Source organism: Mesorhizobium sp. C399B, from assembly GCF_030323185.1.
GTDB lineage: Bacteria > Pseudomonadota > Alphaproteobacteria > Rhizobiales > Rhizobiaceae > Mesorhizobium.
This window is the reverse complement of sequence record NZ_CP100472.1, coordinates 1,759,494-1,870,758: the sequence shown is the minus strand read 5'-3', so window position 1 is coordinate 1,870,758 and position 111,265 is coordinate 1,759,494. Positions and strand designations below refer to the sequence as shown.

Genomic DNA, 111,265 nt, shown 5'->3' with positions numbered 1-111,265 from the left:
CAGTTCCTTCCCTGGCGCATGTCGGCGGAGGCGATCACGTGCACATCCTGTTCCTCGGCCGCATCGGCGAGCGAAAGGGCGTGCCGCAGTTGGGCGAGGCGCTGGAGCGGATGAAACATCTCAGGGGTTGGCGTGCCACGATCGCCGGCGATGGTGAGGTCGAGCCGGCACGAGCGAGGTCGGTCGCTCTAGGGATTGCCGACCGTATTGCTTTTCCGGGCTGGGTGGGACCTGACGAGGTCGCATCACTGATCGCTTCGGCCGATATTCTGGTGCTCCCCTCGTTCGCCGAAAATCTGCCAATGTCGGTGATCGAAGGCATGGCGGCCGGCCTGGCTGTCGTGGCCACCCCGGTTGGCGCGGTCGAGGACATCATCACCCACGAACAATCCGGTCTGTTGGTGCCGCCCGGCGATGTGGCGGCGTTGACCGAGGCGTTAACTCGGCTGGTCGAGGATACGGCGCTGCGCGCGCGGCTTGGCGCCGCCGCCATGGCGGTGCACCGGGAAAGGCTTGAGCTTGCACCGTTTGTCGACGCGATCTGCGATGTCTGGAGATCGGTCGCGTCCGAGGCGCGATCGGTCAAGCGCTGACGCTGTCCTTCATTGTCGTCACTGCGGCGGGCCAAGCGCGAATTCGCGGTGGAATATCTCCAGGTTCAAAAGCGCCCATATCAGTTTTTCGTGGTCCGCGGCGCGCTCGGCGTGCTCCCTGACAATCTGGTCCAGCTTCTTGGCGCTCAAATAGCTACGGATGACCGAATGGGACGAACACAGATGGTCCCGTACATAATCGCTCATCGGCCCGCGGAACCATTCGGCGACGGGCACCTTGAAGCCGATCTTTGGGCGGTTGAGGACCTCGTCGGGAACCATGCCGGCCATGCAGTCGCGCAGGATCTGTTTGCTGTGCAGGAAGCCCAGCCTGTAACGATCGGGCAGTTGGCTGACGAAGGAAACCAGATCGCGATCAAGGAATGGCATTCGCCCCTCGATTGAACCGGCCATCATCACTCGGTCGCCCCGTTCCAAGAGGTTGTCGGGCAACCACGATGTCTGATCAAAAAACAACACACGGCGCAGATGAGATTCCGTCACACTCGAAGAGAACGGGAAATCGTTGCAGTCATGGCCGCAAGTGGCCAACCCACCGAGGAGCGAATCGCGTTCCCGCGCCGTCATGGCTCCAAACCAGGAGATCATCCGGGTGGCAAAGTCCCGTTCACCCGCGCTTCGGGCAAATGTATCGAACTTGGCCGATGCGCCGGGCAATGCGCGCATCAAAGGGGCGAGGAGATTGTTGTGAAGCGACGCTGGAACAAGTGACCGGTAGACACCCGCCAGAGACTCTGCGCGATGTTTGGGGTAGCCGCCGAGTATCTCGTCCGCACCTTCGCCCGTAAGCACCATCTTGACGTCCTGCGAGGCTCGAACCGACATCAGGTAAATTGGAATGTCCGTACTTTGTGAAACAGGTGCCCCCCGATGGCGGACCATCTTGGGCAGATGATTCATCAGGTCATCCGCCTGGATGACGATTTCGCAATGATCGGTCTTGAAATGATCGGCGACGCGCCGGGCGAATGGAAGCTCGCTGTAAGCCTGTTCGCTGAAACCGACCGAAAACGTACGAATGGGGTTGTCGCTGTGCCTGGTCATCAGGGCAACGATTGCCGACGAGTCGAGGCCCCCGGACAGAAAGGCGCCAAACGGCGCATCACTGCGCATCCTGATCTCGACAGAACGGTCGAGCAATTCCAGAAATCGCCGCTTGGCGGTTCCTGGATCGATATCCGCTGTCAGATCGGTCTGATCCGGGGGCGCATAGTAGCGCGTTTCCGTTACTTCCCCTTGCGACCACACAGCGTAGCTTCCCGGGTTGAGCTTGCGGATCTGTTTGAAAAGCGTCCGCGGTCCAGGCACGTAACGCCAGGTCAGATACTCGCGCACTCCATCCAGATCGAGCTGCTGGCCATCTGGCTGCGCAGACAACAACGCGCTGATCTCCGAGGCAAACGACAGCAAATTTCTGCCTTGCATGAGGTAAAGGGGTTTTTTTCCAAAGGGGTCGCGAGCGAGGATCAATTCGCGCCGTTGAGCGTCCCACAGCGCAAAAGCGAACATCCCGCTCAATCGGTCGAACATGGCCAGGCGCCACTGGTCATAAGCCCTGAGCAGCACTTCCGTGTCGGAGCGTGTGCGAAAACGGTGGCCGAGACCGATCAACTCCTCACGCAACTCGATGTAGTTGTATATTTCGCCGTTGAAAATAATCCGGAGCCGTCCGTCCTCGGTCTGCATCGGCTGATTTGAATCGGCGTTTAAGTCAATAATCGCCAGGCGGCGATGCACCAATGCCAACTGGTCCTCGCCTGTGTTCAGGTCCAGGAGTTCGATGCCTTCGGCATCGGGACCACGATGCTGCAAGGCATTCGACATCCCGGCGGCCCGATCTTGTGGCTTCTCGACCCTGCGCCCAATCCAGCCGGCAATTCCGCACATTCTTTCCCTTGGCCCTCTTTCCCTTGTTTGCGTATGATCGAGGACACCAATCTACAGCGAATATATTAAATAGCTGCTCGGTGGAGTGATTTTAAAACTGAGCCTGATTTGGTTCGATCAGGCCCTCTCGGCTGCAACTGGAGACGACAGTCCTTGGGTTTCACGCGATTGATCGCCAGCAACCAGGCAGACCGCTCGAACCGATCCTGACCCGATGACGAGTTATGGCAGGCCCAGTGCCCGCAACATCTCCCGGTCCGGGATCGCAGGCCCCTTGGGTTGGATAACACTCATTCCGTAAGGATTGGAGAATTCCCAGGCCGACCACGGCATCGCGAAGCGTTCCGCCTCTCTGCGCACTGCGATGAGATAGCGCAGGCGATCAGCATCGAAAGCTCCCATGCGGCCATCCGCAGACATCAGGATAACGCCGAATTCGCCCACGAACAGGCGTCGGCTCGCTATGCCATGGGCTTCAGCCCAGTCGACCGCCTGACGGAAACCCGCTTCGAGCTGGCTCTGCCCCCAATTCTGCTCAAAGTATCGGGCGATCGTTTCACGCGCCGAGGCCATGTTCATCACCTCTTCGATCTGGCTCAAGCCGGCGGCGTCCATCTGCGCCTTGAGGGTTTCGGCGACCACTTCGGGCGTGCTGGCGTCGGCAGGCCAGGGAAGGCCGGAGGAGAAAGCGTTCTTGTCATCGGCCCGCTGGTGCGTGAAGCTGTGCGGATCATACATGTGGAAGCTGTAATAGACGTTGGGGTCGTCGAAGTTGGGGTCCAGGTTGACCAGTCCCGCGATGCTCCCGCCGCAGGCGCCGGTCGCGACGATGGTGAGTTCGCTGCTGACGGCGCGAATATCGCGAACCGTGCCTGCCATGATCCGCTGCCAGTCATCGCTGCCGCTTGAATCGCAAGGGTAGTAGGCGGGCTCGTTATAGGGCTCGAGGGCGACCTTGTCGGCGCCAATTTTGATCAGCATGGCAGCCACCGCCACTACCATTTTGCGATAGCGGGCAACACCCTCGCTGTCGGCCCCGCCATGGATCATTTCCATGCTGTAGGCCGGAACCTGGCTGACGCCATGCAGATCGAAAACCACCTTGAGCCCGCTTGAAACCACCCGCTGCACCGCAGCGGCAAGCATGTCCAGCGCCTGTTGTCGTTTGGCGCCCTCGCTGGCAAGCAGAGGGCCAGGGTCGACACTCAGCCGGACAAAGTCGAAGCCCATGGATCGAATGCGACCAAACTGGTCGCCGTCCGGCCAATCGGTGAGCGGCCTGCCGCCCGCAAGCCATTCCTTCTCGCTGCGATAGGGCGGCCATTTGTAGGAACCATCTTTCTCCACCGGCGACCAGTTGAGCCATTCATGGACGCCAACGCCGCGCTCAAGCGGGATCGGCGCCGCCTCGGCTGACAAAGCCATGCCAAGCGCGCACGCTATGACGTAGACAACTTTTCTCATCGCAAAACTCCGCGTCATGGCCGAAGATATTAACCGCGGGAACGGAAAAGAGGATGCCGCCACACGCTTTTTCGACGGGATGGTGTATGAGGATCAAAATCTTGGCGGAGCGCGGATGAGGGTCGGGTGGTATTTCAACCGATTGCGCAGCATGGAGTTGGCCGAGATATTGCATCGGTTGGACGAGCAGCGCCGGAGGACCGTTTCGCGCCGCCGCGACAACGGCTGGCAGCGCTATGCGTCGCCGCAGTTGCACCCGGTGCTGCACGGATTGCGGAATGCTGTGCCGGCCGCTGCGACACCAGCCCAGCGGCAAGCTATCGAGGCGGCTGCGCAAAACACTCTTCGGGGCCAGTTTTCAGCACTTGGGCAGACCTGGCCACAGCGAGACCCCTATACTCTCTTTCCACCCGAGCTCTGGCGCCTTGATCCGGTGACCGGCCGGCTTTGGCCAGGCCCCAAGACCCATACTTTCGATATCGATTTTCGCCATGCCACCGGCCGTGGCGATGTAAAATATGTCTGGGAAATCAACCGGCTGCAGCAACTGCCGCCACTGGCTGCCCATCTGCTTCTCACCGGCGATGATCAATCCCGTGCGGCCATCGAGGCGGCGATCGAGAGCTGGCATTTCGCCAACCCACCATTTCGGGGCGTTGGCTGGGCCTCGGGCATCGAGGTCGCGCTACGAGCCATCAGCCTGATTGTCACGCTCGACCTCGTCGGCGACCGGCTTGGCGCGGCGACGCGAGAAAAAGTCGGTGAAATACTGGCGGCAAGCGCCTATTGGCTGCCGCGGTTTCCCTCCCGTTTTTCGTCCGCCAACAACCATCTCGTCGCGGAATTGGCTGGCGAATATTTGATCGGTCTGGCTTTCGGGGCCGAGGTGGCTCGCGAGTCGCTCCTGGCTGAGGTGCTCAAACAGATCCTGGCCGATGGCGCCGGGGCCGAGCAGACCCCGACCTACGCCGCCTTCAGTGCCGAACTTTTCCTGCTGTGCGCTGCGGCGGCGCGCCAGGCCGGACTGCCTTTTCCCCAGCCCGTCGAAGCGCGTTTGGCCGCTTTCGCCAATTTCGCAGGCTGGCTCCCGCCGAAAACCAGCGGCTTCGGCGACAATGATGAAGGCCGCGTGATCACGCTGGGGGGCGAAACCGATTATGTCGGATCGGTCGCGGCCGCCATCCGTGGTTTTCTACGGATGCCGGGCAGCGCACCGGAGCCTGGCGATTTTCGTGCGCTTTTCTTCGGCGCGCCACCGCGGCCGGCGCCGGTGCCGAATGGATTGCATACATTCACGCAAGGCGGGCTCTCCGTCTGGCGCGGCGAGATGAATGGTCGCAACGTCCATCTGACATACGACCACGGCCCGCTGGGCTACCTTTCGATAGCGGCGCACGGTCATGCCGACGCGCTGTCGCTCACCCTGTGCATTGACGGCGATCCGGTGCTGGTCGACCCCGGCACATGGCTCTATGGTTCGGGGGGAGGCTGGCGCGACTGGTTCCGCTCGACGCCGGCGCACAACACGCTGAACCTAGAGGGTAAAAGCCAAAGCATCATCTCCGGGGCGTTCAACTGGTCGCACAAGGCGGTTGCGACATTGGTGGAGAGCGAGCCGGGGCCGCACTGGAGGCTGTGTGCCCGACATGACGGGTACAAAGGCCGCTTCGGCGTTGTGCATCAACGCGCCGTGACACGCGATGGCGACGGCATCCTCGTGACCGACCAACTGCTCGGCGGCAGCCGCGTCGCTGAGATCGTCTTCCAACTCGCCGCCGACCTCCACGCCAACAGGGATGGAAACATTGTCACGATATTGCGCGGCGCTGAACCTTTGATGACTATCCACTTTCCAGACGCAGCGATCCACATCCGTTCCGGCGGCGACACACCGGGCCAGGGCGGCTGGGTTTCGCCGCGTTTTGGTGCAAGGCAGCCAGCCGAACGCCTCGCATGGCGTGGCCAAGTAGGCGAAAAGGGAGTAGTCATCCGGCTCGCGCCAAGTCCGCCGCAGACCCGATAACGGGCAGGTTGCAGGCGCAGCGTTCGACATTAATTACGTTCAGATATTTAGCGGTTTTGACACCGTTGATCTGCTAATTTGGCCATGATTGTTCTGCCAGTCGCATCCCGATACACAGTTGCGGGCAGCATATGATAGGCCTGGCAATATGTGCTTCGCGACGAGCCGGATCACCATTTCACCACCTAGGAGCCACTGCATCGATGTTTTCGGAATTCGCCAGAGTGATCGTGGAAAAACTCTCACACATCGATCTGCTGACACTCGGTCTCCTGTTGCTCACGGCGCTGGGGAGCGCGGTGGTCGCCTACTGGCGAACGGTCGAACAGAAATCCTTCCGGGACTTTTTCGACTTCGCCTTTCCCGCGGAAGTCATCATGCACCCATCGGCGCGAGCGGACGCATTGTTCTGGATCACGAAAAGGCTGGTGATGCCCTTCCTGCTCATTCCCGCCGGTGTCACCTTCGTTGCCGCCACGGGATATGCAACAAACCAGGCAGTCGGCTGGCTCTTCAGCATCTCGCAACCGCTGATACCCGGCCCCGCCGGCCCAGTGACGATCATCCTCTTCACCGCAACCATGCTCGTTGCTTACGATATCTCCTACTACCTATATCACGTTGCCCAGCACCGTTTCCCGTTCCTGTGGGAATTGCACAAGGTGCATCATTCGGCCGAAGTGATGGTTGGGATCACCAAGGACCGGGTTCACCCCCTGGACGATCTGATGAACCGGATCTGGGACGGCGTCATACCGGGGATCAGTTTCGGCTTGTGGAGCCTGATTGCGCTTGATCCGGTCGAGATCGCCATATTTGGCATCAACGTCTATGTCATTCGCAACATTCTCATGATGGACTTTGTTCGCCACACGCATCTGAAGATTTCCTTCGGCCGGTTGAACGGCGTCATCTTGTGTCCGCACTGGCACCAGGTGCATCACAGTGTCGACCCTCGCCACTACGACAAGAATTTCGGGCTGCTTTTTTCATTCTGGGATCGCATATTCGGAACGCAGTTCATCCCGGATCCGGACGAAGACCTCAAGTTTGGACTGATAGATCGCGACGTACGCGACTATCAGTCGCTTTTCGGACTTTACGTGCTGCCGCTCAAGAAAATGGCAAACCATATCATGCGACTTTTTCAAAAGCGCATCGATGTCGCGCAGCCGCAGGACCGTCTCCAACCATGAACAAAATGGCTTCGATTGACGCTGTTGGTGCGGAGCGACTGGAAATCGTCAGTTCGACGGATCGCCTGGCCGCCATCGAAGCCGAATGGGTAGACCTATGGCATCGTACCCATGCACTGATCTTTCAGAGCCATGCCTGGGTTTCGGCATGGTGGAGCACCGTGCGTGACCGCGACCGGCGCTCGCTGCGGATCGGCCTGGTATGGAGCGATGACAGGCTGGTCGCTGTCATTCCCCTGGCGATCGGCAGACGAAAAGGACTTCGGCTCCTCGAATGGGCCGCCAATAGCTATACGGACTATGGTGATATTCTTGTCGCGCCGGAATGCTCCCTATCGGCCCTCCAGAACCTCTGGAACCGGATCTGTTCGGCGGGTGGCTTCGATCTTGCTTTTATCAATCGTCTGTCGCCGGATGCGGCAGCCCGCAGGATTTTTACACCGGGCTCTTCCAGCGGCGTCAAGCTTCGCGCCAATCACCGGGAGGAAGTCAGTTATCGCGTCGCTGGACAGTGGGCCAGCGGAGCAGCATGGCTGGCGGACCAGCCGAAAAAGATGCGCCAGAACTATCGGCGCGGCATCAAGATACTGGAAGAAACAGGCGAAGTGAAATTCCGCCTCCTGTCGGCCGACGAGCCGCTGCAGCCATTGCTGGAGCGACTGTCGGCGCTGAAGCGCAGATGGCTGGAAAAGCACACGCGTGAATCCGACCTTTTCGAAGAGGGCGAGCCGGTTCTTGCCGCCCTGGTGGACGCGCTGTCACGCGCCGGTGTGCTGCGCATTTTCGTACTTGAATGCAATGGTGCGATGGTCGCGGTTTCCATCAACATCGTCCAGCACAACGTCATGATGGCATTCGTTACCACCTACGACCCTGACTTTAGCCGAGCGTCGCCGGGTGCGGTCCTGATTACGGAGTATATACAGTGGTCGTTTGATCACGGCTTGGGATTGGTCGATTTCCTCTGTGGCGGAGAGGCCTTCAAACATAGGTTTGCAACACAGGCCGTTACCCTCCAATCCGTTCTTGGGGCACGCACTGTGCAGGGCGCGCTCGCTTCTCTCGCTGATCGTATCTGTCAGACGATCCGCGTACGCTCACGCGGATTGGCGTCGGCGAATCCAGAGCGCCCGCCCGATGAGACTGCTTAATTTAGCTGGATAACTTGGGCATAAGCCGCCGAGCGTTGAGGGCTGGCGTGCGACATGGGCGCGCCATTCGAAAATCCGCGTCGATTGCGCCTCGGAATTGGGACCGAATGGGTCCGCAGGTGCAGACTTCAATTCCCGCAAATCACGTCTCTCGAGGCGCAGTTTGTCGTCTGCGAAGCGTTGCAACACGTTCGTTGGCGTCACAACGGTAGCAGGCTAGGTCCTGAGAATCATTGAAGATTTTTTCGGACAGGGCGCTACCATAGGTCGGCGTTTTTACTATGATTTCAGTAGCTTAGGTAGGCTGGTAGCGGGAGAGGGACTTGAACCCCCGACCCCAGGATTATGATTCCCGTGCTCTAACCAACTGAGCTACCCCGCCAGGGCGGCGAAAGGCCCGAAATCCGCCTTAAATCGAAAGGCATTTCGAGGCGTTCGCCAAGGTCGCGCGGATATAAGGTTGGGAGGGCGAGCCTGTCAAGCATCGATGCGCGAGGGGCGCCGGCATATTGTCGCCGGTAAAAGCTTTGCCGGGCTGGCATCTCCGGTAAGCCACCGGGGTTGAGTTCGACGGGGCACGCCGCTATGTCTCGGCCAAGAAATTAGAGTTTGAAGCTGATGAAGCCGCGCATTGCAGTCCTCGGTTGCGGATACTGGGGCAGCAACCACATCCGCACCCTCAAGGCGCTCGGCGCGCTGCATGCGGTTTCCGATGCCAATCGGGCGCGGGCCGAAGGCTTTGCCAGCGAGCAGGACTGCCTGGCGATCGAGCCCGACCAGCTGTTCGTGCGTGATGATATCGACGCCATCGTCATGGCGCTGCCGCCGCAGTTCCATGCCGATCTTGCCGTGCGCGCCGCTGAGGCCGGCAAGGACGTGCTGGTGGAAAAGCCGATTGCGTTGACCGTGCCCGACGCCGAGCGCGCCGTGCAGGCGGCCAGGGACAATGGCCGCGTGTTCATGGTCGGCCATGTCTTGCGCTTCCATCCCGCCTTCGAGACGCTGAAGGCGCTGATCGACAATGGCGAGCTCGGCGAGGTCCGCTACATCCACTCGCACCGGCTCGGCCTCGGCAAATTCCACACCGAGAACGACGCACTGTGGGATCTGGCGCCGCACGATCTGTCGATGATCCTGGCCATCACCGGCACCGAGCCGATCGAGGTCAGGGGCGAGGGGGCGGCACTCCTCGACAATCTCAGCGATTTCGCGCATCTGCACATGCGTTTTCCCAACGGGCTGCGCAGCCATCTCTTCACCTCGCGGCTCAATCCCTATCGCGAGCGGCGGCTGACCGTGGTCGGCACCAAGGCAATGGCGGTGTTCGACGATGTCGAGCCCTGGGAGCGCAAGCTGGCCGTCTACCGCCACGCGGTGTGGCAGGACAGCGGCCAGTGGGCCTTCACCACCAACGAGCCGTCCTATGTCGCGGTCGGCCAGGGGATGCCGCTGACGCGCGAGCTCAAGCACTTTATCCAGTGTATCGAGACGCGGGCCGAGCCGCGCACCAGCGGCGAGGAAGCCATCAGGGTGCTGCGCATCCTGACGGCGGGTACAGTCACGCACACAAAGTCCTGAGACCGTTTCGAAACTCTGCTTTTAAGGCAGATCGAAACTAAAACTGTCTCCGAGAGGGTAGTGTTTACTCTGCGGGAATCTGCGCCGGCCTGGCTGCGAGCCGGCTGAGCATGGCTTCGGCCTCGGCGCCGCGCTCGGAGCGCTCGATGAAGCCGCCGCCGAAGACGCGGGCTTCGTTGCCGTCGTCGGAATAGAGCACGCAGGCCTGTCCGGGCGCGATGCCGGACTCGCCGTCGACCAGTTCGACAAAGGTGCTGCCGGCGCGGTGATGCAGCACGGCCGGGCGCGGCGGCCGCGTCGAGCGGACCTTGGCGAACAGCTCCATGCCGGCGGCCGGAATGTCGGACAGCGCGCGATCGCCCAGCCAGTTCATGTTGCGCAGATAGATCTTGTGGGTCTCCAGCGCCTCGCGCGGGCCGACGATGACACGGGCCCGGTCGGCGTCGAGATGGACGACGTAAAGCGGCTCGCCCGAGGCGATGCCGATGCCGCGGCGCTGGCCGATCGTATAGCGCAGGATGCCGTCATGGCGACCGAGCACGCGGCCGTCGATATGGACGATGTCGCCTGGGTTGGCGGCAGCTGGCTTCAGCTTGGCGATGATGTCGGAATATTTGCCCTGGGGCACGAAGCAGATGTCCTGACTGTCCTGCTTGGCGGCAACGGTCAGCCGCATTTCTTCGGCGATGGCCCGCACCGCAGGCTTGGACAGCCCACCCAGCGGAAAGCGCAGATAGTCGATCTGCGCCTGCGTGGTGGCAAACAGGAAATAGCTCTGGTCGCGGTCGGCATCGACGGGCCGGAATAGCGCGCGGTGGGCGCCATTGGCCCCGGAGCGGATATAGTGGCCGGTGGCGAGCGCATCGGCGCCAAGGTCCTTGGCGGTGGCCAAAAGGTCGGCGAACTTCACCGTCTGATTGCAAGAGACGCACGGAATGGGCGTTTCGCCGGCGACGTAGCTTTCGGCAAACGGGTCGATGACCGCCTTACGGAAGCGCTCCTCATAGTCGAGCACGTAATGCGGAATGCCCAGTGTCTCGGAAACGCGGCGGGCATCGTCAATGTCCTGGCCGGCGCAGCACGACCCGGCCCGGTGCGTTGCCGCGCCATGGTCGTAGAGCTGCAGCGTCACGCCGACGACATCATAGCCTTCGCGCTTCAAAAGGCCTGCAACGACAGACGAATCCACACCGCCCGACATGGCGACGACGATGCGGGTGTTTTGCGGGCTGGCGGGAAGGTCGAGGCTGTTCATGGTTCTTTCGTTCTGCGGCGCTTCAATGGCAGTGGCGCGAATATAGGTCAACCACACCAGCGGCGCCAGCTTTGCGGCGGTGCCGATTTTGCGGGAAAATTGCGCGTCTGCCCGCCGTTGCCTCAAATGCCGACGAAAAGACTAACGCGGCGTTCATGATCCTTACCTACTCATTAGGGTTCGCTTAGGCAATTTTTAAAGCTGTGGCGGTAATGTGGTGGGGATTGGGTCTTTGAGTTTTTAGTAGAGAGTACGATGACCGATCTTGTTAGACCGCGAGTCAAATATGTTATTGGGCCTGACGGCAGCCCTCTTACGATTGCCGATCTTCCGCCGACGAATACACGTCGCTGGGTTATCCGGCGCAAGGCGGAAGTGGTTGCTGCGGTCCGCGGCGGGCTTTTGAGCCTCGACGAGGCATGCCAGCGCTACAAGCTGACCACCGAGGAATTCCTGTCCTGGCAAGCGTCGATCGACGAATACGGCCTTGCCGGGCTGCGCACGACGCGCATCCAGCAATACCGGCACTAGAGCCAGGACCACAATAGAAAAGGGCGCGGTAACCGCGCCCTTTTGCCTGTCGGTAATGCCTGCTGCTTCAGACCGTCAGCACCACCTTGCCGATCGGCCTGGTGGCGAGAAAAGCGTGCGCGGCGCCCGCCTGTTCGAGCGGAAAGCTCTTTGCCACATGGACCGCAAGCTTTCCCGCATCGACCAGTTTGCCAAGTTCGACGAGGCCTTCACGGTCGGGCACGACGGACATGCGCTCGACGCGGATCCCACGCGCAGCAGCCTTGGCTCGGGTGGTGTCGTGGACATTGAGCAGCGACACCAGGACCCCACCGTCCTTCAGGACTGTCAGCGATTGGTCGGCATGGTCGCCGCCCACCGGCTCCAGCACCAGGTCGACGTCGCTGACCTCGGCGGTGAAATCTCCCTTGGTGTAGTCGATCACTTCATCGGCGCCGAGCGAGCGGACGAAATCGAGTTTCTTCGGGCTGGCGGTGGCGATGACATAAGCGCCGCGCGCCTTGGCTATCTGCACCGCCAGATGCCCGACGCCGCCGGCCGCGGCATGGATCAGCACGCGCTGGCCGCGCTTCAGGCCGCCATGGCGGACAAGGCCTTGCCAGGCGGTCAGGCCGGCCAGCGGCAGCGCGCCTGCATGAAAGTGATCGATGCCTTGCGGCTTCGGTGCGATTTCATCAGCCGGGGTGACAGCGAGTTCCGCATAGGCTGCGGCCTGCTTGGGAAAATGCGGCATGCCGAACACGGCGTCACCGACCTTGAGGCCGCCATCGACGCCTGGGCCCACCGCCTCGACCGTGCCTGAAATATCCCAGCCCAAAGTGAAGGGCGGTTCGCCCAGCATAGGATAGTAACCGGCGCGCACCGAGCCATCGACCGGATTGATGCCGGCGGCATGCACGCGCACGAGCACTTCGCCTGACTTGGGCGAGGGCGCGGGGCGATCGGCGATGACGAGGACGTCGGGTCCGCCGACTGAATTCTGGACAACGGCACGCATGGGAGGCTCCTGCTGGGGTTTCTGTGCCACTATCATTTGGATAGTAATATTCCCTTGTCCAGTATGTACCTTTTCCATATATAGGCACCTCATGGATAGTGATAATGATTGCGGCTCCGGCTATGACGCCTTCCAGCGGACGTGTCCTTCGCACGCCGTGCTCGAGATGCTGGCCAGCAAATGGGTCTATCTGACGGTTTGTGCGCTGCGCCGTGGCCGGATGCGCAACGGCGAACTGGCGCGTAAGCTCGAAGGCATCACGCCTAAAATGCTGACGCAGACGCTGCGCGTCCTCGAGCGCGACGGGCTTGTGCGGCGCGAAATCTTTCCGGTGATCCCGCCGCGGGTCGAATATGAATTGACCGAACTTGGCCAGAACCTGGCGGGGCTGCTCACCCAGATACGCTCCTGGTCGGAAGAGCATGTGCCTGACATCAAGCAAGCGCGGGCGAGGGCGGCGGCGAATCAGGACGGGGATTTGACACGGGCCTGAAGCTGCGGCCGCCTTGCGGCCAGGTCAGCAGCGCCGGAGCCTTTTGGCGCGCTACCGCAAAGCAAAGCGCGGCGCCAGGCGGCGCCGGTCGGGTTAAAACCCTGCCGTCAGCCGATCATGGCGCTGCGACCGCCGAGTTCCGCGTCGCGGATCTTGGTGTCGCGCGATTCCAGCATCTCGGCCTTGGAAAGCTCCGCTTCAGCTTCGCCGAGTAATGATTCGGCAGCGCTTCGCTGCTGGGCGAGGTCGCTTTGAGAGTTTCTGAGGTTATCACGGCGCAGACGCGCCGCCTTGGCGAAGGTCGGATAGGCAAAATGATTGATGTCGGTGATGCCGGCCTTCTTCTCCTCGGCGGTGATCTGAAGCTCCAGTTCAACGGCCATGCGCTCGAACTCGGCGATCATCATGTCGAGCTGCAGCAGCTGCCGCCGCTTCTCATTCACCTGAAATTGCTTCAGCCGAACGAGGTTTTCACGTGACTTCATGATTCGGTACTCCCGGAAACGCACACCTGCACATATCGTCCAATCCGTCCGCCAGGGCCTGGCGCCGCCCGTATCCACCGGCATTCCCCGAACTATGGGAAACAAATCCCTAAAGTTTTTTGCCGGCGGTAACCATTCGTTTACGCGCATTGTTAATCATAAGGGCGAGGACTTAAGGCCGGGTAAAAATTCCGGCTCCCGATACGGAAGCCGGCCAGCGAGTCCCTTGAGTCACTTAGTCCGACTTATTAATGTGTTGCATTAGCGATTTGGTTCTGTGATTCATCATTAGATTCAAGAGGGTGTAGAAAGGGGTTAAAAAATCTGGTACCGTCCTTGGTGCGGAATTAGGTTTTGTTAACCATTCGATGGCAGCCTCTGTTCAGGCAATCACTGCTCCGGTCCCGGATGGGTCGTGACATGGTCCGGCGGCAGAAAAGGGGAATGAAATGCGCGTTCTGCTGATAGAAGACGACAGTGCAACCGCTCAGAGCATCGAGCTGATGCTCAAATCTGAAAGTTTTAATGTTTACACGACCGACCTCGGCGAAGAAGGTGTCGATCTCGGTAAACTTTATGATTACGATATCATTCTTCTCGACCTCAACCTTCCCGATATGTCCGGCTACGAAGTCTTGCGGACACTTCGCCTGTCCAAGGTGAAGACGCCGATCCTGATCCTGTCCGGCATGGCCGGTATAGAGGACAAGGTGCGCGGCCTGGGCTTCGGCGCCGACGACTATATGACCAAGCCGTTCCACAAGGACGAGCTGGTCGCCCGCATTCATGCCATCGTGCGCCGTTCCAAGGGCCATGCCCAGTCGGTCATCACCACCGGCGACCTGGTGGTCAATCTCGACGCCAAGACCGTCGAAGTCGGCGGTCAACGCGTGCATCTGACCGGCAAGGAATACCAGATGCTGGAGTTGCTCTCGCTGCGCAAGGGCACCACGCTGACCAAGGAAATGTTCCTCAACCACCTTTATGGCGGCATGGACGAACCGGAACTGAAGATCATCGACGTCTTCATTTGCAAGCTGCGCAAGAAGCTCGACGCAGCATCCGGTGGCCAGAACTACATCGAGACGGTCTGGGGTCGCGGCTATGTGCTGCGCGAGCCGGAAGACATCCGCGTCAGCGCCTGAGCGAACACTCCGATTGAATTAATGAGAAAACCCGGCTCAGGCCGGGTTTTTTGCTGTCCTTCTTGGCCGAGGACGTGCCGAGTCAGGCGGCAACCTTCAAGGTACGAAAGCGTTCGAGCAGTTGCGGCCGGTTGAACGGCTTCAACAGATAACCCTGGGCGCCGGCGCGCTTTGCCTTCATGATCGAGGCAACATCGACCTCGACCAGCGAGATCAGAATCTGCGGTTTGATCGTGCTCTCCATGGCGCGAACCTGGCGAATGACGTCGACCGCTTGCATGTCCGGCAGGGCGCCGTCGACGACAATCACATCAGGCATCTCGGCAGCGCACATCTCGACAGCATCAAGTCCAGTTGCCGCTTCGATCACCACCATGTCGGAGCCGCCAAGAATCCGTTTTGCAACCTTTCTGATGACGCTCGAATCGTCGACAAACATGCAGCGCTTCATTTCCGGGTCCTCTTTGCCATGGGGCGAACCGGCGGCATCCGGGTATCGGGATGCACACTAGGCCGATCTGGTAAAGAAGCAGAAAAGCCGTTAGGTAAAGTTTTTACAAACATGTCGTTTGCAGCCCCATTCTGCAGGGGCGTTGCCGGCAATGAAACTTGCCTGTTCTGAATTGCCGCAAATATCAGCGGGAAAAGATACTTGATTGTTCTTTGCTCGGCGTCCTGCCGAACGGCTTCGCTCAAGCCGCGGACAGCACGATCTCTTCGGCGGTCGCGTGAATCGAGATCGTCATGTTGGCCTCACGCGCCAGCAGCAGCGTGTAGTAGGGCTGGACGGTATGGGCGTCGATAGGCTCCTCGGGCTTGTTGCCGGAATGGAGCTCGAGGAATTTCGGCGGCACGCGCAGCATCGGGCCGCTTGCGGCAAGCGCAAAGCGCGGCTCGGTGTCGAGGTTTTCCAGCGTGACCACCAATCTGCCACCGCGCGGGATGGCGGCATTGGCGACGAGCAGCAAATTGAGCAGCAGCTTGACCTTGTTCTTGGGCAGCAGGGCGCGAACCCCGTTCCAGATCAATTCCGGCTTCTCGTTCTTCAGGAAGGCGATGGCGACGGACTCGGCATCGCCGGTGTCGATCATCATGCCCGCCGAACCGGCGGCACCGAAGGCGATGCGGGCGAATTGCAGGCGGGCCGAAGCGTTTCTGGCGCTCTGCCGGATCAGTTTCATAGCGTCTTCGTCGGCGCCGCCCTCGTCCAGGAGTTCAAGGCCGTTGTTGATGGCGCCGACCGGCGAAATGATGTCGTGGCAGACTCGGCTGCACAACAAGGCTGCGAGATCGGGTGCGGAGAGAGAGAAAAGCTCAGCCATCGGCGAAAAATCCCTGCTAAAATTCACATCCTGGTGGCCGCGCGGCCGACAGCCACGCTCACCACCCGAATCACGCTCTCTCCCCCCAGGCATTCTGAATACACAGCGCCCGAGCGTGCAGCAACAATCCACAATTCTTGTGAGAAAAACGGCATCTTTGCACAGGATGGGAGCCCGTGCAGACAGTCAGAAACAGCCTTCGAACCGCCATGTTCATGTGGGAGGTTAATGGTTGAAAAAGGATTACGGCATAGTTTGCCCGTAACAGTCATCCTTAACGGCCGCCTAAAGAGCCGGACGGGGTGCGAGGCGTCGGCGAAAGTGCTCCCTGACGGAGATTGGAAGCATGGTTTCCCGATTCTACGACCGGACGTTTGTCCGCGTCTTCTTCATGGCGATTGCCCTCATGGGCGCTCTCGCTTTCTCAACCTCTGCGTCGCGGGCACAGGAATACACCGCTCAGGAGATCGTCGATTCCGGTCACAAGTTCTTCGGTGCGACGTCGGGCGGTCTCGCAACCGTCGTCGAGAAGATTTTTGCCTCCTACGGCCTGCCCAATGGCTATCTGCTCGGCGAAGAGGGATCCGGCGCGCTGATCGGGGGCCTGACCTATGGCGAAGGTACGCTCTACACCAAGAATGCCGGCGACCATAAGGTGTTCTGGCAAGGGCCTTCGCTCGGTTGGGATTTCGGCGGCGAGGGATCGCGAGTGATGATGCTCGTCTATAACCTCGACGACGTCAGCAATCTCTACAATCGGTTCGGCGGCGTTGCCGGTTCGGCCTATGTCGTGGCCGGCGTCGGCTTCAACGTGCTGCAGAACAACAGGGTGCTGCTGGTGCCGATCCGCACCGGCGTCGGCGCGCGGCTTGGCGTCAATCTCGGCTATCTGAAGCTGACGCAGAGGCCGACCTGGAATCCTTTCTGAGCGATTCCGACCACACTTCGACCCGATCAACAGATTCTGACCCGCTGCAGCTGCGGCAAACCCTTGCCGCAGCGCTGGATTTGCGTCATGCGAACATGGCAAAGTCCAGACTTGGCGGTTGCCGGATAGCGGCCCGCCCGTAACGGGTAGTCACCTTGGTTCAGTCGATCCTGTTCTTCGCCCTCGGCTTTCTGTGCGCAGGCTTTCTGGCGCTGCTGGTCGCGCCGGCCATCTGGCGGCGGGCGGTCGCGCTGACACGCAAGCGTGTCGAGGCGTCGGTGCCGCGAACGCTGGCCGAGATCCAGGCCGACAAGGACAGCTTGCGGGCCGAGTTCGCCATGACGACGCGCCGGCTCGAAATCAGCATCAAGACGCTGCGTGAGCAGGCGAATGAGCAACTCGTCGAAATCAATCGCGGGCGCGAGGCGCTGAAGGGCCTGGCGGTCGAGCGCAAGGACAAGAAGCAGGCGCTTTCGGAGCTCGGGGAAAAAAACGAATTGCTCCTGCATCGCGAGCAGCAGATACAACAGCTGTCTGACAGGCTTGCACAAACAGAGCGCATGATGGAAAAGCGCGCGCTCGAGCTGGAAAAGCTCGAGCATATGTACGACGACGCGTCCTTCTCCTCCAGCAATCGTCAGATCGAACTGGTGGCGCGCGAATCCGAGCTGGAAAAACTCGCCAACGACATTTCAGTGCTGCGCGGCCAGCGCAAGGAGGCCGACAAGCGCCATCAGGAAGTCGTCGCCGAAGGCAAGGCCACGCGCGATGCCTTGAAGGCCGAAAAGAAAAGAACCGCCGAGCTCGACAGAAAGCTCGAGCGCCTGCTCGCCACGCTCGCCGATCGCGAGGACAAGCTCGATCGCCGCGAAAAGGAACTGGCCCGGCTTCGCGAGCGGGTGAAGGGCGAGGCTACGGGAGCCGCCGCGGCTGCTGGCCTGGTTGGTGTGCAAGACAGTGCCCGCGCCAGGAACGAGGACATGGACAAGACGCTCGCCAAGCTCGAAGGCGACCGAGAGCGGCTCGAAGCCAGGCTGACGACGCTGGCCCGCGAAAACAAGCGGATGAAGGCGGAGCTTGGCGGTTCTGGATCCGCGAAGCCCGGGAATGGCCCCGGCAATGGCAATGATGCCGGTTCTGCCTTGCGCGAACAGATGAACAATCTGGCGGCTGAGGTCGTCCATTTGACGGCCAAGCTCGAAGGACCGGATTCACCGATCGCCAAGGCGCTGGCGGCGCCGCAGGAAACGCGGTCAGGAACCACCAGCCTGGCCGATCGCGTCCGGGCGTTGCAGAAGGCAGATTTGCCGAGCTGAGTTTCAAGCCTCGGCTTGAAATTGCCTGACTACGCCTATCAGGGCGAAAATGGTGCAGCGCAATGGTTGACGCGGCAGCAACATTCAGGCTGTCGAACCCTTCCGACATCGCGATCCGCACCGTCCGCAGGCGGGCAAGCAGGCTCTCCGGGAGGCCCTCGCCTTCGGTGCCGAGATAGAGCGCCAGTCGTTTCGGTCGCGCGGCATCGCGAATGTCAGCCTCACCACGCGGCGACAAAGCGACCTGGCCGAAGCCCAACTCGCCGAGCTTCGCGATGAAAGCTTCAGTGTCGCCGAAGGACGCAAAGGGCACCTTCAACGCGGCGCCGACGGAGACGCGGATCGCCTTGCGATACAGTGGGTCGCAACAGGTGGCGTCGACGAAGACGGCATCGGCGCCGAAGGCGGCGGCATTGCGGAAGATCGATCCGATATTGTCATGGTTGGCGATGCCGATGAGAACGACGATCAACGCTTCGGCAGGCAAGGTGTCGAGCAAGGCCTCGGCGGGCTGTGGCGTGCCCTTGCTGCCGATCGCCAATATACCGCGATGCATGTGGAAGCCGGCGATCCTGTCCATGACGGCGCTTGCCGCAACGTAGACCGGCAGGTCGGCAGGGGCCTTGCGCAGGATGTCGTCGAGCCCGGCCAGCCGGTTTTCGAGGACCAGGACCGACTCCGCAGCAAAGCGTCCGGCTGACAGCAGGACGTCCAGCACCACCTTGCCTTCGGCAACGAACCGGCCATGGCGGCCGGTGAGATCGCGCTCGCGGATGTCGAGATAGGCGGCGACCCGCGGATCGCGCGCGTCGTCGATCTGGATCGGATCCATCAATACCTCGGCCGGCGAAAAATCGTCAGCGAGGTAAGGAGCGATCGGAGCCGCCAGTCAAGCCCTGCAGGTCAAGTCCCGGCGCGGCGCAGACGCGTTGCCATTTGGGACAAGTCGCCTATCCCGAAAATGCCGTCCAGCATGCGCAACAGTTCGCGCACGGCTTCGGACTTGCAGGAATAGTAGATCATCTGCCGGTCGCGGCGGGTCTCGACAAGATCGAGCGCCCTGAGCTTGGCCAGATGTTGCGACAAAGCGGACTGGCTGAGCATCACCTTTTCGGCGATGGCGCCGACCGACATTTCACCGTCGGCCAGATAGCTCATGATCAAGAGCCGCTTTTCGTTGCCCATAAGGGTCAGAAATGTCGCCGCCGATTCGGCATTGGCGATTAGTTTGGTCGAGACCATCGATGCCCCATGTTTTCCTGCTCATCCAAACGCTATGGGGGCAAATAGCGTTGGCTGCTATAATTCAGCTATGGATCACGCTGCTGATTCAGCGTCGTCTGAATCGTAGATCATTTCGCCCAAATCTCAAGACGTGCTTTTGATTCATGACGATTATCCTTGCGTAGCTGGCGCACGACCGGCTTTGGCCATGTCGACCAGAACCGGCCGCAGGTCGCGCGCGGTCTTCAACGGCTGCGGAAAATAGACCCTGCAAACGGTGTCGCCCGATGCCAGGTCCATGCCATCGGCATCGAAGCCGGTCATGGTCCAACCATCACCTTCAACCCTGGCGAAATGATGGGCATAGACGGCGATGGCGTCGAGATGGTCGGCATTCATGTGGTCGAGAGCGGATTGTTCGCTGGCGGCCAGCTCGTCGACGATCGGCCCCTCGGTGATGAGATCGGCACGGTCGAGCAGGTAGGCCTTGCCGAAGCCGCCATTCAGGCTGGCGCGCTCCGGCTCGAGCCGAAAGATCGAGAAATCGCCGAGCTCGGCATAGAGCTTTGCCTTGGGATGGCGGTTGAGATAGCGCCGCTCGGCGCGGGCATGCGCGCTCGACCCGCGTTCCAGCGGCTGCGCCCGGCAGACCAGCGTTATCCTGGGATGCGCCAGCGGATCGCCCTTGCCGGGTTCGCCGACAAGCAGCGAGCAGCGCGGCTCGGCAAGGATGGCGCCGGTATGGGCTGACAGCGCCGAGACAAGGATCAGAGGCGTGCCATCGATGTCGGTGGCGACTCCGACCCTGGAGGCCAGCGGTGCGCCGGTCGACGGCTCGATCACCGCGAGGGCGCCGAAACGGGCGCTGCGGATCAGCGTTGCGGCCAGCCTGATCGCCTCGGCGTCCGTCGCGCGAATGACGTCCTTCTTCGACTGGTCCAAAATGCTCACCAGATAGGTTGATTTTCTAAATCCAGTTGTTGGCCAATCATGCCGGCTTTGACAAGCGCTTTGATCTCGGCTGTCGAAAAGCCGAAGCGCGCCAGCACGGTCTGGGGCAGCTGATCGTCATCTTCAGACATGCCGGCAAGCGCCGGCTGCGAGGCCGAGAAGCGTGGCGCGGGCGCGGGGCGCTCGAGCGCACCGGCCTTCACAAATGCGTGACGCGCCCGGTTGTGCGGATGATCCCTGGCTTCGGCCAGCGACAGAACCGGCGCCACGCAGGCATCGCTTGCGGCAAACAGCGCGTCCCAGTCGTCGCGTGTCTTCTGCCGGAACCGGTCGGCAATGGCCGCGCGCATGTCCGGCCACAACGCCTTGTCGTATTGGCCGCGGACAAAATCCTCGCCGAGCGGCAGCAGCCTTGCGAATGCGGCGAAGAAGCGCGGCTCAAGGCAGCCGACCGCAACGTGGCGTGCGTCCGCCGTCTCATAGGTGTCGTAGAAGGGCGCACCAGAATCGAGCAGGTTGGCGCCGCGCCGGTCGCTCCACAGACCTGCCGACATGAAGGCGTGTATGGGGGCCGCCAGCATCGAAGCGCCCTCGACCATCGCCGCGTCGATCACCTGGCCTTTGCCGGAGCGCGAGCGCTCGAACAGCGCTGCAAGCACCCCGGCGATCAGCATCATGGCGCCGCCGCCATTGTCGGCGATCAGATTCAGCGGCGGCACCGGCCGACCTTCCTCCCGGCCGATGGCATGCAACACACCCGAATAGGCGAGGTAGGTGATGTCGTGGCCGGCACGACCTGCGAGCGGCCCGTCCTGGCCGAAGCCGGTCATGCGGCCGTAAATCAGCGCCGGATTGCGCGCCAATGCAGCATCCGGGCCGAGACCAAGCCGCTCCATCACACCGGGGCGAAAGCCTTCGACAAACAGATCGGCCTTTTCGGCAAGGCGCAGCAGCAGTTCCGTTCCTTTGGCCTGCTTGAGGTCGACGCGCAGGATGGAGCGGCCGTGACGGTCGAGATTGTACGCATCGGAGAGGGGCAGCAGGGGTTGGTCCGAACCGGTGCGCTCGATGCGCAGCACCTCGGCGCCCATCTCCGACAGCATCAGCCCGGCCAGAGGCACCGGGCCGAGCCCAGCCATCTCGATGACTTTCAGGCCGGCCAGCGGACCGGTCTTCACTGCGCCGGCCGCCATGGCCGTCTATTTCGGCGCCATGCGGATTGCCCCATCGAGGCGGATGGTTTCGCCGTTCAGCATCTGGTTTTCGACGATATGCAGGGCGAGCGCGGCATATTCGGACGGCTCGCCGAGGCGGGACGGGAAGGGCACGGCCGCGCCGAGCGAATCCTGCACCTCCTGCGGCATGCCGGCCATCATAGGCGTCTTGAAGATGCCGGGCGCGATGGTGCAGACGCGAATGCCGGAGCGCGCCAGGTCGCGGGCAACCGGCAGCGTCATGCCGACGACGCCGCCCTTGGATGCGGCATAGGCGGCCTGGCCGATCTGGCCATCATAGGCGGCCACCGACGCGGTGTTGACGATGACGCCGCGCTCGCCGCCCTGCAGCGGTTCGAGTTTGGCGGCACGGTCGGCGACGAGGCGGATCATGTTGAAGGTGCCGATCAAATTGATCTCGATCACCTTGCGGTACTGGTCGAGCGGATGTGGACCATCCTTGCCGATCGTCTTCACGCCGATGGCAATGCCCGCGCAATTGACAAGGATGCGCGCTGGCCCAAGTCTCTTTTCCACCTCGGCGAGCGCGGCCGCACCGCTGTCGGCGCTGCTCACATCGCACTGGATGGCGGCGCCGCCAATGTCGCCCGCCACCTTCGATGCCCGGTCGATGCCGATATCGAAAATGGCGACGCGCGCGCCCTTGTCGGCCAGCGCGCGGGCGGTTGCCTCGCCGAGGCCGGAGCCGCCGCCGGTTACGATCGCAATCTGGCCGTTCGGGTTCATGCGGCGTGCTCCGTGCTGTTCCGGGTCATGCTACGGAGGTCGCCGCCATGGTGCAACCTGACCAATGGGGATCCATCGCGACCGGTGCCGCGACCGATCCTGGAGCTCAGGCCATCACTGGTGCCTGCTCCGCGATCCTGGCAAGGCTGGCATGGCCGACCTCGCCGGAGAGCCGCGCCACGGCACCGGGCACGATCTCGTGCGACAGCAGCCGGTCGAGGTCGACCGGGCGCGGCATGGAGATCTGGCCGCGGGGGATCTTTCTGAAGCCGAGCGGGCCGTAATAAGGCTCGTCGCCGACAAGGATCACCGCCGGCGCGCCGGCCTTGGCGGCCGCCTCCAGCGCGATCGCCACGAGCCGGCGGCCGATACCGAGATTCTTGAAGGCGGGCCGCACGGCGAGCGGCCCGAGCATCAGCGCGCGTCCGGCGCCGGCGGCGATGCGGGTCATGCGCACCGAAGCAACGACGATGTCGCCATTCATGGCGACAAAGGATAGCGAGCGCTCGTGGCCGCCGGTCTCGCGAATCTTGTAGGCGGCCAGCACGAAACGGCCGGGGCCAAAGGCTTCGTCGTTGATGGCTTCGATTTCGGGATCATGCGCCGGAGTTTCCGGCAGGTATTTCACGTCGGCAAGGCTCATGGTCTTCGCGGTCCGATAAAGAGGAAAGGTTGCTGCAAGCGGCAGCGTTCGCCAGTCAGCGCTTTCTAAGCGCGGGCGTCCTTTCGTCGTCGGTCAAACCGGATCAAGCCAAGATCGAACATGCGGAGTGTCCGCTAGCATCAATTTCCGGCGGCTGCAATCGGCTGTTTTCATCCGGCGTTTCATACGAGTGACGCTCTGTTCAGCAGATGACGGCTTCGGCATTGCCGCCTTGCGACTACATTGGCCAAGGCACGCAAGGAGATTTCGTATGGGATTGCTGGTCGAAGGCAAATGGCAGGACCGTCCGGCCAATGTCGATAGCAGCGGCAGGTTCATCCGCGCCGAGACGCAGTGGCGTGACTGGATCACGCGCGACGGCGCGCCGGCGCAAGGTCGTACGCGCGGCTTCAAGGCCGAGCCCGGACGCTACCATCTTTATGTCTCGCTCGCCTGTCCGTGGGCGCACCGCACGCTGATCTTTCGCGCGCTGAAGAAGCTGGAAGACATCATCCCGGTTTCAGTCGTGCATCATTTCCTCGGTACTGAGGGCTGGACGTTTTTGGCCGAGGATGGCGCCACCGGCGACACGCTCTACGGCCTCGACTTCCTGCACCAAATCTACACCAAGGCCGATCCAGCCTATTCGGGCCGGGTTTCGGTGCCGGTGCTGTGGGACAAGAAGGAAGAGACCATCGTCTCCAACGAATCCGCCGAAATCATCCGCATGCTCAATTCGGCCTTCGACGAGTGGGGCGATGCCGCTCTCGATTTCTATCCGCCAGGCCTGCGCGGCGAGATTGACAAGGTCAATGCGCTGGTCTTTCCCGCCGTCAACAACGGCGTCTACCGCGCCGGCTTTGCCACCACGCAAGCGGCCTATGAAGAGGCGTTCGGCGAGCTGTTCGCGGCGCTCAACACGCTGGAGGGCCGACTGTCAAAACAGCGCTATCTCACTGGCGAGCGTATCACCGAGGCCGACTGGCGGCTGTTCACCACGCTGGTGCGTTTCGACCCGGTCTATGTCGGCCATTTCAAATGCAATCTGCGCCGCATCGCCGACTATCCGAACCTTTCGAACTATCTGCGCGACCTCTACCAGGTGCCCGGTATCGCCGGCACGGTGAACCTGCACCACATCAAAATGCACTATTACGGCAGCCACGAGAGCATCAACCCGACGCGCATCGTGCCGGTCGGGCCTGGGCTCGACTATGGCGCGCCGCACGACCGGGCGCGGTTCAGGCAGGCGGCGTGAGCATCGGATTGACAGCCTACCAGTACGGCGATACCGGCTCGCCTTCAAAAACCTCGGCAAGCCGCCGCAGCGTCGCCGGCGTCGTGCCATGCGGCAAGCGGTCGAGCGGAAAGAAGCCTGCTTCGGCGATCTCGTGGTCCGGCAGTTTCGGCGCGGTCTGGTTGAAGGTTTCGATGAGATAGAGGCCGACATGGTCGCGGCGGCTGGAGCGGCGGTTGAAATGCATCGATTTCAGCACCGGCTGGGCTGTCAGCGCGATGTTGCCTTCCTCGGCCAGTTCGCGCACCAGCGCCTCACCGAGCGTCTCGCCGACTTCGACGCCCCCGCCCGGCAATTGCCAGCCGGGAACGTAGGTGTGGCGGATGAGGAAGACAGTGTTCGAGGCGCGATCGTGGATCAGGCCGCGCACGCCCAGCGTCATCGGCCGCCGCAGAAGGAAATAGAGATGGAACAGCCTTGCCCTGAGGCCTGCCCAGCCGGTCTGGCGAAACGCCTGCTCCGGGTCCGATATAGCCATGACTAGCGAAACCGTGGATGGGCAGGAAACAGTGAGTGGAAAGCGGGGAGCGCGTCGCCTATGAAGGAAGGATGTTCAGGCTCGCGCATATTTCCGATGTCCATCTGGGGCCGCTTCCCGGTGTAACCTATCGCGAACTCGCGTCCAAGCGCGTCGTCGGCTACGTCAACTGGCAGCGCAACCGCCGCCGCCATATGCACGATGCCGTCATCGACACCATCGTCGCCGACATGAAGGCGAGCACACCCGACCACCTCACCGTTACCGGCGATCTGGTCAATCTGGCGCTCGACGGCGAGATCGAGATGGCCAAGCACTGGCTTGAGACGCTGGGTTCGCCGGAGGATGTCTCGGTGGTGCCGGGCAACCACGACGCCTATGTGCCGGGCGCCTTCGACAAGGTCTGCCGCTCCTGGGCGGCGTGGATGAGCGGCGACGGCGTGACTGCGCCGATCGACCGCAACGCTTTTCCCTATCTGCGCGTACGCGGCAATGTCGCGCTGATCGGCGTTTCGACGGCGCGCGCCACGGCGCCGTTCATGGCCAACGGCTTCTTCCTCGAAGGTCAGGCGCAAAGGCTGGCGACAGTGCTCGACGCAACGAACAAACGCGGCCTGTTGCGGGTGATCATGATCCATCATCCGCCGGTGCGCGGCGCCGTCGCCCAGCAAAAGCGCCTGTTCGGCATCTCCCGCTTCCACAAGACCGTTCATAGGCATGGCGCCGAACTCGTGCTGCACGGCCATTCGCATCTGCCGTCGCTGTTCTTCATCGGCGGGCGCGGCGCCAGGATTCCGGTCGTCGGCGTCGCCGCCGCCGGGCAGTCGCCAGGCAGCAAGAACCCGGCGGCACAGTACAATCTGCTCGATATTGACGGGGAGAAGGGCAATTGGCTGATTCGCCTGACGCGGCGCGGCCTGACCGGGCCGGCCTTGCCGCCATCGGACCTGCAGGTCATTGAACTCGGCGCGCAGACACCGAGGCCTTCAGATCGTTGATCAGAAGCTGATCTTCATCGCCATCAGGCGATCCCAAAACAGCGCGGCCGCCACCGCCAGGCCAACAAGCGCGCCGGCGGCGACCAAGCCGAGACCGGAAAGGAACGTCGACCAGCCCTTGCGGGGCACGGCTGCCTGCAAGGGCGGCTCAGCTTCCGGCACGGCGGCGCGTTTCAGGTCGGCGACGGCCGGCTCGACACCGCCCTCCATCATGCGCTGGCGCTCGACGATGCGCTCCGCCACATAGCGCGTGACCTGATCGGCGACCGGTTTCATATCGGTCGATTCGGCGAGCACGACGCGGCCGATGCGGGTATCCCTGAGAAAGCGGTAGGTGCGGCGGTCGCGCCCCATGGCGACATGGCTGACGGCGTCGATCCACAGGCGGGGCTGCAGGCCGGAGGAGATGACGAAGTCGAAATTGTCCATGTCGGCGGGCACGTCGGCAAAGACCGGGGCGAGCTCAGCGGCGAGCAGATCAAGCCGCATCCGGTGCGCCTCGCGCATGTCGACCACGACATCGTCGCGATCGGCGAAGGCATTTTTCACATCGCGAACGGCGTCGGACAGTTTGCGGGAGGTGTCGATGGGGGTGATGTTTTCGCCAGTGTCCTTCATCGGCGTCGCCTCGCTGATATGGTTAATTGCGAGTTAACACAGGCGGCGGCAAAATGCACTGGCGAGGTGCGGGGCGCAAGTAAGTTAGCTCGCCGCGGCCTCGAATGTCGGACGCAGGCGCCTGCCGCGGCGTGCCATGTTTCGGCGCACGGCCTGGGCGACCACATCAGGCACTTCCTCGACCAGCATATGGCCGGCATCGAGCACGTGATGAATATGAAAATGCGCCGGCAGACAATCAGCCTGGGTAAAGGGCAGCACCGGATCGTCCGTTCCCCAAACCACCATCACCGGCATGTCGAGCGTGTCCAGCTGTTCGCGGGGTATGACCCCCTGCCGCTCGTTCCTGGTCATGACGGCCGATATCTCAATCAGCTTGCGCAACTGGCCGGGGCGACGGCGTACGTCCGCCAGGACGCCAACGATGCGTTCGGGCGGCGGGCTTCGCGGTCCCGACATGGCGGCAAGGCAGGCGCGGATTTCCCGTCTGTCGGCGGCCGCGGCGTAGCGGCGCAACAGCGGTCCGTTGATCTCGGGGCCAACACCGCCCGGCGCCAGAAGCGTCAGCGAGCCTATCCTTTCAGGCTCGGCAAGCGCCATCAGGGAGGCGACCGCGCCGCCCATCGAATGACCGGCGACATGCACCCTTGCTATCCCGCGTGCGGCGATATCGGCGAGAACCGCTCGCGCCGCTGTTCTGGCCGGGCCGCTGCCAGGAAATACGAGAGACAGTCCGTGTCCCGGAAGATCGTAGGCCAAGGTCCTGACATCGGGCCCTAGCGACGCGGTCACCTCGCGCCAGATATCATGGCAACCACCGAAGCCATGCAGCAGGACGACCGTCTTCGGCCCGGCGCCCCGCTCGGCAACATAGAGGGATGAGACCATGAAAATGTGGGATTATTGCAAGACTGGAGAGGAAATTCGAATCGAGGCTGGATTGCTCCCAGTCCAGACCGATGGCCAGTAAAGTTTTCGCGATCCGGAAAGACTAGCTGGCGTTGCCGAGGCCCGCGGCGCGCAGCGCCTCAACCAGCCGGTCGGTCAGATCGGCGGGATATTTGCGCTCAGCGAAGGCCGCGCGCGGATCGGCGGCGAATTTCGGGAATTTGGTGGTCAGCTCATCCAGAAGCTTGGCTGCCAGCTGTTCGCGGCCGGCAGCCTTGGCGCCGATCAGCCGCGCCGCCAGATAATGCGATTTCATCGCCGTCGTGCGCAGCGACTCGCTGGCTATCGCGGCCTTGTTCATGTCGCCCAGCATGAATTGCCCGGCGAAAAGCCCAAAATCCCACCATGTCGGATGGCCGCTGAACGTCTCGACGGCATGGGTCAGGATGGGTGTTCCCTCGGCATATTTGCCGGCAAAGATCAGGCCATAGCCGTAAGCGGCAGCCATGCCGAGGTCGTAGGGGTTGAGCTCATAGGCCTTGCGCATCCAGCGGATCGATTCCTCGGTGTTGCCGAGGCGCGAATTGAGGTAGCCATAGGCGCGGTGCGCATAGGGGCTGGTCGGTCCCATCTGGATGGCGCGATGGGCGAAGGACATTGCTTGTTCGACCGTCGCGCCAGGCGGATAGGCGTAATGATCGGTGGCGGCCTCAAGGGTCAGGGAGGCCAGTTCCGAATAGACCAACGACGATTTCGCACCCTGGCCGGCGAGGTTGTCCAGGCAGCGATAGGCGGCCTCGTGCGTCCTGGTGCTCTGGTCGAGATAGTATCTGTCGTTGAGGATCAGGCAGCTCGTCAGCCCGGTCTGAATGCCGTTCTGTTCGATGTAGCTGTAGAGCGGGCCGGAGGCGGGAACGGTCGAGCTGAGGATGGCGGCGATACGATCCTCGACGGTGCCAGGTGCGCTGTCGGCGGCCGTCAGACTGCGGGACAAAAGCACGCGGCCGGTCGCCACGCTCTGCAGTTCGAGCGTCACGTCACCTGCCATTGGTCCCGGCAGGACATCGAAAACGAAGCTGGTCGGGTCGGTGCTCGGATCGCGCTTGCTGTCGGCGTCGCGGCCGATGAAGTCGATCGTGTCGAAACCGGCAAGGCCGGCGCGCAGCGAAGCGGCGACGCGGCCGGCCTCGGGGCCGGTGGCCTTCACCGCGATGTAGACGAGGGGCAGGGCCTCCATCGACGGCGATGCGATGCTGCTCGTTACGCCCGCGGTCTCGACCACCGCGGTAGGATCGCTGCTGGCAAGCAATGCGCCGCTGCCCTGGCGCAGGATGAGCACGCCCAGCATGAGAATGACCAGCGTCATGGCGACCCAGAAGAACTGGAGATGGCGCGCCAGCGAAGGCCCAGGTTCTGTAACCCCCGAAGCTGTCGCGGCAGCGGGAACGGCGTCAAGAGCCGCCTGGTCGGGCGATCCGGGCAAGGCGGCTACCGCCGCCGCAAGCGGCTCCTGCCCAACCGGCAGGCGTATGGCGTTGAGCTCATAGGACGGCACGTAGCCGCCGCGCGGAATGGCAATGCGAACCGGTTCGGCTATGCCTTCATTGGCGAAATAATGCTGGAGAAGTTCGCGCAGCCGGCCTGCCTGCACCCGGACAACGGCGTCGGTCGACGAATCGAAATCGCCGTCCTTGCCGAAGACGTCCATGGCGATGGAGAAACCCTTGAGCCTGTCGGCTTCGCCGGCCTGCTCGCGCTCAACAAGATAGCGCAGCAACTTGCGCGCGCGCTCGGAACGTCCGAACGTTTCGCTGGCGAGCAGTCGCTCCAGTGTCTCGCGCACTGCGGGGGCGGCAGGCGTGGCATGCTGCAAGTGTCGATCCTCTCGAAGTCGGCACAGGTTGAGGCGCAATCATATAGAGCCTGCACTTCCATACAAGCATGCTTATGTTATGCGATCGCGTAACACACCGGATAGTTGCCGGTGGTTGACACAAAAGACCGGACATTCGGCGCCCGGGAAAATATCAGCCGGCCTTGCGGCCGATTATCCGGTTGGCGGCCGAAACAACGGCTTCCAGCGAGGCGGCGACGATGTTGGTGTTGATGCCGGCGCCGAACAGCTTGCCGCCGGGATATTCCATCTCGACATAGGAAATCGCCGAGGCGTTCGAGCCGCGCTGGAGCGAATGTTCGGAATAATCAAGCACCGACATGTCGACGCCAACATGACGCGACAGCGCATCGACGAAGCCGTCGATCGGGCCGGTGCCGGAGCCGGCGATGGTCGTCTCCTTGCCGTTGTCGAGGATCACCGCCTCGACCACGCGCCGGCCCTTTTTCTCGGTATCGGGATAGGTGTGATGGTCGAGGAACTTCAGTCGTGCGCCGGGCTGGTCGACATAGGTTTCGATAAAGCGGTCATGGATGCGTTTTGCCGGCACTTCCTTGCCTTCGGCGTCGGTGATCGCCTGGATCTCCTGGCTGAACTCGATCTGCAGGTTGCGCGGCAGATTGAGGCCGTAATCGGCCTGCAGTACATAGGCGATGCCGCCTTTGCCTGACTGTGAGTTGATGCGGATGATCGCCTCGTAGCTGCGCCCGACATCGGCCGGATCGATCGGCAGATAGGGCACTTCCCAGACCGGCGTGTTGGCCTTCTTCAAGGCCTTCATGCCCTTGTTGATGGCGTCCTGGTGCGAGCCGGAAAAGGCGGTGTAGACCAGTTCACCGACATAAGGATGGCGTTCGGATATCTTCAGCTGGTTGGAATATTCGTAGACGTCCTTCATCCGGTTGATGTCGGAGCAATCCAGATGGGGATCGACGCCTTGCGTGTACATGTTGAGCGCCAGCGTCACGATGTCGACATTGCCGGTGCGCTCGCCATTGCCGAACAGCGTGCCTTCGACGCGGTCCGCACCCGCCATCAGGCCGAGCTCGGTGGTGGCGATGCCGGTGCCGCGGTCATTGTGGGGATGCAGCGAGATCAACAAGTTTTCACGGTTGTCGAGGTTACGGCACATCCACTCGATACGGTCGGCGTAGATGTTGGGCGTCGACATCTCGACCGTCGAGGGCAGGTTGATGATCAGCTTGTTGTCGGGCGTCGGCCTGACGATCTCGGAGACGGCGTTGCAGATCTCCAGCGCCACGTCGAGTTCGGTGCCGGTAAAGCTCTCCGGCGAATATTCGAAGCGATAACCGCCGCCGGCCTTGGCCGCCATGTCGGTGATCATCTTGGCCGCGTCGGTGGCGATGCGCTTGATACCGCCGACATCCTTCTCGAAGACGACGCGACGCTGCAACTCGCTGGTCGAATTGTAGAAATGCACGATCGGGTTGGTGGCGCCCTTCAGAGATTCGAAGGTGCGGGTGATGAGTTCGGGACGGCACTGCACCAGCACCTGTAGCGAAACATCAGCCGGCACATTGCCTTCCTCGATGCACCAGCGGGCGAAATCGAAATCGGTCTGCGAGGCCGAGGGGAAACCTATCTCAATCTCCTTGAAACCCATGTCGAGCAGCAGGGCGAACATGCGCGCCTTGCGCTCATGACCCATCGGATCGATCAGCGCCTGGTTGCCGTCGCGCAAATCGACCGAGCACCAGACCGGTGCCTTGTCGATGACCTTGTTGGGCCAGGTGCGGTCGGTGAGACCGACCGTCGGGTAGGGCTGGTATTTTCGGGCCGCGCCCGGCATGTGGCCGGCCGCGCGTTTTACGCTTTCGGCTTCGCCGGCGCGGATGTCTTCTCGTGCGTTCATCGTCTTGTTCTCCCGGCGGCTCGCGGATCGGTCTTCGGACGGATTCCAGGGCGAGCAGCGCCTTATCAGATTTTCGTTCGCTTGATGTGAATTGCCAATTTCTGAACTGGCCAAGGAGCGTGCGCGTAAGCGGCGGTTCGACCGCCGGGCGCTCCTTCAGCGAACCCGGCGATCGCCGATAAGGCCGAGAAGAAGCAGGGTCGATGCCAGCGCGCGCACGGTCTCGCCGGCAAAGCCGGTCGGACGGGAAGCGACGGAGGAGACGCGCGTGTTCATGGCGGGGTTCATACAGGAGCCGCCATGGACAGGCAAGTGGGCTGCCATTCCACCACTCGCGAGCACTCTTCCCCATGCGCGGCAAATGCGCCAGACTTGCGTGTAGCCGGGGCCGCAATGCTTCGCCGTCGGAGGGGTCATCCGTGAATTTTGTTTTCTTCTCGCCGCATTTTCCCGCCAACGGCGCCGATTTCTGCGACCGGCTGAAAAAGGCCGGCGCTACGGTGCTGGGCATTGGCGATGCGCCTTATGAGGCGCTGGACGGCAAGCTGAAGGCGGCCCTGTCGGAATATTACCGCATCGCCGACATGGAGGACTACGATCCGGTGTTCCGGGCGATGGGTCATTTCATCCACAAATGGGGCCGGATCGAGCGCTTCGAGTCCCTCAACGAGCATTGGCTGGAGCTGGAGGCCAATATCCGCACCGACTTCAACATCTACGGCACCAAGCTCGATTTCGTGAAGAATTTGAAGCGCAAGAGCCGCATGCGTGCATTCTTCCGCAAGAGCGGCGTCGACACCATCGCCCAGCGCAAATGCTCCGACCGGGCCGGCGCCATGACCTTTATCCGCCGCGTCGGCTATCCCGTGGTGGTGAAGCCCGATTCCGGGTCCGGCGCCTCGAACACCTTCAAGATTTCCAACGCCAGGGAGCTTGACCAGTTTTTCAGAGACAAGCCCGAGGACGTGACCTTCGTCATGGAGCAGTTCATCGAGGGGCTGGTGGTGACCTTCGATGGGCTGGTCAACCGTGACGGCGAGGTGGTGCTGGCGGCCAGCCACCGCTACGACCAGAGCATCATGGAAGTGGTCAACAAGGATCGCCACATGAGCTACACCTGCTTTCCCAAGGTCCGACCGGCGATCGAAGAGGCCGGCCGCAAAATCCTCAAGGCGTTCGACGTGCGCGAGCGCTTCTTCCACATCGAGCTGTTCGAAACCAAGGACGACCGCGTCATCGCGCTTGAGGTCAACATGCGGCCGCCCGGCGCCTGGATGACCGATGCGATCAACTACACGTTCGACATCGACGTCTACGCGGCCTGGGCGGACATGGTGGTGAAGGATGCCACCGGTGGTCCTTATGAGGGCAAGTATTTCACCGCTTATGCCAGCCGCAAGCAGCACCTCCACTATTTGCACAGCCATGAGGACGTGCTAGCCGCGCATCGCGACAAGATCGTCCATCATCAGCCGATAGAAAAGGTTTTCAGCCGCGCCATGGGAAATTACGCCTACCAGATGCGCTCGAAGGACGAAGCAGCACTGCGCGCGGCTGTCGCCTACATCCACGCGGAAAAGGCTTAGACGCGATGGACATCTCTTATCACAAGGGTTTCTCCGGCAATCTCGGCCGCGACATGGAATACAAGCGCTACGGCCATGCCGGCCGGCCGGTGGTGGTGTTCCCGACGTCGCAGGGGCGGTTCTACCAGTTCGAGGATTCCGGCGGGGTAGGAGCGCTGGCCGAATTCATCGACACCGGCCGCATCCAGCTGTTCGCGGTCGACGGCGTGGATTCGGAATCGTTCTTCAACAAGCATGCCGGCGCCGCCCACCGCATCGGTCGCCACGAGGCTTACTTCCGATATGTGCGCGAGGAGGCGCTGCCGGAGTTTCTGGCGACCGCCGAGCAAGCCAATGGCGGGCGCAAATTAAAGCCGCTGTTCACCGGCTGTTCGATGGGCGGTTATCATTCCACGAACTTCGTCTTTCGCTTTCCCGAACTCGCCAGCGGCGTCATCGCGCTGTCGGGCGTCTATTCGGCGGGCGACTTCTTCGGCAAGGCGCTGGAAGGTGATATCTTCTACAATTCACCGCTCGACTATCTGCCCGGCATCGTAGACCCAAAACTGCTTGCCCGGCTGAAGGCGCTGAGGATGATCTTCTGCTGCGGGCAGGGCGCCTGGGAAGAGCGGATGCTGGTCGAGACCCGCAGGCTGGAACAGATCCTGCGCGACAAATCCATTCCCGCCTGGGTCGACTATTGGGGCGGCGATGTCAGTCATGACTGGCCATGGTGGCACAAGCAGCTGGTCTATTTCTTCGGCCGCTGGCTGGATGATGATCTGATGCACCGGCTCGATTGATGACCACACCCGAACCTATCCGCCGCTTTATCGAGGCCACCAATGCGGGTGATAGCGAAGCCGTTCTCCACACGTTCACAGCCGACGCGTCCCTGACCGACTGGGGGCGGTCCTTCCAAGGCCGCCAGCAGATCGCGCGCTGGAACCAGTCGGATAATATCGGCGTGAAGTCCAATCTTCGCATTGTCCGCATCGCCGAGGTCGAGGGCAGCTACCGCGTCCGCATTGCCGTGAAAGGCAATGGCTTCAACGGCGAGGGTGACATGACCTTCGTGCTCGACGGCCACCGCATAGCGAGCCTCGTCATCTCCTGACGCGGCTCAGCTACCCTTCCTGGCAAACCGGCAGAGCAATGGTCTCGTGTTCCACCGCCCATCCACGGCGCAAGCCGAGAAAGACGACAAGGGCGGTGACGATGGTGATTGCCGCCAGCACGATCAGCAGCCTGTCGAACGCGATCTCATAGGCCTGGACCAGGACCGTGGCTCCGGCACCCGGCAAGCGGGCTGCCGCTTCGCCGATGTTGCCGGTCACCAGCAGCTGCGCGGCGGCGGTTGCATCCAGGGAAGACGCCGTTCCCTGAGCCGCCAGTTGGGCTGCCGTGAAACCCGACAGGACTGCCATGACGATCGCCAGCGCCACGCCTTCGCAAGCGACGCGGGTGGTGTTGAAGATGCCGACCGCCATGCCGGCACGCTCTTTCGGCACGACGCCGACGGCAAGTCCGTCCATCAGCCCCCAGGGCAAGGCGATGCCGACGCCGATGAGGATCAGCGGCGCCACCAGCGCTGCGACGACAGGCGGTATCAGGCTCAGCCAGACAAGGCCGCCGGCGGCCACAAGCAGGCCGACACCGCAGATCGTTGCCGGAGCGATCCAGCGCGCTACCTGGCCGGCGAGCAGTGGCAGGATCAACAGCGGTCCCGACAGGCAGATCATCAACTGCCCCGCCTTGATCTCGCTCATCCCCTCGATGCCGATGAAGCGGATCGGCAACAGCACCAGCAGGACGACGAAGCCATAGGCGGGAGCGGCCGCCAGGAACTGGACGCCGACGAAGCGGGGAAAGCGGAACAGCGAGAGATCGAGCATCGGCCGGCGCACGCGCCGCTCGACGACGACGAAAGCGGCAAAGCAAAGGGCGGCCGCCACGAGAAGCGCGATCACCAGGGGATCGGTCCAGCCGCTCTGCGGCGCTTGCAGCACGCCGTAGGTCAGCGATGCCAGCGCGATCGTAAAGGTGCCGGCTCCCGCCCAGTCGAGGCCGGTCGCATCCGGATCGCGCGATTCCCTGATGGTGCGCAGGCCGAGCAAAGCGGCTGCAATCGCGAGCACTGCCACCAAGACGAAGATCGATCGCCAGCCGAAAGCATCTATGAGCAGGCCCGACGCGATCGGCCCAAAAGCGAGGCCGATGCCGAAACTGGTGCCGAGGAAGGAGAAGGCGCGCAGCCGCAATGGCCCATCGAATTCCTGGGCAAGAGCGGAGGCGCCGCCGGCAAAGGCGGCGGCACTGCCGAGCCCTTGCGCAGCCCTGAGCACATCGAACCAGACGATATCAGGAGCAAACATCGATCCCAGCGATGCCAGCACATAGGTGGCGAGGCCAACAAGGAAGAGCCGCTTGCGGCCATGATTGTCGGCCAGCGCGCCTGATGCCATCAAGGTGGCGGCGAAGGTCAGCATGAAGGCGTTGGTCACCCAGTTGAGCGCGATCGGGCTGCCGCCGAGGTCGGCCGCAATGCGGGAAAGCGCGACGGCCGGGCCGGTGAAGGTCAAGGGCATTGTCATGGCGGCAAGGCATACCGACAACAGGACAAGCCATGGCGCGACCGCGCCGTTTGTGGTTTTCGGGGTCATAATTTTCCTATCTGAACCAGGATCCGCCGGCCTGCCGCAAGCTTGGTGCGCCGGTCGTAACGGGAAGATAGGCTCGCGACACTTCGAGAAAAATAGTGTTAAATCTCCAGATATACCGGACTGAAACGCTCGAATGGAGAGATGCGATGGAACGCCTCAATGGGCTCCTGGCCTTTGCCCGCACGGCTGAGTTCGGCAGCTTCATCGCTGCGGGCCGCACGCTCGGAATCTCGGCATCGGCCGTCGGCAAGAGCGTCGCCAGGCTCGAGCAGGATCTCGGCGTAAGGTTGCTTCAGCGCAGCACGCGCCGCATCGGCCTGACCGAAGAGGGCAAGCTGTTCAACGAGCGGGTGCGGCGCATCCTCGACGACATCGACGATGCCGAGGCGATGCTGTCGCGGAGCCGCGAAACACCGCATGGGCGGCTGCGCGTTTCGACGCCGATCGTGACCTATCATTTGCTGTTCCCGGTGCTGTCGGAGTTCATGGCGCGCTATCCCGAAATCGAACTCGACATCGACTTTAACGACCGCATCGTCGACCTCATCGACGAAGGCGTCGACATCGCGATCCGCAGCGGCGACCTGCCGGATTCGCGCCTGGTGGCGCGGCCGCTTGCACCCTTCCGGCTGCTGTTGTGTGCGGCACCCTCCTATATCGAGCAGCACGGCAACCCGAGCCGCCCGGACGATCTCGTGAACCATTACGGCATCCGCTTCCGCTTTCCCAACAGCGGCAAGCTGCAAGGCTGGCCGTTCATCGGCGGCAGCGCCGAGCCGCAGGTCCGCTCGATGCTGACCTGCAACAACACGGAGGCGCTGAAGGGCGCCACGATGGCCGGGCTCGGCATCAGCTCGATGCCCGATTTCCTGGTCCGCGAGGCGCTGCGTGACGGCCAGCTACGCACGGTGCTGGACGACCATGTCGACGGCCGCGGCCAGTTCCGGTTGTTGTGGCCGTCCAATCGTCATTTGTCGCCGAAGGTTCGCGCCTTCGTCGATTTCCTTCCCGACCGGCTTGCCGCGACGCTGAGCGGCTCTTGAATTAGTCCTTCGCGGCCGACGGCGATAACGAAGACAGCGAGGAATAGCTCTGCTTCTCAGTAGGTGGCGCGGCCGCCGGACAGGTCGAAGGTCGCGCCGGTGGTGAAGGAATTTTCGTCCGATAGCATGAAGGCGATCATCGCAGCCGCCTCTTCGACTTCGACGAACCGGCCTCGCGGCACCTTGCCCAGCATGTAGGCGACCTGGGCCTCAGTGAGCTGTTCGAGGATGCGGGTGCGGGCGGGCGATGGGGTCAGCGCGTTGACGGCGATGTCGTGGCCGGCCAGTTCCTTACCGAGCGATTTTGTCAGCGCGAGCACGCCGGCCTTGGCGGCGGAATAGGCGGCGGCATTCGGATTGCCTTCCTTGCCTGCGACCGAGGCGATGTTGACGATGCGGCCGTAGCTGCGCGCGATCATGCCGGGCACCAGGCGCTTGCAGCAGTAGAAGACGCCGTTGAGGTCGATGTCGATTATCTGGCGCCAGGCGGCAGGATCATAATCCGCCACCGCCGCTGCCGGTCCGGCGATGCCGGCATTGTTTACCAGCAGATCGACCGGACCAAGCGAGCGCTCGGTTTCGGTCGCGGCGCTGTCGACGGCCTCCATCAGCGATTGATCGCACAGCAAACCCTCGACCCGGCCGAGCGGGGCGAGTTCGGAAACGGCCTTCGCCATGGCGGTCTCGTCCACATCCCAGATGGCGACGCTGGCGCCCGATGACAGCAGTCGCCGGGCGACAGCAAGGCCGATGCCTTGCGCGCCGCCGGTCACCACGGCGACCCGGCCTGAGAGATCGACGGCATTCACACGACGTTTCATGGGCACTTTTCCTCTTCCCTGGATATTTGAATCTCAGTCCCTGACGGCTCTCGCCACCAGCCGCGCTATGCTCGGCCCGGCGATGAGCACGACCAGGAAGCGGGTCGACTGCAAGGCCATGACGAAGGATATGTCGACGTTCTGCGCGGCGGCGGCAATGATGGCGACGCTGTCCATGCCGCCGGGGCTGGTCGCGAGATAGGCGGTCAGCGGATCGATGCCGAGGACGTGGCTGATCAGCCAGGCAAGCCCGCCGCAAAAGGCGATCAGCACGACGATAGAGCCGACGATCTGCGGCAGCGCCCGTGTCGCATGGCGCAGGATCGCCCGGGTAAAGTTCAGCCCTATCGACCAGCCGACCATCGCATAGGAGAGCGCCAGCAGCCATGGCGGCAATTGCATCGCCGCGCCGAAGCCGAGATGGACTATGGTGCCAAAGATGAAAGTGCCGAGGAAGAAGGGTGACGGCAGCCGGCACAACCGGCCAAGCAGGCCGCCGACCAGCGCCACGCCGAGCGTGGCGGCAAAGGCTGCCGGTTCGATCAGCGGGAACCAGACGATGGCTGGTACCTCGATGCCCGACGTGTCGACCCACATCTTGGCGACGAGCGCCGCCGTCATCGAGACGAAGATGACGCGCAGATACTGCATGAAGGCGACGAGGCGCTGATCGGCGCCGAAGGCACCGGCCATCAGCACCATGGCAGTGGCAGCCCCCGGCGACGAGCCCCAGACCGCGGTGGTGCCGGGCAGGATGCGCCAGCGGCTGATCAACCAGCCAAGCAGGCTGGACGCCGCAAGGGTCGCCAGCACCACGACAAGGACCAGCGGCCATTCCTTGTAGAACACCGAAAAAATGTCCGTGGAGATCGACGCCGCGACCAGACAGCCGACCAAGGCCTGGGCGGCGGCGAACAGCGGCCGCGGCACGCGCACCGTGGCGCCATTGGTGCCGGCAAGGATCGCCGCCAGCATCGGGCCGATCAGCAGCGCCGCCGGCAGTGCGGCGTATTCCAGCGCGCCGGCGAACAGCAGCGAGACGATCAGCAGCACCAGCCACTGCCGAACCGGACGCATGCGCGCCATGCGTTCGACGGCCGGTTGGTCTGGCGAAGAGTCCATGTTTGGGTCTTAGACCTGGAAGAGAAAAATGCGAACGCTGTCTCGGACGAAATTCACGACCCCGACCCCGCGTTGGGATGTCACTCGTTCTTGATGGCGGGCAGGCCGAAACCGCCGGCCGGATGGGTCTCGACCTGGAATTCGAAGCCGGCGATGATCGGCCGGGCCTTGGCGATCGCTGCCTGGACCTCCGGCAGCTGCAGCGAAGCCTTGTGGCTTGCGGCGTCGGTCCACACTTCGGTCACCCAGATCGCGTCGGCATCGGCCGGGTCGCGGGCGATGACATAACTCAGGCAACCCGGCATGGCGCCGGTCGAGGCGAGCAGCACATCCATGATCGCGTCGCGCTGGCCGCGCGCCGCCCGCATCTTTCCGATCAATCCGTACATTGCCTCTCCCCTTTCTTCCAACCTCAGCAAACGTGCGCACGACATGCATGGTTGCGAGACGCAGTATGCAATTGCCGGCTCACGGCATCAACTGGCCACCGTTCACCTCGATCACCTGGCCGGTGATGTAACCACTCAGGAGATCGGAGGACAGGAAGAGATAGGCGCCGACACAGTCTTCGGCCGTGCCGGCACGCCCTTGAGGAATGGTGGCGACCATGCCCTTCATCTGCTCGTCGGTGGAATAGCGCTCATGGAAGGGTGTCGCGATGGTGCCCGGCGCCACCGCGTTGACGCGGATGCCGAAGCCGATCAGTTCCTTGGCCATGCCGCGCGTCACATTGGAGACAAAGGCCTTGGCCGAACCGTACAGCCCGGCGCCGCCGCCAGCGCCATTGCGCGCCGCGATCGACGAGGTGTTGACGATGAAGCCGCCCTGCTTCTTCAGCCATGGCATCGCCTTGCGCGAGGCCGTCAGCACCGAGCGGGCGTTGAGGTCCATCACCGCGTCGTAGTGCGCCTCGGTCTGCTCCGCATAGGGCACGCGGCCGAGCATGCCGCCGGCATTGTTGATCAGCCCGTCGAGCCGCCCGAATGTTTCGGCGCTCTCCTCGACTACCCGCTCGACATCGGCTGCCTGTGAGAAGTCGCCCTGTGTCAGGAACACCTCACCGCCGCTGTCGCGGATGTTTTTGGCCAGCGTTTCTGCGGCCTCCCGGCTCGAATTGTAGTGCAGGGCGACCCGGCATTTCTGGGCGGCGTAGGCCAGTGCAAGGGCGGCACCGATGCCGGTCGAAGCGCCGGTGACCAGCACCGCCTTGCCGGCAAGATCGGGGATGACGAGGGTGGTCGCGGTCATGAGCACTTTCCTTCGGGCTGTTTGGCCACCCTTCGTAGGCTCTCATGGCCTTCACGTTCAAGCCCGTGGCGGCTCAGGGCCGGAGATAGGCGTAGCCCTGGCGCTGCAGTTCGGCGAGCTTGACGACGCCGCCCTTGTCGGCGGCGTGGAAGCCCTCGAGCAGGTCGGCAAGCGTGATCTCCATGCCTTGCATGGTGTTGCCGCAGGCATGCGGCTCAAGGCCCTGCTGGACAAGGCCGGCAAAGCGTCCCGAGATCGCCGCCGATATGCCTTTCGACTTGAAGCCGGCGAGGGCCGGACCATGCACGACCAACACGATGTCGACATTGCCGCCGGTGCCTTCATAGTGGTTCTTGATGTTGCCGAGCACGAAGTTGACCTTATCGAGGTCGCTGAGGTGATAGGCGACCTTCGGTCTGTCTTCAGCGGCGGCGGCCCGGCTCAGCCCGAACAGGCCGGCGGCACCGGCAAGGCTGGCCCGGAACATGTCGCGTCGACGCATGGCATCCTCTCGGCTTGGCGCTCCCCGCAAATTGCGTGGCTGCGGCCATGATACTAGCATAAATTCACGTTACGTCCTGTCGATGCGAGGAGGGGGTCACATGGCGTTCAGGAAGTGGAAGGTTGTTGCCAGCGCTGGATTTGGCGCCGTGCTGCTCGGCGCGTTTGCGGGTTTTGCCGGCGATGCGCTTAAATTACCCGAACTCAGCCCGAATGGCGCCGATGCGTGTTTCGGCCGCGTCTATGATGCGGCGCACCTCAAGGCGCATCCGAAGCAGAAGGTGGCGCGGATCTTCTTCCTCTATGGCCATGATCCGGTGAGCCATCCGAACGAGGAGCCGATGGCAAACGCCGACACCTCCTACAACGGTTTTCTCACCACCGTGGTGCGCGGCGCCAAGGCGCCGCAATGGGCCGGCGGCTGGTGCAATCACGAGTCCGAGGACGGCAAGTCAGGTCCGATCCGCTGCGGCATGGACTGCGACCGCACCATGGCGTCGCTGAAGCTCGATGACAAAGGCCGCCTGATCCTCACCGACGTCTCGTCCGATCTCTATCTCGACGCCGGATCGGAAGACGAACTGGGCGAAGCCGAATATGACCAGCAGGCTCTGGGCTCGGAGGACAATAATTACCGCCTCGACCCGATGCCGGCCGCAACCTGCCAGGCTGAATTCGCCAAGATCGACCCGATCGATCCGGCGCTTGGGGCTCCCTTGCGCGAGCGACTGAAGCCGGACCAGCCTTTCTGTTTCGGGCGAGACTACGATGCCGCGCATCTCTCCTCGCATCCCGACCAGGTGACGCAGTCGATCCGGGTCTTCCGCGGGCCGGTCGAACTCGCCTCCTTTGCCTCAGGCGATGTCGCCAACTGGCCCGACGGCTCCGATGTCGCCGTTTCGGTGACCACCAGGAAGAACGGGACGAAGGTCACGCAGACCTATTCCTGCCAGGGTGAAGCGGATCAATGGCGCTGCGCGGCCAGTTCGAAGATGAGCAACTTTTCCTGCGATATCGCGCAAAAGGAAATCTTCCTCAAGCGCGGCGCCAACGGCACCATGATGCTCGCCAATCCCAACAGCAGCCTGGCGATCGTCGATTTGTGCTCGAAGACGGCGGATGGCAAGACGAAGTCGGACGACAAGGTTTACCGGTTGGAGGCCATGCCGCAGTCGGCGTGTGCGCCTTAGTCACTTTAGCAGCCATTTGGAAATGAATATGATGCGTCGCAGCTTTCTTGGTTTTCTGACTTCCTTGGCTTTCATCGGTTCCGCCAACGCTGAAGGCGAGGCTGAGGCTCGCAAGGCGGCCTCAACAGCACAGTTGAAGAAGGAGGGCGTGCCGTTCATCGACCATTTGCCGACGATCGAAACCGAAGCCGAAAGTCGGCGACGAACGAAGGACGAGGTGGTTAAACGCGCCATCGCACTGGTGATCTTGGCCGTCACAGCGGAGACCAATGATCGAAATCTTTTAAGCAACTTGATCAGCCAGTTTGGAGCCGAAGGGTTTTTTACGCCCAAAGAGCAAGCGTTTGTCGGTAACCCCGTTGCAACCGAGCAAGATCGCGCAAATTTTAGCTGGCGCTATGAAGGGGCTTTCGTAATGTTGTGGGCGTTGCAAGTCTTCAAAAACCTTGGGCGTCCAGACAAGCCTTGCGATGTGTCGCGTATGGTTTCGGTGTTGCGTGACCTCGACACGGAAGGGCTGCTCAAGCGGGCCAATTTGCGCCCGCAAAGCGAGCTTCTCGATGCTGCCGATCTGATCTATCGGTACAATTGGGCTGTGATGGATGCGCGGGTGAATGGGAAAGCCGCGCCGGCAGGATTGGAACGAGACGTGGTTGTCGAACGTCATTACGCGCTCAATTGGCTGATTGGGTATATGGGGCAGGAATGGGATAACATCTCGACCGACACATGATGAGCCGATCGCAAGCGGGTGCTACCTTGGATCGGACTTCGCTTGCCGAGTTTGGATTTGACGAACTTAGACGGTTCGCCTGACTACGCTTTTGCCGAGGCCGAGCTGGCGCGCGCTTGAGCAGCAGGCGCTGCCCGATTTGGAGGCAATCAACGCCTGGATGTAGCCATTGGCGGGCTACCCCACATGGCGGTAATGGCGCAATCGATCCGGCGAGGTCGGCAGATCCTCGCCCGAGGATGATGCCCTGAGTTTTTCCTCAAGCAAACGGCACAGCAGTGGTGCCTTTCGGCAGCTTCGCCTCGTCGTCGGGCTCGACATGGATGGTGACGCGCACCGAGGGGATTTCGGCCTTCAGCGCGTCCTCGATGCGGTCGCAAATGACGTGGCTGGCGCCGACCGTCATGTCGGCGTCGACGACCAGGTGGAACTCGATGAAGGTGGCGCGGCCGGCGATGCGGGTCTTGAGGTCATGAACCTCCAGCGCGCCCTTGCAATTGGCCGAGATGATGTCGCGAATGTGCATGTGTTCGGTCGTGTCCACTGCGCGGTCCATCAGCCCGTTCATCGACGAGCCGATGACGTGCCAGCCCTGCCACAGGATGTTGAGCGCTACGATGACGGCAAGCGCCGGATCAAGGATCTGCCAACCGGTCAGGATAGCGCCGACGAGGCCGCCGAAGACGCCGACCGAGGTCACGACGTCGGTCATGATGTGCCGGCCGTCGGCGACCAGCGCCGGTGATTTTGCGCTGCGCCCGGCGCGGATCAGCGTCCAGGCCCAGAAGGCGTTGATGACGGTGGCGACGCCGTTGATCGCCAGGCCCTCCCAGGGTTGTTCGAGCGGGGTCGGCGTCTGCCAGGAGCGCCAGACCTCGTTGAGGATCAAAAGCGCGGCGAGCACGATCAGCACGCCTTCCAGCACCGCCGAAAAATACTCGGCCTTGTGGTGGCCGAACGGATGGTCCTGGTCGGCCGGCTTGTAGCTGACCAGGACCGCCCAATAGGCGGCGGCCGAGGCTATGACGTTGACGATCGACTCCAGCGCATCCGAATAGAGCGCAACGGAGCCGGTGACGTACCATGCGGCAAGCTTGAGCGCGAGCACCACGCAGGCGATGACAATCGACCAGAAGGCAAGGCTGGCGATCCTTTGCCTGGCCGCTGCCTTCGCTGCGATCGCCGCCATGTTGTCCGTCGCCGCCATCGTTTCTAAGCGGCCTTTTCCTTGGCCTTGCGCGGCAGATGCGCAACGATGTTTTCGATGATGCGCATGCCGGCATTGTGGCCGAGCGTCATGATCGATTCCGGATGGAACTGAACGGCGGCGATCGGCTCCTTGCGGTGTTCGAAGGCCATGATGATGCCATCCTCGGTCTCGGCGGTGACGATGAAATCGTCGGGCAGCCGCACCGGATCGGCAAAGATCGAGTGGTAGCGGCCGACGGTCACTTCCTTGGGCAGGCCGGAGAAGATGATTCCGGGCTTGGAGACGCGGATGCGCGACGGCTTGCCGTGCATCGGCACGTGCAACTGCCTGAGTTCGCCGCCATAGGCCTCGGCCAGCGCCTGCAGGCCAAGGCAGACACCGAAGATCGGCAGGTCGCGGGCGCGGGCGTTCTTGATGGTCGCGGCGCAGTCGAAATCCTTCGGCGTGCCCGGTCCGGGCGACAGCACGACGAGATCGGGCTTCAGCCGTTCGAAGACTTCTTCCGGCACCGGCGAACGCACGGTCGAGACATTGGCACCGGTCTGGCGGAAATAGTTGGCCAGTGTGTGGACAAAGGAGTCTTCGTGGTCGACGAGCAGGATGTTGACGCCGTCGCCGACGCGCGCGGTGGTGCGTTCGGCGCCTGCGGCATTGCCCAATTTGGCGTCGCGAATGGCGGAGAGCATGGCGGATGCCTTCAGTTCGGTTTCGGCTTCTTCTTCCTCGGGGATGCTGTCGAAGAGCAATGTGGCGCCGGCTCGCACCTCGGCAATGCCGTCCTTGATGCGGATGGTGCGGAGCGTCAGGCCGGTGTTCATGTCGCCGTTGAAATTGACCATGCCGATGGCGCCGCCATACCAGGCACGCGGGCTCTTTTCGTTCTGCTCGATGAAGCGCATCGCCCACAGTTTCGGCGCACCGGTGACGGTGACCGCCCAGGCATGCGACAGGAAGGCGTCGAAGGCATCCATGCCTTCGCGCAGGCGCCCTTCGATGTGATCGACGGTGTGGATCAGGCGTGAATACATCTCGATCTGGCGGCGGCCGATGACGCGCACCGAGCCCGGATCGCAGACCCTGGACTTGTCGTTGCGGTCGACGTCCGAGCACATGGTCAGCTCGGATTCATCCTTCTTGGAATTGAGCAGCTTCAGGATCTGCTCGCTGTCGGAAATGGCGTCGTCGCCGCGCTTGATGGTGCCGGAGATCGGGCAGGTCTCTACGCGGCGGCCGTTGACGCGCACGAACATTTCGGGCGAGGCGCCGATCAGATACTCGTTTTCGCCGAGATTGATGAAGAAGGAATAGGGCGACGGGTTGATCGACTTCAGCTTGCGCGAGATTTCGGAAGGCTGCGTCTCGCAGCGTTCGTAGAACATCTGCCCGGGCACGACCTCGAACAGGTCGCCGCGCTTGAAACTGTCCATCGCCTTGCGCACCAGATTGGCATATTCGCCCGGCTCATGGTCGCCGCGCGGCGGGATGCGGTCGGCGGTCTTGAACGGTTCGGTAATTTCGTCCCGCGGCAGCCCCTCGGTTGAAAAACCGTCGCCGGAATAGTCGTAGCGGTCGGTCCAGGCCTTGGTCGAATAATGGTCGACGACCAGGATCTCGTCAGGCAGGAACAGCACGAGATCGCGCTGGCTCTGTTTGCGCTCGAGCTTGTAGTCGACTGGATCGAACTGGAAGGCGAGGTCGTAACCGAAGGCGCCGTAAAGGCCGAGATTGGCGTCTTCATCGGTCTTGAACAAAGCGGTGATGGCGCGCAGCACAGTAAACACAGAGGGGACGCGGCTGCGCTCTTCCTCGGTGAAGACGCGGCCGGGCTTGGCGACATCGAGGCGGATCAGCTTTTTCGAGGTTTCAGCAATCGTCACCTCGGTAATGCCGGCCAGCGTCTTGCCGATCACCGGCAGCAGCACTTCGCCACGGCCGTTCAGCGCCTCGATGCGCATGGCGCGGCCACGCGCGGAAATCACCAGCGGCGGATCGATGATGGCCGTATCCCAGCGTGTGTAGCGGCCCGGATATTCGTAATTCGAGGAAAACACCGCACCACGGCGCGAGTTCAAGCCATCGACATAAGCGTCGATCGCACCGGCGTAAGGCTTGTCGTGGCGTTCGCGGGTGATGGTGACACCACCTGCGGTCACGAAGCTTTCCGCGCCGTTTTCCAGAGCCTTGATCGTCATTGCCGTCTCCATATGGCTTGTTGGGCAACGGACCCGGGACTGGCTTTGAAAAAACAAATGGCCGCCCGGACATTCCGTTGCGGCCACCCTCTATTTTCACGCGCACGCGTTCGAACAGGCCGCTGTCAGCGAGCCCACCACCAAATGGTCTTGATCGAGCGCATGTTCATGGGCGAAATCCATAGCGGCGAAAAGCCGGATGCGCAACAGGTTTGAAAGGCCTGTTTGTGGCCGCCGCTTCCGCAGCCCATGGCACATCGCCAAGGCTTGGGGTCCTGCCTAGACTGTTCGTCCAACATCGGAAAGACGGGAAGACAGCAATGACCGAGCAGATCGAGCGCGCACGCAGGTTCCATGCGCTCCACGTCAGGGGCAACCCGATCGTTCTCTACAATGCCTGGGATCCGGGCTCGGCCAAGATCGTCGAGAAGGCGGGCGCCAAGGCGATCGCCACCGGAAGCTGGCCGGTCGCGGCTGCTTTTGGTTATGCCGATGGCGAGAAAATTCCGCTGGAGCTGGCGCTGGACAACATCAAGCGCATCGTGGCGGCAGTCGACCTGCCGGTGACCATGGACCTCGAAGGCGGCTACGGCGTCGAGCCGGTGACTGTCGCCCAGACGGTGACACGTGCCCTGCAGGCCGGCGCCATCGGTTTCAATTTCGAGGACCAGATCGTCGGCGGCGCCGGTCTGCACGACATCGCCATACAGGTGAAGCGCATCGAGGCGGCAGCGGCGGCGGTGAAGGCTTCCGGCATTCCCGCCTTTATCAACGCCCGTACCGACATTTTCCTCAAGGCCAAGCCGGATGTGCATGACAGCGTGCTGCTCGACCAGGCCATCGAGCGGGCGCACGCTTATGAAAAGGCAGGAGCGAGCGGCTTCTTTGCGCCGGGGCTCGGCGACGAGGGTCTGATCGAGGCGCTGTGCAAGGCCACCGTGCTGCCGGTCAACATCATCGCGCTGGCGCATGTGCCGCCGCGCCAGCGCCTGGCCGAGCTTGGTGTCGCCCGTGTGAGCCACGGCCCGGTGCCGTACCGGCAGATGGCCGAATGGCTGGAGGCCAAGGCGCGGCTGGCGATTTCGGGTTAGCTCAGTCCTCCAGCGTGCCTGACCTCGCGTCGGCGCTCTTCTTGTCGCCGACCAGCTTCAAGAGATCCTCGCCGGCGCGGATGATGCGGCGCGAGCGGCGGGTCAGGATGACGCCGTCCTGCGGCGCCAGCACTTCGGTGCGGCCGCCGGCCTCGCCCGGTGTGTGGACGATGGTGGCGAGGCGCGCGCCCTTGGCGACGCGGTCGCCGGGCTTGACGTCGTAGAGGATGGCGCCGGCCCGGGGCGCCGGCATCATGTCGATGTTCTCCAGCGGCGCGACGAGGCCCTTGAACGCGCCGGGTGCGGGAAGGGCGGTATCGGCGATGACGCCGCGCGCCGCCAGCAGCCGGTAAAGGCCTTCGGCATCGGAACTTGCCAGCGCGCCGTCGACATCCAGCATGCCACGGTATTCTACCGTGGTGGCAACGCGGCGGTCGAGCTTCGCCACGTTGGCGGGGACGTTCTGGTAGGGCATGATCGTGGCGCCCTCGAAGGTGCCGTCGGTGTCCTCGCTCCACAACACCACGGCGTCGATACCCATGGCGGCGGCGCAATCGGCCATCGCCGGCCACAGGCTGGCGTGGACGTAGAGATAGGCAAGGCCCTCGTCATCGCAATGCAGGTCGAGCACGATGTCGTGGCCGAGCGACAGCTGCACCAGACGGGTCTTCAATCGCTGGTCGGGGGTGCCAAGCGTGGTGTCGGGCAAAAGCTTGGCGTCCGGTGCTGCGAGCAACGGAAAGCCGCGGTTGAAATTGTTGCGGGTGCCGAGATGAAAGCGGCCCTGGTGCTCGCCGAAATGATATTGCGCGCGGCCGATCGGATTGGCCCAGGGCACGACCGTGATGCTGCCCTTGATGCGGCCTTCCGCTTCGGCCTTGTTCAGCGCCGGCATCAGCGCGTCGATGGCGACGACACCAGGCAATTCACCGGCGTGGAGTGCTGCCTGCAGATAGGCCGAAGGTGCTGCCTTGTCGGCGCCGGCGAAGCGGAACACCGGGAATTCGTAGGAAACGCCTTCGGTATCGCCGGCGATGCGTTCGATCGATTTCTGCATGGGATGCCTCCAGGATAAGAGGCAGAACACATGCACTTTTGCCGAAGGGCTGTCGATTGGTCCAGTTCGCGCCGCCATGGGCGCAATGGAATTATTCGGCGGCGGCCGGAACCGGCGTTATCGGCGCCGATCCTTCGAGCGCCTGCGAGACAACGGCTACGCTGACCGCCAGCAGGGCCAGCACCGCGCCGACCAGCGGCAAATGAGCATAGGAAACGCCGGCCGACAGAGCCACGCCGCCGATCCAGGCGCCGCTGGCATTGCCGACATTGAATGCGCCCTGGTTGAGCGTGGCGGCGAGGTTCGGCCCTTCCGAAGCCGCTTCGACGACGCGGATCTGCAGCGGCGGCACGACGACGAAGATCAGCAGTCCCCACAAGAAGACGATGCCGATGGCGACGCTGGCGATCGCGCCGTACTGCATGAAGCCGACAAACAGAACTGCCATCAAAAGCAGCGTGCCGATGACCGTCGGCATCAATTTCCAGTCGGCCAGCCGGCCGCCGATGATGTTGCCTATGGTCATGCCGGCGCCGAACAGCAGCAGGACCCAGGTGACCGCGGAGGTCGACAGGCCGGAGACATCGGTAAGGTAGGGCTTGATGTAGGTGAAGACGGCAAACAGGCTGGCCGAGGCCAGCGAGGCGATCAGCATGGCGAGCCAGACCTGCAGCTTGCCCAGCACGCGCAGTTCGCTGCGCAGGCCGCCGCCGCTCGGTTCGACCACATTGGATGGCACCAGCCAGGCGATGGCGGCAACAGAGATCAGGCCGATGCCGACGACGGCAAAGAAGGTGGAGCGCCAGCCGAAGGCTTCGCCAAGCGCGGTGCCGGCAGGAACGCCGAGAATGTTGGAGAGCGTCAATCCCGCGAACATCATCGCCATGGCGCTGGCGCGCTTGTTGCGCGGCACCAGGCTGGCGGCAACGACGGAACCGATGCCGAAAAAGGCGCCATGACCGAACGCGGTGAAGACGCGCGCGGCCATCAGGAGCCAGTAATTGGGCGCAATGGCGCAGAGCAGATTGCCGACGACGAACATCGCCGTCAGCGCGACCAACACTGGCTTGCGCGGCAGATGCGCGGTGGCCATGGCGACGATGGGTGCGCCGAAGACGACGCCCAGCGCATAGCCGGTGACCAGCAGGCCGGCCGAGGGGATCGACACGCCGAGATCGGCCGCAACCTCCGGCAACAGGCCCATGATGACGAATTCGGTGGTGCCAATGCAGAAGGACGCAATGGCAAGCGCAAGGATCGGCAAAGGCATGGAAAATCCAGACTGAATCGGTTCAATTCAGACTGAACGAGAAGCCTTGCCGCGCGCAATGCACATTGCTGCAACGCACCAATGCAGAAAGCGCTGAGCTTGACGCGGGTCTATGTCAGGCGAGCGGCTTCAGCTCCTGGGCGATGGTTGGCAACAGCTCCGAGACGTTGGGGTGGATATGCACGGCGCGCGCCAGCGTATCGACCGACGCCTTGGCGTACATCAGCTCGAGCACGCAGTGCACTGCCTCGTCGCCGCCGGGGCCGAGCACGGAGCAGCCGAGGATTTCCCTGGTGTCGGCATCGACCAGGATCTTCATGAAACCTTGCGTCTCGCCCTTTTCGATGGCGCGGCCGACGCGGGTCATTGGTCGCTGGCCGACCAGCGCCTTGCGCCCGGATTTCTTCACCGCCGCCTCGGTCATGCCGCAGCGGCCGAGCGGCGGATCGATGTAGAGCGCATAGGCCTCGATGCGGTCGCTGACCTTGCGCGGATCGTCGTCGAGCAGATTGGCGGCGACGATCTCATAGTCGTTGTAGGAGGTGTGGGTGAAGGCGCCCTTGCCGTTGCAGTCGCCCATCGCCCAGATGCCGGGCACGCTGGTGCGCAACTGGTCGTCGACGGTGACGAAGCCGCGCAGATCGACCGTGATGCCGGCCTTGTCGAGGCCGAGGTCGTCGGTGTTGGGGGTGCGGCCGAGTGCCAGAAGCACATGCGAGCCGACCGCCGGCGGCTTGCCGGATGAGAAGGTCACGGCGATGTCCTTGCCCTGTCTGGCAAAGCGGATGTCGTCGGCGCCGACATGGACTTCTATGGCTTCGTTTTCGAGGATCGATAGGATGGCCGCCGACACGTCCTCGTCCTCGCGGCCGGTCAGGCGCGAACTCTTCTCGATGACGGTGACTTCAGAGCCGAAGCGGCGAAACATCTGCGCGAATTCAAGAGAGATGTAGCTGCCGCCGACGATGACGAGGTGGCGCGGCAGAATTTCGAGGTCCATCATTGAGGAGTTGGTGAGGTAGTCGACGTCGTTGACGCCGGGCAGGTCGGGCACCGAGGCGCGGCCGCCGGTGTTGAGGAAGATCTTTTCGGCAGTCAGAAGCTCGTCGCCGACGCGCACCGTGTTGGCGGATTCGAAGCGGGCATGGCCGCGATAGAGCGTGCAGCCCTTCATGCCGGCGATCCAGGTCTCCAGATTGGTGCGGGAGTCATTGGTGACCTTGTCCTTGCGCGCCTTGATCCTCTTGTAGTCCACGCCGACAGGGCCTGAGAACGTCACGCCATAGTCCGCGGCACGCCGCGCCAGATGCGCGGCATAGGCGCTGGCGACCATGGTCTTCGTCGGCGTGCAGCCGGTGTTGACGCAGGTGCCGCCGACCAGCTTGCGCTCGATCAGCGCCACGCTCATGCCGGCTGACGTCAGCCGGCCGGCGAGAGGAGGGCCGGCCTGTCCGGCGCCGATGATGATGGCGTCGTATGTCTTGGCGTCTGAGGCTTGGGCAGTCATACCACCGCCGCCACGATCAGCAGGCCGCCGATGATCGCCACCGCGTCCTCGATGAGGGCGGCAGGCAAATCCTTGCCGAAGGCGGCGGCCAACCGGCCGCGCGCTTCGGCGCCGCCATAGGTGCCGATGACGGCGCCGATGGCGCCGGCAATCAGGCCGCCAATGGTGGAACCGGCGGTGGCGCCGATCACCGCGCCGCTGAAGGCGCCAAGCAGGATGCGGGCGCCGAATTGCTGCGGCACCTTGCGGCTCGGCGTCGAGGGCAGCTGGTCGGTGACCAGTTCGACGATGGCGAGGATGGTGAAGATACCGACGGCGGCCCAATGGCCCATGAAACTTGCCCAGGTGCCGGCCACCGGCAGCCAGCCGAGATACGCGCCCCAGGCGATCGCGGCCGGCGCGGTCATGGCGCGAAGACCGGCAATGACGCCGATCAGAAGTGCAAGCAAATAGAGCATGTCGATCCCCTCGAAAGCAGGCCCGGGACTGGCCCACGAGGGCAAGCTAGCATAGGTCCAACGTTTGACCAGAGTCGGCACTGGTGCTTCTTCCATCAGTGAGCATTGTACTTTGGTAAACAGTCGAACACGACGAAGGGACGGAGTCGCTGTGATGGCCGATAGCGAACGCACAAGGATGATTGCAGGCGAATGGTACACCTGCATCGACGACGAACTAGAGGCGCTGCGGGTGATCGCGCGCGATGCGGTGTTCGAGCATAATACGCTACCGCCCCAGCAACGCGGCAATATCGGTCCGGCGCTGTCGGTGCTGCTCGGCAGCACGGGCGAGGGCGGCCGCATTGAGGCGCCGTTCCACTGCGCCTACGGTTTCAACATCCATCTCGGCGACGGCGCCTTCCTCAATGCCGGCTGCACCATCCTCGACACCGCGCCGGTGCGTATCGGCAGGCGGACGCTTCTCGGCCCCAATGTGCAGATCTACTGCGCCGAGCACCACAAGGAGGCCGCGGGCCGTCAGGCGGGACTGGAGATTGCCCGGCCGGTCACCATTGGCAATGACGCCTGGATCGGCGGCAGCGCCATCATCCTCGGCGGCATCAGCATCGGCGATGGCGCCATAGTCGGCGCCGGCGCGGTGGTGACGCGCGACGTGCCTGACAACACCACAGTGGTCGGCAATCCGGCGCGGGCGGTCAAGCGGGGCTGAACTCGTCGTGGGCGGTCAGTATGAAGCCGTACGTGCCATGCGCTCGTCCGGACCGGCTCGCCGCGAGAATTCACGCCGGTATTGGGCCGGTGACGTCTTGAGCCGTGCGGCGAAATGCTGGCGCAGCGAGGTGGCGCTGCCGAAGCCGGCTTCGAAGGCCACCATGTCCATCGATTTTTCCGTCGCCTCCAGCAGCCGTTGCGCCAGTTCGGTGCGTTGGCCGGCCAACCATTCGCCAAAGCTGGTGCCGATCGATTTCTGGAAACGGCGGGTGAAAGTGCGCCGAGTCAGGCCCGCGGCCTCCGCGACGCGGTCGAGGTTGTGCGTTTGTCCGAGCGTTGCCCGCACCGTGTCCAGCGCCAGGGTGAAGCGGTCGGTGGCCGGGGTTTTCGCCAGCGGGCGCTCGATGAACTGCGCCTGCCCACCCTGCCGGTGCGGCGACAGTACAATGTGCCTTGCCAGCCGCAGCGCTACCTCTGCGCCATAGCGCGCGCGCACAATGTGCAGGCAGCAGTCGAGCCCGGCGGCGACGCCGGCCGAGGTGACGATGTCGCCGTCGTCGACATAGAGCACGTCGGCGTCGACTTCGATGTCCGGGTACAATGCCTGCAACCGGTCGGTGGAGGCCCAATGTGTCGTCGCACGCCGGCCCGCAAGCAGCCCGGCGGCGGCAATGGCGAAGGTGCCGAGACAGAGGCCGACGATCAGCGCACCGCGCCGGTGCGCGTGGGTGAGCGCTGCCAGGAGCGGCGGCGGAAGTGGGGCCTCGAGATCCTTCCAGCTCGGAACGATGACGATGTCGGCATCGTCGAATGCGGAAAGGCCATACGGCACCGCGATGGTCAGCCCGGCATCGGTGTGGATCGCTCCATCGTCGAGCGCGCAGACGCGAAAGTCGAAACGCGGCAGGCCAAGCTTGGTGCGGTCGGTGCCGAACACCACGCACGGCACGGAGAGGTGGAACGGGCTGATGCCGTCAAAGGCGAGAACGGCAATGATCGGGTCGGCCATGCGTGTTTCCAGCAAGCGAAAAGCGGATTGTCCCAATTCTTTCGACTGATGTCAATCGGGCCACTTTTGGCAGTCGGGCGATTCGCCTATTTCCTGTCCCATTCAAGCTCGAAGGAGAACACCATGTCCGCCAATATCACGCCGCGCCGCGCACTCATCGTTATCGATGTCCAGAATGATTATGATGGCGGCAACCTCGCCATCCAGTGTCCGCCGTTCCGCGACAGCGTCGTCAATGTCGCGCGCGCTATGGATGCCGCCGCTGCGGCCGGCGTGAAGGTGGTGGTCGTCAAGCAGATGGCGCCCGAGACCTCGCCAGTCTTCGCCAAGGGCAGCCATGGCGGCGAACTGCATCCCGAGATCGCCCGGCGAAGCCGCGACCACTATGTCGAGAAGTCACTGCCTAGCGCCTTTGCCGGCACCGACCTCGAGGCGTGGCTGCGCGCCAATACCATCGATACGATAACGGTGATCGGCTACATGACGCATAATTGCGACCTGTCGAGCATCATCCACGCCGCGCATGTCGGCTTTGCGGTCGAGTTCCTGTCCGACGCCACCGGTTCGCTGCCTTACGCCAACAGCGCCGGCTACGCCTCGGCCGAGGAGATCCACCGCGTGGTGTCCATCATCCTGCAGTCGCGCTTTGCGGCCGTGCTCAAGACCGCCGAATGGATCGATTGCCTGAAGACCGGTGCTTTGCCCGAACGCGACACGCCCTATGCGTCCAACCAGCGCGCGCTGGCGCGCAACGCTGCATAGGCAAATTGCCGAGAAGGAACAGGGGCGCCGCAGTCTGCGGCGCCCCTTGGCGTTCCTGATCACGAACACCGGGGCGTGGCCTCGTTTGGAAGTCTTTTCGGCTGGGCCCATTCACTTTCGGGATGATGAGCCGGCTAAACGCAAGAAACTCAGATCGGGCTCTATCTCAGGATGGGGAACTGGAGAACAGAGTGAAGTCTTTCACAGACGAAGGCCTCTCTCCGAGGAACGGTATATCTGGATCAAGGGGTGGGACGGGGTAGACTTCCCCGGGAGAAACAAGTGAAAGCGCGAATTGCACGAACTACAGTCGTTCTCGCCTTGGCTGGTGCCGCGGCACTCTTGCCATGGCCCGCTTTCGCCCAGGTCCCTTCGCACGCGCCGGGGACGATCTGCTTCACTCAATCCTTCTGGTGCTGGGCGCAGCCGCCCGGCCCGCCCGGATATCCGTGCGGGTGCCCGTCGCAATACGGCTATGTGCCGGGCTATCTAGGGTAGTCGTCAGGCGGGGGGATTTCACGATGACGACGACACCGGCCGACCCTCTCGTTTCTGGACTCATCGCGGACGCCAAGCTGGTCGCCAACTACGGCCGCTACGGTGTGTTCAAGGACAGTTCCCTGTTTGCGGCCATCGGCAATGCCGAAAAGCTCGACGATGCGACGGCCAGCCAGCCTGAGGTCGTCAATCTTCAGACGGTTTTCAACGATTGTTCCGGCACCGTGCCATTTGCCACCCTGGCGGCACTGCGATCGGGCTGGTCGCCCGGTGACATGTCGCGCAAGACCGCGCTGGCGACGTACTTTCTCGTGGCTCTTTCCGTGCTTTTCATGGTTGTAACCGGAAGATTGACGTACATTTACAACAAGGGAGTCGCGATAAACTCCGAACTCATAGAAATCGACAACAATGATTTCAGCGCACGGTTCGGACAGGCGATACGCCAGGTTTGGGCGACGAAGAAACAACTGAGCTCGGCATCGTCCGAGCAGGCTTCGACCACGGATCTGACGCTTCTGAAGGACGCCTATTACAATTCGGAAGATAGCCTTCACGCTCTCGACCAGCGCTTTTCCTCCCTGGTGAGAAGAGCGCAAGGGTTCATGACTGAGGACGCGCAATTCCCGATCTGGGGAATGCAATGGATGTACTGCAAATTTTATTCAACCTCCACGGCAGATGGCGTAGCGGCGGGCCAGGCTCAGTATTCCCAGCAAGGTGCCATAGACCAGTTCTGTGACCAGCCGCTGGGGGTGAGTAAATCCACGCCTCCAGACAAGCTCAAGGAGCTCCCCAATCAGCCGGATGCCTATTGCGCGCAGATAAACACCGAAAAGAAAAACCCGAACAATCTTGAAGGTACGTCTTCGGAAAAAGTGACGGACGTGAATGCCGATTTCGACGAGGCAACGCGCAGCCTGCAGTGCGACGGAGTGATCACGATCGCGCCGAACTCGATCTACACGCTGACCGCGCAGATAAAGACGCTGGACGAGGTTCTCAGCCCATATGCCTTGTGGATACTCCCAGCCTTCTACGGCGCGCTCGGAGCCATCATGTTTCACATGCGGATGATCCTCAATCCGCTGCTGCCCAATCCACCGCTGTCGCGGCTGATCCACAGGATCGCACTGGGGGCGCTGGCCGGCATGGTGCTTGCCTGGTTTGTAGCACCGGGCACCAAGCTTGGAGAGGAGGCTTCGGGAATAGGCTTCAGCCTCTTCACCTTCTCCTTCCTGTTTGGGTTCAGTCTGGATATCTTCTTCACCATTCTCGACCAGTTCGTCAGCATGTCGGTCGCCGGGATCAAGAAGTTCGGGTCCTCGACAGTGGCGTGAGAAGCCCGGCAAGCAAAAGGGCGCCGCATGGCTGCGGCGCCCTTGGTTGTCGAGACAAATCTCAGAACAGGCCTTCGATCTGGCCGGCCTCGTTGAGGAAGATTTTTTCCGAGGACGGCGCCTTGGGCAGGCCGGGCATGGTCATGACCTCGCCGCAGATGACGACGACGAAGCCGGCGCCCGCCGAAAGCCTGACCTCGCGCACCGGCACGGTGTGCCCGGTCGGCGCGCCGCGCAGGTTCGGGTCGGTCGAGAAGGAATATTGGGTCTTGGCCATGCAGACCGGCAGGTGCCCGTAGCCGGCCTGCTCCCAGGCATGCAGCTGGTCGCGCACCGACTTGTCGGCGATCGCCTCGTCGCCGCGATAGATGCGCTGGACGATGGTGTTGATCTTCTCGAACAGCGGCATTGCGTCGGGATAGAGCGGCGCGAACTGCGAGGCGCCGGATTCGGCGATCTCGACGACCTTGCGCGCCAACTCCTCAATGCCGGCAGAGCCATTGGCCCAATGCTTGCACAGGATCGCCTCGGCGCCGAGCGAGGCGACGAAATCCTTCATCGCCTGGATTTCCACCTCGGTATCGGTGGTGAAATGATTGATCGCCACGATCGCAGGCACGCCGAACTGTTTCACATTCTCGATGTGGCGGCCCAGATTGAGGCAGCCCTTCTTGACTGCCTCGATGTTTTCCTTGCCGAGGTCTTCCTTCTTGACGCCGCCATTCATCTTCATGGCGCGCACGGTGGCGACGATGACGGCAGCCGCCGGCTTCAAACCCGCCTTGCGGCACTTGATGTCGAAGAATTTTTCGGCTCCGAGGTCGGCGCCGAAGCCGGCTTCGGTGACGACGTAGTCGGCGAGCTTCAGCGCCGTGGTGGTGGCGACCACCGAGTTGCAGCCATGCGCGATGTTGGCGAACGGGCCGCCATGCACGAAGGCAGGGTTGTTCTCCAGCGTCTGCACCAGGTTTGGCTGCATGGCGTCCTTCAGCAGCACCGCCATGGCGCCGTCGGCCTTGAGGTCGCGGGCATAGACCGGCGTCTTGTCGCGGCGGTAGGCGACGATGATGTCGCCGAGGCGCTTTTCCAGATCCTTGAGGTCGGTGGACAGGCACAGGATAGCCATCACTTCAGAGGCGACGGTGATGTCGAAGCCTGCCTCGCGCGGATAACCGTTGGCGACGCCGCCGAGCGAGCAGATGATTTCGCGCAGCGCCCGGTCGTTCATGTCCATGACGCGGCGCCAGGCGACGCGGCGGGTGTCGATGCCGAGCTCATTGCCCCAGTAGATGTGGTTGTCGATCAGCGCCGACAGAAGATTGTGCGCCGTGGTGATGGCGTGGAAGTCGCCGGTGAAGTGGAGGTTCATGTCCTCCATCGGCACGACCTGCGCGTAGCCGCCGCCGGCGGCACCACCCTTGACGCCGAAATTCGGGCCGAGCGAAGCCTCCCGGATGCAGACGATCGCCTTCTTGCCGATGCGGTTCAGACCGTCACCAAGGCCGACGGTGGTCGTCGTCTTGCCTTCGCCGGCCGGCGTCGGGTTGATGGCGGTGACGAGGATCAGCTTGCCGTCCTTGTTGGCCTTCACCGATTTGATGAATTCGGCCGAAATCTTCGCCTTGTCGTGGCCGTAGGGCAAAAGGTGCTCGGTCGGGATGCCGATCTTCTGGCCGATCTCCTGGATCTGCTTTTTCTTGGCGCCGCGCGCGATCTCGATGTCGGACTTCACTTCGGCCATGACGGCTTTCCTTCGGATTGGACGGTGGAGGGGACGGGTTTGATCTCACTCGCAGGCATGTTGAACCCGGGCGCGGGCATGTTCTAACCCTGTCGCTCCCGCGGCGTCAACTTGCATGCAACTATGTTTCCTATGAAGAAAGTGTCTCCGCGGCCGGCCGACCTGTCGCAGGTTCTTCCTGGCTCCGTTGCCGCGCCGTATAGAAGCCAGAGGACGCGACGTTCCGCCGTCTCAAAACAGCCGCCCAATGCACGGAATGCGACAGAGGCGACGGCGCAAATTCGCCATCGCTCGCCGGGAAAGCTGTGAACGCTACTGAGTCAGGACGTTGCTGATCTCGACCATGTTGGAGCGCACGCGAAGCACGTAGAAACCCATCGTCGTCAGGTGCGTCGGCATGATCCAGCCATCCTCGCGGCCATTGGCGATGATGAAGGGCTGGATGCGCAGCGCCGAGACGAATTGCGCATCCATCGTGTCCCACAGATTGCCGAGATGCTTTTCCTTGATGACGTCCTCGAAGTCGGCCTGGGCGCCTTTCATCAGGCCGTAATAGGCATAGAGCTGGCCATAGGCGAACCAGAAGCGGTCATCGGCGCGGAAGTCGAACCAACCATTGTTGTGGTTTTCGGCGCGCTCCTTGAGGATCGCGGAGGTGGAACCGATGTCGGAGGAGATGCGGTCGATATACTGCTTCAGATTGTCGGCGCGGGCATCGAACGTCGCCTGGCAGCTGCCGAGGCGGGCGTTGAAGGAGCGCAGCTTGGTGACGGCATCGCGATAATAGCTCGGCGTCGGCGTCTTGGGGCCGAACGGGTTGAGGCCGAAATACCAGGTCTCCTCGTCGAACTGCAGATTGCCGCGCGCATCCTGCAGGTCGCCGTCGATCTGCGATGTGGTGCGAACACGCCCGAGATTGTCGGCAAGCTCGGTGGCGGTGCGCCGCACCGCCTGGTTGATGCCGCGCTGGAACGAGGCCTTGTTGTCCATGAACGGCGTGTTGTCCCAGTCGATGCCGAACAGGCCGAGTTTGTAGAGGATCATCGACGAGATCCAGGCATTCTGGTTGACGTTGAAGTCCGTCAGGTCGGCCGCCACCTGGGCGATGCCCGAATTGCCGCAGGTCTTGGCGGTGTCGGTGCCGGCGCCGGCGGCAACCTGTTCGCCGGCGGAAATGTTGCGGTTCTCGAAGGTGTATTTGTCGACGTAGTTGGGATCGAACTTGTTCCACCACTGGGTGGCGTAGAAGAAATTGGCGTAGAGGCCGATCAACACCAGAAGCGCGAGGCCGACCACAGCCTTCAGGATCCAGCCGCGCTGCGTATACCAGCGCCCAGCCCAGAGGAACGGCCACAGGATCGCGCCGATGACGAGGCCGATGCCGCGGCCTATCCATTGGAAGATGCGGGTGAAGAAATTCACGATCGGATCAAGCATGGCTCTCGTTCACCCCTCAGTCAGTCAGGCCGTAAAGGCGCGTGCGAAACGCCACTTTGTCTTTCAAATATGTGGTTTTCAGAACGTCCACAACATGCGACCGCCAGGCGTCGCTGTAGCCGTCATAGTCCTTGTAGAAGCCCGGCTTGTTGAAGACGTAACGCGAGACGAAGTCCTGCGGCACGAAATCCGAGATCAGCTGGTTGGTCAGCCAGGCGTCGGGATGGTCGGGCTTGCCACGCACGACCAGGAAGCGCTGTTGCGGAAACACATCCTCGATCTTGAGATGGCCGAGCTGGGCGATCTCACGCTTGGCGGCGTTGAGAAAGGGGAAATTGCCGTCCTTGGTGATCAGATCGGCATGGCCATGGATCCAGGTCTGCAGCCAGACCTTGTCGACCTCGGTCAAATTGCGGTTCGGCTCTGTGTCGCGGATGAGAGCGCGCACCACCATCTCGGCGCGATGCTCGAGATAGCCCGAGCTTTCGACCCATGACGCACGGGGCAGTTCGATGCGGCCGGTGCTGGCCAGGAACTTGAACACCTTGTCGGCATCGTTGATCGAGAGATAGCTGATCTGCCAGGGCCGCGAACGGCGAAAGCCGGGGGCGGCCGGGTCGCCGATGACGGTGGTCATATCAGGATCGACGAAGACGTAGACGCCGCCGAAATGGCTGGTCCAGTAGGCGTTGTGGCGGAAGATCACCTGGTCGGGCACCAGCGCATTCTCACGGATATCGCCGCAGACCTTCGCCAGCTCCACCATACGGCTCAGCATGGTGTTGTCGCGCCAGGCATCGGGCTCCTGCTTCAGCCGGTCGACCAGCTTGCCGAGTTCGGCGGCCTTGCCCAGCACGTCCTCGGCCGAAAGCACCCTGAACTCGACCTGGCTGATCGACAGCAGATCCTCGATGTCGTTGACCAGGGGAACGGAATCCTCGATCTCCCCGTAGATGACATCCTTGATCGTCAGCGCATCGATGGCGCGCTGGTTCTTGGACATGAACTCGAACATCAGCTGCGAGGTGTTGGAAAAGGCGGTGTGCACCACCGGCAGATCGATCTGCGACGGCGTCAGGATGATGAAGCGGCGGTTGACCTCGTTGGGGTCGAGATAATCGTAATCGCCGCATTCCTCGGCCACTTCGGGCGAGAAGCCGGTGCGGTCGATCTGGAAGCTCTTCAGCTTGGTCGGTTTGAGGCCGAAGGCGACAAGCGCCTTGTTGTAACGCTGGATGAGGTGCGGCTCGTCGACGGTGAGCAAGCGGCCGTAGATCAGCTCATTGTCGCGGAGAAGGTCGGGCTTTTTGGCGTGGCTCATGCAGAACGTTCCGAGTGGCGTTGCCTGTTGTGGCGAAGCGCCAACGCTGACGCCTCCCTCTCCCCGTTCTGCACGGGGAGAGGGCAAGGGTGAGGGGCAGCGCTAGCATTCAAGGACATGTCTCCCCATGGCCTTTGGCGGCAATAAATCGAAGATCATTGGTCCGGATGTGCCGATCGAGGCGCTGTTCGATAGCTGCCATGGTCGTAGCGATCTCTGGTCCACGCATGCGCCGCCCCTCACCCTTGCCCTCGCCCCGTGAAGGACGGGGAGAGGGGGGCGTCAGCGTTAGCGCCAAGCCTTTCAGCACCCGCGGGCAGCGAAGGAAGCTCACGCATTCCACAGCCCCTTCTTCTTCATCTCCTCCATCTCGCGCCCCGCCCGTTCGCGCAAGCGTGCGTCGCGCAGCAGCTTCTCCACCGCGGCGTCGTCGGATTTGTCGGAATAGCGGAACTCCGAGTCGGCGTAGCGGTTGATCTCCTGCATGACCATGTCCATCGAGAACGGCCCACGCAGTTCCTCGATCATGGCTTTCTTCTCGTCGTAGCCCTTGTGCATGAAGGCTTCCGGCTTCTCGAACCAGTCGTCGGGCAGCTCGATGTCCATGGCGCGCATCTTGATGGCGTCGGTGACGTTCTTGATGGCTCGGCCGGTGAAGCGCGGCTCGGCATCCTTGATCAGGTGCAGATAGGTGCCGATGTCGGCCATCGATTTCGGCGCGCCATTCTCCTTCATGTAGCGCTCATAGACCTTCATCAGCCCTTCTTCCTGAGGCTTCTCGTGCTCCTCATAGGCTTCGGTCACCGCGCGCTGGATCTCCTGCGCGGCGTAGAGCTTGTGGTCGCCGAGTGGGATCTTGTGGTTCTTGCCGGCAAGCAGGACGAAGATGTCGATATAGTCGTCGCGGCTCTGTGGGCCGTCGACCAGCCAGCGGGCCCCGGCGCGCTGGCGCAGCGCATCGTCGACATTTTCGGGATAGTTGGAAAACATGCCGAACGAGCAATTGCCGCGCACCACCGTGCCGGCGCCGGCAAAGGCGTCCATCAAGACGCCGGTGATTTCCTGTTGGCCGGCCGAGGCGCGGTCGTCGGAGCGGCGGGCCGCCACCTGGTCGATGTCGTCGACGGTGCCGAAACCGATGACACGTGGGTTCAAGACATTGTTGATGAACTGGCGGCAATTCTGGCCGGATTTGCCTTGGTAGGACGAGATCTGGTCGACGCCGAAATTCTCATAGGCGAAGGGATAGCCGGCAACCTGGCAATAATTGTTGACGAGGCCGGCGATCATCTGGATCAGCGTCGTCTTGCCGGTGCCCGGCGCGCCATCGCCGATGAAGGTGAAGAGGAAGCCGCCGAGCTCGACGAACGGGTTCAGCTCGCGCTCGAAATCATAGGCCATCAGCATCTTGGCGAGCTTGACCGACTGGTATTTGGCGATGTGGTTGCCGACGACCTCTTCGGGCTTCTTGAAGGTCATCACCAGCGGTTTCGAACGCTTGCCGGGCGCGACGTCGAAGCCGTCGAGGGTGAAATCGTCGGCGTCGATGCGGATATGGGCGTTCTCGAACGGACCGATGCCGTCGAAGCGGCCTTTGCGGGCCAGCAGCCCATCAATGGCGACCCGTGCAAAAGCTCGCGCGCGCGTCGTCAGGTCGCCATCGTCCTTGGAGCCTGCAATCGCCTTGTCCAACCCGGCGACGATCGACTTCACCGCGTCCTGCGGCGTGTCGAACAGGAAGTCCGGTTCGGGGATATCGTTGGGAGCCTCGCCGTCGCTGTCGATCAGCTGGAACAGGTAAGAGGCGAGGCTGAAGGCTGAAACGTAAGCCGAGGCTGACAGAAGCTTCTTGAAGGTCGCCGCCTCATCGCCCTCAAGAGGCGCGCGGGTGTTCTTGGCCTGGAGGCTTTCGAGGTCGGAGCCCTCGGCGAAGACGTCGGAGATGGCGAGCGCAATCGCCAGGCCGCGGCGGGCGCGGAACAACAGCGTGTGCTGCGGGATGCTCATCAGCTGGTCGTCGGGATGGATCGCGGCGACGGTCTTGGTAAGCTCGACCTCGCGGGTACGGCGCACCGAGCCGACCGAGACTGTCGAGACAAAGCGGCGATTGGTGCCGGCAAGTGCTGTGCCGGATTCGCGCGCAGGATCCTCCAGCACGACGGCGCGAGTGATGAAGCTTTGCGCGGTTGCGCGGTGCTTTTCGATAGCCGCTTCCGGAATGGTGGTCAGGCCGGTGTCCATGAAGGATGCTCCGCGATGTGACGGTCAGACATCTGAAATCACCTGCCCATTTGACAGGATGTGAACCTTGTAGCCGGAAAAGATCTTTTGAGCTTCGCCGGCGGCGTAGAGTGCTTGATAGGCTTCGTGCGGGATCAGGGCGTGGTTCTCGTAGCTCGACACACCCTGGCGCGCGGCTTCGAGATCGTCGGTGTTGATAAAGAATTCCTGCGTGGTCTTCTCGCTCGAAAACAGGCCCTTGCGGCCGGGTTTCTCGCCCTTGGAGTAGACCTCCTGGATGGTCCAGGTGAGCAGCCAGGCATTTTCCGGTTTGCGCACCTTGGCCAGCACCTCGGTCACGGTCGAATTGTTGTCCGTAATGCCTGCGGAATAAAAGGGGCCGAGCACGACGCGGCGCAGCTGCTTAGGGTGCAGCGGCTCGAAATCCTTGTCGAGATTGACCGCAATCGTTGCGGGCGAAAGCGTGTAGGCGGAATTCTTCTCGGTGAAATCGTCGAAGCGATGGGCGAGTTCGGGGTTGAGCAGGCCGTCCACCGGCAGCGGGATGTCGACCCGTTCATTGAGCTTGCCGCTGCTGTCAACGAGCTGCCGGATCATGCTTTCGGAGGAATCCTCCACCGTCACCATGTAGACCAGCGGCAGGTTGGCGCTGCCGTCGAAGCTCGCCCAGTGCACGAGGTAATAGGGGCGCCCGGTCTTTGGATTGACCGAGACCTTGGCCGTCTGCGCCAGCGAGAACGGGCCAAAAGTCTGTTCGCTCTTGACGTCCTCGAGATAGAGCCGCTCGGCCATCGACTTCTGCAGCGCTTCGGGGAATTCCTTGTGGCGCAGGATGAAGTCGGCCATTTCCTCGCGCAATTCGCCGGCCAGCGGAATGTTGGCCAGCCGCGCCTCGGCCTGGCGGCGGTCGTTTTCCAGTTCGAGCAGGTTCTGGAAGACGGGATAGCCGCTGTCGGCGCGCGAAATGCGGAACGTGTCCATGAAGCCGAGCCGGTTGCGCCAGCAGGAAAACGATTTGTCCAGCCGGGCAATGTATTCGGCGACAATCTTGGCGACGATGCCGTGCCGGTAAAGCGGCGAGCGGTCGTCGCGCATGAACACTTCGAGGCCGCTGAGTGCTGCCGTGATGGCGGAAAAATAGCGCGCCGCCGCTTCGTTTTCGGGAGTCATGCCGGTGTGCCCGCGTGCAGCCGCTCCTTACGACTGCACGTAGTTGGCCGAATTGTGCTTCTTCATCACGTCGTCGAAACGGCGGGCGAAGGCGTCGTCGGCGAGCTTCTTGCGGCGCTGGATGTCGGAGCTGGCGACCATGTTCTTCTCGTGCATTTCGAGAAGATCGCCGATGTGCTTTTGCGAGGCGGCGCCAATGCCGGCCATGGTCTCTTCGGCGGTGTTGTCAACCTGGCTGCCCAGCGTGTTGATCTTGTGGGCGACATCCTGCTGGGCGGCGGTCTTCAAGGAATCTTCCAGTGCCTTGTAGAGCACGATGCGCTGCTCGGTATCGATGGTCAGCTTGTTGATAAGCGTCGACTGGGCTGCGATCTGATTGTTGAGCGAATCGACGAAGGTCTGGAACATCGAGGTGTAGCGTTCCAGCGTCTGGCTCTCGGCCAGAAGCTCCTGCTCCTTGGCTTGCTTTTCATTGTATTCGGTCGCCAGTTTCGAGCGCTCGCCCTCAAGCTGCGTGCGCTCCTTCTGACTGGTAGAAGCGGCGATCTTGTTTTCGATGTCGAGCAGCAGCGGATTGACCTCCTCGATGCGCTTCTGCACCGCCTCGAGGTTGGTCATGGTGACCTTGCGGCGCTCGATCACCTGCGACAGGCTGTTTTCCGAGGTCTTGTAGCGCTGGTCGAGGACCTCTTTCTGCGCTTTCAGGATGCCGACGATGGTGTCGGACTTGACCAGAAGCTCCTGCAGATTGCCGGCCAGCGACATGTTGCGGACGCGGTCGGTGCGCATGCGCTGCTTGCGTTGCGCCGAGAAGACACCGACGAAGCTTTCCCAGCCGGTGTAGTTCTTCATGCTCTCGAATTCAGTGCCGAAGACGTTGGTGGCGTCTTCCAGCCCGATGATCAGGTCGGCGATGTTGCCTTCCATCACCTTCTGCTGCTTCAGCACGTCCTCGATGCGGGCATTCTCGATGTCGAAATTGGCGTCTCCGATCTTCTTGTCGGCGGTGGCCAGCGTATCAAGCACGGTGCCGGACTGCTCGATCTTGGAGCGCATGTCCTGCACGACCTGCCTGGTCTTGGCAATTTCGGCATCGAAATTCTGCAATGTCGCCATAGGGGCCTCCCGCTTCGGCTTCCGGTCGCTGGCTGCGAACAGCGGCGAATATATGTGGGGTATCAGGGGATTGAAAGACGCAAGACAAGACCCGCCCCGAAAACAAAAAAATGCCTGGTCGTCTTGAAAGGCAATGAAGGCGGGGTCATGGCGTGATTAACCAGCCGGCCAAGTATTGTTCAATTGTCATTGAACTTTGACGGCTGCGAAGAAGTCGATCTCGGACAGTGTGGGTGTGCTGAATTCGACAGAGGGCTCAATGAGTTGCAAGCGCGAGACAGCTGGCGGAAGCCGTCGCCATCACGCTACGCATCGCGCCGTTCAAGGCTTCGGATCGGCCTTCAGATAGGCGATGACGTTGGCGATGTCCTCGTCGCTGCTCAGGCCGGAGAAGCCCATCCTGTTGCCGGGTACTTTCAGCTTGGGAGCGCCGAGATAGGCTTTGAGGTTGGCTTCGTCCCAGACCAGGCCGGCCGCGCCGGCGTCCTTCATGGCCTGCGAATAGTTGAAGTTCTGGGCGGTGCCGGCGATGCGGCCGACGATACCGAGGAGATGCGGGCCGACCTTGTCGCGGTCGCTTGCCGCCTCGTGACAGGCCATGCAGCGGTAGAACACTTTCTTGCCAAGTGCTGCATCGCCGTCGGCCAGCGCGGCGAGGATACCGGCCAAGTAAATGACAAGGCCTGATGAAATGGCTCGAAGCATGGCGGTTCCCGGCTGGCTCTGGCTGAGGGCAAAATAGGCTGCAGGCCTTAACAAACGCCGTATGCCGGTGGATAGCAGCCGGGCTCAATCCGTGCGCGGGATCGCCGCGACCGCCTGCTTGACCTGCTTTTCAATCGCCGCCGACGAATGATTGTCGCGCACGAAAGCGCGGCCGATCTCCGCCATCTCGGCGGCCGCTTGCGGGCGTGTCGCGAGATCGATGATTTTCAATGCCAACTTGCCGGCATCGTCGCTGGACAGGAAATGCCTGCCCGCCTGCAGGCCAAGCCCTTCGACGGCCTTTTCGGTGGCGGCGACGACAAGGCCCGCCGCCATCGCCTCCAGCACCTTGATGCGGGTTCCGCCGCCGAAGCGCAGCGGGATCGGCGCATAGCCGGCACGCCCAAGCAATTCCGGCAGATGCGGTGGGTTCTCGATCAACCGCAGACCATGCCTGGTGCATAGACCGCGCACGACATCGCGCGGGTTTCTGCCGGCGACGGTGATCGACCAGGGCCGGCCGGAGGCGGCGAGGCGCGGCGCCATCGCGCGGCCGATCTGCTTGACGGCGTCGATGTTGGGGAAGTAGCCGAGATGCCCGATGAAGCACAGGCTGAGCTCACTGAAGCGCTCGGCAGCAATCGGCAGGGAAAGCACGCTCTCGTCTGGAATGGGGTTGGCGACGAACCTGACGTCGTTGACGGGGCCGAGAGCGGACAGAAGCGCTTCGTCGGCCCGCGAACAAACCCAGACCTGGTCGGCCAGGGCAGCCGCACACCTGTCGGCTTCGCGCGCCTCTGCCTTCCTTCGCCTGTTTTGGCGCCAGTCTCGAATTTGCTGCCACAGCGTCAGGCCGGCGATCCGGTCGGACACCGTCCGGGAATCGATGTTGTGCTGGTCAAGGACGGTGCGCGCGCGATGCTTCGGCGCCAGCGTCAGCAGCTGCGAAAGCACGATCTCCTCGATCACCACGAGATCGGGCGCGAATTCCCTCCAGATGGCGTCGGCTTCGGCCAGCTCGTCGTCCGGCATCATATGCACGGTCGGATGCGGGCTGCGCCTGCCCCAAGGCGCCCTGCCGCGCGCTGCCTCGATGATCCGGTGACGGATGTTCGGCGGTGTGGAGGGTGCCGGGGCGCCAGTCAGGCTTACCGTCAGGACCTCGCCCATCGATGCCAGGGCGCGTGCATTGGCGGCGTTCCGGATCTCTCCGCCGGAGACCGGCGGAAACGGGCAATCAACTGTGAACTGCAGAATTTTCATGTTGTCCCGGCCGTTCAGCCTCTGGTGAAGCCAATGAAATCGTCGGGCGCGGCGCGGCCCATTTCCTCTTCCCAGTGGCGGCGGCAGAGCGAGATATAGACGTCCTTGCCGATCGCCACCTGTTCGCCTTGTCTGGCCACCTTGCCGTCAGCGCCGAGACGCACGACCATCGTCGCCTTGCGGCCGCAGCGGCAGATGGTGCGCACTTCGCGCAGATCGTCTGCGATGGCCAGAAGCGCTCGCGAACCGGAAAACAGATTGCCCTGGAAATCGGTGCGCAGGCCGTAGCACATCACCGGGATGTTCAGCCGGTCGGCGATACGGGCGAGCTGCCAGACCTGCTCTTCCTCGAGAAATTGCGCCTCGTCGACAAAGATGCAATGCACCGTCGTATGTTCGTGATGCTCGGCGACGCGAGCGTAGAGATCGTCGCCGTCGCGGAACATCTCGGCCTCCGTCTCCAGGCCGATGCGCGACGAGATCAGCCCGGTGTCGCCCTTTCTGTAGTGGCCGGCGACGAACAGCATCGTCGTCATACCGCGTTCGCGATAATTGTAGGACGCCTGCAGCAGCATTGTCGTTTTGCCGGCATTCATCGTCGCATAGTGGAAGTAGAGCTTGGCCATGCCGTCCTTTTAAGCCGAGTTGGCGCGGCGCGGGGAGAGGGCACCGCTGCATTTCATGGGAAAAGCCGTCTGCCATCGAAAAAGCGGCAGGCGTGTCGCTGTTTGGCCAGTCCGCGCCGTTGATCGTGATTGTCTTAGCGCTTGAAACCACACCAGAATGGTGTTTGGCTGATGAAACAAGGCGGGCAGAGAAACCGTAACTACGCTTCGCCAAAGAATCACAATGGGAGACTGCCAATGTCGCGTATGAACACCTTCGTCGCCGGTCTCGGCCTGGCGACTTTTCTGTCCACGAGCGCTGCACTTGCCGGCGATCCGGAGAGCTGCAAGGCGGTGCGCCTTTCCGATGTCGGCTGGACCGACATCCAGGCAACCACCGGCGTCGCTTCGGTGCTGCTCACCGCGCTCGGCTACGAGCCGCAGACAATCCAGCTGTCGGTGCCGGTGACCATGGCGTCGCTGAAAAACAAGGATCTCGACGTCTTCCTCGGCAACTGGATGCCGTCGATGACCAACGACATCAAGGACTACACCGCCGATGGTTCGGTCGAGACGATCGGCACCAACCTGACCGGCGCCGGCTACGGCATCGTCGTACCGACCTATGTCGCGGAGGCCGGCGTCAAGTCGCTGACCGACATCGGCAAGTTCAAGGACAAGTTCAACGGCAAGATATATGGCATCGAGGCGGGCAATGACGGCAACCGCATCATCCTCGACATGATCAAGAATCCGAAGGACAATCTCGAAGGCTTCGAGCTGGTCGAGTCCTCGGAAGCCGGCATGCTGACGCAGGCCGAGCAGTCGATCAAGAACAATGAGTGGATCGCGTTTCTCGGCTGGACGCCGCATCCGGTGATGGGCGCCATGAAGCTCACCTATCTCGACGGCATGGGCGACAGCGGCTTCGGCGCCGCCACCGTCTACACCAATGTGCGCAAGGGCTACACCACCGAATGCCCGAATGCCGGCAAGTTCATCGCCAACCTGAAGTTCAACCTGGACATGGAAGGCGAGATGATGGACGCGATCCTGAAGGGCGGCGACGCCAACACGGTCGCAGCCGACTGGCTGAAGAAGCACCCTGACGCGGTTGCGCCGTGGATTGCCGGCGTCACCACCTTCGATGGCGGCGATGCGGCAGCGGCGGTCAAGACCGCGCTCGGAAGCTGAGCCGACTAATTCGGCCAAGCCGAACCAGGAAGGGCAGCCAATCTAGAAAAGGCTGCCCTTTTTCATATCCTGTGAGAAGATGACCTAATGAGAGCGGAGGCCGGAAGCAGGCGGTCTCTCGCATGAGAGGGGCGATATGGATCCGATTTCGAAATTCATGGTCGATCACAAGATACCGATCGGCGCCTGGGGAAAGGCGTTCTTCGGTTTCCTCACCGACAATTTCGACACCGTGTTCAGGGCCTTCTCGAATGGCCTCAATTTCCTGCTCGACGGGCTGGTTGGCATCCTTTTGATGGTGCCGCCGGTGCTGCTGGCGCTGATCATCGCCATCATCGCCTGGCTGCTGCAGCGCTCGCGCCCGCTGGCCATAGGCGTCTTTCTCGGCCTGATCTTCATCATCAACCAGAACCTCTGGAAGCAGACGGTGCAGACGCTGGTGCTGGTCGTGGCCGCCGCCGCCATGGCGATGGCCATCGGCGTGCCGCTCGGCATCTGGGCCGCGCACAAGCCGAAGGTCTACCGCATCATGCTGCCGGTGCTCGACCTGATGCAAACGCTGCCGACCTTCGTCTACCTGATCCCGGTTCTGACCCTGTTCGGTCTCGGCAACGCGCCCGGCCTCATCGTCACCATCATCTTTGTCATCCCGACCGCGGTCCGGCTCACCCATCTCGGCGTCGTCTCGGTGCCGAAGTCGATCATCGAGGCCGGCGAGGCGTTCGGCGCCACCAAGCAGCAGCTGCTGTGGAAGGTCGAGCTGCCCTCGGCCTTGCCGACCATCATGGCCGGGCTGACGCAATCGATCATGCTGTCGCTGTCGATGGTGGTGTTTGCAGCACTGATCGGCGCCGGCGGCCTCGGCACTGAAATCAACCGCGCGCTCGGCTCGCGCCGCATCGATCTCGGGCTCGAGGCGGGCCTGGCGATTGTCGTACTCGCCATCGTGCTCGACCGGATGACGCGTATCGGCGTTGGAGGCAAGAAATGACCGTCGCCGTCGATTTCAAAAATGTCGATATCGTCTTCGGCTCCGACCAGGCCGGTTCGCTGGCTCTGATCGACGGCGGCGCCACGCGCGCCGAAATCCTTGAAAAGACCGGCAATGTGCTGGGTTGCGCCGGCGCCAGCCTGACCGTGCATGAGGGCGAAATCTCGGTGCTGATGGGCCTGTCCGGCTCCGGCAAGTCGACGCTGCTGCGGGCGGTCAACCGGCTCAACGTGGTGTCGCGCGGCCAGGTGCTGGTCAAGGACGGCGACAATATCGTCGATGTCGTGACCTGCGATCAGGCGACGCTGCGGCGGCTGCGGCAGAAGCAGGTGGCGATGGTGTTCCAGCAGTTCGGCCTGCTGCCTTGGCGTACGGTGGAGGAGAATGTCGGCCTCGGCCTCGAACTCGCCGGCGTGCCGGAGCAAGAGCGCAAGGAGCGCGTGCAACGCCAGCTGAAACTGGTCAATCTCGACCAGTGGTCGAAGAAATACGCGCATGAGCTGTCCGGCGGCATGCAGCAGCGCGTCGGCCTGGCCCGTGCCTTCGCCACCGAGGCGCCGATCCTGCTGATGGACGAGCCGTTCTCGGCGCTCGATCCGCTGATCCGCACCAAGCTGCAGGACGAATTGCTGCAGCTGCAGGCGGAGCTGAAGAAGACCATCATCTTCGTCAGCCATGATCTGGAAGAGGCGCTGAAGATCGGCACCCACATCACCATCATGGAGGGCGGTCGCATCGTGCAGACCGGGGCGCCGGAAGACATCGTGCTCAAGCCCGCCAATGACTATGTCCGCGACTTCATCGCCAATGTGAATCCGTTGTCGGTGCTGACCGCCTGGAACGTCATGCGCGACAGCCGCGACCTCGAGCACGGCGATAATGGCTGGGTGTGGCTCGACCGGCGCAAGACGACGCGTTTCAAGATCGACGAGCACGGGCTGGTGGCGGCGGCGGAACGCGACGGCAAACCGGCGGTATGGGTGTCGTGCGCCGATGTCGAGGCGCAGCCGGAGGAGACGGCGCAAGTGTTCTGGGCCAACCCCGGGACCTCGCTGAAGACGGTGATGCTGGCCATGCACCGCTCGCAGACGGCACCCGTGGCGCTGTTCGACGACCAGTCGCGCTTTGTCGGCGCGATCGGGATACGCGATGTGCTGAGCGCGGTGTTGCGGCGCTAGATCATGATGAGATTTGGTTGAAATCTCATCATGATCTAACCCTTTGTTGGAGCATGATCTTTTCCAAAAACCGGTACCCACTTTTTTGGGATCATGCTCTAAGCCAGCCCGATGCGCGTGGCGCCGAGCTTGAACAGGGCTGTGGCATCCCGGTCGAAGCGGAAGGTGTCGATGAAGTCGTCGGCTCGGTAATCCGGAAGCGTCTTGCGGATGGCGGCGGCGAAGTTTTTCGCCTCGTCCAGCCGCCCAGCCAACGCCAGGCAGTGGGCGGCGATCGACAGGATGATGACATGTGCGTTGGGGCGGGCGGCCGCCTTCAGCGCCCATTCGGCCGCCTCGTCGAACTGGCCGAGGCGGACATGCGCCATGGCGCGTGCGCCCAGCATGCCGAACAGCATCGGGTCGAACGGCGACAGATGGCGCGAATGATCCGACGATCCGATCGCCGCGTGCGGGTCGCCCGACTGCGAATGCACGAAGGACAGCGCATAGTGGCCAAGCGCGAAGTTCGGGCTGAGGTCGACGGCTCTTTGCAGTTCTAGCACGGACGCATCACCCTCGCCGCGCAGCCACAGCGCCCGGCCCATCGCCCAGTGCGCGGCGGGATTATGATCGTCGACCAAAACGCTCTGGCCGGCCGCCTCAAAGGCAAGCGCGCTGTCCTGGTCGCGGTCGCCCCAGCGCTGGAAGGCGCTCTGCCAATGGGTGAAGGACAGGCCGGCATAGGCGCGGGTAAAGGTCGGATCCTGCTGCAGTGCGATGCCGAAGAAATGCCTGGCCTGCTCGTTTTCGCTGCGGGTGAAGCGATACATATGCCAGAGTCCTCGATGGTAGGCCTCCCAGGCATTGAGCGAATTGGGCGCCTTCAGCATGGCGCGGTTGCGCTCGACCATCTCTATCTCGGATGAGATGAAGGCCACGATGCTGTTGCCGATATCGTCGAGGACAATGAAGATGTCCTCGGGCTTGCGCTCGAAGGTCTCGGCCCAGACGATCCTGGCCGTGCGCACCTCGACAAGCTCGACGGTGACGATCAGGCGGCCGGTCAGGCTGCGCACCGTGCCGGTGGCGACATAGTCGACATCCAGCCTGCGGCCGGCATCTTCCGGCGCGATGTTCTTTTCTGCCAGCGCAAAGACCGAGCCCCGGGCGATTACAAAGAAGTCCCTGAGCTTGGCGAGGCGGGTAATGATGTCGTGGGTCAAGCCGTCGGCCAGCCCACCACAAACGCCGCCGGCATCTTCGGCAAATGGCATCACGGCAAGCGAAGCTTTGTGGGGCGCCGCGGCTTCGGTGGGGGCACGCGCGATCGGGCTGTGGCCCGCCACCGGCGCTACCGCAGGCTGTGCCGGCAAAGTCGCGCAGTGACGTTCCGCGCGAATGGCAAGCCACGCCTGGCGCACAGGGCCAAAATCCAGCTCTTCCGATTGGAAGAGCGATGCTGCTGCGGCAAGATGGTCCTCGCAGGCACCGAACTGGCCGCGCCGCGCCAGCCTCACCAGGAGTGCGACATGGGCGCTGCTGTCGAACGGGGTCAATTCCAGCCATTTTTCGAGATGGGCGGAGACGTCTTCGGAATCGGCCGGCAGCGTCTTGACCAGATGTTCCAGTATAGCAGCTTGGCAGGAACCGAAACGGCGGCGCTGCGCGGTCAGCCAGCTGTTGAAGAGAGGGCTGCGGTCGATCTCCAGCCCTTCGAGGAAGTCGCCGACGAACAGGTCGGAGAGCAACTGCAGTCGCGTCGGCTCGAGCGTTTCGATGCCTGCGGCAGCCGCCGCCGCGACATCCAGAACGTCGACTGAGATGCCGTCGAGATCGAGCGCGATCGTATCGCCCGATGTTTCGATCCTGCGGCGGCCCGGTTCGTCGAGCGCGGCCCGCAGCTTGCTCAGGCACCAGCGCAGCTCACCCCTGGGATCATTTGGAACATCCCACAGCAACTCGCAGAGCTTGCCACGTCCGACCGGATGGGGCGCCAGCGCCAGATAGGCCAGCAGCGCGCGCAGCTTGCGCGATGCCGGCAAGACCACCGGGACGCCGTCGCGCGCAATCGTCGGCGGCCCAAACAGGCGCACGACAACACCTTGATGGCTGCTCGCCAGGCTCGATTCCACGCCAGATACCACGCCTGCTCCCACGCTGACCTGCCGGCCCCTGCTTTACCACCGAGCACGACAAAGTGCACCCGGCTCGCAAAATTTGTGCGCCGAATGTGGTGTTTACCACACTGCCGCACGTCAAGGACCTGTAGTGCGGCAAGGTGTCGAAATCTCGCCGCCCAAACCGCCGGTGTGTAACCGGCCCGTGAGCAAGAACCAGGAGTTTACCCATGTTGCATCAGCAGAAAATCAGAACCACGGCAGGCCGCGGCCGCCTTTTCGACAGCATTCTCGATACGGTCGGCGACACGCCGGTCATCCGCGTCAACAATCTCGGCCCGGCGCATGCGACCATCTACGTCAAGGCCGAGTTCTTCAATCCGGCTGCGTCGGTGAAGGACCGGCTGGCGCTCAACATCATCGAGGAAGGTGAACGCACCGGCGCGCTCGAGCCGGGACAGACCATCGTCGAGGCGACCAGCGGCAACACGGGCATCGGTCTTGCCATGGTCTGTGCGCAGAAGGGCTACAAGCTGGTGGTGACGATGGCCGACAGTTTCTCGGTCGAGCGCCGCAAGCTGATGCGGATGCTGGGCGCCAAGGTGGTGCTGACGCCGCGCGCCGAGAAAGGCTTCGGCATGTACAAGAAGGCGGTGGAACTGGCCGAAGCCAATGGCTGGTTCCTGGCCCGCCAGTTCGAGACCAATGCCAACGCCGACATCCATGAAGCAACCACGGGACGCGAGATCGTCAACGATTTCGCCGGCTCGCGGCTCGACTATTTCGTCACCGGCTACGGCACCGGCGGCACCGTCGCCGGCGTGGCGCGGGTGCTGCGCCGCGAGCGGCCTGAGACTCGGATCGTGCTCACCGAACCGGTTAATGCGCAGCTTGTCGGCAGCGGCAAGCCGCAGATGCGTGGCGCCGGCGGAGCGCCGGCCGCCAGCCATCCGGCTTTCGAACCGCACCCGATCCAGGGTTGGACGCCGGATTTCATTCCCAGCGTCCTGCAGGAGGCCATCGATGGCAACTTCTATGACGAGGTGATGCCGATCGCCGGGCCGGAGGGCATGAAATGGGCCAAGGCGCTGGCGCAGCAGGAAGGCATCTTCACCGGCATTTCCGGCGGTTCGGCTTTTGCCGTGGCGCGCCAGATCGCCGGCACAGCGCCGGCCGGATCGGTGATCCTGTGCATGCTTCCCGATACCGGTGAACGCTACATGACCACGCCTTTGTTCGACGGCATCGAGGCCGAGATGAATGCGGAAGAGCTTGCTCTCTCGCGCTCGACGCCCGGTTGCCAGTTCCCGGCATGATGACGCGGGAGCAAATTGCATGGACGCGATGCCTGGACACTCGGCTACCAGTACCGAGGAAACGCTTGACCCCTCGGACTGGGCCGATGTGCAAAGCCTGTCGCATCGGATCGTTGACGATGCCGTCGCTTACCTGCGCGATGTCAGGCAACGGCCGGTGTGGCAGGAGATGCCTGGAGATGTGAGGGATTTCTTCACCGCCTCGCTGCCGCAATCGCCGACCGCGCTTGCCGACATCTATGGCGATGTCGTGGACAAGGTGATGCCCTATCCGATGGGCAACATCCATCCGCGCTTCTGGTCCTGGTATATGGGGTCGAGCAATTTTACCGGCGCGATCGGCGATTTCCTGGCGGCAATCCAGGGCTCCAATCTCGGCGGCGGCAACCATGCCGCCGCCCTGATGGACGGCCAGGTGGTCGACTGGTGCAAGCAGATGATGGGCATGCCGGCTTCGGCCAGCGGCACGCTGGTCAGCGGCGGCTCGATGGCCAACATCATCGGGCTCACCGTGGCGCGCAACACCAAGGCCGGCATCGGCGTGCGCGAGCACGGCGTTGGAGCAATCGAAAAGCCTTTGCGTTTCTATGGCTCGGACCAGGTCCATTCCTGTCACCGCAAGGGGATGGAAGCGCTCGGTCTCGGCAACAAGGCGCTGCGCCGCATTGCCAGCGACGCCGGCCTGCGCATCGACATTGAAGGTTTGAGGACTGCGATATCGGAAGATCGCGCGGCCGGGTTCAAGCCGGCCTGCATCATCGGCAACGCCGGCACTGTCAACACCGGCGCCATCGACGATCTGCAGGCGCTGGCCAAGCTGGCGCATGAGGAGGACCTCTGGTTCCATGTCGACGGCTGCATCGGCGCGCTGATCGCGATCGCGCCTGAGAATGCCCATCGCGTCGCCGGCATCGAATGGGCCGATTCCGTCGCGCTCGATCCGCACAAATGGCTGCATGCGCCTTTCGAGGCAGGCTGCGCGCTGGTGCGGGATGCCTCGGCGCATCGCAAGACCTTCGCGGTGACGCCGGAATATCTGGAATCGACACCGCGCGGGTTGGCCTCCGGCCAATGGCTGCACGACTATGGCCTGCAGACGACACGTGGCTTCAAGGCACTCAAAGTGTGGATGGCGCTGCGGGAACACGGCGTCGAAAAATTCGGCCGCCTGATCGACCAGAACATTGCGCAGGGGCAGTATCTCTCAGGGCTGATCGCGGCCGAACCAGCGCTCGAACTGACGGCGCCGACCAGCATCAACATCGTCTGCTTCCGCTATCGCGCGGATGGTCTCGATGGCGAGCGCGCGAAAGCGCTCAACACCGAGATCATGCTGAGGCTGCAGGAAGACGGAACCGCCGCCATTTCCGATACCACGGTGCAAGGCCGGCATTGCCTCAGGGTGGCGATCAACAACCACCGGACCCGGCGCGAGGATCTCGACCTTCTCGTCGCCGAAACGGTCCGCCTGGGCAACGAGATAGCGGCTGCACAAGCGTAGGCCTCAAGTTCCGGTACCAAGGTAGACTAGGGGCGGGAGGGCCTCGCGTCTTGATCAGCCATAGGGCTGGGCTCAACGCTCCCGCTGGATCGTGGATGCTCTTGGCTTGCCGTACTTCGTGCTCACTTCAAAAGAAACCTTGTCGGAAATTCGGAGATAAGGTTTTCCAGGGAATTCCAGTGTTCTAAAATAATATTCTATCTGTTTTTCTCCTCCTCTAATAAATCCAAACCCCTTCTCTATATCAACTGCGATAACGGTACCAATATGTCGGTGCTTTCTAGCTGTTTTAACCCGGATAGGTCTTCCGACGTTGAGGGCTTTGCTCAGTCCATAAAATATTTCATATTCCATACCGGTGCGCACTTTAGGTGCCATGTTGGCAAGTGTCCGTTCTCTAAAGCACCATCTGATAAAAATCTCGGAGCCTTGCTTCTTGTCAATGTCACGTTCCTTATAACATATGACATTCTGGTCATAAAGAAACTGAAGGAATACGGTATCATTCTCAAAAATTTGGGGCAGCCTCTTCCCAGAGGCGGCGCACTGCTCAATAAATTCATTAAAAGCCGCGACGTATTCGTCATATGTAAACTTACTTTTACCCCTCAAATGCAGAAAAAACTCTAAAAAAGTGTCGTATTCATCTTGAGAATAATAAAATAGAAGCTGATCCCGAATCTCTCCCAAAAGATATTCTGCATGTGCGTCGCGAAATGAAGAGTCGTTAAAATCATCGGCTGAGACGTATTCGGATGCCAATTCCTTCTTTTTTAGAATTTCTTGAATTGCAGCAATCATGCTGTTGATATCGCGAGGTCTATAATAACTAAATCGGAGAAATGATAAAAATGAATTCACTCCTTTCTCGCCAGAGATCGAGTCTGCCTTAACGTTTTCCGCGAAAAATGGAAAGTAATGATCCCATGCCTGCCCCAACTTAGTCGGAGGTTCGTCCTGCTGTATTGATAGAAGCCTGTCCGCTACTTTAAACATCAGAGAGCTTCTGTAGTCTTTATACGTCGTCATCCAGTTTAGAAATACCGAGTTATCTCTTAGCTTGGTGTTTATATTGTGAAGGCCTGTTCTCAAAAATATATCGGGTCTAGCCAGCAGAACAACTCTTATTCTTCCTTTTGTATCTTTAATGTTAGCGAGGAAATCATTGTTTATAGACCATACCGCCTCTGTTAATCCCCTGACGCACTCAAAGTAATCAGTGTAAGCGATGTCGGCTGGCCGTACGTCAATACCATCTATAAATATTATGATATTATTATCTAATTTTACTGCGCTTAACGCGGACTCGAAGGCTTTCCTTATCTGAAGAAGGTTCGTTTGAAATACGGAGCTTGAGTCCGTTGCCTGATGCCCTCCCTTTGAAGAAAAACCCGCCTCTATGTTGGAATACTTCGCTAGAAGCGACGACGCTACCTCCCCGGACTCGACAAATGTGAGCATTTTGACGATCTCAGGTGCAAATGCGTTTTCATAGAACGCATCAATTGCCTTCTTAAGGGAGCCTAGCTTGGTAAATCTCTGTAGAAACTCGGGAGTTCCTGAGTGTGATATGACGCTTGTTGCGCTGGCCATCAGGAGTATTGTTCTCCATACCTCCGTGTATTGGCTCAGAGGTAGGTTACCTTGGCGTTTTATCTCGATAAACTTTTGATACTCGGTCTGTCTGACGTCAAAAGTCGACACCTTATTGTTCTTGTAAATTGTATTAGCTAAATATGTAGCGTACGCAGTTTTCCCCGTACCTTTCTCTCCAATGATATAGTATGTATTCGGGTTTATAATTTTATCTAAAAAATCATCTCCTACAAAGTACCTAGAAAGCAAAGCCTTGTTTTCTCTGCGGCGGTAGTTTTCAGCATTGCTGAATCCGACATTTAAGTCAACAAAAGGCTTGTATCTAGTCATTTATTAAACCCCTTTCATAAAGAATATTGTTGAAATTAAATTTAACGTTTTGACTTCATACAGTACGAAGAATCGAAATGAGATTATAGAGCTTCTGTATTAAGCACTTAGTCCGCCCGGGACTTTCATACACGATGCTGAGCCTAAGAAAGCTCGACCCTGGTCAGATTGACTCGTCACCCTCCTGCAGATTGCATCAATTCCCGATAAATCGCAAATTCACTCGCGAAGAAGGGGCCTGTTTGATATCATTGGGGAGAGTCAGGGCAGATCATCGCCCATAGAAAACGTCGCGCCGGGCAGATAAAGCGAGATCGGCCGGATTTCGTAGACTGCCGAGGGATTCACGCGGCGCAAGTCGCGCGCGGCCGCAATCGCCGCCTCCTGCGTGGCGCAGTCGAGGACATAAAGACCCAGCAATTGTTCCTTGGTCTCGGCAAACGGCCCGTCGATGACGATGCCTTCGCCCGGACCGCGCAGCGTCACGGCGTCGGCGGTCGCGCCCAGTCTTGCCGCCGGCCCGAGCTTGCCTTCGCGGGTCAGCCTGGCGTTGACTTCGAGCAGGTCGTGCATCAGCGCCGCATCCTGCTGCGGCGTCAGGGACTGGATGGTCTGTTCGACGTGATAGGCCAGGATGGCGTAAAACATGCGGCGATCTCCTCCTGTTCGAGCGGCTGCACTATTGCAAGGTTGGGTTGGCTGATCCACCCCCGGTGCCCAGCGAGACGCTAGTCTGCTGCCTTATGCCGCCAGCGGCAGGCTGAGCTCCGTCAGCAGGCCGCCGTGGGGATGGTTGGACAGGTTGACATCGCCGCCAGCGGCACGCGCAATGTTGCGGGCAATGGTCAGGCCGAGGCCGAGGCCGCCGGTCTGGCGGTTGCGCGATTGCTCCAGCCGCACGAAGGAACCGAACACCTGATCGAGCTGCGCCTGCGGTATGCCCGGCCCCTCGTCGCGGATAACCAGCGTGACCGTGCCGTCCGACTGCCGCAGGCTGACATGGGCTTTCTTGCCGTAGGTCACGGCATTCTGGACCAGATTGTTGACGCAGCGCTTGAGCGCCACCGGCCGCGCCATGCAGATCATGCCGCGGGGCCTTGCACCGTCATGGTCGAACGAGACGTCCTCGAAACTGTCCGCGATCGATTCAACCAGCGACCAGAAATCGATCCGCTCGCTCTTCTCCTCGGTGACTTCGAAGGTGGCGAAGTCGATGACGGAGCTGGCGATGCTCTCGATGTCGGCGAGGTCGTGGGCCAGCGCCTCGCGCGCCGTCGATCTGCGCAGCAGTTCGAGGCGCAGCCGCATGCGGGTCAGCGGCGTGCGCAGATCGTGGGCGAGGGCGGCGGCCAAATGTTCGCGATCCTCGACATAGTCGCGCAGCCGGACCTGCATGGCGTTGACGGCCTTGGCAGCGGCGCGGATTTCGCGGCTGCCGGTCTCGGCGATCGGGGGGCTCTTCAGGTCCGTGCCGATCCGGTTGACCGCCGTTTCCATCATCCGGTAGGGCGCCGTCAGCCGGCGCAGCGACCAGATCGACATGATCACCACCAGGGCCGCGATCAGCGAATAGAGCGGCAGGCTGTCGAAGCTCAATATCGGTCCGACCGGCGTGTTGGGCTCGGTGAAATTCAGCCATTGGCCGTCGGCGAAGCGGACAGATGCCGTCAGCTTGTCGCTCTGGGCGAAGCTGGCCGCCAGCGATAACAGGTCACGCTCCACCGCGCCGACATCCTTGGTCACGGCCACACCGCCAGGCGCGTTGGCTGCCTCGGTTGCCGGATCGCGCCGGACGCGGGCGTCGGTGATGCCGAATTTCGACAGCCGCCCGACCAGAATGTCCTCGAGCTCGGCCAGTTCGTCGTCGCCGGCGATCGACGAGGTGACCGCGGGCGTGTCCGAAACGGTGAGCGCATAGGTGGCGTTGAACAGACCGGAGGCCGTCAGCTTGCGCTGCTCCGGCGTGTCGTCATGCATCAGCTGCACCAGCGAATAGGCGCGGTCGTTAAGCCGGTAGAGATCGACCTCGTCATTGGCGACGGCGCGATCGCGCGAGACGATATAGAGCGTAGCGACCTGGCTGATCAGCAGGCCGGCAATGACGATGAGCAAAACCCAGACCGGCAGGGTTTGCGGCAGGAACCGTCTCATTCGGAGGTGGTCTCGGGCAGGAACTGGTAGCCGCCGCTGCGCACGGTCAGGATCAGTTTCGGCGTCTTGGGGTCGTCTTCCATCTTGCGCCTGAGACGGCTGACCAGGATGTCGATGCTGCGGTCGAAGGAATAGTCGCTGTCACCGCCGGAAAGCTCGATGAGCTGGTCACGGGTGAGGACGCGCTGCGCGCTTTTGACGAAGGTCTGCAACAGGTTGAACTCCGCCATCGTCAGTTCGACCCTGACGTCGCCCGGCGCCATCAGCCGGCGGCGCGAGCAGTCCATCGTCCAGCCGGCGAAATGATAGATCTGCTTGGTGGTGGCCCGCTTCGGCTCGGCAGCACCATTGCGCCTCAAAACGGCGCGGATACGGGCCAGCAGCTCGCGCGGATCGAAGGGTTTGGGCACATAGTCGTCGGCGCCCATTTCCAGGCCGACGACGCGGTCGGTGGTCTCGGTCACCGCCGTCAGCATGATGATCGGCGTCGAGTAGCTGGCGCGCAGGTCGCGGCAGAGCTCCAGCCCGCTCTTTCCTGGCAGCATCACATCAAGCACGATCAGGTCTACCTGCGTGCGGCGCAGTATGTCTTCCATCTCGACGCCGTCGGCGGCAACCGTGGTGCGCAGGCCGCGCTTCTGGAAGAATTCCTGAAGCAGGTCGCGAATGCCCTTGTCGTCGTCGACGATCAGTATGTGCGCATCGGATTTCACGGCGATCCTGTCATTGCTGGCGGCCGGTCGGCGGCTGCCTTCTGAGTCTGCTTCTGTGGCGTCACCCACACGATAGAATTCTGGCCACATGTTGGCCAGCGGCGATGATCGCCCGCAAAGCCGATTTGCCAGAAACAATCCAGAAACAAAATTCTATAGTCCGGAAAAACTCCCGAAAAAAATCAAGGGCATAAAGGGTGCCGTGGCGGTCAGGACATCGGCTGCGACGCGAAGTCTCCGGAGTAACGGACATTACCGATGCACAGGTTCACGATCAGCTTGATGGGTGCGCTGCTCAGCATTCCGCTCGTCACAGCCGCGATCGGAGCCACAACCGCAAAGGTGACGCCGATCACAAGGAGCGAGCGCTGCATCGATCTCAATCGCCAGGTAGACGAAGCCCTCGAAACCCATGCCGCGGCAACGCAGGTCACCGCGGCGAAAGCACTGCAAAGAAAGGGAAACCGGTTCTGCGCCAACAAGAAACAGGCACAGGGTATCCGGATGCTCGCGAACGCTTTGAAGCTGCTTGGAGTGACACCGATCGACCCGGTTCAGTGACACTCGAAACTCGACCCGCACAAAGAAGGAAATGAAGCCATGAAAAAGTCCATCCTCTCCGCCACCGGTCTCGCCGTCGCTCTCGCTTTCGCAATGCCGGCTCTGGGCAATGCCGCTGCCACCACGACCGCTGCTCCGGCTGCTTCCACGACCACCGCTCCGGCGACCACGACCGCCAAGCCCCCGGTGAAGAAGGTCGTCGCCAAGAAGCCCGTCAAGAAGCACAAGAAGGCGAAGAAGGTCGTCAAGACGGACGCCCCGAAGGCCTGATCCAGACAGCCAACAGGCTTGTCTGTAACAAGGCCGCTCCAGCACCCCCCGGCTGGAGCGGCCTTGTCGTGTGAGAGCATGATTACCCGTTGATGGGTGCCGGCCACCCAGGACTTTAACCCGTTTGCAATGCCGGTCCGGTAGGACAGCCCGCATGAAGAAGCGGCTTTCATCCATTCTGCGCTCGATGGCCATCGGCGGCCTTGTGGCCTCGGCCATGGTCAGGGTGCTGATCCAGTTCACCGCCAGCCCGGTGCCCGATCCGGTGAGCGGGCGCACGGAGCCGTCGCTGTTTGCACCGGCAATCTCCAGCAGCTGGCAATACATCACACCATGGCAAAGCCTGCTGCTGACCGTGATCACCGGCGCGGCGCTGGCCTGCTTCTTCGGCTGGCTCGCGGTCGCCTGGGTCGAATACAAGGCGGCCGGATCAAGGCCCGATGCGGCATCCAGCGCACGGCAATTCCAGGCTCGTCGCGTCGCCGACCGCCAGGGCCGTTGAACCGCAGCGCACAGTTCCTAAATTTGTGAACGGCAGCACTTCCGGGAAGCCGGTTTGGCGCGCCGATCAAAATGGACGACGGCTTTCCCCCATGACAAAGTGAGAGCGACCCCTCGCGCGATACCGGTTCCCGATGCCTGAAATCAGCTCCAAACCCCGGACCAAGACCAAGCCGCAGACCGAGCGGCCGAAGCTCTACAAGGTCATCCTCATCAATGACGATTTTACGCCGCGCGAATTCGTGGTGACGGTGCTGAAGGGCGAGTTCAAGCTCAGCGAAGACCAGGCGAACCGGGTGATGATCACCGCGCACCGGCTCGGCGTTTGCGTCGTTGCCGTCTTCACCAGGGATGTCGCCGAGACCAAGGCGACACGGGCCGTCGACGCGGCCAAGGCCAAGGGGTACCCGCTGCTGTTTACGACGGAGCCGGAGGAGTAGGTTGAGCGTCTTTCTCCCCGTATAGTGACGGAGAAGGGATCCTTACCTTCCCTCTCTGTACCACATCGCGCCCATGGCCAGCAGCAGCAGGCAAAGGCCGAGGAAGCCGCCGAACAGGGGTACGCGCGAGACGGCTTTGAGCACGCTGTCGTCGGTGCTGCGCAGGCCGATCCAGTCTGCGCCCGAGGCCGCACCGGAGGCGCGGACCGGGACGATGGAGGGCAGGGCGACGCTGCCGGTGAGCTGGCCAAGGGTGGAGGAGGCCGCCAGCCGGCGCACGCTGCCGCCGGTGGCCTCAGTCGGAGCCTTCAAGCGGTCCTCGGTAGAGACGACGTCGGAGAATTCCGGCGCGTTGACCGGGCCGACATGGGCGAGTGCGGTCAGGTCACCATTGCCGATCTGGTAGAGGCCGATCTCCTTGGTCTCGATGCTGCCCAGGAAAACGCCGGGTTCGGACTTCTCCAGCTTGACGATCAGCGCCTTGCCCGAAGGGGTGATCACCTGCGCCGGGCCGGGATCGTCGCTCATCGTCTGGCGGCGGATTTCCAGCATCATGCCGCGGCCGTCGGCGGTCAGCCGCTCTTCCTCGAGTTCAGGTTCCTTCATCAGCCAGTGGGCGATGCGGCGGTAAAGCTGGACATGCGGCCCGCCACCCTCGAAGCCGCGCGCCCATAGCCAGCCCTGATCGGACAGAAGCATGCCGACGCGGCCTTCGCCCTTATGATCGAGCAGAAGCAGCGGGCGGTTGTCGGCGCCCTTCATCACCACTTCGCCTTCGGGGTTCTGCACGCCGATGGTGCGGAACCAGCGGCTCCAGCGCGGCGGCTCGGTCGCCGAGCCGTCGAGGCCGCGCGTCACCGGATGGCGCTGGCCGAGATCGGTGAGGCGCGGATAGAAGGCCTTGTCGATGACTTCGCCGGTCGGCATTGCCGGCAGCGACGACATTAGCGGGGTGCGGGCAATCGAGGAGTCGCCGGCATATTCCGGCCCGGCGGCGATCAGCAGCGCGCCGCCCTTTTCGACGTATTCGGAGATGTAGTCGTAATAGAGGATCGGCAGCACGTCGCGGTGCTGGTAGCGGTCGAATATGATGAGATCGAAATCCTTGATCTTCTCGACGAACAACTCGCGGGTCGGGAAGGCGATCAGCGACAGTTCGTTGATCGGCGTGCCGTCCTGCTTTTCCGGCGGCCGCAAAATGGTGAAATGGACGAGATCGACCGAGGCGTCGGATTTCAGCAGATTGCGCCACGTGCGCTCGCCGGCATGCGGTTCGCCGGAAACCAAAAGCACGCGCAAGTTCTCGCGGATGCCGTCGATCAGCGCGATGGCGCGGTTGTTGGCGTCGGTCAGTTCGCCCGGCTCGCGGTCGATGGAGAGTTCAACGATGTTCCGGCCGGCGCCGGGGATGGTCACCTGCAGCGGCATCGCCTGGCCGATGGTCGCCTCTTCGACCGCGACCTGCTCGCCATTGACCGAGACGCGGACATCGACCGGGCCGGTTTCGCCGTCGGTGGCGATGACGCGGTAGGTCATGTCGAGCGGCTTGCCGACGAGGCCGAAGCGCGGCGCGTTCTCGAAGCGGATGCGGCGGTCCTTCTCGTGCTCGTTGCCGGTGATCAGCGCGTGCAGCGGCGCATTGAAGTCGGGGGCGGCCGGTGCGTCATGCACCTCGCCATCGGTGATCATGATGGCGCCACCGATGCGCGAGGGCGGCACGTCGCGGAAGGCGCCTTCAAGCGCTGCAAAAAGCTTGGTCTCGGTGCGCTCGTCGGCGGCTTCCGACTTGCCGGCCTCGACGACGCGGACGTCGAACTGCTTGAAGCGGCCAAGGCGCTGCTGCAAACCGGCAAGCGCTTCGTCGGTCTGTTTGGTCCGGTCGCCGATATCCTGGCTCTGGCTGCGGTCGACGATGACGGCAACGACGCTCTTCAGCGCCTCGCGCTCCTCATCGAGGAAGACCGGATTGAGGAGTGCTGCGCCCAGCGCAATCAGCGCCGCGAAGCGGAAGATCGCGCCGCGCTGGCGAAACCACAAGCCGACAGCCGCCAGCACCAGCAGCGGTGCGAGCACCAAAGCCAGCAAGGGCCAGGACAGCAGCGGTTCGAAGGAAATCGACCAGTTCATAGGCTTACTGCCCCAGCCGTTCGAGCAGGATCGGCACGTGCACCTGGTCGGATTTGTAGTTGCCGGTCAGCATGTACATCATGATGTTGACGCCGGCGCGCAGCGCATAGATGCGCTGCATCGGATCCGATGGCACGGTCGGCAAAAGCGGGTCACCATTCTCGTCGACGGCCCAGGCGCCGGCAAAATCATTGGCGGTGATCAGGATCGGCGAGACGCCGTCGCCGACGCGTACCGGCCGATTCTCGGCATTGCTGGCCTCGAGCGAGGCTTCCACCCAGAGCGGGCTGCCGGAGAAGCGGCCGGGAAATTCGGGCAGGATGAAGAAGGATTTGGTCAGCACATGGTCGGCGGGCACCGGCTCCAGCGGCGGCACGTTGAGATTGCCGAGAATGTCGCGCAACCGTTCCGTCGCCGGGCTCGCCGAATCCGCACCGATGCCGTTGGCGAACTGGTCGCGCGTGTCGAACAGCACCGTGCCGCCCTGCTGCATATAGGCGTCGATGCGGGCGATCGCGGCTTGACTCGGCATCGGCGCGGAGGGATCGATCGGCCAGTAGATCAGCGGATAGAAGGAAAGCTCGTCCTTCGAGATATCGACGCCCGCCGGCGCGCCCGGCTCGAGCGCGGTCTTCTCGATCAGGAAGCGGGTCAAGCCTTCGAGCCCTGCGCGGCTGATCGAATCGTCACCGGGCACACCGGTCAGCACATAGGCGATGCGGGTCTTGGCAATGTCCTCGATAGCGGCGGCATCGCCGGGCTTGGCGTCGTCGGCGCGGGCGAGGTCGGCATGGCCAAACAGCATGCCGAGGCCAAGCAGCAGCGCAGCCGTCGTTGCCGCGGCCGATCGGGCGCGGCGCGGTCGGCGCGACATCAGCCCGCCCATCCAGAACACCGCCAGCGTGTCGAGCAGCATAAGCACAAGTGCCGCTGTGACCAGCGATCCCTTGAGGTCGCGCGATTCATCGAAAGCGTACTGGATATTGGTCACCGGCACTGTGAATTGCGGGCGCACCAGCGGCGCGAAGGCGGTGGCCGGGTCGAGCAGATTGTGGGCGAAAACGCCGGTTTCCGAGCCATAGAGGCCGGGCGGGTTCTCGAACGTCACCGGCAGCGAGCCGGCGCCAGGGACCAGCGGTCGTGCGTCCGGCGTCGGCGGCACCAAAGTGCCGTCGGCGGCTATCATGCGATAAGGCGCCAGCGACGTAGCAGCGGCTTCGGCGTTGGCAACCGCCGCACCCTGGTTGCGCGACAGCTGCACGATGCGCCGCAGCATCTCGACGAAGCTGCCGGAGATCGGCAGCGTCGACCATGTCGCTTCCGGGGTGATATGGAACAGCACCAGCGTGCCCTTGCCCTTCTTCAACCCGGTCACCAGCGGGGTGCCATCGGCAAGGGTTGCCCAGGTGCGCTCGACGATGTCCGGCGTCGGTTCGGCCAACACCTGCCGGCTCACCGTGACTTCGGCCGGCGGTGCGAGGTCGGCGAACGGGCCGTTCTTCGGGAATTCGGTCACCGCTTGCGGCGTCGTCCATGACAGCGCGCCGCCAAGCGAGCGCTCGCCGGTGCGCAGCCTGACCGGCAACAGATCATCGTCATTGCCGGCGGCGGCCAGCCGCGAACCGGCAAAGCGCACCAGCGTGCCGCCATTGTCGACCCAGTCGACCAGCCGCTGATGGACCTGCGGCGGAATGGTACCGATATCGGCCATGACGATCATCGCCGGCTTCTGGTCGAGAAGCTGCGGGATGGCGTCGGCGAGATCGACGCTCGACGGTTCGACCAGATCGGCGAAAGGCTGCAGCGCGCGCCTGATGTAATAGAGCGGCGACAGAAGCGGCTGCGCCTGGTCGGCCTCGGCCTGCGATAAAAGTCCGACGCGGCGGCGCTTGGAGCTTTCGTCGAGCACGCGCACCGCACCTGCCTGGCGTTCGCCGTCGAGCGCGATCGAGGCGAAGTCGTTGCGCAGTTCGAACGGCACCGCCATCGTGCCGGTGGCAGTAGTCTCACCCGGCGCGAAGGTCAGCGTCGCGTCGGCGATGCGGCGGCCCTTATCGTCGAAGGCGCCGGCGGTGACTTGTGCCGGCGCCGGATCGCCGGGCGCGCGGATGGCGGTCAGGGCGAAGCCGTCGACCTGATTTTCGGCGCCAGTGAGCCCAGTCAGCGCCAGCCGGTCGGAATTGGCCCAGACGACACGGGCGGCGTTTTTCGACAGCAGTGTGTTGAAGGCGGCCTCGTCGCCCTTTGCCGCAAGGCCGTCGGCGAGAACGGCAACGCTGGCGCCGGGCAAGGTTTCCAGCACGCCGGCGACGCGGGCATAGACAGCGGGTCGGTCGGTCGGGATCGGCCTCGGCTTGGCGGCGCGCAGCCGGTCGAGGGCAGCCGCCGCATCGAAGGGGCCGATCTCGGCGTTCGGCTTTTCGGCGGTGAAGGCGATGACGACCGGTACGCCGTTCGAACCGGCATCGGCGATCAGCCGCTGGGCGGTGGCGACGCGCTTGCCCCAGTCGGCGGCACTCGCCCAGTCATTGTCGATGACGAGCGCCAGGGCGGCGCCCTCGGCCGGCAATTTTTCGCGCGGATTGAAAACGGGTTCGGCTAATGCCGCGACGACAAGGGCTGCCATCAACAGCCGCAGCAGCGTCAGCCACCACGGGCTCTGCTGCGGCGTTTCCTCGCGCTTCAGCACGCGAGCGAGGATCTTCAGCGGCGGAAACATTTCGGACTGCGGCTTGGGCGGTGTGAGCCTGAGCAGCCACCAGATCACCGGCAGCGCCAGCAGGCCCCACAACACCATGGGAGCGCCAAAGGAGAGCGGCAGCCAGCTCATGCGCCGGCCCTTCCCACGAATGCGCCATCGGCGGTCATCGCCATGTGGATGCGCACCAGCGCCTCGGAAGCGAGGCGGTCGGTGTGGTTGACGGTATAGCTCCAGCCGAGGCGCTTGCACCAGCTGGCCAGCTCCTGGCGGCGGGCGGTGTAGAGCAGGCGATATTCGTCGCCGAGCATTTCGGCGCGGCCGGCGGTCAGCTTGTCGCCGGTCTCGGGATCGGTGAATTCGGTGCGGCCGGCATAGGGAAAGGTCTCCTCCGCCGGATCGGCAACCTCGATCAGATGCGCACGCACGCCATGCCGCGCCAGCACATCGAGCCATTCCATGGTCTCCTCGACCGGGTCGAGGAAATCGCTGACGACGACGATGTCGCAGAAGCGGCGGATGGCGGACAGGTCAGGCTTTGCCGGCGGGTCGGCGGCGTGCATCAATTGCGCCGCGATGCGCTCGGCGCCGTTGCGGGCGGTGAACGGATCGGTCAGGCCGGGCCAGGCGATGCGCTCGCCGCTGCGAGATAGTAATTCGGCCATGGCCAGTGCCAGCACCAGCGCGCGCGATTCCTTGGAAACGCTGGCGCCAGTCGATTTGTAGAGCATGGAGGGCGATGGGTCGGCCCAAAGCCACACCGTGTGGGCTGCTTCCCATTCGCGGTCGCGCACATAGGTGTGGTCGTCCCGGGCCGAACGGCGCCAGTCGATGCGCGAGGAATCGCCTTCGACATAGGGGCGGAACTGCCAGAAATTCTCGCCGATGCCGCGCTTGCGGCGGCCATGCCAGCCGGCAATTACCGTATTGACGATACGGCGTGCCTCGACCAGCAGGTCCGGCACCAGCGAAGCCCGCAACCGGCCCCTGGCGAGCGCGTCGCGCGTCGCTGCCGGTGCCTGGACTTCGCCGATACGCGCCATCAGATTCCTTTGGCCAGTTTCGCTACCACGTCGCGCACGGTCGTGCCCTCGGCGCGGGCGGCAAAGGTCAGCGCCATGCGGTGCTGCAGCACCGGTTCGGCCAGCGCGCGGATGTCGTCCACCGACGGCGCCAGCCGCCCGTCATAAAGCGCGCGCGCACGGGCGCACAGCGTCAGCGCCTGGCTGGCGCGCGGGCCGGGACCCCAGGCGACATGCTTGTCGGTCTCGGCATTGCCCTGGCCGGGACGCGCCGAACGCACCAGTTTGAGGATGGCGTCGACGACGCTTTCGGGCACCGGCATACGGCGGATCAGCGTCTGGATTTCCCTCAGCCGCGCCGGCTGCAGGACGTTTTGCGCCTTGGCGTCCTCGATGCCGGTGGTTTCGAGCAGAATGCGCCGCTCGGCCTCGATTTCGGGATAAAGGATGTCGACCTGCATCAGGAAGCGGTCGAGCTGCGCTTCGGGCAGGGGATAGGTGCCTTCCTGCTCCAGCGGGTTTTGCGTCGCCAGTACATGGAAGGGTGCGGGCAGGTCGTGGCGAATGCCGGCGATGGTGACGTGATATTCCTGCATCGCCTGCAGCAGCGCCGACTGGGTGCGCGGCGAGGCGCGGTTGATCTCGTCGGCCATCAGCAATTGCGCGAAGATCGGGCCGGAGATGAAGCGGAAGGAGCGCTTGCCGGCCTCGTCCTGTTCCATCACCTCTGAGCCGAGAATGTCCGACGGCATCAGGTCGGGTGTGAACTGGATGCGGCGCGAATCGAGGCCGAGCACGACACCGAGCGTTTCGACCAGCTTGGTCTTGGCAAGGCCGGGCACGCCGACCAGCAGCGCATGGCCGCCGGCAAGCAGCGCCACCAGCGTGCGCTCGACCACCACTTCCTGGCCGAAAATGACGCGGCCGACGCCGTCGCGCACCCTGGAAATATCGGCCAGCGCCGTCTCGGCCTGGGCGATCATGTCCTTTTCGCTGATTGGGCTTTCCTTGACCATTACGCTCATGCCGCATCGATCCTTGTGCTGAAAGTACCGGCTTGCACTGTAGTGCCTTAGAATGCCGCGATTCGGCTTCGCCTGGCGCCTACGAATGAATTTAAATCACAGACTTAGGCTGACAAGCGGAACAACAGTGACTATTTCGTGACCATGACGGAACGCTCCGAACATCGCGAACACAGCCTTGCTGCCGCAACCGAGGCGCGCGGTCTCGAAGCGTTGATCTCGCGTGCGGCTCGCGCCGGCAAGGGCGCGGCGCCGGTGGAGCGCTGGAATCCCGACTTTTGCGGCGATCTCGACATGGAGATCAAACAAGACGGAACGTGGTTCTATCTCGGCACGCCGATCGGCCGCATGCCGCTGGTGCAGCTGTTTTCCAGCGTGCTGCGCAAGGACGAGGATGGCAGGACCTATCTGGTGACGCCGGTCGAACGGGTCGGCATCCGCGTCGTGGACGCGCCTTTCATCGCGGTTGAAATGGATGTTTCCGGCGCCGGCGCCGAGCAGACCATCACTTTCCGCACCAATGTCGGCGATGTCGTCGAGGCCGGACCTGGCCATCCGCTGCGCTTCGTCGACGAGAACGAGACCGGCGGCCTGAAGCCCTATGTGCTGGTGCGCGGGAGGCTGGAAGCGCTGGTGGCGCGGCCGGTGATGTACGAACTGGTCGAGCATGGCGAGGAGATCGATATCGGCGGCAAGACGATGTTTGCCGTGCGCTCGAAAGGCGAAATCTATCCGATCATGCCGGCGGAAAAACTGAAGCGGCTGAGCGCATGATGGATCAGGTGAGGCCGCCGCCGTTTTCCACAGCGGATTTTCGCGCGCGGGTCGCGGCGCAAGCTGAAGCCCATGCCGGCGACGATTATGGCGATCATCGCTTCAACCCCGGCCATCCACGGTTGACGCAGCTCAAAGCGCTGCGCGACGCCGCAGTGCTGATCCCGGTCGTCGATCATGGACGCGATGCGACCGTGCTTTTGACCAAGCGGGCGGAAAAACTGCGCAGCCATTCGGGGCAGGTGGCTTTTCCCGGCGGCACCATTGATCCCACCGATGCGACCCCGGAAGCAGCGGCCTTGCGCGAAACCTTCGAGGAGATCGGGCTCGGCCAGGACCGCATCGAGATCATCGGCCGCATGCCCGATTATGTCGCCGGCAGCGGCTATCGCATCGCGCCGGTGCTGGCGATCGTCGAGCCCGGTTTTACGCTGTCGCTCAATTCCGACGAGGTCGACGCCGCCTTCGAAGTGCCGCTTTCGTTCCTGATGGATCCGGCCAACCACACCAGGGACAGCCGCATGTGGAACGACCTGGAATGGTTCTTCTACGATATGCCCTATGGCGGCCAGCGCATCTGGGGCGTCACTGCCGGCATCATCCGCACGCTCTATGAAAGGCTCTATGCTTGAGTGATCCGATATCGCTGGCGGGCAGAGCCGACTGGCTGGGTGAAAAGCATCTCCAGCGGCTGCTTGCCGTGCTGGCGCAGGGCGGCGAGGAAGCCCGCATCGCGGGCGGCGCGGTGCGCAATGCGCTGATTGGGCAGCCGGTCGCCGATATCGACGTTGCTACCACTTGCCTGCCCGAGGAAACCGTTCGCCGCGCCGAGGCGGCGGGCTTCAAGGCAGTGCCGACCGGCATCGAGCACGGCACGATCACGGTGATTGCCGGCGGCGCGCCCTATGAGGTCACCACGCTGCGCGCCGACATCGAGACCGATGGCCGCCGCGCCAAAGTGTCGTTCGGCCGCGACTGGAAGGCCGACGCCGAACGGCGCGATTTCACCATCAACGCGCTCTATGCGGAGGCTGACGGGACGGTGGTCGACCTGGTCGGCGGCGTCGGCGATATCGAGGCACGAAGGCTGCGCTTCATTGGCGATGCCGAGCAGCGGATCCGCGAAGACTATCTGCGCATCCTGCGTTTCTTCCGCTTTTTCGCCTGGTATGGCGAGGGTCGGCCCGATGCCGAGGGATTGAAGGCCTGCGCCCGGCTCAAGGACGGTCTCGCCCATCTCTCGGCCGAACGCATCTGGTCCGAGCTGAAGAAGTTGTTATCGGCCCCAGATCCGTCGCGCGCCTTGCTGTGGATGCGCCAGGCCGGCGTGCTCACCAGCGCCCTGCCGGAAAGCGAGAAATGGGGCATCGATGCCATTCATGGGCTGACCAAGACAGAAAAGGATCTGGGCTGGGCGCCGGACCCGCTGCTCAGGCTGGAGGCGATCGTGCCGCCCGATGCGGCGAGGATGAAGACACTGGCCGAGCGGCTGAAACTTTCGACCACTGAGGCGGAGCGCCTGCGCCACTGGGCGCTGACGGCTGCCGTCGAGCCCAAGACAAGCGAAGCGGAACTGGCCAAGAAACTCTATTCCGGCGAGCGCCAGGGTTTTCTCGATCGCCTGCGGCTGTCGCTGGCGTCGGCGCGAGCGCGGGCTCTCGAGGACAATGACGCGCTGGTTCAGGCCGGCGGGTTTTCGCGCCTGCTCGCTTTTGCGCTGAAATGGGAAAAACCGGTGTTCCCAGTCAAGGGCGGCGATCTGACGGCGCTTGGCGCGTCGCCGGGGCCAATACTCGGTGCGATCCTGAAAAACCTGGAAAAGGAATGGATCGGGTCCGGCTTTGCGCTCGATCGCGACGCGCTGCTGGAGCGCGCCGCGGAAGCCTTGAAGGCCAGATAGGACTGCTCAGGCCGCGTCGCGAACTTTCTCGATGCGCGAGCGGATCGCCTCGATCATCGTCTCGCGAATGACCGTTTCGCCATGTGTCTCGCGCATATGGTCGACGGCGCGGCGCATGACCTCGGCTTCCTCACCGGCACGCGTGTGCCACTCACAGCCGGGAACCAGCGAGCCGCAATGGAATTCCTTCATGGGATTTTCTCCTTTCCTCCTTGGAGCCTGTGCCTCTCATGGGCACACGAAGCTCCGCCATCTCTGTTCCGCGCCCTGTCACAGCAGTCGGTTTCGGGGGCACGCACGGGGGAGCTAGCATAACACGGTTCGACCATTTTGGTTGCCGTGGTGCGAAAAAGGCGGAGCAGCGCTGCTCCGCCCCTCTTGTCAGGCTAAGCCAAAGGCGAGACCGTTCGGTCTTGTCCCGGTCACTTCACGATCTTGACGGACTCGGCAACCTTGTTCTTGCCGCTCATGTCCCAGGAAACGCGGACCTTTTCGCCGGCCTTCAGGCCAGGATCCTTGAAGGTCTTGGGCAGCGTAAAGGTCGATCCATCGTCCAGAACGAGGCTCATGGCCGTGCCATCATAGGTCTTGACCGTGCCCGTGGTGTGCTTGACCGCGGCAGAGGCAATCGAGCCGGAAGCGAGAAGGGCAGCGGCGGCTGCCGAAACAATGAGCTTTCGCATGTAATACTCCTGGAAATGCGGGCATCCGTTTGGAAAATGCTCCGCCTTGTTCAGGGCCGTCCGGTAGCGTCGTGTCGCGGTTCGGGACTGAACCGCCGGCGCTTCCCGGCCCGAAACGACAAATAGTCGTTTTATTTCAATCGCCTATTAGACGAAAAAGATAATGGCGATGCCACATTGGCTGCCCAGATTCGGCGAATGGGACGTCAATGCGGCTCACGTTTCGCTCACCGATTTTTTACGGCCACCTGACCTCCGGCGGCAGGCTGGACAGGATCGAAGCGACATTGCCGCCGGTCTTCAGGCCGAAGATGGTGCCGCGATCGTGAAGAAGGTTGAATTCGACGTAACGGCCGCGGCGAATGAGCTGCTCGTCGCGGTCGTCGTCGGTCCAGTTCTCGTTGAAATGGGCGCGAACCAGGTGTCCGTAGACGACAAGGAAAGAACGCCCGACATCCTGGACGAAGTTCAAATCGGCATTCCAGCCGCCTTTCTCCTCCCCCGAATGCAGCCAGTCGAAAAAGATGCCGCCGACGCCGCGCGGCTCGTGGCGGTGCGGCAGATAGAAATACTCGTCGCACCAGGCCTTGAATTTGGGGTGGTCGGCGATCGCAGCGTTCTTCTCGCAGGCGAACTGCATGGCTCGATGGAAGGCGACCGTGTCGGGGTGATCTTCCGTGCGGTTGCGGTCGAGCACCGGCGTCAGATCGGCGCCGCCGCCAAACCAGTGGCGCGACGTCACGACCATGCGGGTGTTCATGTGCACGGCCGGCACGTTGGGGTTCCAGGGATGCGCGATCAACGAAATGCCTGATGCCCAGAAGCTCGGGTCTTCCTCGGCGCCGGGCATCTGCTTCCTGAATTCGGGCGAGAATTCGCCATAGACGGTCGAAGTATGGACGCCGACCTTCTCGAAGACGCGGCCGCGCATCATCGCCATGGCGCCGCCGCCGCCCTTTCCATTGTCGCGTTCCCACGGCGTCTTCTCGAAGCTGCCGGGCGACCATTCGGCCAGTGGTCCCTGCAGTTCCTGTTCGATCTGCTCGAAGGTTGTGCAAATGCGCTCGCGCAGCGTCTCGAACCAGAGCCTGGCCTTCATTTTCTTCTGTTCGATGTCGGGTGGCAGGCCTGCCGGTATTTCTGGTCGTTCCAAAATGCTGTCTCCGGTCGCGGCCGACAAAGGACCTAGTGGAGTGAATTTGACATTTGCACACAGCGTGGCGCAGGGCACGATGCAAATGTCAAATTCGAAAACTCCACCAGAAACATAAACTTGCTAGTGGTCCTTGTGATTCCAACATTCGCAACGGCGCCTGGGGATTAGGGAGGCGAATGTTGGAATCGGACCACTAGCCTTTTCCGGGCGCGATCCCTAATCTCTTAGGGGCAAGGGTCAAGTGTCATCTGGTTCGGCCCAGGAGTTCTTTCATGCGCACGCCGGCAAGACCGCCGCTGCATGGCCTGAAGAAAAGGCTCGATCGTTCACGCGCCGAGCGCGAGCGCATGCCGCGTGACGGGTTTTTGCGCGAGACCTTCGTCCTGCCGCGCCCGGATGCGCGGCTCAAGGCCAAGGAATGGTTCGAGCGTTTTCCCAAGCAGGCCTACTGGACCGAGATCGAAAGCTGGTTCGAGCGGCCGGGCGACGTAATCGAATTCACCATACGGCGGCTGCCCGCGGCGGATTAGGATTCCACAAGCAGTCGCCTTGCGCCCGGCCCTTGCGCACTCAAGCGATCTTCCCTGTTTCGCAGCGGGCATTTGTCGATCGACATGCAGCCGCAGCCGATGCAGTCGGTAAGGCCGTCGCGCAGCTTCTTTAGCTGAGTGATCTTGCGATCGAGGTCGTCGCGCCAGCCGGTCGACAACAGGTTCCAGTCCTCGCGCGTCGGGGTACGGCCTTCTGGCAGCGATTCAAGTGCGGCGCCGATCTCGGCCAGCGAGATGCCGACCTCCTGGGCGATTCGGATGATCGCCACCCGCCGCAGCACGTCGCGGCCATAGCGCCGCTGGTTGCCCGACGTGCGGTGGCTGCGGATCAGCCCGCGCGCCTCGTAGAAATGCAGCGCCGACACCGCCACGCCGCTGCGCATGGCCAACTGGCCGACCGTCAATTCCTTTACCGGAGCCATCTCGATTTTCCGCTTGACCTCAACTTAAGTTGAGCTTGTAGCCAGGAAATGTCGATAGGGCAATTGAGGAGAAGGCGATGTGCGCCTGGGTGAGAATGATGCAAGACGCAAGGGCCGTTGGCGATGACGACAACGCGTTGAAGGTTCTAGCCGAGTTGCCGGATGGCTTCACCGGCGACCATGGCGACGGACAGCGCGACGTTGATGCTGCGCGTGCCCGGCTGCATCGGGATCGTCAGCCGCGCATCCGCCGCCTGATGGACAGGATCCGGCACGCCGGCGGATTCGCGGCCGAACAGCAGGATGTCGCCTTGGGCGAAGCTGAAGCCCGTATAGGGGGTCGCGGCTTTGGTGGTGAGCAGCACCAGCCGGCAGGCTTGGCCCTTGCGCCAATCCTCGAAGGCGTTCCAGTCGACATGCCGGGTCAGGGCAGCCATTTCGAGGTAGTCCATCCCGGCGCGCTTGAGCGCTTTGTCGGAGAGCGGAAAGCCGGCTGGTTCGATGATGTCGACGCCAAGGCCGAGGCAGGCGGCGAAGCGCAGGATTGTTCCGGTGTTGCCGGCGATGTCAGGCTGGTAGAGGGCGATGCGGAGACGGTGGTTCATTTCCGCGTCTTTCTAATAAGTGGCAGATCGGCCACAGCGGGTGGCTGGTTTTGGAAATTGCTGGACCTGCGGGTGGCCATTTTCTGCGAAGTCGATTATACCGCAGGCATTGTCAACCCGAACCGATGGAGGGGTATTTCATGCTGACCATGCACATCCTGCGCCCCTCCCGTGGGCTTACCTGCCTGCCGGCGGTTTCGGTACGACGATTTACCTGATTTCTTAGATCTGATCGCACCGATTCCCGCCGAACCCATTTTCGGCTCTTGAAGGAATCCTGCGATGTTTTTCAACCGGTTAAAGGGGCCTAGAGCCCCAGCTGAGCATGTCGCGACCGAGGCCTATCCTCGTGTCCCGACGGATGCAATCCGTGCCTCCGGCCGAAGGCCGGCGCACGACATTGCTTCGCCTTTTTATGTCTATTTTCACACGGAGGACGGACCGATGTTCGATCCCTATAAGATACCTGGTTCAAGAAGCCTGCACGAACGCAAGACGGCGACCTGGGCGTTGCTAGTCGGCGAGACCTATTCGTCGGCAGTTCATGCCGAGACGCGCCGGCGTCCGCATCGCGGCATGTTGCCGGATGTCGATTTCTCGCGTGCGGTTCCCGACCACAGCCGGCCGTCGCTGGTGCGCCGGATCATCCGGCTGATCCGGCCGGGCGCGAAAAACCGGACTGGCGGCGGCGTGCCGTCAGCTCAGTCGAAGGCTTCTGTCGGTGAAAGGCCCGCAAGTCCCTATATTGCGCGAAGCAGGACCGATGGCCCGGGTGATTCCGGGCCGTCAGTCCCCGCCGACGTACGGTCTGGGGACGCGGAGCGCCCCGGGGATTTTTCCCGCGCCGCATGAGCGGACAACAGTTTTGTGAGCATCACTATGTTTAGCTGGTTTGAAAGAAGGCTCGATCCGTTCCCCGCAGCGGAACCGGTCGAGCCGCCGAAGACGCTGGTTGCCTTCTGCGTGCATTATACGCGCGGCGCCTGGCCATACATCATCCTCGACGCGGTGCTGGTGACGGCGATTGCCATCGCGGAAGTGTGGATGTTCGGCTTCATGGGCCACATCGTCGACTGGCTGTCCGGGCAGAACCGCGAAACCTTCCTGCAGACCGAGAGCTGGAAGCTTGCCGGCATGGCCTTCGTCGTGCTGTTCGCGCTGCCGGGTACGGTATGGCTGCATTCTTTGCTCAACCAGCAGACGCTGATGGGCAACTACCCCATGCGCATCCGATGGCAGGTGCATCGTTATCTCTTGAAGCAGTCGATGAGCTTCTACCAGGACGAATTTGCCGGCCGCATCGCCACCAAGCTGATGCAGACGGCACTCGCCGTGCGCGAATGCGTCATCAAGGTGATCGAGGTGCTCAATTACGTCATCGTCTATTTCCTCGGCATGCTGTTCATCGTCGGCTCGGCCGACTTGCGGCTGGCGGCACCTCTCGGCGTCTGGCTGCTCGGCTATATCGGGTTGTTGCGCTATATCATCCCGAAGCTGGGCAAGGTCGGGGAGGCGCAGGCCAATGCGCGCTCGACTATGACCGGCCGCGTCGTTGACAGCTACACCAACATCCAGACGGTCAAGTTGTTTTCCCATGCACGGCGCGAAGCAACGTTCGCCAAAGAAGGCATGGCAGGCTTCCTCGACACGGTCTACCGGTCGATGCGGCTGGTGACGGTGCTTTACGGCCTGCTCTATATCCTCAACGCGCTGCTCCTGTTTTCGGTGACGGCGACGGCGCTGTGGCTGTGGCTCGGCCAGGCGGTGACGATCGGCGCCGTCGCCGTGGTCATCGGCCTCGTGCTCCGTATGTGGGGCATGTCGCAGTGGATCATGTGGGAAATGTCGAGCCTGTTCGAGAACATCGGCACGGTGCAAGACGGTATCGCCTCGATCTCGCTGCCGCGCCTGGTCGAAGACCGGCCGGGGGCGAAGGACATTGCCGTCACCAAGGGCGAGATCCGCTTCGACGACATTCGTTTCCACTATGGCAAGCAGAAGGGCGTCATCGAGAACCTGTCGCTGACGGTGAAGCCCGGCGAGAAAGTCGGCATTGTCGGGCGCTCGGGCGCGGGCAAGTCGACGCTGGTCAATCTCCTGTTGCGGTTCTACGACCTCGAGAACGGCCGGATCCTGATCGACGGCCAGGAGATCGCTTCGGTGACGCAGGATTCGCTGCGCGCGCAGATCGGCATGGTGACGCAGGACACTTCGCTGCTGCATCGTTCTGTGCGCGACAATATCCTTTACGGGCGGCCCGATGCGACGGAGGAAATGGTTGTCGAGGCAGCCGGGCGGGCCGAGGCGCTGGAGTTTATCGGCAGGCTTTCGGATCACACCGGACGTAAAGGGCTCGACGCTCATGTCGGCGACCGCGGCGTCAAATTGTCCGGCGGCCAGCGGCAACGCATCGCCATTGCTCGCGTTATGTTGAAGGACGCACCGATACTTATCCTTGACGAAGCGACGTCGGCGCTGGATTCCGAAGCCGAGGCCGCCATCCAGGAGAATCTCTACAAGCTCATGCAAGGCAAGACCGTCATCGCCATTGCGCACCGGCTGTCGACCATCGCGGCGATGGACAGGCTCGTCGTCCTCGACAAGGGCCGTGTCATCGAGGAGGGGTCGCACGAGGAACTCGTCGCCAGCGGCGGGCTCTACGCGCAGCTCTGGCAGCGCCAGTCGGGCGGGTTCCTGCTCGATGACGGTCCGGTCGATGCCGCCAATGACGCTGTTGCCAACGACATCGGCGTGAAGGGTGAAGCCGCAGAGTGATGACGTCAGCATGATGACAGCCGTCTATCGCTGGTTCGAGGACTGGGTCTATCCGTTCAGGGAGCCGGCGGACCTTCGGCCACCGCCAAGCGTCGGCGGCTTCCTCTGGCACTATGTCGGCCAGGCGAAGTTCGCCTTCTTCGCCATGCTGGTCATCGGCGGCATCGCGCCGCTGATCGAGGCCGGGCTTTTCTACTTCGTCGGGCGGCTGGTCGATATTCTCGATCAGCTTCCCGGCGAGCGCAGCTGGGACGCCCTGTGGACCGCCGCCGGGCCTGAGCTTGTCTTCATGATCGCAGTGGTGCTGGTCATCCGCACCATCGTCGTCGGCCTGTCGGCGCTGGTCAACGAACAGACGATCACGCCGGGGTTCTACAATCTGGTGCGCTGGCAGGCGCACCGGCACGTATCGCGCCAGTCCTACACCTTCTTCCAGAACGATTTCGCCGGCCGTATCGCGACAAAAGTCTGGCAGGCGGGGCAGGCGACTGGCGACCTGATGGAGAGCTTCATCGAGGTCATCTGGTTCATGCTCATCTATACGGTGACGACCTTGGCGCTGGTCGCCGGGCTGGATCTGCGCCTGGCCGTGCTGGTGGTGATCTGGATCCTCGCGTTCGCCTGGCTGGCCAAGCTCTATCTGCCCTCGATCCGCAGGCATGCCGAGGCCACGGCTGAAGCTGGCTCGATGATCAATGGGCGCATCATCGATTCCTATTCCAACGTGCAGACGCTGAAGCTATTCTCGGCCGACGGCGACGACCGCTACATCAAGAACGGCTTCGACATCTATCTCGATGCACTACGGCCCTTCACCCGCCGGCTGACCGGCGTGCGCATGGCGCTGACGACGCTGTCGGGCATCATGATCACCGCAATTGGCTGCTTTGCCGTCTATCTCTGGGTCGAAGGGTCGATCACCGTCGGCGCCGTCGCGTTCACGCTGTCGCTGGTCTTGCGGCTCAACATGCTGCTCGGGCGCGTGATGATGCAGCTCAACGGCATATTGCGAAATCTCGGCGTCCTGGAAAACTCCAAGGCGCTGATCTCGCAGCCGCTTGGCCTTGTCGATGCGCCGGATGCGAAAGAGCTTGTCGTCGCCGGCGGCCGCATCGAGGTGAAGAATGTCGAGTTCCACTACGGCAAGGGTTTTGGCGTGCTGAATGGCATCGACCTTGTGGTCAAGCCTGGCGAGAAGGTCGGGCTGGTCGGGCCGTCCGGCGCGGGCAAGACGACGCTCGCCAACCTCATCTTGCGCCTCTACGACCTCGAGAGCGGCAAAATCCTGATCGACGGGCAAGACGTCGCCGAGGTGACGCAGAACTCGCTGCGCGCCAATATCGGCGTGGTCAGCCAGGACACGGCGCTGTTCCACCGCTCGCTACGCGACAACATCAAGCTCGGCATGCCGGATGCAACTGACGCCGAGGTGATCGCGGCGGCGAAGAAGGCCGAGGCGCACGAGTTCATATTGGGCCTGCGCGACAACCGGGACCGTACCGGCTACGAGGCTTTTGTCGGCGAGCGCGGCGTGAAACTGTCGGGCGGCCAGCGCCAGCGCGTCGCGATCGCCCGCGTCTTCCTCAAGGATGCGCCGATCCTGATCCTCGACGAGGCGACCTCGGCGCTCGATTCCGACATCGAGGCGGCGATCCAGGAGAATCTGGCCAGGCTGATGGAGAACAAGACGGTCATCGCCATAGCGCACCGGCTGTCGACCATCGCCGCGCTCGACCGTCTTGTGGTGCTGGACGGAGGCCGCATCGTCGAACAGGGCACGCATGACGAGCTGGTGGCGCTCGACGGGCTCTATGCGCGGCTGTGGAAGCGGCAGTCCGGCGGCTTCCTCTACCACGAGGAAAGCGTGCTGGAAGAGACACGGCCGGCGGAGTAGGGCATGGCAGCGTCGCCTGATGTCGGCTACGTCCTCAAGCGGCTGCGGCCAACCGCGCCGGCCTTCGATGCGCTGAAGGAGGAGAGCCGGCTGGAAGGCTACTGGATGCTGGTGCGGCTGGCGGATGGCTGGGCGGGCGACCGCAACAAGTTCCTGAAACGAGGCGAGGCGCTGTTTGGTGCATGGCATGGCCGAGAACTCGCTGGTGTGTGCGGGTTGAACATCGACCCTTATTTCGAAGGCAGGGACCACGGCCGGGTCAGGCACCTGTTCGTCAGCGCGCGTCATCGCCGCAGCGGCATTGGCCGCATGCTGGTCGAGACCGTCATTGACAGGGCACGTCAGCATTTTGCCGTGCTGAACACCCGCGCGCCACAATAAGCCTTTGGGTTCTATGAACGGCTTGGTTTCCAGCCGGTGGTGAGCGAAGAATTCGTCACGCACCGCATGATGCTCTCTCAAGACATAAAAGGAGGCTGAGATGTCACTGCGTCCGCCATCCCTAGGCGCCTCGGCTGCCGAAGCCGCGTTCGACGCCCTCGGCCATGAGATACTGGCTGAAAAGGCCGCAGCGCTCGGCCGTGCCGGCCAACGGGTCGAGGAAACGCTGGCCAAGCTCCGTCAGAACAACGGCGACGAGGAGCAGCGACCGCGGCTGCTCAAGGAGGCTGCCGCGGCGGTGCACGCCTATTTCATCCAGCGTGAACTCTGCGGCCTGCGCCGGCATGAGTCGGCCATCCGCGAATACGATATCCCAAGGGCCGTGCTGGTCAGGCTCGGTGCAAGCTAGAGGTCACCAGCCGGCAACAATCATTCCAGCCATTCGGTGATGAAGCTGCCGTTTTCGTGGATGTCGGTCGTTTCGAGCGGGCCTGGGCCAAGATTGGTGAATTTGTGCGGCGTATCGGGCGGCACGATCAGGATCTGGCCGGCCGTGGCCTCTATCTGCTGGTCGCCGATCGTGAACAGGCCGGTGCCTTGCCGGATGATGAAGATTTCACAATAGGGATGCGTGTGCAGGCGCGGGCCGCCGCCAATCTCTTCCTGATAGTTGAAAATCAGGCAGGAGTTGGAGTCGTAGGCGCCGCATTGCAGTTCGCCCTGCCAGCGGCCGGGCGTCCTGGTCCAGGTCTCGCGGTCGATGATGTGTGCCATAGCCTCTAACCCTTCGTCGGTATCCAGGGGTTGAAAAGCTTCACGCCGGTGCCTTCAAAATCCTTGGTGTTGCGGGTCACGACTGTCAAGTTTTTGACGAGCGCGGTAGCGGCTATGAGGGCGTCGCGCTCCGGCTTTGGATCGGGAACGTGGAGGTTTGCGCAACGCACGACAACAGCCGTGTCTATGCTCAATATCCGGTCGTCAAACTGTGGAATGAGTGTCTGATCCAACCACTCACGGTACATGGTGGCCTGGCGAGTATCCTTCCTCGACAAGAGCAATGTTCCGATTTCGAGTTCCAGGATCGAAATGACCGACATGAAAAAGCTGGCGATGTCGTGGGTCTCTGACCAGGCCAAAACGTTGCGATCGGCCTTGTCCCGACGACGCAGATTCGAAACGACATTGGTGTCAAGAATGAACATCAGTCGAGTTCGGGAATCTTGAAAAACGGTCCTTCCAGGCGAGGTGGTTCCCAGTCGAAATCTGCTTCGGGGCGATCATCGGCAATCGCGTCCGCGAGGCTTCTCGGCTTCTTCCCTAAACGCTCATATTCCTCCATCGACATCAGCACATGGGAGGGCTTGCCGCGGTCGGTAATGATGACCGGCCCGTTCTTGGCTGCCCTTTTGGCATGCGCCGTGTCCTGGTTGAATTCACGGCTCGACATGATGGTTATCGTCTTCGTCGAGATATTCATATCAACACCTCCATCCGGAAGATGTAGACATATTGCTACATTCGGCCAAGCTCGTCAAATTTCTCTTCGTGCGGAACGCCCGCGACAATCTGCCCTTGTGGCTTCAGCCCGCTGGACAAAAACGGGCTTCACGCATAAACCGAAATCCAAATGCCGGAGGAATTCGCTAGCTTGTTCGCCATGCGCTGTCGGGCCGGCGCGATGGAGCGGGGACAAAGCTCGGCCGCCGGCTCGGAAGAGGCGAAAGGATCAGGCACCCGTGAGCGCAACCGACACCCAGGATCCCAACCGTCGTGATTTTCTCTACGTCGCCACCGGCATGGCCGCAGTCGTTGGCGCAGGCGCCGTTGCCTGGCCGTTCATCGACCAGATGCGCCCCGATGCCTCGACGCTGGCGCTCGCCTCGGTCGAGGTTGATGTCGCCTCGCTGACGCCTGGCATGTCGCTGATTGTCAAATGGCGCGGCAAGCCGGTCGTGGTGCGCAATCGCACCGAGCAGGAGATGAAGGACGGCGAAGCCGTGAACCTTGCCGACCTCAAGGATCCTATCGCCCGCAACGCCAATCTGCCCGCCGATGCGCCGGCGACCGACGCCAACCGCACCACGCCCGGCAAGGAAGCCTGGATGGTGATGGTGCAGGTTTGCACGCATCTGGGCTGCATTCCGCTTGGCCAGGAAGGCGATTTCGGCGGCTGGTTCTGCCCGTGCCACGGTTCGGTGTACGATACCGCCGGCCGCATCCGCAAAGGCCCGGCGCCGGAAAATATGGCCGTGCCGGTATTCAAGTTCATTTCCGATACCAAAATCCTCATCGGTTGAGGCAGGGGATAATTCGATGAGCGAGGGACACTCGACCTATACGCCCAAGACCGGTATCGAACGCTGGTTCGACGCCCGCATGCCGCTGCCGCGCATGGTATATGACAGCTTCATCGCCTATCCGGTGCCGCGCAACCTTAACTATGCGTGGACCTTCGGCGGCATCCTCACGATCATGCTGGTGGCGCAGATCCTGACCGGTATCGTGCTGGCCATGCACTATACCGCCGACACCAACCTCGCCTTCAATTCGGTCGAGAAGATCATGCGCGACGTCAATTCGGGCTGGCTGTTGCGCTACATGCATTCCAACGGCGCCTCGTTCTTCTTCGTCGCTGTCTACATCCACATCTTCCGCGGGCTTTATTACGGCTCCTACAAGGCGCCGCGTGAGCTGCTGTGGATCCTCGGCTGCATCATCTATCTGCTGATGATGGCGACCGGCTTCATGGGCTATGTGCTGCCCTGGGGTCAGATGAGCTTCTGGGGCGCCACCGTCATCACCGGCTTCTTCAGCGCCATTCCGCTGGTCGGAAACTGGATCCAGGAACTGCTGCTCGGCGGTTTCGCCGTCGACAACCCGACGCTCAACCGCTTCTTTGCGCTGCACTATTTGCTGCCGTTCATGATTGCCGGCGTCGTCGTGCTGCACGTCTGGGCGCTGCATGTGGTCGGCCAGTCGAACCCGACCGGCATCGAGGTGAAATCGAAGACCGACACCGTTGCCTTTACGCCCTATGCGACCATCAAGGATGCATTCGGCATGATCGTGTTCCTGTTCTTCTTTGCCTATTTCGTCTTCTACCTGCCGAACTTTCTCGGCCATCCGGACAATTACACGATCGCCAACCCGCTGAAGACGCCGGCCCACATCGTGCCGGAATGGTACTTCCTGCCGTTCTACGCGATCCTGCGCGCGATCACCTTCAACATCGGGCCGATCAACTCCAAGCTCGGTGGCGTGCTGTGCATGTTCGGCGCCATCGTCATGCTGTTCCTGGTGCCGTGGCTCGACACCTCCAAGGTGCGCTCGGCGGTCTACCGGCCCTGGTACAAGCTGTTCTTCTGGCTGTTCGTCGCCGACGCTGTCCTGCTTGGCTGGCTTGGCTCGCAGCCGGCGGAAGGCGGCGGTCTGTTGACCCTCCTGATAGGTGAGGTCTCGGGCAACTACGTTGGCTACGCTCAAGCGGCGACACTGTTCTACTTCGCCTTCTTCCTCGTCATCCTGCCGGTGCTTGGCCTGATCGAGACGCCACGCAGACTGCCGAATTCGATCACCGAGGCGGTGCTGGAGAAGAACAAGGGTGCCGGAGGGGGACATCCGGCCGGTGCGACCGCGGCGCCGGAAACCAAAGGCTGAGTGAGAATCTAAGGGGATTTGGCATGAAAAAGATTCTCACCTCGCTCGCCCTGCTAGGCGTGTTTGCCGCTGGCATCGGAGCCGTCGGCAGTGTGGCGATCGCCGCTGAAGAGGCGCACAACGCGGCGGCACCGACGCATTTCCCGATCCACGAGCCGAAGGAGATGGACTGGACTTTTGCCGGTCCGTTCGGCACCTACGACAAGGCGCAGCTGCAGCGTGGCTTGAAGGTCTACAAGGAAGTCTGCTCGGCCTGCCACTCGATGAATCTGGTGGCGTTCCGCACGCTGGAGGACCTCGGCTATTCGGAAGCGCAGATCAAGTCCCTGTCGGCCGAGTACACCATCCATGATGGACCCAACGATGCCGGCGACATGTTCGACCGCCCGGGCAAGCCGTCCGACCATTTCCCGGCGCCGTTCGCCAATGAGGAGGCGGCTGCCGCTTCCAACGGCGGCGCTGCCCCACCGGATATGTCGCTGCTGGCCAAGGCGCGCGGCGTCGAGCGCGGCTTCCCGCGCTTCGTCTTCGACATCTTCACGCAATATGCGCAGGGCGGCCCGGACTACATCCATTCGCTGCTGACCGGCTACGACGAGACGCCACCTGCCGGCATGGTGATCCCCGAAGGCACCCACTACAATCCATACTTCATGTCCGGCGTGTCGCTGAAGATGCCCAAGCCGCTCTCCGACGGCCAGGTCACCTATGATGACGGTTCGCCGCAGACGATCGACCAGTATTCGCGCGACGTCTCGGCGTTCCTGATGTGGGCGGCCGAGCCGCATATGGAAGACCGCAAGAAGACCGGCTTCCGCGTGCTGGTGTTTCTGCTTCTGTTCGGGGCGCTGATGTATCTGACCAAGCGCAAGGTATGGGAAGGCGTGGCGCACTAAGCCGCATCTTATTCCTCGGAAATGGAAAGGGCGTCTTCGGACGCCCTTTTTGCTTGCCAAACCGGACATGGTTCGCATCTTGGCGCAGCAGCCGTCCAGTAAGAAGTCCGTTGGCACGGCGCCATGCGATTGGTATTGCACGCGCGCCCGGCGGATAGCCGGCTAGAGGGGCATTTGGATCGATGATGCGGCTACGCGACTGTCACAACTTTTCCGATTTCCGGCGCATGGCCCAGCAGCGGTTGCCGGGCCCAATCTTCAACTACATCGATGGCGCGGCCGACGACGAGGTCACCTATCGCCGCAACACCGAGAGTTTCGAGCGCTGCGACCTCGTTCCCAACGTGCTGCGCGGGGTAAGCGAGATCGACATGTCGGTGACGGTGATGGGCCAGAAGCTGGCCATGCCCGTCTATTGCTCGCCGACCGCCTTGCAGCGGCTGTTCCATCATCAAGGCGAGCGCGCGGTGGCCAAGGCTTCGGCCAAATTCGGCACTATGTTTGGCGTGTCCTCGCTCGGCACCGTCAGTCTTGAGGAAGCGCGCAAGATCAGCAGCAGCCCGCAGGTCTACCAGTTCTATTTCCACCGGGATCGCGGCCTCAACCGGGCGATGATGCAGCGGGCGAAAGCGGTTGGAGTCGAAGTGATGATGCTGACCGTCGACAGCATCACCGGAGGCAACCGCGAGCGCGACAAGCGCACCGGCTTTGCCATCCCCTTCAAGCTCAACCTTGCCGGCATGCTGCAGTTCGCGCTGAAGCCGGGATGGGCGATCAACTATTTCACCCATGAGGGATTCAAGCTGCCGCAGCTCGACGAGCATGTCGACATGGGCGGCGGCACGATGTCGATCAGCCGCTACTTCACCGAGATGCTCGATCCGTCGATGACCTGGGACGATGTTGCCGAGATGGTCAGACTGTGGGGAGGTCCGTTCTGTCTCAAGGGCGTCATGTCGGTGGAGGATGCCAAGCGCGCCGTCGAGATCGGCTGCAGCGGCATTGTGCTGTCCAACCATGGCGGCCGGCAGCTGGACGGCTCGCGGGCGGCGTTCGACCAACTGGCCGAGATCGTCGATGCCGTCGGCGACAGAATAGACGTCATCATGGATGGCGGCGTGCAGCGCGGCACCCATGTGCTGAAGGCGCTGTCGCTCGGCGCCAAGGCTGTTGGCGTCGGCCGCTACTATCTGTTCCCCTTGGCGGCGGCCGGACAGCCGGGCGTCGAGCGGGCGCTGGAGCAGATGCGGATCGAGATCGAGCGCGGCATGAAGCTGATGGGCTGCAGTTCGATCGAACAATTGTCGCGCAACAACCTCCGTTTCAGGTAATCTCGACCCATGAAATCCTCGCTCGAAGACACGCTGCTCGCCGCGATCCGCACCATTCCGGACTACCCCAAGCCCGGTATCCTGTTTCGCGACATCACCACTTTGCTCGGCAATGCGCGCGCCTTCCGCCGCGCCATCGACGAGCTGGTGCATCCCTATGCCGGCCAGAAGATCGACAAGATCGCCGGCATCGAGGCGCGTGGCTTCATCCTCGGCGGTGCGGTCGCGCACCAGCTTTCGGCCGGCTTCGTGCCGATCCGCAAGAAGGGCAAGTTGCCTTACGAGACGGTACGCGTCGCCTACAGCCTGGAATACGGGCTGGACGAGATGGAGATGCACAAGGACGGCGTTGCGCCGGGCGAGAAGGTGATCCTGGTTGACGACCTGATCGCGACCGGCGGCACGGCGGAGGCGGCGGTCAAGCTGCTGAGGCAGATCGGCGCCGATATTCTTGCCGCGTGCTTCGTCATCGACCTGCCGGATCTCGGCGGACGGGCGAAGCTCGAAGCGCTGGGCGTGCCGGTGCGGACGTTGATCGGGTTTGAGGGGCATTAGGGAGTAGGGAGTAGGGAGTAGGGAGTAGGGAGTAGGGAGTAGGGAGTAGGGAGTAGGGAGTAGGGAGTGAAGCTCCGCATTCCGTGCAAGGAGCAGCACCCACTGCTGCCTAATCCCTACTGCCTAAACCCTAGCCCTACCCAGCCTTCACCAGCACCGCGCTGTCGAACTCCAGCACCTTGTCGCCCGTAGAATCGAATCCTTCCGAGCGCAGCGCGAGCAGCCGCCAGCCGGGGCGGGTGGCGAGCGGGCGGTGGGACAGGGCCGTGCGCATGAAGGTGACGGTTTCTCCGGCATAGACCGGCTTTGGCCATTTCAGGTTCCTGAAGCCGGGGGAGGGGCCGAATTCTGGTACCGGGCCGGGTCCGGTCCATTGAGAAGCGTCCATAGGATTTTTGAGATTGAGCTTCATCCAGGTGGCCGCGGTGTGCCAGCCTGAGGCGCAGAGGCGGCCGAACACGCTTTTCTTCGCCGCCTCCTCGTCGACATGAAAGACCTGTGGATCGTACTTGCGGGCGAACGCCTTGATCGCCTCGGCTTCGAATGTGTGCGAACCGAGGTTGATGGTATCGCCGATGCGGAAGAACGCGTCGAGACTCATGCGCCGGCCTCGCGGGTCAAGAACATGACGGTGTTGCCGAGTTCGAAGACGCTTTCACCGCGCTGGTTGAACAGTTCGCTGCGCAAGGTGACGAGGCCGAGCTGAGGCCTGGATTTCGACAGGCGCCTGGCAAGCACGCTGGTGCTGCCGGCCAGCGTGTCGCCGGCCAGCACCGGCTTCTTCCATTTGACCTGGTCTATGCCGGGCGCGCCTTGCGCGGTCGAGTCGAGCAGGAAGGCGTCGCACAGCATGCGCATGAAGATCGCGCAGGTGTGCCAGCCGGAGGCGGCCAAGCCGCCAAGGATGCTGGCCTTGCCGGCGGCTTCGTCGAGATGCATCGGCTGCGGGTCGAATTCGGTGGCGAATTCGATGATTTCGGCCGCACTCACCTGCTTGGCGCCGAGGTCGATCGATGCGCCCTCGGTGAAATCCTCGTAGGCCCAGCTTTTTGCGGTCATGATCCCAATCCGGTTGTACGATCACCGGGCATCCGGATGCCGTCCGGGCGGCGTTTGGTCAAGCGAATTCTATTGGGCCTACAACCAGCCGCGGCGGCGGAAATACCAGAACGGCAGGATCGCCGACAGGATCATCAGGCCGATGGCGAAGGGATAGCCGAGCTCCCATTTCAGCTCCGGGATGACGTCGAAATTCATGCCGTAGATCGAAGCTACCAGTGTCGGCGGCAGGAAGATGACGGCGGCGACCGAGAAGATCTTGATTATGGCGTTCTGCTCGATCGAGATCATGCCGAGCGTCGCGTCGAGCAGGAACGAGATCTTCTGCGACAGGAAGGTGGCGTGGTCGGCGAGCGACAGCACGTCGCGCGATACTGTCTTGATGCGGGCGCGGACGTCCTTGCTCATCTTGATCTGGGTCGCGACATGGGCAAGGAAGCCGGTGAGGCGCTGCAGCGAGATAAGGCTGTCGCGGATCGAGGAGGCAATGTCCTCCTTGCGGCCGATGGCCTTGAGCAGTTCCTGGAAGTCGCGATTGCGCTTGTTCACCTTGGTCGACCGCGCTTCGAAGATATCGCGCGAGATCGTCTCGATGTCACGGCCAGCGCGTTCGAGAATATCGGCTAGGCGATCGACGATCGCCTCCAGCAGGCCGATCAGGATGGTGTTGCCGGTGGTGCAGCCTGTCGCCACCTTCTCGGCGCGCAGGGGAAAGGTCTTGAACGCCTTCGGCTCATGATAGCGGATGGTGACCAGTCTCGGGCCGGCAAGCACAAAGGTAACCGGTGACATCAAGGGATCATCGATCTCGGTCTGCGCCGGCAAGGTGGCGGTCATGAAGTAGGCGCCGTCCTCGATGTAGAGGCGGCTCGAAATCTCGATCTCCTCCATCTCCTCGCGCGTCGGGATGGCGACGCCGAGCCAGGTCTCGATCGCTGTTTCTTCTTCCTTGGTCGGGTTGAGAAGGTCGGCCCAGACGACGTGATCGCCATTGGCCACGAGATCGTCGGCGGGGCGCAGGCGGTCATTGTCGACGACGAAGGCCTTGATCATCGCCGCTCTCCATTGGTTGAGCCCAAGAGGTTCCGTTCGATAGCGATGGGTCTTGCACGCGCGGCAGTTCCCACGGCCACGGCCAGTCGGATGCAGAGGGCCTTAGACCCGGTGCCAAAGGCAGTCAAGCGAAGCGGCAGGCTGGCTCCTCCACTTGACGCAGCTGTGATCGGCCGCCGTCAGCGCGCGAGCCGCGAGATGCCTCGGCGTCTCAGGTGTTGAACTTGAACAGCAGCACGTCGCCGTCCTGGACGACATATTCCTTGCCTTCGTCGCGCGCCTTGCCGGCCTCCTTGGCCGCCACTTCGCCGCCCAGCGTGACGTAGTCGTTATAGGCGATGGTCTGGGCGCGGATGAAGCCGCGCTCGAAGTCGGTGTGGATGACGCCGGCGGCCTGCGGGGCCTTGTCGCCCTTGTGGATGGTCCAGGCGCGCGTCTCTTTCGGCCCGGCGGTGAAATAGGTGATGAGATGCAACAGATCATAGCCGGCGCGGATGACCTTGTTGAGGCCGGGTTCGTCGAGACCGAGCGACGACAGGAACTCCATCTCTTCTTCGTCCGAGAGCTGGGCGACTTCGGCCTCGATCGCGGCCGAGATTACGACGGTGCCGGCGCCCTGCGCTGTCGCCATCTTTTCCACGGCCTTGGTGTGCTCGTTGCCGGTGGCGGCGTCGGCTTCGGCGACGTTGCAGACATAGAGCACGGGGTGCGAGGTCAACAGGTTCAGCCCCTGCAGGATGCGCAAATCCTCGGCTGAAATGCCCTTGAGCAGGATGCGGGTCGGCTTGCCGGCCTGCAGCAGCTCGAGCGCTGCCTCCATCATCGGCAGCACGGTGGTTGCTTCCTTGTCCTTGCTGCCGGCGCGCTTGCGGAACTGCACGATGCGGCGCTCGAGGCTGTCGAGGTCGGCGAGCATCAACTCGGTCTCGACTGTATCGGCGTCGGCGACAGGGTCGATCTTGCCCTCGACATGGGTGATGTCGTCATCCTCGAAGCAGCGCAGCACGTGGACGATGGCGTCGACCTCGCGGATGTTGGCGAGGAACTGGTTGCCCAGCCCTTCGCCCTTGGAGGCGCCGCGCACCAGGCCGGCAATGTCGACGAAGGAGATGCGGGTCGGGATGATCTCTTTCGACTTGGCGATCGCGGCGATCTTCTGCAGCCGCGGGTCAGGCACTGCCACCTCGCCGGTGTTCGGTTCGATGGTGCAGAACGGATAGTTGGCGGCCTGCGCCGCCGCCGTCCTGGTCAACGCGTTGAAAAGCGTCGACTTGCCGACGTTGGGCAAGCCAACGATACCGCATTTGAAACCCATGTTCGTCCGGTCCTATCGGGAAACTAGAAATTTGATGAGGGCTATGGGCGATAGGGGTAAGGAACGTCAAGCCCTGCGGTCCCGATCCTATCGAAGCTCAGTCCTTCTTGCCGAACAGCTTCTTCAACATCGCCGCCATCGGGCCGCTTTCCGGCAGCTTGGTTGGCGCCTGCTGCGGTCGGGCCTGGCGGATGTGGCTCTGGGCTTTCGGGCTCTGCGTGTTCGGCGCCTTGGGCGGCGGGCGGTCGTCGTCGCTGGTCGGCACGAGCTTGTCGCGAAGCGCCAGCGTGATGCGGTTCATGAAGGAACTGTCTTCGCCCTTGGCCAGCAGTCCGGCATCGTCGGCGATGGTGTCGAGCAGCACGTCCAGCCACCCGCGGTCGGCCTTGGCGAAGTCGCCTAGGACATGGCCGTGCACCATTTCCGGGACACCGGGGTGGCCGACGCCGATGCGCACGCGGCGAAAGTTCTTACCGACATGCTGGTCGAGCGAGCGGATGCCGTTGTGTCCGCCGGCGCCACCGCCGACCTTGACCCGCAATTTGCCGGCCGGCAGGTCGATCTCGTCGTAAAAGACGGTCAGCGCCTCGGGGCCGAGCTTGTAGAAGCGCAGGGCTTCGCCGACCGGCTGTCCCGACAGGTTCATGAAGGTCTGCGGCTTGATCAGAAGAATCTTTTCGCCGGCAATCGTGCCTTCGGCGATCAGGCACTGGAACTTCTTCGACCAGGGCGAAAACGAATGGCGGCGGGCAATTGCGTCCGCCGCCATGAAGCCGACATTGTGCCGGTTATCAGCGTATTTCGCGCCCGGATTGCCGAGGCCTGCAAAGACAAGCATCGTGAACTCCGGGCCCGAAAATTACTTCTCTTCGGCAGCAGGAGCCGCCGCTTCGGGGGCTGCCGCTTCCGCCGTCTCTTCCGTCTCCGGCTTCATCGCCGAGGAGCCGGCAATGGTCGCGATGGTGAAATCGCGATCGGAGATCACCGGCTTGACGCCGGCCGGCAAGGTAACCGCCGAGATGTGGATCGAATCGCCAATGTCGGCGCCGGTGAGATCGACGGTGATGAATTCCGGGATCGCATTGGCCGGGCAGTGGAACTCGACTTCGTGACGCACGATGTTGAGCACGCCGCCGCGTTTGATGCCGGGCGACTTGTCTTCATTGATGAAGTGGACGGGCACGTCGACGTTGACCTCGGTGTCCTTGCCGATGCGCAGGAAGTCGACATGGACCGGGAAATCCTTGACCGGGTCGAGCTGGAAATCCTTGGGCAGAACCTGGATTTTCTTGCCGTCGACATCGATCGTGGCGATCGTGGTCAAAAACCCGCCGCCATGGATTTTGTAGAAGACGTCCTTGTAGTTCAGCGCAATCGCCAGGGGAGGCTGTCTGTCGCCGTAGATAACTGCAGGCACTTTACCGTTGCGGCGAACTGCACGGGCGGACCCCTTACCGACCTGTTCGCGCGCTTCGGCCTTGAGCTCGTAAGTATCGTGGCTCATGGCATTTCCTTTCGCGTTTTATGGAGCGTTTGCGGTGGCAGTGTGCCTGGACCGTAAACGTCGAAAGCCGCCAGGCCTGGATGTCCGAATGCCAGAAACCGCATACGCGGAGCTTTGTTCGGGATCACAAGGGAAGGCAGCCTTCCGCCGCGTTGCCTCCAAGGGTGTCTACGCGGGTGGCGGCTCTATAGCGGAAGGCGGGCAGGCGTGCAAGCCATGGCGGGCAAGGGCGGCCGAT

General features: G+C 62.4%; 108 protein-coding genes, 1 tRNA gene and 1 pseudogene (1 of these 110 running past the window's edge). 46 read left to right on the top strand and 64 right to left on the bottom strand.

Features of this window, described 5'->3' with window-relative positions:
- Positions 1–593 carry the 3' portion of a glycosyltransferase family 4 protein gene (locus NLY36_RS08830; protein WP_023671802.1) on the top strand. Its footprint begins 526 nt before the window's first position, so only the last 593 of its 1,119 coding nucleotides appear in the window; its start codon lies beyond the left edge, outside the window; the stop codon is at positions 591–593.
- Between the two features lie 18 nt (positions 594–611).
- On the opposite strand, the gene asnB is transcribed toward NLY36_RS08830, so the two are convergent.
- On the bottom strand, positions 612–2,501 hold the full coding sequence (gene asnB / locus NLY36_RS08825) for an asparagine synthase (glutamine-hydrolyzing) (protein WP_023703936.1): 1,890 nt from the start codon (positions 2,499–2,501) through the stop codon (positions 612–614).
- A gap of 222 nt (positions 2,502–2,723) precedes the next feature.
- The gene (locus NLY36_RS08820) at positions 2,724–3,926 is read right to left on the bottom strand and encodes a glycoside hydrolase family 5 protein (protein ID WP_023734992.1); all 1,203 of its coding nucleotides are present in this window, start codon (positions 3,924–3,926) and stop codon (positions 2,724–2,726) included.
- A 55-nt stretch (positions 3,927–3,981) separates the two neighbouring features.
- Between NLY36_RS08820 and NLY36_RS08815 the strand changes: the two genes are divergently transcribed.
- The 3 genes from NLY36_RS08815 (at position 3,982) to NLY36_RS08805 (ending at position 8,335) form a co-directional block, all read left to right on the top strand.
- On the top strand, positions 3,982–5,988 hold the full coding sequence (locus tag NLY36_RS08815) for a heparinase II/III family protein (protein WP_023671805.1): 2,007 nt from the start codon (positions 3,982–3,984) through the stop codon (positions 5,986–5,988).
- 203 nt (positions 5,989–6,191) lie between these two features.
- Positions 6,192–7,184: a sterol desaturase family protein gene (locus NLY36_RS08810; protein ID WP_023686296.1), complete on the top strand. Its 993-nt coding sequence runs from the start codon at positions 6,192–6,194 to the stop codon at positions 7,182–7,184.
- Complete coding sequence (locus tag NLY36_RS08805; protein WP_023696861.1) at positions 7,181–8,335, top strand: GNAT family N-acetyltransferase; 1,155 nt, start codon at positions 7,181–7,183, stop codon at positions 8,333–8,335. The genes NLY36_RS08810 and NLY36_RS08805 overlap by 4 nt, the downstream gene beginning before the upstream one ends.
- Positions 8,336–8,640: 305 nt before the next feature.
- Here the strand turns inward: NLY36_RS08805 and NLY36_RS08800 are convergent.
- Positions 8,641–8,717: transfer RNA gene (locus NLY36_RS08800), tRNA-Met, on the bottom strand.
- A 236-nt stretch (positions 8,718–8,953) separates the two neighbouring features.
- Here NLY36_RS08800 and NLY36_RS08795 point away from each other — a divergent pair.
- Positions 8,954–9,913, top strand: a complete 960-nt coding sequence (locus NLY36_RS08795; protein ID WP_023695851.1) for a Gfo/Idh/MocA family protein — start codon at positions 8,954–8,956, stop codon at positions 9,911–9,913.
- A 64-nt stretch (positions 9,914–9,977) separates the two neighbouring features.
- Here NLY36_RS08795 and mnmA read toward each other — a convergent pair whose 3' ends face one another.
- Positions 9,978–11,168, bottom strand: a complete 1,191-nt coding sequence (mnmA, locus tag NLY36_RS08790; protein ID WP_023669942.1) for a tRNA 2-thiouridine(34) synthase MnmA — start codon at positions 11,166–11,168, stop codon at positions 9,978–9,980.
- Between the two features lie 255 nt (positions 11,169–11,423).
- Here mnmA and sciP point away from each other — a divergent pair, with 255 nt between their 5' ends.
- Complete coding sequence (gene sciP / locus NLY36_RS08785) at positions 11,424–11,699, top strand: CtrA inhibitor SciP (protein WP_013529904.1); 276 nt, start codon at positions 11,424–11,426, stop codon at positions 11,697–11,699.
- A gap of 67 nt (positions 11,700–11,766) precedes the next feature.
- On the opposite strand, the gene NLY36_RS08780 is transcribed toward sciP, so the two are convergent.
- Positions 11,767–12,696 carry an NADP-dependent oxidoreductase gene (locus tag NLY36_RS08780; RefSeq protein ID WP_023695850.1) on the bottom strand — a complete coding sequence of 310 codons (930 nt, stop codon included), beginning with the start codon at positions 12,694–12,696 and terminating at the stop codon, positions 11,767–11,769.
- 91 nt (positions 12,697–12,787) lie between these two features.
- On the opposite strand from NLY36_RS08780, the gene NLY36_RS08775 reads away from it, so the two are divergent.
- Positions 12,788–13,189 (top strand): winged helix-turn-helix transcriptional regulator, encoded by a 402-nt coding sequence (locus NLY36_RS08775; protein ID WP_023669944.1) that lies wholly within the window; start codon positions 12,788–12,790, stop codon positions 13,187–13,189.
- 107 nt (positions 13,190–13,296) lie between these two features.
- Here NLY36_RS08775 and NLY36_RS08770 read toward each other — a convergent pair whose 3' ends face one another.
- The gene (locus NLY36_RS08770) at positions 13,297–13,674 is read right to left on the bottom strand and encodes a flagellar export protein FliJ (RefSeq protein ID WP_023669945.1); all 378 of its coding nucleotides are present in this window, start codon (positions 13,672–13,674) and stop codon (positions 13,297–13,299) included.
- A gap of 449 nt (positions 13,675–14,123) precedes the next feature.
- Here NLY36_RS08770 and ctrA point away from each other — a divergent pair, with 449 nt between their 5' ends.
- Positions 14,124–14,819, top strand: coding sequence for a response regulator transcription factor CtrA (ctrA, locus tag NLY36_RS08765; RefSeq protein ID WP_006203583.1), 696 nt, complete (start codon positions 14,124–14,126; stop codon positions 14,817–14,819).
- A gap of 82 nt (positions 14,820–14,901) precedes the next feature.
- On the opposite strand, the gene NLY36_RS08760 is transcribed toward ctrA, so the two are convergent.
- Complete coding sequence (locus tag NLY36_RS08760) at positions 14,902–15,270, bottom strand: response regulator transcription factor (RefSeq protein WP_023669946.1); 369 nt, start codon at positions 15,268–15,270, stop codon at positions 14,902–14,904.
- A 241-nt stretch (positions 15,271–15,511) separates the two neighbouring features.
- A complete protein-coding gene (gene chpT / locus NLY36_RS08755; RefSeq protein WP_023669947.1) occupies positions 15,512–16,141 on the bottom strand; it encodes a histidine phosphotransferase ChpT in 630 nt (209 codons plus the stop codon).
- Positions 16,142–16,532: 391 nt separating this feature from the next.
- Between chpT and NLY36_RS08750 the strand changes: the two genes are divergently transcribed.
- Positions 16,533–17,069, top strand: coding sequence for a DUF1134 domain-containing protein (locus NLY36_RS08750; protein ID WP_245259859.1), 537 nt, complete (start codon positions 16,533–16,535; stop codon positions 17,067–17,069).
- Positions 17,070–17,224: 155 nt separating this feature from the next.
- The gene (locus NLY36_RS08745) at positions 17,225–18,385 is read left to right on the top strand and encodes a coiled-coil domain-containing protein (protein WP_023695849.1); all 1,161 of its coding nucleotides are present in this window, start codon (positions 17,225–17,227) and stop codon (positions 18,383–18,385) included.
- A gap of 46 nt (positions 18,386–18,431) precedes the next feature.
- Here NLY36_RS08745 and NLY36_RS08740 read toward each other — a convergent pair.
- The 6 genes and pseudogenes from NLY36_RS08740 to NLY36_RS08715 form a co-directional block, all read right to left on the bottom strand.
- Positions 18,432–19,217: pseudogene (locus NLY36_RS08740) on the bottom strand (TrmH family RNA methyltransferase); the annotation flags it as partial.
- Positions 19,218–19,288: 71 nt separating this feature from the next.
- Positions 19,289–19,627, bottom strand: coding sequence for an ArsR/SmtB family transcription factor (locus NLY36_RS08735; RefSeq protein WP_023669951.1), 339 nt, complete (start codon positions 19,625–19,627; stop codon positions 19,289–19,291).
- 153 nt (positions 19,628–19,780) lie between these two features.
- Entirely contained in the window at positions 19,781–20,551 is a 771-nt protein-coding gene (locus NLY36_RS08730; protein WP_023695847.1) for a HugZ family pyridoxamine 5'-phosphate oxidase, read from the bottom strand.
- Positions 20,552–20,556: 5 nt separating this feature from the next.
- The gene (locus NLY36_RS08725; protein WP_023695846.1) at positions 20,557–21,753 is read right to left on the bottom strand and encodes a CaiB/BaiF CoA transferase family protein; all 1,197 of its coding nucleotides are present in this window, start codon (positions 21,751–21,753) and stop codon (positions 20,557–20,559) included.
- A gap of 6 nt (positions 21,754–21,759) precedes the next feature.
- A complete protein-coding gene (locus NLY36_RS08720) occupies positions 21,760–22,521 on the bottom strand; it encodes a 3-hydroxyacyl-CoA dehydrogenase (RefSeq protein ID WP_023734990.1) in 762 nt (253 codons plus the stop codon).
- A gap of 106 nt (positions 22,522–22,627) precedes the next feature.
- Positions 22,628–23,164: a GNAT family N-acetyltransferase gene (locus tag NLY36_RS08715; protein ID WP_023683633.1), complete on the bottom strand. Its 537-nt coding sequence runs from the start codon at positions 23,162–23,164 to the stop codon at positions 22,628–22,630.
- 271 nt (positions 23,165–23,435) lie between these two features.
- Between NLY36_RS08715 and NLY36_RS08710 the strand changes: the two genes are divergently transcribed.
- Complete coding sequence (locus tag NLY36_RS08710; protein WP_023695844.1) at positions 23,436–24,422, top strand: glutathione S-transferase family protein; 987 nt, start codon at positions 23,436–23,438, stop codon at positions 24,420–24,422.
- 16 nt (positions 24,423–24,438) lie between these two features.
- Here NLY36_RS08710 and NLY36_RS08705 read toward each other — a convergent pair whose 3' ends face one another.
- Positions 24,439–24,939 carry an NUDIX domain-containing protein gene (locus NLY36_RS08705; RefSeq protein WP_031195394.1) on the bottom strand — a complete coding sequence of 167 codons (501 nt, stop codon included), beginning with the start codon at positions 24,937–24,939 and terminating at the stop codon, positions 24,439–24,441.
- A 71-nt stretch (positions 24,940–25,010) separates the two neighbouring features.
- Between NLY36_RS08705 and NLY36_RS08700 the strand changes: the two genes are divergently transcribed.
- The gene (locus tag NLY36_RS08700; protein ID WP_023695843.1) at positions 25,011–25,937 is read left to right on the top strand and encodes a metallophosphoesterase family protein; all 927 of its coding nucleotides are present in this window, start codon (positions 25,011–25,013) and stop codon (positions 25,935–25,937) included.
- Here NLY36_RS08700 and NLY36_RS08695 read toward each other — a convergent pair whose 3' ends face one another.
- The 4 genes from NLY36_RS08695 to leuA all read right to left on the bottom strand — a co-directional run bounded on the left by NLY36_RS08695 (position 25,938) and on the right by leuA (position 31,147).
- Complete coding sequence (locus NLY36_RS08695) at positions 25,938–26,555, bottom strand: hypothetical protein (RefSeq protein ID WP_023695842.1); 618 nt, start codon at positions 26,553–26,555, stop codon at positions 25,938–25,940.
- A gap of 84 nt (positions 26,556–26,639) precedes the next feature.
- Entirely contained in the window at positions 26,640–27,443 is an 804-nt protein-coding gene (locus NLY36_RS08690) for an alpha/beta fold hydrolase (protein WP_023695841.1), read from the bottom strand.
- A 103-nt stretch (positions 27,444–27,546) separates the two neighbouring features.
- Entirely contained in the window at positions 27,547–29,316 is a 1,770-nt protein-coding gene (locus tag NLY36_RS08685; protein WP_023669961.1) for a tetratricopeptide repeat protein, read from the bottom strand.
- Between the two features lie 154 nt (positions 29,317–29,470).
- Complete coding sequence (gene leuA, locus NLY36_RS08680; RefSeq protein ID WP_023695840.1) at positions 29,471–31,147, bottom strand: 2-isopropylmalate synthase; 1,677 nt, start codon at positions 31,145–31,147, stop codon at positions 29,471–29,473.
- 482 nt (positions 31,148–31,629) lie between these two features.
- Between leuA and NLY36_RS08675 the strand changes: the two genes are divergently transcribed.
- From NLY36_RS08675 to NLY36_RS08665, 3 genes are read left to right on the top strand one after another with little or no spacing between them, the layout of a single operon-like run.
- Complete coding sequence (locus tag NLY36_RS08675) at positions 31,630–32,796, top strand: ATP-grasp domain-containing protein (protein ID WP_023695839.1); 1,167 nt, start codon at positions 31,630–31,632, stop codon at positions 32,794–32,796.
- A gap of 5 nt (positions 32,797–32,801) precedes the next feature.
- Complete coding sequence (locus tag NLY36_RS08670; protein WP_023695838.1) at positions 32,802–33,578, top strand: esterase family protein; 777 nt, start codon at positions 32,802–32,804, stop codon at positions 33,576–33,578.
- Positions 33,578–33,892: a nuclear transport factor 2 family protein gene (locus tag NLY36_RS08665; protein ID WP_031192978.1), complete on the top strand. Its 315-nt coding sequence runs from the start codon at positions 33,578–33,580 to the stop codon at positions 33,890–33,892. Before NLY36_RS08670 ends, NLY36_RS08665 begins: the two co-directional genes overlap by 1 nt.
- A 10-nt stretch (positions 33,893–33,902) precedes the next feature.
- Here NLY36_RS08665 and NLY36_RS08660 read toward each other — a convergent pair whose 3' ends face one another.
- Positions 33,903–35,438, bottom strand: a complete 1,536-nt coding sequence (locus tag NLY36_RS08660) for an MFS transporter (protein ID WP_023695837.1) — start codon at positions 35,436–35,438, stop codon at positions 33,903–33,905.
- 146 nt (positions 35,439–35,584) lie between these two features.
- On the opposite strand from NLY36_RS08660, the gene NLY36_RS08655 reads away from it, so the two are divergent.
- The gene (locus NLY36_RS08655; protein ID WP_023695836.1) at positions 35,585–36,481 is read left to right on the top strand and encodes a LysR family transcriptional regulator; all 897 of its coding nucleotides are present in this window, start codon (positions 35,585–35,587) and stop codon (positions 36,479–36,481) included.
- Between the two features lie 56 nt (positions 36,482–36,537).
- Here NLY36_RS08655 and NLY36_RS08650 read toward each other — a convergent pair whose 3' ends face one another.
- From NLY36_RS08650 to NLY36_RS08630, 5 genes are all read right to left on the bottom strand, one after another.
- Positions 36,538–37,290, bottom strand: coding sequence for an SDR family NAD(P)-dependent oxidoreductase (locus NLY36_RS08650; RefSeq protein ID WP_023734989.1), 753 nt, complete (start codon positions 37,288–37,290; stop codon positions 36,538–36,540).
- A gap of 45 nt (positions 37,291–37,335) precedes the next feature.
- A complete protein-coding gene (locus NLY36_RS08645) occupies positions 37,336–38,424 on the bottom strand; it encodes an AbrB family transcriptional regulator (protein WP_023691625.1) in 1,089 nt (362 codons plus the stop codon).
- Positions 38,425–38,504: 80 nt separating this feature from the next.
- Positions 38,505–38,813, bottom strand: coding sequence for a putative quinol monooxygenase (locus NLY36_RS08640; RefSeq protein ID WP_023691624.1), 309 nt, complete (start codon positions 38,811–38,813; stop codon positions 38,505–38,507).
- Between the two features lie 79 nt (positions 38,814–38,892).
- On the bottom strand, positions 38,893–39,672 hold the full coding sequence (locus tag NLY36_RS08635; protein WP_023686180.1) for an SDR family NAD(P)-dependent oxidoreductase: 780 nt from the start codon (positions 39,670–39,672) through the stop codon (positions 38,893–38,895).
- A gap of 73 nt (positions 39,673–39,745) precedes the next feature.
- Positions 39,746–40,174, bottom strand: a complete 429-nt coding sequence (locus NLY36_RS08630) for a DsrE family protein (protein WP_023686179.1) — start codon at positions 40,172–40,174, stop codon at positions 39,746–39,748.
- A 100-nt stretch (positions 40,175–40,274) separates the two neighbouring features.
- On the opposite strand from NLY36_RS08630, the gene NLY36_RS08625 reads away from it, so the two are divergent.
- The gene (locus tag NLY36_RS08625) at positions 40,275–41,363 is read left to right on the top strand and encodes a hypothetical protein (protein ID WP_023734988.1); all 1,089 of its coding nucleotides are present in this window, start codon (positions 40,275–40,277) and stop codon (positions 41,361–41,363) included.
- Between the two features lie 28 nt (positions 41,364–41,391).
- Entirely contained in the window at positions 41,392–42,096 is a 705-nt protein-coding gene (locus tag NLY36_RS08620) for a DUF4272 domain-containing protein (RefSeq protein ID WP_023695833.1), read from the top strand.
- Between the two features lie 259 nt (positions 42,097–42,355).
- Here the strand turns inward: NLY36_RS08620 and NLY36_RS08615 are convergent, their stop codons facing one another.
- Both NLY36_RS08615 and NLY36_RS08610 read right to left on the bottom strand, forming a co-directional pair.
- Positions 42,356–43,285 (bottom strand): cation diffusion facilitator family transporter, encoded by a 930-nt coding sequence (locus NLY36_RS08615; RefSeq protein WP_196813681.1) that lies wholly within the window; start codon positions 43,283–43,285, stop codon positions 42,356–42,358.
- A gap of 23 nt (positions 43,286–43,308) precedes the next feature.
- The gene (locus NLY36_RS08610) at positions 43,309–45,498 is read right to left on the bottom strand and encodes an anthranilate synthase (protein ID WP_023695832.1); all 2,190 of its coding nucleotides are present in this window, start codon (positions 45,496–45,498) and stop codon (positions 43,309–43,311) included.
- Between the two features lie 320 nt (positions 45,499–45,818).
- On the opposite strand from NLY36_RS08610, the gene NLY36_RS08605 reads away from it, so the two are divergent.
- Positions 45,819–46,589 (top strand): isocitrate lyase/PEP mutase family protein, encoded by a 771-nt coding sequence (locus tag NLY36_RS08605; RefSeq protein WP_023695831.1) that lies wholly within the window; start codon positions 45,819–45,821, stop codon positions 46,587–46,589.
- Between the two features lies 1 nt (position 46,590).
- Here NLY36_RS08605 and NLY36_RS08600 read toward each other — a convergent pair whose 3' ends face one another.
- The 4 genes from NLY36_RS08600 to NLY36_RS08585 form a co-directional block, all read right to left on the bottom strand.
- Positions 46,591–47,646, bottom strand: a complete 1,056-nt coding sequence (locus NLY36_RS08600) for a succinylglutamate desuccinylase/aspartoacylase family protein (protein WP_023695830.1) — start codon at positions 47,644–47,646, stop codon at positions 46,591–46,593.
- Between the two features lie 91 nt (positions 47,647–47,737).
- Positions 47,738–48,916 (bottom strand): MFS transporter, encoded by a 1,179-nt coding sequence (locus tag NLY36_RS08595; RefSeq protein ID WP_023695829.1) that lies wholly within the window; start codon positions 48,914–48,916, stop codon positions 47,738–47,740.
- A gap of 115 nt (positions 48,917–49,031) precedes the next feature.
- Positions 49,032–50,423, bottom strand: a complete 1,392-nt coding sequence (locus NLY36_RS08590) for an FAD-containing oxidoreductase (RefSeq protein ID WP_023695828.1) — start codon at positions 50,421–50,423, stop codon at positions 49,032–49,034.
- Complete coding sequence (locus NLY36_RS08585; protein ID WP_023695827.1) at positions 50,420–50,881, bottom strand: membrane protein; 462 nt, start codon at positions 50,879–50,881, stop codon at positions 50,420–50,422. The genes NLY36_RS08590 and NLY36_RS08585 overlap by 4 nt, the downstream gene beginning before the upstream one ends.
- 154 nt (positions 50,882–51,035) lie before the next feature.
- Here NLY36_RS08585 and NLY36_RS08580 point away from each other — a divergent pair, with 154 nt between their 5' ends.
- Positions 51,036–51,593 (top strand): sugar O-acetyltransferase, encoded by a 558-nt coding sequence (locus NLY36_RS08580; RefSeq protein WP_023695826.1) that lies wholly within the window; start codon positions 51,036–51,038, stop codon positions 51,591–51,593.
- 15 nt (positions 51,594–51,608) lie between these two features.
- Here NLY36_RS08580 and NLY36_RS08575 read toward each other — a convergent pair whose 3' ends face one another.
- A complete protein-coding gene (locus NLY36_RS08575) occupies positions 51,609–52,604 on the bottom strand; it encodes a helix-turn-helix domain-containing protein (protein ID WP_023695825.1) in 996 nt (331 codons plus the stop codon).
- 123 nt (positions 52,605–52,727) lie between these two features.
- Between NLY36_RS08575 and NLY36_RS08570 the strand changes: the two genes are divergently transcribed.
- Both NLY36_RS08570 and NLY36_RS08565 read left to right on the top strand, forming a co-directional pair.
- Positions 52,728–53,366: an isochorismatase family protein gene (locus NLY36_RS08570; protein WP_023686167.1), complete on the top strand. Its 639-nt coding sequence runs from the start codon at positions 52,728–52,730 to the stop codon at positions 53,364–53,366.
- Between the two features lie 521 nt (positions 53,367–53,887).
- The gene (locus tag NLY36_RS08565) at positions 53,888–55,204 is read left to right on the top strand and encodes a hypothetical protein (protein ID WP_023691612.1); all 1,317 of its coding nucleotides are present in this window, start codon (positions 53,888–53,890) and stop codon (positions 55,202–55,204) included.
- Positions 55,205–55,265: 61 nt separating this feature from the next.
- Here NLY36_RS08565 and NLY36_RS08560 read toward each other — a convergent pair whose 3' ends face one another.
- The 3 genes from NLY36_RS08560 to NLY36_RS08550 form a co-directional block, all read right to left on the bottom strand.
- A complete protein-coding gene (locus NLY36_RS08560; RefSeq protein WP_023695824.1) occupies positions 55,266–56,945 on the bottom strand; it encodes a formate--tetrahydrofolate ligase in 1,680 nt (559 codons plus the stop codon).
- Between the two features lie 312 nt (positions 56,946–57,257).
- The gene (locus NLY36_RS08555; protein WP_023686165.1) at positions 57,258–58,382 is read right to left on the bottom strand and encodes a DUF2333 family protein; all 1,125 of its coding nucleotides are present in this window, start codon (positions 58,380–58,382) and stop codon (positions 57,258–57,260) included.
- A gap of 16 nt (positions 58,383–58,398) precedes the next feature.
- Positions 58,399–59,703 carry a DUF6638 family protein gene (locus NLY36_RS08550; RefSeq protein ID WP_023734987.1) on the bottom strand — a complete coding sequence of 435 codons (1,305 nt, stop codon included), beginning with the start codon at positions 59,701–59,703 and terminating at the stop codon, positions 58,399–58,401.
- 127 nt (positions 59,704–59,830) lie between these two features.
- Between NLY36_RS08550 and NLY36_RS08545 the strand changes: the two genes are divergently transcribed.
- On the top strand, positions 59,831–59,965 hold the full coding sequence (locus NLY36_RS08545; protein WP_023695822.1) for a hypothetical protein: 135 nt from the start codon (positions 59,831–59,833) through the stop codon (positions 59,963–59,965).
- Between the two features lie 68 nt (positions 59,966–60,033).
- Here the strand turns inward: NLY36_RS08545 and NLY36_RS08540 are convergent, their stop codons facing one another.
- The 6 genes from NLY36_RS08540 to NLY36_RS08515 all read right to left on the bottom strand — a co-directional run bounded on the left by NLY36_RS08540 (position 60,034) and on the right by NLY36_RS08515 (position 66,824).
- Complete coding sequence (locus tag NLY36_RS08540) at positions 60,034–61,944, bottom strand: ATP-binding protein (RefSeq protein ID WP_023734986.1); 1,911 nt, start codon at positions 61,942–61,944, stop codon at positions 60,034–60,036.
- A 24-nt stretch (positions 61,945–61,968) separates the two neighbouring features.
- Complete coding sequence (locus NLY36_RS08535) at positions 61,969–63,114, bottom strand: hypothetical protein (RefSeq protein ID WP_023669989.1); 1,146 nt, start codon at positions 63,112–63,114, stop codon at positions 61,969–61,971.
- Positions 63,115–63,141: 27 nt separating this feature from the next.
- Positions 63,142–64,230: a hypothetical protein gene (locus tag NLY36_RS08530; protein ID WP_023669990.1), complete on the bottom strand. Its 1,089-nt coding sequence runs from the start codon at positions 64,228–64,230 to the stop codon at positions 63,142–63,144.
- A gap of 321 nt (positions 64,231–64,551) precedes the next feature.
- Positions 64,552–64,935 carry a c-type cytochrome gene (locus tag NLY36_RS08525; RefSeq protein WP_023734985.1) on the bottom strand — a complete coding sequence of 128 codons (384 nt, stop codon included), beginning with the start codon at positions 64,933–64,935 and terminating at the stop codon, positions 64,552–64,554.
- An 84-nt stretch (positions 64,936–65,019) separates the two neighbouring features.
- Entirely contained in the window at positions 65,020–66,198 is a 1,179-nt protein-coding gene (locus NLY36_RS08520) for a glycosyltransferase (protein ID WP_023691608.1), read from the bottom strand.
- Between the two features lie 14 nt (positions 66,199–66,212).
- A complete protein-coding gene (locus NLY36_RS08515; protein ID WP_023683669.1) occupies positions 66,213–66,824 on the bottom strand; it encodes a thymidine kinase in 612 nt (203 codons plus the stop codon).
- Positions 66,825–67,061: 237 nt separating this feature from the next.
- Between NLY36_RS08515 and NLY36_RS08510 the strand changes: the two genes are divergently transcribed.
- The 3 genes from NLY36_RS08510 to choV all read left to right on the top strand — a co-directional run bounded on the left by NLY36_RS08510 (position 67,062) and on the right by choV (position 70,166).
- Positions 67,062–67,997, top strand: a complete 936-nt coding sequence (locus tag NLY36_RS08510) for a choline ABC transporter substrate-binding protein (protein WP_023686157.1) — start codon at positions 67,062–67,064, stop codon at positions 67,995–67,997.
- 136 nt (positions 67,998–68,133) lie between these two features.
- Positions 68,134–68,988, top strand: a complete 855-nt coding sequence (gene choW, locus NLY36_RS08505) for a choline ABC transporter permease subunit (protein WP_023669995.1) — start codon at positions 68,134–68,136, stop codon at positions 68,986–68,988.
- Complete coding sequence (gene choV, locus NLY36_RS08500; RefSeq protein ID WP_023669996.1) at positions 68,985–70,166, top strand: choline ABC transporter ATP-binding protein; 1,182 nt, start codon at positions 68,985–68,987, stop codon at positions 70,164–70,166. The genes choW and choV overlap by 4 nt, the downstream gene beginning before the upstream one ends.
- Positions 70,167–70,264: 98 nt before the next feature.
- Here the strand turns inward: choV and NLY36_RS08495 are convergent, their stop codons facing one another.
- The gene (locus NLY36_RS08495; RefSeq protein ID WP_050588536.1) at positions 70,265–72,292 is read right to left on the bottom strand and encodes a transcriptional regulator; all 2,028 of its coding nucleotides are present in this window, start codon (positions 72,290–72,292) and stop codon (positions 70,265–70,267) included.
- Between the two features lie 203 nt (positions 72,293–72,495).
- Between NLY36_RS08495 and NLY36_RS08490 the strand changes: the two genes are divergently transcribed.
- Both NLY36_RS08490 and NLY36_RS08485 read left to right on the top strand, forming a co-directional pair.
- Entirely contained in the window at positions 72,496–73,581 is a 1,086-nt protein-coding gene (locus NLY36_RS08490; RefSeq protein WP_023734984.1) for a PLP-dependent cysteine synthase family protein, read from the top strand.
- A 19-nt stretch (positions 73,582–73,600) separates the two neighbouring features.
- Positions 73,601–75,082 (top strand): pyridoxal phosphate-dependent decarboxylase family protein, encoded by a 1,482-nt coding sequence (locus NLY36_RS08485; RefSeq protein ID WP_023734983.1) that lies wholly within the window; start codon positions 73,601–73,603, stop codon positions 75,080–75,082.
- 72 nt (positions 75,083–75,154) lie between these two features.
- On the opposite strand, the gene NLY36_RS08480 is transcribed toward NLY36_RS08485, so the two are convergent.
- The 4 genes from NLY36_RS08480 to NLY36_RS08465 all read right to left on the bottom strand — a co-directional run bounded on the left by NLY36_RS08480 (position 75,155) and on the right by NLY36_RS08465 (position 79,872).
- Positions 75,155–77,008, bottom strand: a complete 1,854-nt coding sequence (locus NLY36_RS08480) for a cold shock domain-containing protein (RefSeq protein ID WP_023734982.1) — start codon at positions 77,006–77,008, stop codon at positions 75,155–75,157.
- Between the two features lie 261 nt (positions 77,009–77,269).
- A complete protein-coding gene (locus tag NLY36_RS08475; RefSeq protein ID WP_023734981.1) occupies positions 77,270–77,656 on the bottom strand; it encodes a YciI family protein in 387 nt (128 codons plus the stop codon).
- A gap of 93 nt (positions 77,657–77,749) precedes the next feature.
- Complete coding sequence (locus NLY36_RS08470) at positions 77,750–79,159, bottom strand: ATP-binding protein (protein WP_023734980.1); 1,410 nt, start codon at positions 79,157–79,159, stop codon at positions 77,750–77,752.
- Positions 79,156–79,872 (bottom strand): response regulator, encoded by a 717-nt coding sequence (locus tag NLY36_RS08465; protein WP_023670002.1) that lies wholly within the window; start codon positions 79,870–79,872, stop codon positions 79,156–79,158. Before NLY36_RS08465 ends, NLY36_RS08470 begins: the two co-directional genes overlap by 4 nt.
- A gap of 258 nt (positions 79,873–80,130) precedes the next feature.
- On the opposite strand from NLY36_RS08465, the gene NLY36_RS08460 reads away from it, so the two are divergent.
- The 4 genes from NLY36_RS08460 to clpS all read left to right on the top strand — a co-directional run bounded on the left by NLY36_RS08460 (position 80,131) and on the right by clpS (position 81,644).
- Positions 80,131–80,433, top strand: coding sequence for a hypothetical protein (locus tag NLY36_RS08460; RefSeq protein WP_023705925.1), 303 nt, complete (start codon positions 80,131–80,133; stop codon positions 80,431–80,433).
- 39 nt (positions 80,434–80,472) lie between these two features.
- Positions 80,473–80,703 carry a hypothetical protein gene (locus NLY36_RS08455; RefSeq protein WP_023670004.1) on the top strand — a complete coding sequence of 77 codons (231 nt, stop codon included), beginning with the start codon at positions 80,473–80,475 and terminating at the stop codon, positions 80,701–80,703.
- 154 nt (positions 80,704–80,857) lie between these two features.
- Complete coding sequence (locus NLY36_RS08450; RefSeq protein ID WP_023705924.1) at positions 80,858–81,205, top strand: hypothetical protein; 348 nt, start codon at positions 80,858–80,860, stop codon at positions 81,203–81,205.
- A gap of 133 nt (positions 81,206–81,338) precedes the next feature.
- Positions 81,339–81,644 (top strand): ATP-dependent Clp protease adapter ClpS, encoded by a 306-nt coding sequence (clpS, locus tag NLY36_RS08445; protein ID WP_023734979.1) that lies wholly within the window; start codon positions 81,339–81,341, stop codon positions 81,642–81,644.
- Between the two features lie 42 nt (positions 81,645–81,686).
- Here clpS and NLY36_RS08440 read toward each other — a convergent pair whose 3' ends face one another.
- From NLY36_RS08440 to NLY36_RS08425, 4 genes are read right to left on the bottom strand one after another with little or no spacing between them, the layout of a single operon-like run.
- Positions 81,687–83,771 (bottom strand): membrane protein, encoded by a 2,085-nt coding sequence (locus NLY36_RS08440; protein WP_023754937.1) that lies wholly within the window; start codon positions 83,769–83,771, stop codon positions 81,687–81,689.
- 4 nt (positions 83,772–83,775) lie between these two features.
- A complete protein-coding gene (locus NLY36_RS08435) occupies positions 83,776–86,601 on the bottom strand; it encodes a DUF4159 domain-containing protein (protein ID WP_023734978.1) in 2,826 nt (941 codons plus the stop codon).
- On the bottom strand, positions 86,598–87,512 hold the full coding sequence (locus NLY36_RS08430) for a DUF58 domain-containing protein (protein ID WP_023701554.1): 915 nt from the start codon (positions 87,510–87,512) through the stop codon (positions 86,598–86,600). Before NLY36_RS08430 ends, NLY36_RS08435 begins: the two co-directional genes overlap by 4 nt.
- The gene (locus NLY36_RS08425; RefSeq protein ID WP_023670009.1) at positions 87,512–88,516 is read right to left on the bottom strand and encodes an AAA family ATPase; all 1,005 of its coding nucleotides are present in this window, start codon (positions 88,514–88,516) and stop codon (positions 87,512–87,514) included. Before NLY36_RS08425 ends, NLY36_RS08430 begins: the two co-directional genes overlap by 1 nt.
- A gap of 144 nt (positions 88,517–88,660) precedes the next feature.
- Between NLY36_RS08425 and NLY36_RS08420 the strand changes: the two genes are divergently transcribed.
- The 3 genes from NLY36_RS08420 to NLY36_RS08410 are packed head-to-tail and all read left to right on the top strand — an operon-like array spanning position 88,661 to position 91,190.
- A complete protein-coding gene (locus NLY36_RS08420) occupies positions 88,661–89,290 on the top strand; it encodes a DUF1285 domain-containing protein (protein WP_023670010.1) in 630 nt (209 codons plus the stop codon).
- A complete protein-coding gene (locus NLY36_RS08415) occupies positions 89,290–89,922 on the top strand; it encodes a CoA pyrophosphatase (RefSeq protein WP_023724971.1) in 633 nt (210 codons plus the stop codon). The genes NLY36_RS08420 and NLY36_RS08415 overlap by 1 nt, the downstream gene beginning before the upstream one ends.
- Complete coding sequence (locus NLY36_RS08410) at positions 89,919–91,190, top strand: CCA tRNA nucleotidyltransferase (protein WP_031203840.1); 1,272 nt, start codon at positions 89,919–89,921, stop codon at positions 91,188–91,190. Before NLY36_RS08415 ends, NLY36_RS08410 begins: the two co-directional genes overlap by 4 nt.
- A gap of 6 nt (positions 91,191–91,196) precedes the next feature.
- On the opposite strand, the gene NLY36_RS08405 is transcribed toward NLY36_RS08410, so the two are convergent.
- The 3 genes from NLY36_RS08405 to hemF form a co-directional block, all read right to left on the bottom strand.
- Positions 91,197–91,382, bottom strand: a complete 186-nt coding sequence (locus NLY36_RS08405; protein WP_023670013.1) for a DUF1059 domain-containing protein — start codon at positions 91,380–91,382, stop codon at positions 91,197–91,199.
- A gap of 230 nt (positions 91,383–91,612) precedes the next feature.
- On the bottom strand, positions 91,613–91,873 hold the full coding sequence (locus NLY36_RS08400; protein ID WP_023705918.1) for a DUF1344 domain-containing protein: 261 nt from the start codon (positions 91,871–91,873) through the stop codon (positions 91,613–91,615).
- A gap of 238 nt (positions 91,874–92,111) precedes the next feature.
- Positions 92,112–93,026, bottom strand: a complete 915-nt coding sequence (gene hemF / locus NLY36_RS08395) for an oxygen-dependent coproporphyrinogen oxidase (protein ID WP_023695814.1) — start codon at positions 93,024–93,026, stop codon at positions 92,112–92,114.
- Positions 93,027–93,301: 275 nt separating this feature from the next.
- Here hemF and NLY36_RS08390 point away from each other — a divergent pair, with 275 nt between their 5' ends.
- Positions 93,302–93,559 carry a hypothetical protein gene (locus tag NLY36_RS08390; RefSeq protein WP_023683688.1) on the top strand — a complete coding sequence of 86 codons (258 nt, stop codon included), beginning with the start codon at positions 93,302–93,304 and terminating at the stop codon, positions 93,557–93,559.
- Here the strand turns inward: NLY36_RS08390 and soxR are convergent.
- Both soxR and NLY36_RS08380 read right to left on the bottom strand, forming a co-directional pair.
- Positions 93,556–94,002: a redox-sensitive transcriptional activator SoxR gene (soxR, locus tag NLY36_RS08385; RefSeq protein ID WP_023691595.1), complete on the bottom strand. Its 447-nt coding sequence runs from the start codon at positions 94,000–94,002 to the stop codon at positions 93,556–93,558. The genes NLY36_RS08390 and soxR overlap by 4 nt on opposite strands.
- 146 nt (positions 94,003–94,148) lie before the next feature.
- The gene (locus tag NLY36_RS08380; protein WP_023670018.1) at positions 94,149–94,607 is read right to left on the bottom strand and encodes a tRNA (cytidine(34)-2'-O)-methyltransferase; all 459 of its coding nucleotides are present in this window, start codon (positions 94,605–94,607) and stop codon (positions 94,149–94,151) included.
- 444 nt (positions 94,608–95,051) lie between these two features.
- Here NLY36_RS08380 and NLY36_RS08375 point away from each other — a divergent pair, with 444 nt between their 5' ends.
- The 5 genes from NLY36_RS08375 to NLY36_RS08355 all read left to right on the top strand — a co-directional run bounded on the left by NLY36_RS08375 (position 95,052) and on the right by NLY36_RS08355 (position 100,066).
- Complete coding sequence (locus tag NLY36_RS08375; protein WP_023695813.1) at positions 95,052–95,459, top strand: hypothetical protein; 408 nt, start codon at positions 95,052–95,054, stop codon at positions 95,457–95,459.
- Positions 95,460–95,486: 27 nt separating this feature from the next.
- A complete protein-coding gene (locus tag NLY36_RS08370) occupies positions 95,487–97,382 on the top strand; it encodes an ABC transporter ATP-binding protein (protein WP_023695812.1) in 1,896 nt (631 codons plus the stop codon).
- A gap of 10 nt (positions 97,383–97,392) precedes the next feature.
- Positions 97,393–99,276 (top strand): ABC transporter ATP-binding protein, encoded by a 1,884-nt coding sequence (locus tag NLY36_RS08365; RefSeq protein ID WP_023695811.1) that lies wholly within the window; start codon positions 97,393–97,395, stop codon positions 99,274–99,276.
- Positions 99,277–99,279: 3 nt separating this feature from the next.
- A complete protein-coding gene (locus NLY36_RS08360; protein ID WP_245260172.1) occupies positions 99,280–99,657 on the top strand; it encodes a GNAT family N-acetyltransferase in 378 nt (125 codons plus the stop codon).
- A 100-nt stretch (positions 99,658–99,757) separates the two neighbouring features.
- A complete protein-coding gene (locus NLY36_RS08355; RefSeq protein WP_023670023.1) occupies positions 99,758–100,066 on the top strand; it encodes a DUF6665 family protein in 309 nt (102 codons plus the stop codon).
- A gap of 20 nt (positions 100,067–100,086) precedes the next feature.
- Here the strand turns inward: NLY36_RS08355 and NLY36_RS08350 are convergent, their stop codons facing one another.
- From NLY36_RS08350 to NLY36_RS08340, 3 genes are read right to left on the bottom strand one after another with little or no spacing between them, the layout of a single operon-like run.
- Positions 100,087–100,431 carry a cupin domain-containing protein gene (locus NLY36_RS08350; protein ID WP_023683696.1) on the bottom strand — a complete coding sequence of 115 codons (345 nt, stop codon included), beginning with the start codon at positions 100,429–100,431 and terminating at the stop codon, positions 100,087–100,089.
- A 5-nt stretch (positions 100,432–100,436) separates the two neighbouring features.
- Positions 100,437–100,859 (bottom strand): type II toxin-antitoxin system VapC family toxin, encoded by a 423-nt coding sequence (locus NLY36_RS08345; protein WP_023670025.1) that lies wholly within the window; start codon positions 100,857–100,859, stop codon positions 100,437–100,439.
- The gene (locus NLY36_RS08340; RefSeq protein WP_031199226.1) at positions 100,859–101,134 is read right to left on the bottom strand and encodes a type II toxin-antitoxin system Phd/YefM family antitoxin; all 276 of its coding nucleotides are present in this window, start codon (positions 101,132–101,134) and stop codon (positions 100,859–100,861) included. Before NLY36_RS08340 ends, NLY36_RS08345 begins: the two co-directional genes overlap by 1 nt.
- Positions 101,135–101,453: 319 nt before the next feature.
- Between NLY36_RS08340 and petA the strand changes: the two genes are divergently transcribed.
- The 5 genes from petA to NLY36_RS08315 all read left to right on the top strand — a co-directional run bounded on the left by petA (position 101,454) and on the right by NLY36_RS08315 (position 106,096).
- Positions 101,454–101,954: a ubiquinol-cytochrome c reductase iron-sulfur subunit gene (gene petA / locus NLY36_RS08335; RefSeq protein ID WP_245259858.1), complete on the top strand. Its 501-nt coding sequence runs from the start codon at positions 101,454–101,456 to the stop codon at positions 101,952–101,954.
- Positions 101,955–101,970: 16 nt separating this feature from the next.
- Entirely contained in the window at positions 101,971–103,314 is a 1,344-nt protein-coding gene (locus NLY36_RS08330; RefSeq protein WP_023670028.1) for a cytochrome b, read from the top strand.
- Between the two features lie 23 nt (positions 103,315–103,337).
- The gene (locus tag NLY36_RS08325) at positions 103,338–104,210 is read left to right on the top strand and encodes a cytochrome c1 (protein WP_023670029.1); all 873 of its coding nucleotides are present in this window, start codon (positions 103,338–103,340) and stop codon (positions 104,208–104,210) included.
- 185 nt (positions 104,211–104,395) lie between these two features.
- Positions 104,396–105,541, top strand: a complete 1,146-nt coding sequence (locus NLY36_RS08320; protein ID WP_023670030.1) for an alpha-hydroxy acid oxidase — start codon at positions 104,396–104,398, stop codon at positions 105,539–105,541.
- Between the two features lie 9 nt (positions 105,542–105,550).
- Positions 105,551–106,096: an adenine phosphoribosyltransferase gene (locus NLY36_RS08315; protein ID WP_013529989.1), complete on the top strand. Its 546-nt coding sequence runs from the start codon at positions 105,551–105,553 to the stop codon at positions 106,094–106,096.
- Between the two features lie 136 nt (positions 106,097–106,232).
- Here the strand turns inward: NLY36_RS08315 and NLY36_RS08310 are convergent, their stop codons facing one another.
- From NLY36_RS08310 to NLY36_RS08285, 6 genes are all read right to left on the bottom strand, one after another.
- On the bottom strand, positions 106,233–106,697 hold the full coding sequence (locus NLY36_RS08310) for a MaoC family dehydratase (protein WP_023695809.1): 465 nt from the start codon (positions 106,695–106,697) through the stop codon (positions 106,233–106,235).
- Positions 106,694–107,155: a MaoC family dehydratase gene (locus tag NLY36_RS08305; RefSeq protein WP_023734977.1), complete on the bottom strand. Its 462-nt coding sequence runs from the start codon at positions 107,153–107,155 to the stop codon at positions 106,694–106,696. The genes NLY36_RS08310 and NLY36_RS08305 overlap by 4 nt, the downstream gene beginning before the upstream one ends.
- Before the next feature lie 78 nt (positions 107,156–107,233).
- A complete protein-coding gene (gene corA / locus NLY36_RS08300) occupies positions 107,234–108,208 on the bottom strand; it encodes a magnesium/cobalt transporter CorA (protein WP_023695808.1) in 975 nt (324 codons plus the stop codon).
- Between the two features lie 211 nt (positions 108,209–108,419).
- Positions 108,420–109,523, bottom strand: coding sequence for a redox-regulated ATPase YchF (ychF, locus tag NLY36_RS08295; RefSeq protein ID WP_023695807.1), 1,104 nt, complete (start codon positions 109,521–109,523; stop codon positions 108,420–108,422).
- 97 nt (positions 109,524–109,620) lie between these two features.
- On the bottom strand, positions 109,621–110,361 hold the full coding sequence (pth, locus tag NLY36_RS08290; protein ID WP_023695806.1) for an aminoacyl-tRNA hydrolase: 741 nt from the start codon (positions 110,359–110,361) through the stop codon (positions 109,621–109,623).
- 21 nt (positions 110,362–110,382) lie between these two features.
- Positions 110,383–111,027, bottom strand: a complete 645-nt coding sequence (locus NLY36_RS08285; RefSeq protein ID WP_023686131.1) for a 50S ribosomal protein L25/general stress protein Ctc — start codon at positions 111,025–111,027, stop codon at positions 110,383–110,385.
- Positions 111,028–111,265: the final 238 nt, after the last annotated feature.

Coding starts and splice junctions, on each gene's coding strand:
- asnB (WP_023703936.1), bottom strand. CDS start 2,501: ATGTGCGGAATTGCCGGCTGGATTGGGCGCAGGGTCGAGAAGCCACAA.
- NLY36_RS08820 (WP_023734992.1), bottom strand. CDS start 3,926: ATGGCTTTGTCAGCCGAGGCGGCGCCGATCCCGCTTGAGCGCGGCGTT.
- NLY36_RS08815 (WP_023671805.1), top strand. CDS start 3,982: ATGGCCGAAGATATTAACCGCGGGAACGGAAAAGAGGATGCCGCCACA.
- NLY36_RS08810 (WP_023686296.1), top strand. CDS start 6,192: ATGTTTTCGGAATTCGCCAGAGTGATCGTGGAAAAACTCTCACACATC.
- NLY36_RS08805 (WP_023696861.1), top strand. CDS start 7,181: ATGAACAAAATGGCTTCGATTGACGCTGTTGGTGCGGAGCGACTGGAA.
- NLY36_RS08795 (WP_023695851.1), top strand. CDS start 8,954: ATGAAGCCGCGCATTGCAGTCCTCGGTTGCGGATACTGGGGCAGCAAC.
- mnmA (WP_023669942.1), bottom strand. CDS start 11,168: ATGAACAGCCTCGACCTTCCCGCCAGCCCGCAAAACACCCGCATCGTC.
- sciP (WP_013529904.1), top strand. CDS start 11,424: ATGACCGATCTTGTTAGACCGCGAGTCAAATATGTTATTGGGCCTGAC.
- NLY36_RS08780 (WP_023695850.1), bottom strand. CDS start 12,696: ATGCGTGCCGTTGTCCAGAATTCAGTCGGCGGACCCGACGTCCTCGTC.
- NLY36_RS08775 (WP_023669944.1), top strand. CDS start 12,788: ATGGATAGTGATAATGATTGCGGCTCCGGCTATGACGCCTTCCAGCGG.
- NLY36_RS08770 (WP_023669945.1), bottom strand. CDS start 13,674: ATGAAGTCACGTGAAAACCTCGTTCGGCTGAAGCAATTTCAGGTGAAT.
- ctrA (WP_006203583.1), top strand. CDS start 14,124: ATGCGCGTTCTGCTGATAGAAGACGACAGTGCAACCGCTCAGAGCATC.
- NLY36_RS08760 (WP_023669946.1), bottom strand. CDS start 15,270: ATGAAGCGCTGCATGTTTGTCGACGATTCGAGCGTCATCAGAAAGGTT.
- chpT (WP_023669947.1), bottom strand. CDS start 16,141: ATGGCTGAGCTTTTCTCTCTCTCCGCACCCGATCTCGCAGCCTTGTTG.
- NLY36_RS08750 (WP_245259859.1), top strand. CDS start 16,533: ATGGCGATTGCCCTCATGGGCGCTCTCGCTTTCTCAACCTCTGCGTCG.
- NLY36_RS08735 (WP_023669951.1), bottom strand. CDS start 19,627: ATGGTCTCGACCAAACTAATCGCCAATGCCGAATCGGCGGCGACATTT.
- NLY36_RS08725 (WP_023695846.1), bottom strand. CDS start 21,753: ATGGCGGCCGGCGCAGTGAAGACCGGTCCGCTGGCCGGCCTGAAAGTC.
- NLY36_RS08720 (WP_023734990.1), bottom strand. CDS start 22,521: ATGAACCCGAACGGCCAGATTGCGATCGTAACCGGCGGCGGCTCCGGC.
- NLY36_RS08715 (WP_023683633.1), bottom strand. CDS start 23,164: ATGAGCCTTGCCGACGTGAAATACCTGCCGGAAACTCCGGCGCATGAT.
- NLY36_RS08710 (WP_023695844.1), top strand. CDS start 23,436: ATGGGATTGCTGGTCGAAGGCAAATGGCAGGACCGTCCGGCCAATGTC.
- NLY36_RS08705 (WP_031195394.1), bottom strand. CDS start 24,939: ATGGCTATATCGGACCCGGAGCAGGCGTTTCGCCAGACCGGCTGGGCA.
- NLY36_RS08700 (WP_023695843.1), top strand. CDS start 25,011: ATGTTCAGGCTCGCGCATATTTCCGATGTCCATCTGGGGCCGCTTCCC.
- NLY36_RS08695 (WP_023695842.1), bottom strand. CDS start 26,555: ATGAAGGACACTGGCGAAAACATCACCCCCATCGACACCTCCCGCAAA.
- NLY36_RS08690 (WP_023695841.1), bottom strand. CDS start 27,443: ATGGTCTCATCCCTCTATGTTGCCGAGCGGGGCGCCGGGCCGAAGACG.
- leuA (WP_023695840.1), bottom strand. CDS start 31,147: ATGCCGGGCGCGGCCCGAAAATACCAGCCCTACCCGACGGTCGGTCTC.
- NLY36_RS08670 (WP_023695838.1), top strand. CDS start 32,802: ATGGACATCTCTTATCACAAGGGTTTCTCCGGCAATCTCGGCCGCGAC.
- NLY36_RS08665 (WP_031192978.1), top strand. CDS start 33,578: ATGACCACACCCGAACCTATCCGCCGCTTTATCGAGGCCACCAATGCG.
- NLY36_RS08660 (WP_023695837.1), bottom strand. CDS start 35,438: ATGACCCCGAAAACCACAAACGGCGCGGTCGCGCCATGGCTTGTCCTG.
- NLY36_RS08655 (WP_023695836.1), top strand. CDS start 35,585: ATGGAACGCCTCAATGGGCTCCTGGCCTTTGCCCGCACGGCTGAGTTC.
- NLY36_RS08645 (WP_023691625.1), bottom strand. CDS start 38,424: ATGGACTCTTCGCCAGACCAACCGGCCGTCGAACGCATGGCGCGCATG.
- NLY36_RS08640 (WP_023691624.1), bottom strand. CDS start 38,813: ATGTACGGATTGATCGGAAAGATGCGGGCGGCGCGCGGCCAGCGCGAC.
- NLY36_RS08635 (WP_023686180.1), bottom strand. CDS start 39,672: ATGACCGCGACCACCCTCGTCATCCCCGATCTTGCCGGCAAGGCGGTG.
- NLY36_RS08630 (WP_023686179.1), bottom strand. CDS start 40,174: ATGCGTCGACGCGACATGTTCCGGGCCAGCCTTGCCGGTGCCGCCGGC.
- NLY36_RS08625 (WP_023734988.1), top strand. CDS start 40,275: ATGGCGTTCAGGAAGTGGAAGGTTGTTGCCAGCGCTGGATTTGGCGCC.
- NLY36_RS08620 (WP_023695833.1), top strand. CDS start 41,392: ATGATGCGTCGCAGCTTTCTTGGTTTTCTGACTTCCTTGGCTTTCATC.
- NLY36_RS08615 (WP_196813681.1), bottom strand. CDS start 43,285: ATGGCGGCGATCGCAGCGAAGGCAGCGGCCAGGCAAAGGATCGCCAGC.
- NLY36_RS08610 (WP_023695832.1), bottom strand. CDS start 45,498: ATGACGATCAAGGCTCTGGAAAACGGCGCGGAAAGCTTCGTGACCGCA.
- NLY36_RS08605 (WP_023695831.1), top strand. CDS start 45,819: ATGACCGAGCAGATCGAGCGCGCACGCAGGTTCCATGCGCTCCACGTC.
- NLY36_RS08600 (WP_023695830.1), bottom strand. CDS start 47,646: ATGCAGAAATCGATCGAACGCATCGCCGGCGATACCGAAGGCGTTTCC.
- NLY36_RS08595 (WP_023695829.1), bottom strand. CDS start 48,916: ATGCCTTTGCCGATCCTTGCGCTTGCCATTGCGTCCTTCTGCATTGGC.
- NLY36_RS08590 (WP_023695828.1), bottom strand. CDS start 50,423: ATGACTGCCCAAGCCTCAGACGCCAAGACATACGACGCCATCATCATC.
- NLY36_RS08585 (WP_023695827.1), bottom strand. CDS start 50,881: ATGCTCTATTTGCTTGCACTTCTGATCGGCGTCATTGCCGGTCTTCGC.
- NLY36_RS08580 (WP_023695826.1), top strand. CDS start 51,036: ATGGCCGATAGCGAACGCACAAGGATGATTGCAGGCGAATGGTACACC.
- NLY36_RS08575 (WP_023695825.1), bottom strand. CDS start 52,604: ATGGCCGACCCGATCATTGCCGTTCTCGCCTTTGACGGCATCAGCCCG.
- NLY36_RS08570 (WP_023686167.1), top strand. CDS start 52,728: ATGTCCGCCAATATCACGCCGCGCCGCGCACTCATCGTTATCGATGTC.
- NLY36_RS08565 (WP_023691612.1), top strand. CDS start 53,888: ATGACGACGACACCGGCCGACCCTCTCGTTTCTGGACTCATCGCGGAC.
- NLY36_RS08560 (WP_023695824.1), bottom strand. CDS start 56,945: ATGGCCGAAGTGAAGTCCGACATCGAGATCGCGCGCGGCGCCAAGAAA.
- NLY36_RS08555 (WP_023686165.1), bottom strand. CDS start 58,382: ATGCTTGATCCGATCGTGAATTTCTTCACCCGCATCTTCCAATGGATA.
- NLY36_RS08550 (WP_023734987.1), bottom strand. CDS start 59,703: ATGAGCCACGCCAAAAAGCCCGACCTTCTCCGCGACAATGAGCTGATC.
- NLY36_RS08545 (WP_023695822.1), top strand. CDS start 59,831: ATGGCCTTTGGCGGCAATAAATCGAAGATCATTGGTCCGGATGTGCCG.
- NLY36_RS08540 (WP_023734986.1), bottom strand. CDS start 61,944: ATGGACACCGGCCTGACCACCATTCCGGAAGCGGCTATCGAAAAGCAC.
- NLY36_RS08535 (WP_023669989.1), bottom strand. CDS start 63,114: ATGACTCCCGAAAACGAAGCGGCGGCGCGCTATTTTTCCGCCATCACG.
- NLY36_RS08530 (WP_023669990.1), bottom strand. CDS start 64,230: ATGGCGACATTGCAGAATTTCGATGCCGAAATTGCCAAGACCAGGCAG.
- NLY36_RS08525 (WP_023734985.1), bottom strand. CDS start 64,935: ATGCTTCGAGCCATTTCATCAGGCCTTGTCATTTACTTGGCCGGTATC.
- NLY36_RS08520 (WP_023691608.1), bottom strand. CDS start 66,198: ATGAAAATTCTGCAGTTCACAGTTGATTGCCCGTTTCCGCCGGTCTCC.
- NLY36_RS08515 (WP_023683669.1), bottom strand. CDS start 66,824: ATGGCCAAGCTCTACTTCCACTATGCGACGATGAATGCCGGCAAAACG.
- NLY36_RS08510 (WP_023686157.1), top strand. CDS start 67,062: ATGTCGCGTATGAACACCTTCGTCGCCGGTCTCGGCCTGGCGACTTTT.
- choW (WP_023669995.1), top strand. CDS start 68,134: ATGGATCCGATTTCGAAATTCATGGTCGATCACAAGATACCGATCGGC.
- choV (WP_023669996.1), top strand. CDS start 68,985: ATGACCGTCGCCGTCGATTTCAAAAATGTCGATATCGTCTTCGGCTCC.
- NLY36_RS08490 (WP_023734984.1), top strand. CDS start 72,496: ATGTTGCATCAGCAGAAAATCAGAACCACGGCAGGCCGCGGCCGCCTT.
- NLY36_RS08485 (WP_023734983.1), top strand. CDS start 73,601: ATGGACGCGATGCCTGGACACTCGGCTACCAGTACCGAGGAAACGCTT.
- NLY36_RS08480 (WP_023734982.1), bottom strand. CDS start 77,008: ATGACTAGATACAAGCCTTTTGTTGACTTAAATGTCGGATTCAGCAAT.
- NLY36_RS08475 (WP_023734981.1), bottom strand. CDS start 77,656: ATGTTTTACGCCATCCTGGCCTATCACGTCGAACAGACCATCCAGTCC.
- NLY36_RS08470 (WP_023734980.1), bottom strand. CDS start 79,159: ATGAGACGGTTCCTGCCGCAAACCCTGCCGGTCTGGGTTTTGCTCATC.
- NLY36_RS08460 (WP_023705925.1), top strand. CDS start 80,131: ATGCACAGGTTCACGATCAGCTTGATGGGTGCGCTGCTCAGCATTCCG.
- NLY36_RS08455 (WP_023670004.1), top strand. CDS start 80,473: ATGAAAAAGTCCATCCTCTCCGCCACCGGTCTCGCCGTCGCTCTCGCT.
- NLY36_RS08450 (WP_023705924.1), top strand. CDS start 80,858: ATGAAGAAGCGGCTTTCATCCATTCTGCGCTCGATGGCCATCGGCGGC.
- clpS (WP_023734979.1), top strand. CDS start 81,339: ATGCCTGAAATCAGCTCCAAACCCCGGACCAAGACCAAGCCGCAGACC.
- NLY36_RS08440 (WP_023754937.1), bottom strand. CDS start 83,771: ATGAACTGGTCGATTTCCTTCGAACCGCTGCTGTCCTGGCCCTTGCTG.
- NLY36_RS08435 (WP_023734978.1), bottom strand. CDS start 86,601: ATGAGCTGGCTGCCGCTCTCCTTTGGCGCTCCCATGGTGTTGTGGGGC.
- NLY36_RS08430 (WP_023701554.1), bottom strand. CDS start 87,512: ATGGCGCGTATCGGCGAAGTCCAGGCACCGGCAGCGACGCGCGACGCG.
- NLY36_RS08425 (WP_023670009.1), bottom strand. CDS start 88,516: ATGAGCGTAATGGTCAAGGAAAGCCCAATCAGCGAAAAGGACATGATC.
- NLY36_RS08420 (WP_023670010.1), top strand. CDS start 88,661: ATGACGGAACGCTCCGAACATCGCGAACACAGCCTTGCTGCCGCAACC.
- NLY36_RS08415 (WP_023724971.1), top strand. CDS start 89,290: ATGGATCAGGTGAGGCCGCCGCCGTTTTCCACAGCGGATTTTCGCGCG.
- NLY36_RS08405 (WP_023670013.1), bottom strand. CDS start 91,382: ATGAAGGAATTCCATTGCGGCTCGCTGGTTCCCGGCTGTGAGTGGCAC.
- NLY36_RS08400 (WP_023705918.1), bottom strand. CDS start 91,873: ATGCGAAAGCTCATTGTTTCGGCAGCCGCCGCTGCCCTTCTCGCTTCC.
- NLY36_RS08390 (WP_023683688.1), top strand. CDS start 93,302: ATGCGCACGCCGGCAAGACCGCCGCTGCATGGCCTGAAGAAAAGGCTC.
- soxR (WP_023691595.1), bottom strand. CDS start 94,002: ATGGCTCCGGTAAAGGAATTGACGGTCGGCCAGTTGGCCATGCGCAGC.
- NLY36_RS08380 (WP_023670018.1), bottom strand. CDS start 94,607: ATGAACCACCGTCTCCGCATCGCCCTCTACCAGCCTGACATCGCCGGC.
- NLY36_RS08375 (WP_023695813.1), top strand. CDS start 95,052: ATGTTCGATCCCTATAAGATACCTGGTTCAAGAAGCCTGCACGAACGC.
- NLY36_RS08370 (WP_023695812.1), top strand. CDS start 95,487: ATGTTTAGCTGGTTTGAAAGAAGGCTCGATCCGTTCCCCGCAGCGGAA.
- NLY36_RS08365 (WP_023695811.1), top strand. CDS start 97,393: ATGATGACAGCCGTCTATCGCTGGTTCGAGGACTGGGTCTATCCGTTC.
- NLY36_RS08360 (WP_245260172.1), top strand. CDS start 99,280: ATGGCAGCGTCGCCTGATGTCGGCTACGTCCTCAAGCGGCTGCGGCCA.
- NLY36_RS08355 (WP_023670023.1), top strand. CDS start 99,758: ATGTCACTGCGTCCGCCATCCCTAGGCGCCTCGGCTGCCGAAGCCGCG.
- NLY36_RS08350 (WP_023683696.1), bottom strand. CDS start 100,431: ATGGCACACATCATCGACCGCGAGACCTGGACCAGGACGCCCGGCCGC.
- NLY36_RS08345 (WP_023670025.1), bottom strand. CDS start 100,859: ATGTTCATTCTTGACACCAATGTCGTTTCGAATCTGCGTCGTCGGGAC.
- NLY36_RS08340 (WP_031199226.1), bottom strand. CDS start 101,134: ATGAATATCTCGACGAAGACGATAACCATCATGTCGAGCCGTGAATTC.
- petA (WP_245259858.1), top strand. CDS start 101,454: ATGGCCGCAGTCGTTGGCGCAGGCGCCGTTGCCTGGCCGTTCATCGAC.
- NLY36_RS08330 (WP_023670028.1), top strand. CDS start 101,971: ATGAGCGAGGGACACTCGACCTATACGCCCAAGACCGGTATCGAACGC.
- NLY36_RS08325 (WP_023670029.1), top strand. CDS start 103,338: ATGAAAAAGATTCTCACCTCGCTCGCCCTGCTAGGCGTGTTTGCCGCT.
- NLY36_RS08320 (WP_023670030.1), top strand. CDS start 104,396: ATGCGGCTACGCGACTGTCACAACTTTTCCGATTTCCGGCGCATGGCC.
- NLY36_RS08315 (WP_013529989.1), top strand. CDS start 105,551: ATGAAATCCTCGCTCGAAGACACGCTGCTCGCCGCGATCCGCACCATT.
- NLY36_RS08310 (WP_023695809.1), bottom strand. CDS start 106,697: ATGAGTCTCGACGCGTTCTTCCGCATCGGCGATACCATCAACCTCGGT.
- NLY36_RS08305 (WP_023734977.1), bottom strand. CDS start 107,155: ATGACCGCAAAAAGCTGGGCCTACGAGGATTTCACCGAGGGCGCATCG.
- corA (WP_023695808.1), bottom strand. CDS start 108,208: ATGATCAAGGCCTTCGTCGTCGACAATGACCGCCTGCGCCCCGCCGAC.
- ychF (WP_023695807.1), bottom strand. CDS start 109,523: ATGGGTTTCAAATGCGGTATCGTTGGCTTGCCCAACGTCGGCAAGTCG.
- pth (WP_023695806.1), bottom strand. CDS start 110,361: ATGCTTGTCTTTGCAGGCCTCGGCAATCCGGGCGCGAAATACGCTGAT.
- NLY36_RS08285 (WP_023686131.1), bottom strand. CDS start 111,027: ATGAGCCACGATACTTACGAGCTCAAGGCCGAAGCGCGCGAACAGGTC.